General features: G+C 48.2%; 90 protein-coding genes and 1 pseudogene (2 of these 91 only partly in view). 44 read left to right on the forward strand and 47 right to left on the reverse strand.

The annotated features are described in order from the left end of the window. The 3 genes from H5715_RS11990 to H5715_RS12000 form a co-directional block, all read right to left on the reverse strand. On the reverse strand, positions 1 to 2984 hold the 5' portion of the coding sequence (locus tag H5715_RS11990; protein WP_075187769.1) for a translocation/assembly module TamB domain-containing protein. 469 nt of this gene lie to the left of the window's left edge; 2984 of the gene's 3453 nt are visible here — the first part of the coding sequence; its start codon is at positions 2982 to 2984; its stop codon lies beyond the left edge, outside the window. Further along, positions 2984 to 4750, reverse strand: a complete 1767-nt coding sequence (locus H5715_RS11995) for an autotransporter assembly complex protein TamA (protein WP_075187770.1) — start codon at positions 4748 to 4750, stop codon at positions 2984 to 2986. The genes H5715_RS11990 and H5715_RS11995 overlap by 1 nt, the downstream gene beginning before the upstream one ends. 274 nt (positions 4751 to 5024) lie before the next feature. Further along, entirely contained in the window at positions 5025 to 5354 is a 330-nt protein-coding gene (locus H5715_RS12000) for a J domain-containing protein (protein WP_075187771.1), read from the reverse strand. Between the two features lie 778 nt (positions 5355 to 6132). On the opposite strand from H5715_RS12000, the gene H5715_RS12005 reads away from it, so the two are divergent. Together H5715_RS12005 and H5715_RS12010 are read left to right on the forward strand one after the other, a co-directional pair. After that, positions 6133 to 6423, forward strand: coding sequence for a putative quinol monooxygenase (locus tag H5715_RS12005; RefSeq protein ID WP_075187772.1), 291 nt, complete (start codon positions 6133 to 6135; stop codon positions 6421 to 6423). An 84-nt stretch (positions 6424 to 6507) separates the two neighbouring features. Beyond that, positions 6508 to 7110, forward strand: coding sequence for a pentapeptide repeat-containing protein (locus H5715_RS12010; RefSeq protein ID WP_083608235.1), 603 nt, complete (start codon positions 6508 to 6510; stop codon positions 7108 to 7110). Positions 7111 to 7353: 243 nt separating this feature from the next. Here the strand turns inward: H5715_RS12010 and H5715_RS12015 are convergent, their stop codons facing one another. After that, positions 7354 to 8814, reverse strand: a complete 1461-nt coding sequence (locus H5715_RS12015; protein ID WP_075187774.1) for an RICIN domain-containing protein — start codon at positions 8812 to 8814, stop codon at positions 7354 to 7356. A 600-nt stretch (positions 8815 to 9414) separates the two neighbouring features. Here H5715_RS12015 and H5715_RS12020 point away from each other — a divergent pair. From H5715_RS12020 to H5715_RS12040, 5 genes and pseudogenes are all read left to right on the forward strand, one after another. After that, entirely contained in the window at positions 9415 to 9921 is a 507-nt protein-coding gene (locus tag H5715_RS12020) for a DUF6942 family protein (RefSeq protein WP_075187775.1), read from the forward strand. Positions 9922 to 10028: 107 nt separating this feature from the next. Beyond that, positions 10029 to 10886 carry an SPFH domain-containing protein gene (locus H5715_RS12025; protein WP_075187776.1) on the forward strand — a complete coding sequence of 286 codons (858 nt, stop codon included), beginning with the start codon at positions 10029 to 10031 and terminating at the stop codon, positions 10884 to 10886. A gap of 20 nt (positions 10887 to 10906) precedes the next feature. Further along, positions 10907 to 11110, forward strand: coding sequence for a type II toxin-antitoxin system antitoxin (locus H5715_RS12030; RefSeq protein WP_075187777.1), 204 nt, complete (start codon positions 10907 to 10909; stop codon positions 11108 to 11110). Positions 11111 to 11628: 518 nt separating this feature from the next. After that, positions 11629 to 11814 (forward strand): annotated as a pseudogene (locus H5715_RS20590) (hypothetical protein); the annotation flags it as partial. Positions 11815 to 12017: 203 nt separating this feature from the next. After that, a complete protein-coding gene (locus tag H5715_RS12040) occupies positions 12018 to 13877 on the forward strand; it encodes a right-handed parallel beta-helix repeat-containing protein (RefSeq protein WP_075187778.1) in 1860 nt (619 codons plus the stop codon). A gap of 421 nt (positions 13878 to 14298) precedes the next feature. Here H5715_RS12040 and H5715_RS12045 read toward each other — a convergent pair whose 3' ends face one another. After that, the gene (locus tag H5715_RS12045) at positions 14299 to 14952 is read right to left on the reverse strand and encodes a hypothetical protein (protein WP_075187780.1); all 654 of its coding nucleotides are present in this window, start codon (positions 14950 to 14952) and stop codon (positions 14299 to 14301) included. Positions 14953 to 15628: 676 nt separating this feature from the next. Between H5715_RS12045 and H5715_RS12050 the strand changes: the two genes are divergently transcribed. Both H5715_RS12050 and H5715_RS12055 read left to right on the forward strand, forming a co-directional pair. Next, positions 15629 to 15985 carry a cellulase family glycosylhydrolase gene (locus H5715_RS12050; RefSeq protein WP_281388213.1) on the forward strand — a complete coding sequence of 119 codons (357 nt, stop codon included), beginning with the start codon at positions 15629 to 15631 and terminating at the stop codon, positions 15983 to 15985. 1222 nt (positions 15986 to 17207) lie between these two features. Further along, positions 17208 to 18524: a methyl-accepting chemotaxis protein gene (locus H5715_RS12055; RefSeq protein WP_075187782.1), complete on the forward strand. Its 1317-nt coding sequence runs from the start codon at positions 17208 to 17210 to the stop codon at positions 18522 to 18524. Positions 18525 to 18934: 410 nt separating this feature from the next. On the opposite strand, the gene H5715_RS12060 is transcribed toward H5715_RS12055, so the two are convergent. Both H5715_RS12060 and gltB read right to left on the reverse strand, forming a co-directional pair. After that, on the reverse strand, positions 18935 to 20422 hold the full coding sequence (locus H5715_RS12060) for a glutamate synthase subunit beta (protein ID WP_075187783.1): 1488 nt from the start codon (positions 20420 to 20422) through the stop codon (positions 18935 to 18937). A 14-nt stretch (positions 20423 to 20436) separates the two neighbouring features. Next, a complete protein-coding gene (gene gltB, locus H5715_RS12065; RefSeq protein ID WP_075187784.1) occupies positions 20437 to 25035 on the reverse strand; it encodes a glutamate synthase large subunit in 4599 nt (1532 codons plus the stop codon). Positions 25036 to 25485: 450 nt separating this feature from the next. On the opposite strand from gltB, the gene speD reads away from it, so the two are divergent. Next, entirely contained in the window at positions 25486 to 25935 is a 450-nt protein-coding gene (gene speD / locus H5715_RS12070) for an adenosylmethionine decarboxylase (RefSeq protein ID WP_139309924.1), read from the forward strand. Positions 25936 to 25977: 42 nt separating this feature from the next. On the opposite strand, the gene H5715_RS12075 is transcribed toward speD, so the two are convergent. The 7 genes from H5715_RS12075 to H5715_RS12105 all read right to left on the reverse strand — a co-directional run bounded on the left by H5715_RS12075 (position 25978) and on the right by H5715_RS12105 (position 33939). Continuing rightward, entirely contained in the window at positions 25978 to 27522 is a 1545-nt protein-coding gene (locus tag H5715_RS12075; RefSeq protein WP_075187785.1) for a polyamine aminopropyltransferase, read from the reverse strand. 98 nt (positions 27523 to 27620) lie between these two features. Next, on the reverse strand, positions 27621 to 28220 hold the full coding sequence (locus H5715_RS12080) for a hypothetical protein (protein ID WP_075187786.1): 600 nt from the start codon (positions 28218 to 28220) through the stop codon (positions 27621 to 27623). Positions 28221 to 28254: 34 nt separating this feature from the next. Continuing rightward, a complete protein-coding gene (locus H5715_RS12085) occupies positions 28255 to 29085 on the reverse strand; it encodes a GNAT family N-acetyltransferase (protein WP_075187787.1) in 831 nt (276 codons plus the stop codon). Then, positions 29079 to 29696 carry a rhomboid family intramembrane serine protease gene (locus H5715_RS12090; protein WP_075187788.1) on the reverse strand — a complete coding sequence of 206 codons (618 nt, stop codon included), beginning with the start codon at positions 29694 to 29696 and terminating at the stop codon, positions 29079 to 29081. Before H5715_RS12090 ends, H5715_RS12085 begins: the two co-directional genes overlap by 7 nt. Positions 29697 to 29711: 15 nt before the next feature. Beyond that, positions 29712 to 30479: a rhomboid family intramembrane serine protease gene (locus H5715_RS12095; protein WP_075187789.1), complete on the reverse strand. Its 768-nt coding sequence runs from the start codon at positions 30477 to 30479 to the stop codon at positions 29712 to 29714. An 89-nt stretch (positions 30480 to 30568) separates the two neighbouring features. Beyond that, entirely contained in the window at positions 30569 to 32722 is a 2154-nt protein-coding gene (gene pta, locus H5715_RS12100) for a phosphate acetyltransferase (protein ID WP_075187790.1), read from the reverse strand. Beyond that, complete coding sequence (locus H5715_RS12105) at positions 32722 to 33939, reverse strand: acetate/propionate family kinase (protein ID WP_075187791.1); 1218 nt, start codon at positions 33937 to 33939, stop codon at positions 32722 to 32724. Before H5715_RS12105 ends, pta begins: the two co-directional genes overlap by 1 nt. Positions 33940 to 34749: 810 nt before the next feature. Here H5715_RS12105 and H5715_RS12110 point away from each other — a divergent pair. From H5715_RS12110 to trpB, 6 genes are all read left to right on the forward strand, one after another. Further along, a complete protein-coding gene (locus tag H5715_RS12110) occupies positions 34750 to 35229 on the forward strand; it encodes a nuclear transport factor 2 family protein (RefSeq protein WP_075187792.1) in 480 nt (159 codons plus the stop codon). Positions 35230 to 35364: 135 nt separating this feature from the next. Then, entirely contained in the window at positions 35365 to 35649 is a 285-nt protein-coding gene (locus H5715_RS12115; protein ID WP_075187793.1) for a hypothetical protein, read from the forward strand. A gap of 287 nt (positions 35650 to 35936) precedes the next feature. Then, positions 35937 to 37574, forward strand: a complete 1638-nt coding sequence (locus tag H5715_RS12120) for a methyl-accepting chemotaxis protein (protein WP_075187794.1) — start codon at positions 35937 to 35939, stop codon at positions 37572 to 37574. 174 nt (positions 37575 to 37748) lie between these two features. Next, positions 37749 to 38531, forward strand: coding sequence for a putative signal transducing protein (locus H5715_RS12125; protein WP_075187795.1), 783 nt, complete (start codon positions 37749 to 37751; stop codon positions 38529 to 38531). A gap of 55 nt (positions 38532 to 38586) precedes the next feature. Beyond that, the gene (locus H5715_RS12130; RefSeq protein WP_075187796.1) at positions 38587 to 39060 is read left to right on the forward strand and encodes a LabA-like NYN domain-containing protein; all 474 of its coding nucleotides are present in this window, start codon (positions 38587 to 38589) and stop codon (positions 39058 to 39060) included. 141 nt (positions 39061 to 39201) lie between these two features. Continuing rightward, positions 39202 to 40401, forward strand: coding sequence for a tryptophan synthase subunit beta (trpB, locus tag H5715_RS12135; RefSeq protein WP_075187797.1), 1200 nt, complete (start codon positions 39202 to 39204; stop codon positions 40399 to 40401). A 193-nt stretch (positions 40402 to 40594) separates the two neighbouring features. Here trpB and H5715_RS12140 read toward each other — a convergent pair whose 3' ends face one another. Genes H5715_RS12140 through H5715_RS12150 form a run of 3 tightly spaced genes read right to left on the reverse strand, consistent with a single transcriptional unit; the run spans position 40595 to position 45771 of the window. After that, on the reverse strand, positions 40595 to 41611 hold the full coding sequence (locus H5715_RS12140) for a lipid A deacylase LpxR family protein (RefSeq protein ID WP_083608237.1): 1017 nt from the start codon (positions 41609 to 41611) through the stop codon (positions 40595 to 40597). Positions 41612 to 41614: 3 nt separating this feature from the next. Further along, positions 41615 to 44665 (reverse strand): efflux RND transporter permease subunit, encoded by a 3051-nt coding sequence (locus H5715_RS12145; RefSeq protein ID WP_075187798.1) that lies wholly within the window; start codon positions 44663 to 44665, stop codon positions 41615 to 41617. 20 nt (positions 44666 to 44685) lie between these two features. Further along, a complete protein-coding gene (locus tag H5715_RS12150) occupies positions 44686 to 45771 on the reverse strand; it encodes an efflux RND transporter periplasmic adaptor subunit (protein WP_075187799.1) in 1086 nt (361 codons plus the stop codon). A 128-nt stretch (positions 45772 to 45899) separates the two neighbouring features. Between H5715_RS12150 and H5715_RS12155 the strand changes: the two genes are divergently transcribed. After that, entirely contained in the window at positions 45900 to 46517 is a 618-nt protein-coding gene (locus H5715_RS12155; RefSeq protein ID WP_075187800.1) for a TetR/AcrR family transcriptional regulator, read from the forward strand. A 45-nt stretch (positions 46518 to 46562) separates the two neighbouring features. On the opposite strand, the gene H5715_RS12160 is transcribed toward H5715_RS12155, so the two are convergent. Next, on the reverse strand, positions 46563 to 48161 hold the full coding sequence (locus tag H5715_RS12160; RefSeq protein ID WP_075187801.1) for an isocitrate lyase: 1599 nt from the start codon (positions 48159 to 48161) through the stop codon (positions 46563 to 46565). Between the two features lie 107 nt (positions 48162 to 48268). Continuing rightward, positions 48269 to 50440 (reverse strand): malate synthase G, encoded by a 2172-nt coding sequence (locus tag H5715_RS12165; RefSeq protein WP_075187871.1) that lies wholly within the window; start codon positions 50438 to 50440, stop codon positions 48269 to 48271. A gap of 203 nt (positions 50441 to 50643) precedes the next feature. On the opposite strand from H5715_RS12165, the gene H5715_RS12170 reads away from it, so the two are divergent. Next, positions 50644 to 52179 carry a DUF3612 domain-containing protein gene (locus H5715_RS12170; protein WP_075187802.1) on the forward strand — a complete coding sequence of 512 codons (1536 nt, stop codon included), beginning with the start codon at positions 50644 to 50646 and terminating at the stop codon, positions 52177 to 52179. 352 nt (positions 52180 to 52531) lie between these two features. After that, positions 52532 to 52735 carry a hypothetical protein gene (locus H5715_RS12175; protein WP_075187803.1) on the forward strand — a complete coding sequence of 68 codons (204 nt, stop codon included), beginning with the start codon at positions 52532 to 52534 and terminating at the stop codon, positions 52733 to 52735. On the opposite strand, the gene H5715_RS12180 is transcribed toward H5715_RS12175, so the two are convergent. Next, a complete protein-coding gene (locus H5715_RS12180; RefSeq protein WP_175574336.1) occupies positions 52736 to 54130 on the reverse strand; it encodes a transglutaminase-like domain-containing protein in 1395 nt (464 codons plus the stop codon). A gap of 138 nt (positions 54131 to 54268) precedes the next feature. After that, complete coding sequence (locus H5715_RS12185; RefSeq protein ID WP_075187805.1) at positions 54269 to 54556, reverse strand: hypothetical protein; 288 nt, start codon at positions 54554 to 54556, stop codon at positions 54269 to 54271. Between the two features lie 726 nt (positions 54557 to 55282). On the opposite strand from H5715_RS12185, the gene fusA reads away from it, so the two are divergent. From fusA to H5715_RS12210, 5 genes are all read left to right on the forward strand, one after another. Next, the gene (gene fusA, locus H5715_RS12190) at positions 55283 to 57316 is read left to right on the forward strand and encodes an elongation factor G (protein WP_075187806.1); all 2034 of its coding nucleotides are present in this window, start codon (positions 55283 to 55285) and stop codon (positions 57314 to 57316) included. Positions 57317 to 57443: 127 nt separating this feature from the next. Beyond that, positions 57444 to 58430 carry a CsgG/HfaB family protein gene (locus H5715_RS12195; RefSeq protein WP_075187807.1) on the forward strand — a complete coding sequence of 329 codons (987 nt, stop codon included), beginning with the start codon at positions 57444 to 57446 and terminating at the stop codon, positions 58428 to 58430. Then, the gene (locus H5715_RS12200) at positions 58427 to 58753 is read left to right on the forward strand and encodes a hypothetical protein (protein ID WP_075187808.1); all 327 of its coding nucleotides are present in this window, start codon (positions 58427 to 58429) and stop codon (positions 58751 to 58753) included. The genes H5715_RS12195 and H5715_RS12200 overlap by 4 nt, the downstream gene beginning before the upstream one ends. Then, positions 58750 to 59094, forward strand: coding sequence for a DUF4810 domain-containing protein (locus H5715_RS12205; protein WP_075187809.1), 345 nt, complete (start codon positions 58750 to 58752; stop codon positions 59092 to 59094). The genes H5715_RS12200 and H5715_RS12205 overlap by 4 nt, the downstream gene beginning before the upstream one ends. Further along, complete coding sequence (locus H5715_RS12210; protein WP_075187810.1) at positions 59084 to 59788, forward strand: GNA1162 family protein; 705 nt, start codon at positions 59084 to 59086, stop codon at positions 59786 to 59788. Before H5715_RS12205 ends, H5715_RS12210 begins: the two co-directional genes overlap by 11 nt. Here H5715_RS12210 and H5715_RS12215 read toward each other — a convergent pair. Together H5715_RS12215 and H5715_RS12220 are read right to left on the reverse strand one after the other, a co-directional pair. After that, the gene (locus H5715_RS12215) at positions 59785 to 61194 is read right to left on the reverse strand and encodes a two-component system sensor histidine kinase NtrB (RefSeq protein WP_075187872.1); all 1410 of its coding nucleotides are present in this window, start codon (positions 61192 to 61194) and stop codon (positions 59785 to 59787) included. The genes H5715_RS12210 and H5715_RS12215 overlap by 4 nt on opposite strands. Before the next feature lie 106 nt (positions 61195 to 61300). Next, on the reverse strand, positions 61301 to 62359 hold the full coding sequence (locus tag H5715_RS12220) for a DUF4380 domain-containing protein (RefSeq protein ID WP_175574337.1): 1059 nt from the start codon (positions 62357 to 62359) through the stop codon (positions 61301 to 61303). Between the two features lie 356 nt (positions 62360 to 62715). On the opposite strand from H5715_RS12220, the gene H5715_RS12225 reads away from it, so the two are divergent. Next, positions 62716 to 66060 (forward strand): TonB-dependent receptor, encoded by a 3345-nt coding sequence (locus tag H5715_RS12225; RefSeq protein WP_075187811.1) that lies wholly within the window; start codon positions 62716 to 62718, stop codon positions 66058 to 66060. A 78-nt stretch (positions 66061 to 66138) separates the two neighbouring features. On the opposite strand, the gene H5715_RS12230 is transcribed toward H5715_RS12225, so the two are convergent. Beyond that, positions 66139 to 67101 carry a histone deacetylase family protein gene (locus tag H5715_RS12230; protein ID WP_075187812.1) on the reverse strand — a complete coding sequence of 321 codons (963 nt, stop codon included), beginning with the start codon at positions 67099 to 67101 and terminating at the stop codon, positions 66139 to 66141. 350 nt (positions 67102 to 67451) lie between these two features. Between H5715_RS12230 and H5715_RS12235 the strand changes: the two genes are divergently transcribed. Continuing rightward, positions 67452 to 69224 (forward strand): DUF885 domain-containing protein, encoded by a 1773-nt coding sequence (locus H5715_RS12235; protein WP_075187813.1) that lies wholly within the window; start codon positions 67452 to 67454, stop codon positions 69222 to 69224. A gap of 48 nt (positions 69225 to 69272) precedes the next feature. Here the strand turns inward: H5715_RS12235 and H5715_RS12240 are convergent, their stop codons facing one another. After that, positions 69273 to 70679 carry a cellulase family glycosylhydrolase gene (locus H5715_RS12240; protein WP_185906525.1) on the reverse strand — a complete coding sequence of 469 codons (1407 nt, stop codon included), beginning with the start codon at positions 70677 to 70679 and terminating at the stop codon, positions 69273 to 69275. A 930-nt stretch (positions 70680 to 71609) separates the two neighbouring features. Between H5715_RS12240 and H5715_RS12245 the strand changes: the two genes are divergently transcribed. Both H5715_RS12245 and arsB read left to right on the forward strand, forming a co-directional pair. Further along, the gene (locus tag H5715_RS12245; protein WP_075187815.1) at positions 71610 to 72083 is read left to right on the forward strand and encodes an arsenate reductase ArsC; all 474 of its coding nucleotides are present in this window, start codon (positions 71610 to 71612) and stop codon (positions 72081 to 72083) included. Continuing rightward, on the forward strand, positions 72083 to 73105 hold the full coding sequence (gene arsB, locus H5715_RS12250; RefSeq protein ID WP_075187816.1) for an ACR3 family arsenite efflux transporter: 1023 nt from the start codon (positions 72083 to 72085) through the stop codon (positions 73103 to 73105). The genes H5715_RS12245 and arsB overlap by 1 nt, the downstream gene beginning before the upstream one ends. A gap of 120 nt (positions 73106 to 73225) precedes the next feature. Here arsB and H5715_RS20265 read toward each other — a convergent pair whose 3' ends face one another. From H5715_RS20265 to H5715_RS12285, 7 genes are all read right to left on the reverse strand, one after another. Further along, complete coding sequence (locus H5715_RS20265; protein ID WP_075187817.1) at positions 73226 to 74026, reverse strand: PEP-CTERM sorting domain-containing protein; 801 nt, start codon at positions 74024 to 74026, stop codon at positions 73226 to 73228. Positions 74027 to 74538: 512 nt separating this feature from the next. Continuing rightward, a complete protein-coding gene (locus H5715_RS12260) occupies positions 74539 to 75267 on the reverse strand; it encodes a putative porin (RefSeq protein ID WP_139309925.1) in 729 nt (242 codons plus the stop codon). Between the two features lie 194 nt (positions 75268 to 75461). Further along, positions 75462 to 77504, reverse strand: coding sequence for a putative bifunctional diguanylate cyclase/phosphodiesterase (locus H5715_RS12265; RefSeq protein WP_075187820.1), 2043 nt, complete (start codon positions 77502 to 77504; stop codon positions 75462 to 75464). A 1-nt stretch (position 77505) separates the two neighbouring features. Then, positions 77506 to 78075: a YfiR family protein gene (locus H5715_RS12270; protein ID WP_075187821.1), complete on the reverse strand. Its 570-nt coding sequence runs from the start codon at positions 78073 to 78075 to the stop codon at positions 77506 to 77508. Beyond that, a complete protein-coding gene (locus H5715_RS12275) occupies positions 78075 to 80105 on the reverse strand; it encodes a TonB-dependent receptor plug domain-containing protein (RefSeq protein WP_075187822.1) in 2031 nt (676 codons plus the stop codon). Before H5715_RS12275 ends, H5715_RS12270 begins: the two co-directional genes overlap by 1 nt. Before the next feature lie 159 nt (positions 80106 to 80264). Then, positions 80265 to 80804, reverse strand: a complete 540-nt coding sequence (locus tag H5715_RS12280; protein ID WP_075187823.1) for a response regulator transcription factor — start codon at positions 80802 to 80804, stop codon at positions 80265 to 80267. Then, complete coding sequence (locus H5715_RS12285) at positions 80794 to 82056, reverse strand: ATP-binding protein (protein ID WP_075187824.1); 1263 nt, start codon at positions 82054 to 82056, stop codon at positions 80794 to 80796. Before H5715_RS12285 ends, H5715_RS12280 begins: the two co-directional genes overlap by 11 nt. Positions 82057 to 82290: 234 nt before the next feature. Here H5715_RS12285 and H5715_RS12290 point away from each other — a divergent pair, with 234 nt between their 5' ends. Further along, positions 82291 to 83703 carry a response regulator gene (locus tag H5715_RS12290; protein ID WP_075187825.1) on the forward strand — a complete coding sequence of 471 codons (1413 nt, stop codon included), beginning with the start codon at positions 82291 to 82293 and terminating at the stop codon, positions 83701 to 83703. Here the strand turns inward: H5715_RS12290 and ahpF are convergent. From ahpF to H5715_RS12305, 3 genes are all read right to left on the reverse strand, one after another. Then, entirely contained in the window at positions 83700 to 85289 is a 1590-nt protein-coding gene (gene ahpF / locus H5715_RS12295; RefSeq protein ID WP_075187826.1) for an alkyl hydroperoxide reductase subunit F, read from the reverse strand. The two genes, H5715_RS12290 and ahpF, sit on opposite strands and share 4 nt — an antisense overlap. A gap of 137 nt (positions 85290 to 85426) precedes the next feature. Continuing rightward, positions 85427 to 85996, reverse strand: coding sequence for an alkyl hydroperoxide reductase subunit C (gene ahpC, locus H5715_RS12300; RefSeq protein WP_075187827.1), 570 nt, complete (start codon positions 85994 to 85996; stop codon positions 85427 to 85429). Between the two features lie 154 nt (positions 85997 to 86150). After that, on the reverse strand, positions 86151 to 88619 hold the full coding sequence (locus tag H5715_RS12305; protein ID WP_075187828.1) for a glycoside hydrolase family 9 protein: 2469 nt from the start codon (positions 88617 to 88619) through the stop codon (positions 86151 to 86153). A 201-nt stretch (positions 88620 to 88820) separates the two neighbouring features. Between H5715_RS12305 and H5715_RS12310 the strand changes: the two genes are divergently transcribed. After that, positions 88821 to 89699, forward strand: coding sequence for a rhomboid family intramembrane serine protease (locus H5715_RS12310; protein WP_075187829.1), 879 nt, complete (start codon positions 88821 to 88823; stop codon positions 89697 to 89699). A gap of 49 nt (positions 89700 to 89748) precedes the next feature. Here the strand turns inward: H5715_RS12310 and H5715_RS12315 are convergent, their stop codons facing one another. Continuing rightward, positions 89749 to 90195: a hypothetical protein gene (locus H5715_RS12315; RefSeq protein ID WP_083608239.1), complete on the reverse strand. Its 447-nt coding sequence runs from the start codon at positions 90193 to 90195 to the stop codon at positions 89749 to 89751. 158 nt (positions 90196 to 90353) lie between these two features. Continuing rightward, positions 90354 to 90920 carry a tRNA-uridine aminocarboxypropyltransferase gene (locus H5715_RS12320; protein ID WP_075187875.1) on the reverse strand — a complete coding sequence of 189 codons (567 nt, stop codon included), beginning with the start codon at positions 90918 to 90920 and terminating at the stop codon, positions 90354 to 90356. Positions 90921 to 91010: 90 nt separating this feature from the next. Between H5715_RS12320 and H5715_RS12325 the strand changes: the two genes are divergently transcribed. From H5715_RS12325 to hrpB, 7 genes are all read left to right on the forward strand, one after another. Next, on the forward strand, positions 91011 to 91340 hold the full coding sequence (locus H5715_RS12325) for a hypothetical protein (protein ID WP_075187830.1): 330 nt from the start codon (positions 91011 to 91013) through the stop codon (positions 91338 to 91340). Between the two features lie 74 nt (positions 91341 to 91414). After that, positions 91415 to 91708 (forward strand): YebG family protein, encoded by a 294-nt coding sequence (locus H5715_RS12330; protein ID WP_075187831.1) that lies wholly within the window; start codon positions 91415 to 91417, stop codon positions 91706 to 91708. Positions 91709 to 91892: 184 nt separating this feature from the next. Further along, on the forward strand, positions 91893 to 93026 hold the full coding sequence (locus H5715_RS12335) for a mechanosensitive ion channel domain-containing protein (protein ID WP_246434782.1): 1134 nt from the start codon (positions 91893 to 91895) through the stop codon (positions 93024 to 93026). Then, positions 93019 to 93777, forward strand: a complete 759-nt coding sequence (gene modA, locus H5715_RS12340; RefSeq protein ID WP_075187833.1) for a molybdate ABC transporter substrate-binding protein — start codon at positions 93019 to 93021, stop codon at positions 93775 to 93777. The genes H5715_RS12335 and modA overlap by 8 nt, the downstream gene beginning before the upstream one ends. A 12-nt stretch (positions 93778 to 93789) precedes the next feature. Then, on the forward strand, positions 93790 to 94470 hold the full coding sequence (modB, locus tag H5715_RS12345) for a molybdate ABC transporter permease subunit (protein ID WP_075187834.1): 681 nt from the start codon (positions 93790 to 93792) through the stop codon (positions 94468 to 94470). Next, entirely contained in the window at positions 94467 to 95552 is a 1086-nt protein-coding gene (gene modC, locus H5715_RS12350; protein ID WP_075187835.1) for a molybdenum ABC transporter ATP-binding protein, read from the forward strand. The genes modB and modC overlap by 4 nt, the downstream gene beginning before the upstream one ends. Positions 95553 to 95559: 7 nt before the next feature. Then, on the forward strand, positions 95560 to 98088 hold the full coding sequence (hrpB, locus tag H5715_RS12355; RefSeq protein WP_075187836.1) for an ATP-dependent helicase HrpB: 2529 nt from the start codon (positions 95560 to 95562) through the stop codon (positions 98086 to 98088). On the opposite strand, the gene H5715_RS12360 is transcribed toward hrpB, so the two are convergent. Beyond that, positions 98085 to 98804 (reverse strand): tRNA-uridine aminocarboxypropyltransferase, encoded by a 720-nt coding sequence (locus H5715_RS12360; RefSeq protein ID WP_075187876.1) that lies wholly within the window; start codon positions 98802 to 98804, stop codon positions 98085 to 98087. The two genes, hrpB and H5715_RS12360, sit on opposite strands and share 4 nt — an antisense overlap. Positions 98805 to 98911: 107 nt before the next feature. On the opposite strand from H5715_RS12360, the gene H5715_RS12365 reads away from it, so the two are divergent. Both H5715_RS12365 and H5715_RS12370 read left to right on the forward strand, forming a co-directional pair. Then, positions 98912 to 100432, forward strand: coding sequence for a glycosyl hydrolase family 79 N-terminal domain-containing protein (locus tag H5715_RS12365; RefSeq protein ID WP_083608240.1), 1521 nt, complete (start codon positions 98912 to 98914; stop codon positions 100430 to 100432). Between the two features lie 86 nt (positions 100433 to 100518). Next, entirely contained in the window at positions 100519 to 101034 is a 516-nt protein-coding gene (locus H5715_RS12370; RefSeq protein WP_075187837.1) for an O-acetyl-ADP-ribose deacetylase, read from the forward strand. A gap of 22 nt (positions 101035 to 101056) precedes the next feature. Here the strand turns inward: H5715_RS12370 and H5715_RS12375 are convergent, their stop codons facing one another. The 3 genes from H5715_RS12375 to H5715_RS12385 all read right to left on the reverse strand — a co-directional run bounded on the left by H5715_RS12375 (position 101057) and on the right by H5715_RS12385 (position 105095). Next, complete coding sequence (locus H5715_RS12375) at positions 101057 to 101539, reverse strand: TlpA family protein disulfide reductase (RefSeq protein WP_075187838.1); 483 nt, start codon at positions 101537 to 101539, stop codon at positions 101057 to 101059. Beyond that, entirely contained in the window at positions 101529 to 103631 is a 2103-nt protein-coding gene (locus H5715_RS12380; protein ID WP_075187839.1) for a TonB-dependent receptor plug domain-containing protein, read from the reverse strand. Before H5715_RS12380 ends, H5715_RS12375 begins: the two co-directional genes overlap by 11 nt. A 297-nt stretch (positions 103632 to 103928) precedes the next feature. Continuing rightward, positions 103929 to 105095 (reverse strand): PepSY-associated TM helix domain-containing protein, encoded by a 1167-nt coding sequence (locus tag H5715_RS12385; protein ID WP_075187840.1) that lies wholly within the window; start codon positions 105093 to 105095, stop codon positions 103929 to 103931. 141 nt (positions 105096 to 105236) lie between these two features. Here H5715_RS12385 and H5715_RS12390 point away from each other — a divergent pair, with 141 nt between their 5' ends. Then, positions 105237 to 107327 carry a TonB-dependent siderophore receptor gene (locus H5715_RS12390; RefSeq protein WP_075187841.1) on the forward strand — a complete coding sequence of 697 codons (2091 nt, stop codon included), beginning with the start codon at positions 105237 to 105239 and terminating at the stop codon, positions 107325 to 107327. Between the two features lie 244 nt (positions 107328 to 107571). On the opposite strand, the gene H5715_RS12395 is transcribed toward H5715_RS12390, so the two are convergent. Next, entirely contained in the window at positions 107572 to 108465 is an 894-nt protein-coding gene (locus H5715_RS12395) for an AraC family transcriptional regulator (RefSeq protein ID WP_075187842.1), read from the reverse strand. Positions 108466 to 108619: 154 nt separating this feature from the next. Here H5715_RS12395 and H5715_RS12400 point away from each other — a divergent pair, with 154 nt between their 5' ends. After that, positions 108620 to 109462 (forward strand): SDR family NAD(P)-dependent oxidoreductase, encoded by an 843-nt coding sequence (locus tag H5715_RS12400; RefSeq protein WP_075187843.1) that lies wholly within the window; start codon positions 108620 to 108622, stop codon positions 109460 to 109462. A gap of 529 nt (positions 109463 to 109991) precedes the next feature. After that, positions 109992 to 110939, forward strand: a complete 948-nt coding sequence (locus tag H5715_RS12405; protein ID WP_075187331.1) for an IS30 family transposase — start codon at positions 109992 to 109994, stop codon at positions 110937 to 110939. A gap of 865 nt (positions 110940 to 111804) precedes the next feature. On the opposite strand, the gene H5715_RS12410 is transcribed toward H5715_RS12405, so the two are convergent. From H5715_RS12410 to H5715_RS12420, 3 genes are all read right to left on the reverse strand, one after another. Beyond that, a complete protein-coding gene (locus H5715_RS12410) occupies positions 111805 to 112197 on the reverse strand; it encodes a hypothetical protein (protein WP_139309906.1) in 393 nt (130 codons plus the stop codon). A gap of 197 nt (positions 112198 to 112394) precedes the next feature. Then, positions 112395 to 112682: a hypothetical protein gene (locus H5715_RS12415; RefSeq protein WP_075187536.1), complete on the reverse strand. Its 288-nt coding sequence runs from the start codon at positions 112680 to 112682 to the stop codon at positions 112395 to 112397. 77 nt (positions 112683 to 112759) lie between these two features. Beyond that, positions 112760 to 113176 carry a hypothetical protein gene (locus tag H5715_RS12420; protein WP_185906526.1) on the reverse strand — a complete coding sequence of 139 codons (417 nt, stop codon included), beginning with the start codon at positions 113174 to 113176 and terminating at the stop codon, positions 112760 to 112762. A 176-nt stretch (positions 113177 to 113352) separates the two neighbouring features. Between H5715_RS12420 and H5715_RS12425 the strand changes: the two genes are divergently transcribed. Both H5715_RS12425 and H5715_RS12430 read left to right on the forward strand, forming a co-directional pair. After that, the gene (locus H5715_RS12425; protein WP_075184717.1) at positions 113353 to 113583 is read left to right on the forward strand and encodes a type II toxin-antitoxin system Phd/YefM family antitoxin; all 231 of its coding nucleotides are present in this window, start codon (positions 113353 to 113355) and stop codon (positions 113581 to 113583) included. Continuing rightward, on the forward strand, positions 113580 to 113975 hold the full coding sequence (locus tag H5715_RS12430) for a type II toxin-antitoxin system VapC family toxin (RefSeq protein WP_185906527.1): 396 nt from the start codon (positions 113580 to 113582) through the stop codon (positions 113973 to 113975). Before H5715_RS12425 ends, H5715_RS12430 begins: the two co-directional genes overlap by 4 nt. A 187-nt stretch (positions 113976 to 114162) precedes the next feature. Here the strand turns inward: H5715_RS12430 and H5715_RS12435 are convergent, their stop codons facing one another. Then, positions 114163 to 114642 carry a hypothetical protein gene (locus H5715_RS12435; RefSeq protein ID WP_075188201.1) on the reverse strand — a complete coding sequence of 160 codons (480 nt, stop codon included), beginning with the start codon at positions 114640 to 114642 and terminating at the stop codon, positions 114163 to 114165. Between the two features lie 269 nt (positions 114643 to 114911). Then, on the reverse strand, positions 114912 to 115343 hold the 3' portion of the coding sequence (locus tag H5715_RS12440) for a hypothetical protein (RefSeq protein WP_075188202.1). It continues 90 nt past the right edge of the window; 432 of the gene's 522 nt are visible here — the last part of the coding sequence; its start codon lies beyond the right edge, outside the window; its stop codon occupies positions 114912 to 114914.

Consider the following 115343-nt stretch of genomic DNA (forward strand, 5'->3'; position numbering starts at 1 on the left):
CCTCGCTTCACATAAACACCTGTGATCGCAATGCCGATACTCTCGTTGGAAAAGTTAACCTGTCCCTGCTGAAGCTGGAATTTTTTGCCGAACACTTCGAAGGTGCCGCGCAGCGTTTGCAACTGCCCCGTATAGTGCAAACGCTCGAGTGCACCGAGCACACGAATATCCCCCTGAAGCTCCGCCTCCAACCCTCGTCCACGCAGAACGGCCTGCTGGTCTGCGCGTATGGTGAGATCGAGCGTAACAGCGGGCAAGTGCAACTTACTTTCGGAAGCTTCATCGCTCTGCCCGGCCTTTTCCCGCTCCACTTCGATAGTGGGTATGCCGGAAGACATATCGCTGTCGACACTGGCATTTAATGAGGAAACGGCAATGTCCCCGCGCGCGAGCAAGGCATTGAAATCGCCCTTCAACGACAGCGACCCACTCACAGCGCTCGCCAGTTCCGGTCGATTCACCAAACTGGCGTTTTCCAGCTCCAACTGTACATCGATATCACCGTTACCGTCCTGGAGCGGTAGCAGCATCCGCCCCGTCAGCTGGTATCGACCATCAAAACGATCAACCGCATTGCAGGCACCCAACTGCACCAAAGCCTGCTCGACCGTTAGCAGGCACTGAATATTCACCAGCCAAATACCCACCTCTACATTGTGATATTCAGCATTGCGCAAATGGATCTGCCCTTCGAGCAGCGGCTTCTCTGCCGTCCCTTTAATATGGGTATTTAACGTCACAGTTCCCGCGATCCTGTGCGACTCGGTATCCACCAACATCGCCAGATTTGAAGTGTCCACCTCGCCTTGCACCGCGATCTCAAGGGGAAGCGGCTCGAACACACCGCCTTGCAATCTCCGCTCTACATAAGCCACGTAAGGGCTTATAGGCAACTGCGCCTCTACGGCCACCGGAGAACCAACACCGCTGTCCACGGAAGACACCAGCTTTAAAGTGTCTTCCGTCGTTTCGATACGCAAATTCCAATTAATTTGGCGAGCCGGTACCTCTGCTCCCATGTCCATCAAATGTGCCAGGTGAAGGCTGCCGTTAAACTGTGGGGCGTATGGCGTACCGGTGAGCTGTAACTCGGCGGAAAAATCTCCATTCGGCGTACGCAGGCCAAACAGCTCAGCCAGACCCGTAGGAAAAGACTCCACCGACAAACGCAAATCGTTGCGCTGCTGACTAAGCTCCCCACTGACGTTCAAGACTCGATCCCCAAAGGCATCCAGCTCCAATTTATGTAAACTCAAACCGCCATTTCGAAACTCTCCGCGCAGTGAAATCTGCGACGGAATGGATTGGTACTCCCCAACAAGCTGTACATCGGCACTGACAACAGGCGCCTTCACATCGCCGCCCACGGTCAATTGTCCATTGGCGCTAGCCTCAAGATCATCCGGCAGGCTTACACCAAAAGCGCGCAGTGATTGCAGGGAAAGTTGGTTGAGCACAAGCGTAAGATCTCCGCTTCGATCGCGAAGGTTTACCCAGCCCTGAGCAGAGGCGGCGCCCTGATCCAGGTCTGCGTTCAAATGCTGCACCTTGATCACTTGCCCGCGCTTGCTCAATTGCAGGGACAACTTCAACGGCGCCTCGCCAAGCGGACCGCTGGCAAGCATGCTTAACTCGCCGTTCGGATCCCTAAAATTACCTGTAATGCGACCACGGCCAGACACCACCAGCGCCGAAACTACGGTGGGCACAACAATCCCCAGTGGCTGCAGCGAGTTTAGGTCCAGATGCGGTACCGATACCTCCAACTTGGTCGCGTTAGCAACCAGATCCAAAGCACCCCGGGCAGAGATTTCGGCGCTACCCCAGCGCAACGAAAAATGCTCGGCGGTAACGAGTTGCAAGTTGCTGGAGCCGTTAAACGACGTGTTCAGTGCCCTGCCCGCGTACTGTCCACGAACATCCAGCTGCCCCTCCCCCCAAAAGCCCTCGCTATCAATCCGCAAGGCTAATTCCGCGTCGGCCTCTCCCTGATTTAGAGGGCTCTGCCAAAGCGTTAAAATATCCAGAGGAAAAGCCTGTGCCGATACGGCTAAGCGCACTGTCCCCGGTTCCCATTGACCCGTCAGCTGGTGTTCTGACTCATCAATTGTCATCGTCAGCTCATCAATCTGGCCTTTACCAAAATCCAAAGCAAGGCTCAGCTGTCCACGCACACTCACCGCCCGGCTCGCTAGAGGAAAGCTGCTCTCGCGGATAAACAGTTGGTATTGCTCGGGCAAGCGTTTGGTTTCGACCAGCCAGCGGCTCTCAATTGCCTGCCCAGCCGGGAGCTTGAGCTTCGCTCCCAGATAACCGCCTGAGGCTTCGTCGATATGGCCGTTCAAGCTCAGGCTGCGCATTGGGTTACCGACAACCTCAAACCCGAAGCTAAACGGAATGTCCGCCAGGCTGCGCCCGCGTAACGCCGCTTTCAGAGACGAATCAGCCACCCGCCACTGTACACCTCCAGACAATGACGACGGCGGAAACGCGCTTTCAAAACCATTCGTAGCCCGCTGGTAATAACTGAAAGAGGACAGTTCAACCCCCTGCACCGACAGCAACTCCAGTGGTAGCTCCGTAGCTGTCGGCGCGGGCGCATCCGGCTTCTTGGCACTATCAACCGCATAAAGTTCGAGGCTATCCGCCTTTAGGCGAGTAATCACTAAGGAGCGATCAAGCAGGCGACGCGGCTTCCAGCCTAACGCTAAATGCCGCCCACGCAGCCATTTCTGGCCGTCCTTGTTGATAACAAGCTCCTCCACCGTCCAGCGTCCCAGCGCAGGACTGGCTATCCCCTCGACGGCGATCTGATAATTGCCCGAGTTGCTGGCCGCCTGTATCACCCACTGAGCCAACCAAACACGCCCCACCGGCGTGGCCAGCAGCGTCGAGAAGCTCGCCACACTCAGCACCACCACCAGAAATAAACCGATCGGCACCCAGCGCCACAGCCCTTGCAGAAACCTTCTTAAAAAATCCATTAAAACGCCTGTCCAATACTGATATAGAGCTGAAAGTCGTCATCCAGGCCTTCGCGCTTATCGAGCGGAAAACCAATATCGAAGCGGATAGGCGCAAAACTGGTGTAATAGCGCAAACCCAAGCCCGTTCCCCACCACAGTTTTTCATCCAACTGCGGTGTAACCTCTCGGTAGGAATAGCCTCCGTCTAGAAACACAACCGCTCCCCAGTGCTCGCCCCATCGCATTCTTGCTTCGAACGACAGCTCGGTAAACGAAAGGCCTCCGGCAGGCTTCCCGTCTTCATACGGCCCCAAGGATTGATAGGGATAACCGCGAACAGAGCCGCCACCACCAACATAAAAGCGTTCATTTGCCGGAACATGCTCGCGCTGCTCACCGGTAATATTCCCCATGCTGCCGCGCATACCCAACGTCGGCCGAAGGGCTATTTTTGAAAAGGTAGCGTAGCCACTAAAGGAAGCCGCAGACTTAATGAAATCTGTAACGGGATCATATAAATCCACGTAAGGACGCAAGCTGCCGACCGCTACCCAGCCACGCAGAGGGTCCAGCTTATTATCCCGCCAGTCATACTCCAGCATCAGCGGCACAGAAAAAAGCGCGTAGTCCTCGCTTTCGCCCGCCGCCTCGACGCCGGAAAAACCGATTTCCAACCCTGCACTCGCATTCAAGCGTCGGTTCAATCGGCGTGTAAGCTCAACACCAACGCCTACCTCGGTCGCTTTATAGGCATCGGTACTGGCACGTTCGGCATCGCTATAGAATGCCAATTTCTGGCGGCTATTGCGGAAGTAAGGCATGGTTAAATCCGTTGCCAGGCGCTGAATATTTTGCGCTAACAAAGCCTCCGTTTTCAGCCTTTGCGCCCGCCCGAATAAATTGCGATGCTCCCAGCCCAGAGAAATACCCAGCCCTTCCTCGGATTGGTACCCGGCACCGGCAGTAAAAGTACGGTGATGGCGCTCGGTGAGAAACAAATTAAGATCGACCCGACCGTCGACCGGCTCGCCCACTCGAACCCCCACACTCGCCAGCAGGTTGGTCTGCAGCAGCGTAATGCGCAGCTGATCCAGATCGCGCCGCTTAAAGCAGTCACCGGTATTGACCGACATTCTTTCGCGAATATAACTCGGCTGTACGCTACTCAAGCCAGAAATCACGATATCGCCAATCACCACTGAAGGGCTCTCCGCTACGGTATAAACAACCTCCGCACTGGGCTCAGCACTCGCCAGCACCACCCGATAGGTCACATCCACCTGCAGTAGACAGTAATGGTTGATAAGATAATGCGAGAGTGTTTTCTTGCCATTTAGCACATTTTCGGCACGCAGAACCGAACCCGGATTCAACGCCAGCACACTGTCAGGAACCGCAACGCTTTCCGGCGCTTGTACTCTCACAGATTTAATACGGTACAGCTGACGAGGATAAACCTCGTAAACCATTTTATCCTGGTGGTAAGCCACTTTTACTCGAGCATCGTAGTAGCCTTCGGATTCCAATTTTTTGGTCAGCAGTCGCGATTCCAAGCGAGACTTGGCCACCAGGTCGGTTTGCTGTTTGAGTTGCAGATTAGATTTTCTCTGGCGCGCTAACTCTTCAACCAGCAGCTTCTCCAAAGGCTTGTTGCTTTCCTGCATTTGCAGCTGCACAGAGTCTGTCGAAAAGAGATTTAGCCGAGGCAAATCCAGACTGAAAGCTTGAATAGGCAAAATCAGCCACAGTAGAAGTGAAAGCAGAAAATATCGACGAAAAATCATAACAACCTGGAGACTCGAGGGAGCAAAACAATCTGGGAAATTTTCGCCAGTATAAGATGGAAAGCACAAGCGGATTAAGAATTTACGTCCTATGCGCACATCAGCCAGGGTTTATTCTCTTCACACGTCCAAGATTGGTACCCAAGTATCAAATTCAATGGCAGGGGAGCAATTATTATTGGCGCAACCTTTCGCTTTGAAAGATTCAGAATAGTCGTTTAGAGAATGCGGGTCTAGGCTCTAATTTTCAGCTCTTAGGCACAGGACGTCGGGGTTACGCCTGACAGTTCACCTTGGTTCCAATGTACTGATAAGGCGCTTGCCAGTTATAACGGCGATCGGAAGGGCTTCCTCTGCGCTTGCGGCGGCACACCCGCTTACAACATTTAGTTGGAGCCCGAGCCTGCGGACCACCAGCGGCACCCTGCTCAGCCACAATTTGGCGATAAGCTAGGCAAACCAGCTTAAACGCTTCAGTCGCCGAGCTATCCCCAGGATTTCTGTCGGGATGATAGATCGCTACCAGCCTACGATACGCCAGCTTAACCTGTTCGGGTGAGGAATCCGTTTCAAGCCCTAATATTGTGTAACTTGCCTTAGACATAGTGAACAACGTCGGGAAAAATTGGCGCGCCCTTAGTGGAGCGACTCGTTATATAACAAAAGCCATGTAAGATGGCGTCTTATACTACCATTTAAAAACATCAAAAAAAATGATTTCGGCGCCACCGCAAGCTATGCGTCCCACCCTGCCGGCCACGCAATCCCCGTGTACAAAAAAAACCGATTGTTTAACGGAGCGTGGCTCTGCCGATTATTGACTCTTCGAGAATTGCTAACACAAAAAGGGTGAACGAAAGGAATCTTAATCTAAAGGAAACATCGATATGGGCACGCGTTTCTGCCTTGCTGTAGTAGCACACAGTGGTTTTCTACACGCTTTGCAAGCGGTTCAATACGGTGTTAACCCCGTTGTTAACAGCACTGAAAATTCCACAGCTTCCTATTACAGATATTTTATTGGCAACTCGCTGAACACATAAAAAAGGTGAACGGCCTTATCCTATGAATAAGCCCTACGATACAGAGCGGCCACTAAACAATCAGAATTTTTCAATAGATATTAATTCAAGCGAATCGAACAATTTTTCGTAAAAAAACAAACAACGATCGGTAATGCGCCCTTCCGGCACCCATTTAAAACGGCTACAGCCACACCAACAACGCATCGCGGGTTACAGTCGTATTGAATGTATAAACAAAAAATATTATTCCCTGACAGTATACTAATGGATACCGTAAACCATTAAATTTGGGACTTACGAAGTGGGTATATATGGCTTATGATTACGGCATCTCTGTCGTCAACAAGGTAAATTGAAATGAGCGAAAATTTGGTAATTGTAGCGAAAATTGAAGCAAACAGTGACAGCGTCGAGCTAGTCAAAGCCGAGCTATTGAAGCTGATAGAACCAACACGAAAGGAAACAGGCTGTATTCAATATGATCTACATCAGGACAATCATAATCCAGCTGAATTTATTTTCTATGAAATATGGGAGAATCGCGAGCTATGGCAAACCCACATGAACAATACTCACCTCGCGGAATATGTAAAAGCAACAGAAGGTGCGACCGCTTCATTCACATTAAATGAAATGACAATAGCCTAAAACACCCGTCAAGCCAAAGCGCTCGGACGCAGCAAAGCGGTTCCAGCGCTTCAAGTATTAACTGTACAAAAAATTGAGGTTTTAATGGAGAGCATTACTGTTGATAAAAAAGAATTTTACAACCAGAAATTTGTGGATATAGCATTAACGGGAGAAGAGCTAAAAGGAAAAGAGTTTGACGGCTGCTCCTTTAGCTCTTGTGATTTTAGTGAAGCCGTATTTAGAAATTGTCAGTTTTCCGATTGCAAATTTGTGAAGTGTAACCTCAGTCTCCTAAACATTACCAACAGCAAATTTTCAGACGTAGAATTTCAAGACTGCAAAATGCTGGGCATTGACTGGACAAAAGCCTATTGGCGTGGTCTGTCTTTAGGCTCTCCGCTAAAATTTAAAGACTGTCTAATCAGCTCATCTTCTTTTTACGCTCTTAACCAATCCAGAATAACAATCGAGAATTGCCGGGCACATGATGTTGACTTCCGAGAAGCCAATTTTAGCCGTGCCAACTTCTCCGAGACAGATCTAACCAACAGCCTATTTTCCAACACCAACCTTACAGAAGCCAACTTCAACCTGGCGACTAATTACGATATAAACATACATCAGAACACCGTTAAAAACGCAAAATTCTGCCGCTACGAAGCCGTTAGACTACTGGAACTGCTGGGCATAAAACTTATTGGTTGAAGACGCAGGAAAACAGCTTAAGAGGAAGCGTCTCGCTAATTTATGATCAGCTCGATAGTTGCATGAAAAATTAAACTCAAACCAAATAGTTACTCAGAATTATTAACAGGGTTTGTTGAGTAAAAAAAGGGAAAAGGGCGAGTAATAACCTCGCCCAACCACTCTTTTAAGCAGTGACCACATCACGTATAAACTACAATAGTCTGCTCAAATGCAGGGAACCACTTTTATGTGTATTTGGACTTACTGTGGAATCAACTGCCATTGTTGATTTGTGCCGTTATTGTCAGACCACTGAACAACATTAGCACCGTTTTCGACTAAACCACCGCTAACATCAAGAGCCTTTCCGCTTAAACGATTCACCAACTGATAATAAGATCCACCAACATCTATTAATTGCCAGTGCTGGTTTTCACTTCCATTATCCGGCCATTGGATTACGTTTGCACCGTCACTACTCGACCCACCATTTACATCGAGTAACTTACCGCTATTTCGGTTCTTAATCTTATTGTAATTCCCGCCAACGCTAATAATTTCCCACTGTTGGTTATTCCCACCATTCCATTCCCACTGCAGCACACTCGCACCGTCAGATGTTGAGCCTCCGTTTACATCAAGGTCCTTATTGCTGTTTCGGTTGACCAAACGATAGTAAGTGCCACTAGCGTTACCGCCGCCACATTCCATCTCACCCCAACCACATCTAATTTGCTCCAGGCCGGATTCGTTTGTAGTATTTAAGGTAATATTTGTTCCACTACCGCCACGCTCCTGAATACTGTAACTGTCCCCATCACGTAATCCAGGCCAGTATACGCTCGCTATATTATCGGCGCTAAACACACTGTTAGAAGCTCTAATATATGCAATGTAAGCCTGGTTCTCTGTAGATTCAGAAGAGCTAGCCGAATTTGCGTAATCGAGACCCGTCGTCATAGGCGCACCATACTCGGTCACAACGGTTCGACTTCCATACATACCAATACGACTGCGCCAGTCAGATTCCCACTCCGATTCGCTTGTGCGTGAATTGTTCCAAAACGCATAGTTATGCAGCGACAATAAACAACCATCAAACTGGCTGTCAGAACCGATTGAAATCACGTTTTCAGAATAACCCGTTCCACCTAGTAAAACACGACTGCGAGGTACACTTGAATAAGTGGACAGCCAGTCGGAATATAGCGCTGATAATTCAGAGGAAGAATAACCAAAAGGCTCATTCATAACCTCGAAATATACATTTGAGTTATTTTGGTAATCACTAACCACCTGCGTCCACATTTGCCAAAACTGTGCGGCGTTATCAATCCTTCCATCTTTGGTGGAACTTTTTTCCCAATACCCAAGAATGACTTTAACGTTATTGTCACTCGCGGTATCGATCGCAGCCTTATAAGAACCCCACCAACTCTCCAAAACACTCGGTTCATTAATAGGCAAGCGAACCGCATTTACACCCGGCATATTACGTTGAAACTCAGAAATAATAGAGTCTGCTTTAGCCGCAGTAGTCGCATAGCTGTCACTCGCGTCGAGGCCCGATGGAATAACCCATCCATCCACAAAATTATCGCGCCCGTCGGCCCAGTTTACGCCCGCGATGCCGTTACCTGCACCGACGCCCGCATACGAGCTTCCCAGAGTTAGGCACCCTAGAAACAGGGATAGAGCCATATAGACAGTTTTCAATTTCATTATTATTTTCCTTGCATTTAGATGTTAAAACAATTAACCCTACTCAGAAAATACAAATGCAAACACAGAAAATAAAAACTAATAGCTAAAGAGCGTTGCACTAATTTAAAATCTTCAAATGGCGCTCATAAATGTTTTTAATCGTTATATATTTTTTATGAGTAGAGGCTAAAATGTTGTATAGGTAGGAGGTCTCCTTTTTAACCAGATCGAAAAATCCAATAGCCTACCTTCGGTGTTAGACCAATTTCCTTTGCTTAACCCCTAATACTTATTTAAATGAAATTCTTTCTGGCGTAGAGAGTATTCGAGACAACCACCACAAACATGAATACAGATCCAAACAGGACGCGCGTTTAGACCGTATAGTTAAAGGGGAAATTGCAGACCCTATTCTCTTTTTAGCCGAAGCGTTTGCGATGAATGTCTGCGCTTATATGTACTGAGGAATGATCTCTACAAGCCACCTACACTAAAATAGCCGTCTCGTTAACCTTTTTCGGCCAACAGAAATCATAGACTTGCCCCTACATCTCGGTATTATTAAATAGTTAATCCCCACATCTAACTTTTCCAGATAAACCTTGGTTAGCCATAAAAATGAAACAGCCGCATGTTGGGTTTGGCCCAAAGAATTTTGACCTCGCGATTTATATCGCGAATCGACCGCCTATTGATCACTACCCACAGCTAGATCAATTGCAGGTACTTGCCCCGGGAGAGGTGGCGGCTATTACAGCTAGAACCAGCAATCACTGGCGTAAAGCTTTTAATGTTTGCGCAAAGTTTATCGTTGAATTGCGGGGCGAACAGTACTCGCAGCCGTCGTGGCAGGCCTTTAGAGACCGGCAATTATTTCAGGCAGATTGCCGCGAAGCGTTGCTGTTCTCGCCGCCAAACTTACAAAGCCCTGGCATCCATATTATTGCTGGCAAAACATACGCATCGGATTTGTCGCTGGATGTGCCTCTCACATGGCTGGATAATTATTTCGCTGTCAATCGCCAGTTTCGGCTGGTGGTATCCCCCTACTTAGACTACCGACAGCTTTCAAATGCCCGAATAATTCAGCTCGTTACCCTGGTGAAATCCCTTGCCAAGACATAAACACCCGAGTATCTTAAGTGATATCACAATGATGTCTAAATGACTCGCTCGCGGTAACGATCCGACGAGCAGAGCTCAACTCATAGATACAGCAAAGGGAAACAATCATGATTACAGAAATCCGTGCAAGGACATCTTCAGGTTACAGTGCTTTTATTGCCCTGCTATTGGCGCTATTGGCGCTGTTTAGTGCTTTGTTTATCGGGCCCGTGCCAATAAAAATCGTCGCCGGTCTTCTGCTGGTGCCGTTGCTTGTCTGTTGGGCCGGGTTTTATATGGTTGCGCCTAACGAAGGCCGGGTATTGCAGCTGTTTGGTAAATACGTGGGCACAGATAAAGTTAATGGATTGCGCTGGGCGAACCCGCTCTACAGCAAGAGCCGCGTATCATTGAGAGTACGCAATTTCGAAAGCGGTCAGATTAAAGTGAACGATTTAGGCGGCAACCCTATCGAAATAGCGTCCGTCGTGGTGTGGAAAGTTGTCGACGCGGCGGAAGCCGTATTTGAGGTGGATAATTACGAAGGCTATGTGGCTATTCAAACAGAAGCCGCCATTCGTAATATGGCCACCAGCTACCCCTATGATGACTACGAAGAGCATGAAATCTCCCTGCGTGGAAACAGCAATGAAATTGCCGTTATTTTAAAGCAGGAGGTTCAAGAGCGGCTGGGTAAAGCGGGGGTAGAAGTCCTGGAAGCGCGTATTAGCCACCTGGCATACGCACCGGAAATTGCCAGCGCAATGCTTCAGCGGCAACAAGCTTCGGCCATTGTTGCCGCGCGCCACAAAATCGTTGAAGGGGCTGTTGGGATGGTAGAAGCTGCGCTCGACAAACTGGCGGAAAAAGAAATTATTGAACTTGATGAAGAGCGCAAAGCAACCATGGTGAGCAATTTGCTCGTGGTACTTTGCGGCGACAAAGCAACGCAGCCGGTGATAAACACCGGGTCGTTGTACCGGTAATTCAAACGTAAAGGTTCTCTGTGTCTTCTAAAAAAGCCTTTCCCCTACGCATCAACCCAGCCGTGCTTGCCGCCATGCAGCGCTGGGCTGATGATGATATTCGCAGTGTTAACGCCCAAATAGAATTTGTTCTACGGGAAGCCCTAGTCAAAGCAGGTCGCGTTAAACTTACCCAAAAAGTAGTCACCGAAGTAGAGCCCACGGACGACCCTTCGCAAAGCTAAGGCCTGCGACTTACACGTTCCTACCCTCCGGCGCGGGAACGCCATTGAGGCGCGACAAAGTGATGGATAAACTCCCACGGAAAACCGTGGGACTAAGCAACAGCCTACAAACGAAGCCCGAGGATTTGTAACTGCGCAGCCTTGTTGTAGCGCCCACCTCTCAACTAACGCCCACTTAATGCCCTTCGTTCGCATCTAGCGCACGTTAAAAACACCTTCTTGTACTTACCGCTCCATCGACACGGCTCGCGGCGAAAATAAACACGCTCAGCATCCGCCAAGGATTGCTATTTTGCTTATAGTCTCTCGTTAACGTTGCGCTCCCCCTAGCTCCAGGAAGGGTCACCCGGCTCCAGGAAGGGTCACCCAGCTCCAGGAAAGGGTCACCCAGCTCCAGGAAGGGGTCACCCAGCTCCAGGAAGGGTCACCTAGCTCCAGGAAGGGTCACCCAGCTCCAGGAAGGGTCACCCAGCTCCAGGAAGGGTCACCCAGCTCCAGGAAGGGTCACCCGGCTCCAGGAAGGGGTCACCCGGCTCCAGGAAGGGGTCACCCAGCTCCAGGAAGGGGTCACCCAGCTCCAGGAAGGGTCCACCCAGCTCCAGGAAGGGTCCACCCAGCTCCAGGACGGGTCCACCCAGCTCCAGGACGGGGCAGGTTCGGTAGTCTGTTCGAAGCTTTTTGCGTCAACAGGCAATCGGGGCTGACGCTAACGGCATAAATCCTCAAGGACGACCGTGGAAACTAGCAGCATCTATCTCGAGCACAGAGCAAGATCTAGCCCCGCGCCCCTCGAAACATGGCCTTTCGTTTAAGCCCGGCGCTTTTTTAAGTTATCTTGCCCCAAAACATACTATTATAGTCATAATGACTGTTACCCCCAATAAACATTAAAAAACAGGAAATTGCCATGACTCTACTTCCTTCCTTCTCGGTACATAGGTACCTCATTGGCTTGCTATTGCTCCCGGCGGTACTCGCATTTACGGCACACGCACAACCTTCTGGCGGGCCTTATGGGCCAATTAATCAGAATTACGAAATCCCGAAGGCGAACAACATCTATTTTGTTGCACCTAATGGCAGCGCGAGTGCGGCGGGAACGGCTTTGAATGCCCCCACCACTCTTGAGTCGGCCATCGCGCGAGTTGTGTCGGGAGATGCAATTATCCTGCGCGGAGGGGTTTATCGCACCGGTAGCATGGTACTGAACCAGGGAATTGCCCTGCAGCCCTATGCTGATGAAAAGCCAATTCTAAAAGGCACGGAAATCGCTACCGACTGGGAAGCCGTGGGCGACAACGTATGGCGCACTTCCTGGGCCCAGCTGTTTCCATCAAAGCCCATGGCCTGGTGGCGACAAGCGCGCAACATAGATCGCACGCCACTGCACCGTTTCAACAATGATATGGTGTTTATCGACGGTAAATACCTGCAATCCGCAGGAAGCGTTGATGAGCTGAGCGCAAACACTTACTACATCAATTATCAGCAACAGGCCGTTTATATCGGTGCTGATCCCGCAGGCCACACGGTGGAAATCACCACCCACGACACCGCTCTGACGCGTACGACCTCCGAGATACACGGCAAAACCGCCGATAAAATAGGCCCCAAAATCCGCGGTATCATGTTCACCCAGTACGCCTGGACCGCGTTGGCTATAGAAGGCAAGCGGCATTTCACACACCTGGAAGAACCTGTTGATGAGCCCATTGGCATAGCGGACCCGTCTACCTATGGTAAAGAGGTGATCGGCACACTTCTCGACAATGTAACGATCTCTTTTGTTGGTCGTGTCGCCGGTTATTTCCGTGGCGATGGTCTGGTGATTCGCAATTCATTAATCAGCGATACCGGCACCGAGGGTATTTACGTTATCGGTTCTTCAGATGTGCTCTTGGAGCGCAACATTATTCGTCGGAACGATATTGAGAGAATTACCGGCTACTATGTTTCCGCCGTGAAAATTATCAACCAAACCCACAATGTGTTGATACGGGATAACCTGATATTGGATCACCCCTCGTCCAAAGGCGTGTGGTACGACGTGGGCAACCGCAATGGCGTGTTTATCAATAACTATGTTGAAGGCACAGACACCGGCTTCTTTTTTGAAATCTCGCGCGGAGTAACAGTGGCCGGTAACGTGTTCGTTAACAACCGGCAAGGCTCATGGATTTTAAACTCTGCCGATGCGCATATTTACAACAACACCTACGTGAATAGCATGGCAGATTTTAAACGCGATAAACGTAGCGCGCAGGGCGACCACTTCGACTGGCACCCGGCGACTGGCCCCGGCGTGGAAGAGCGCGAAGGACATATCTTTATGAACAACCTGCTGGTAGCGACAGATGCCGGTTTTGGGCCTTTACTGCGTGTAGAACAACCGCAGGATCTCTGCGAAAAGCTGAACAAGCCTGCGCTGAGCACGCTTAACGGCAATACCTATATACGCCCAAGCACCCCCTACAAGGCCGCTGAAAAACCACTACTAAGCTGGGCAGACCCCAACGCTGAAGGCTGCGTAACAAACGTTACATCGCTGACGGCATTCCAGGCGAAGGTCCCTGCGTTCGAACTACAGGGGCAACAACTGGACGGCGATACCCACAGCACCTTCGTCGCGCCGGATATTCGCCGCTTTAAACTGTTACAAAACATTCCGACATCCAAGCAGGTAAGTATGCCAGCGGAAGTACGCAAACACCTTGGCTGGAGCAAAAAAGAAGCGGCCACTACGGTAGGAGCGTATCCAGCCAAATAGCCGTATTAAGGAAGCACTCAGAAAGAAACAAGACGGTGCTGGGATGCGCCGCATTAACCCGGTAATCAATATTGCCGGGTTAATATTGCAACGCAATCGGTACCGATATCAGCCCCCCATCACCCCGTATTTATCGTTGACGTTAACACAGTGACCATCGTCAAGATTGCTGTCCAGCAAACTCTTGTTTTTTTTGCTGACGACATAGCACGCAAAACACACATCATTTAAGCCACAACCCGACACCTTCCAAGCGATATAAAGATCTGGCGCTTTAGGGCCAATTGTTTTGCGGAACGAAAGCACGAATAACAGCAAGCAAAAACAACTGCCGCTCGCCTCACGGTATAGAACGCGCGCCGAGGTGACCCTAAGCGCACGGTATAAGGCGGGTATTTTGTTGCGCCGAAAACCGTCGCTGTTATAACTCGGTGGTAGAAGATTTCGTCCAGTCTATATTGTTCCGAAAAGTTAAAAGTGCGTAACCTGTACCACGACCATTTCCTGTACCGGTTACACCATGCTTCCAGTAGCCGCCTAGCACACCCTTATCAATGTCTATCGATTCAACCCTAAAGCTAAAGGTCGCTTGCATCTGCCCAATCACCATCCAGCTACAATGATAGGCATCCAACTCTAAGGTAACTTCGTTAATAGAATTGACACTAAAACGGCTTACCGCGCTACCGCAACTTACCTTAGTGCCAATAAAGCTTAACGGCATGGTGGTTTCGAACTCGATGCTGGCCGATTCAGTAGCGGCCACATTTGAGAATGTTAGGCTTTTAGCACAACCACTTCCCGGAATAAGCCCACCCATTACAAGGTAACATACTTTCTCTTTGCTACAGATTTTGCTATCTGGGCTGGCAACACAAATGGGAGTGTCTAGGCCCTCGTTGGCCTTAATAAACGCCTCTAAATTCATAAACATTTGCTCTTGAGAATAGTCTCGCTGAGCAGGCACACACACCCCCTCTGAACAAATAGAAAGCACCTCTATAGATTGCTCCTTCCTGTTACCGGCACAGCCTACCAAAACCATTAAGCTTATTACCGCTAATATAAATTTCATTTTTGTCTTCTCCTAGAAAACCACTTAATTTTAAACCTGGCGAATACTAGCACGCTTTGAAGAGAAGCTTATGACAACAGGCCAACCCTATTGGCCTTAAATGACCGACACAATTTAATTGAGACTTTCGATAACTGCTAGCACTTTAGTTGCAGCCAAAGGACAACCAACAAACACGGTTAATATGTTAACCGTGATGCTTTAGACGACCTTAATCGATAACCACACAACCATCATTTTAATTGTTACACACTTAACAAATGCTTCTATTGAAAACAAAAAAATAACGGCTGACTCCAACCCTATTGTTGTACAGCACCAACAACCCAGGCAAGTTCTTTAACAGTCTGTTATTAGAGTGACATCAACCAACACGGAGACGTAAAGAAACTGGATTTCATTTTATGGATTATCGAAATAAAACTGCTTAGCCATTATTGCGTTGACTTTCGGATGAAAACTTGCAAATAAAAAACCCAAAAAAATATTTAAATACGCCAAAAAAGACCTGCCTTAGCTTATTTACAAGGAACACGTTTTTTTCGAGATCGACTTTGCCAACAGCAAAAAGAAGACCTTTTAATCGCCTCGACCAATGCTGTAGCTGGCATCCACTGAGGCACTTCAATCAGGGACGTTTACATTACCTGAGTACGGAAAAAGGAAAGACAGCAATATCAACGAACCTAACGAGGCCTCCTGGAGCGATAACGTTAAACGCTACGCTGAGCCCGTGATACCGGCTATTCGAAATATAGACCCCGACGGGCTGGTTATTGTCGGCACACCGACTTGGAGCCAGGATGTCGATACCGCAGCAGCAGATCCGCTGACCTACGCCATTCACTTCTACGTCTGCACCCACGGACAGTCTCTGCGCGACAAAGTGAGTGTCGCTTTATCTCAGGGCGCGGCGATATTCTCAACAGAGTTTGGTTTGTCATCGGGTGATGACGGCGCCTGCGAAGACGAAACCACAACCTGGCTAAACTTCTTTGACAATAACAATATCAGTTGGGCGAACAAGCGGTGAAGATCCAAGTGAAGGTGGCGTCGTTCGTACGGCTTGCCCTACCTGCACGACGCCGTCATCAAGCTCGTCTAGCAGCTCCAGCTCTTCTAGTAGCTCGGACCGCCAAGCCTGTACCAATATGTGTCATATGGTACCAAGAGTATGCTCGACCACTGTGTGAATTTACAAACACTGGATGGGGATGGGAAAACATCGAAACCTGTATTGGCATAACGGCCTGTGGAAGTCAGGATGGTGATGGTGGTGTTGTGAATGTATGCACCAGTAATACCTCAGACGAATGGTGCAACGGGTATGGCTGGCACGTCGCTATCTGCGAAAGTGTCAACGCTGACCGGGGCAACGAAAATGGACAAACCTGTATCTCGCGTTCAATATGTAGCGATGTTATCGTTAACTATACCAGGGTATTTATAATCTATTACTAACCCAGCCACCTGACGGGGTTGCTTTATATCTAGCACTGGCCCATAAACTCGACGAATAAAAAAGGCACATTAAACTAGCAGCAGCGATATCACCAACAATAAGGTCTCGCTTTTATCTTTGACGCTAACAAACTGAATTTAAGTTTGCTCTTGATATTTTTCCTAAAGACATCCAAAAACACACACCAATTAACTCACTGCCCGATACCTTCCGAGAAATTTAAAGACCTAGCGCTTTATTACCAAGGCTATTTCTCGTAATTTCGAAAATAGACGCCGGAAAGCGTGGAACGGTTGAGCGTAATGGGAGGTAAAATTTATGGTGCGATTAAATACGCGTAGTTGCGATAGGGTGTACTTGTGCAGGTAGATTGGTTAGTTGCTCTCTAACGACTTACCTTTAGCGAAGCACGGGAATATAAAAGGAGGATGCTAGTGTTTTGCAGCGAATAGCTGTTCTACGAATGTTAGCCGTCAACTACTGAAAATAATAATGTGCTTTAGGCATTCGCATGGGTTCATGCTTATTTGCTTTGGCTGTCTCAACCAAGCTGTCGATATTAGTGCTCGCTTTTGCACCCGCGTTACTCTTTGCCAACATCCAGCTTTTCGACCAGTGGTGAAGCCTACATCAGCCCAAGCCCTCGAACATTTGTGCCAATGCGCGCCACGCACAAGCAAACGACACGCAGGTTAAAGCTCCACTTATCAGGCCCTGTGCTAAGCTAAACAAGACTATTGTTTTAACACCCCACAAAACGTCGCAATTCGAATCTTAATCTAGGTAATCAACCATGTTCTTGAGGGAATCCAGCGTTACATATTGGCTAAAGCGTACACTGGAAGGCGATATCGAGCTAAACGAGGCTCCTCGATGGCTACAACCGTTTTTAATTGCACGGGATAGTGATCATTCGTTACTTAATATTCTGGAAAGCACCGTTTCTACCACTCGCACGATTTCCCGTTTCGGGCAAGACGGTCTCCAATTTAATAGAAAACTGGACAATATGGCTCGTGATTCCATGCAATTGGCCAGTGCCGTTGAAGAAATGTCGCTCACGGCCCAGCAGATCGAAACCTTAGGCCTCCAAGTATTGGAGCGAGCCCAGCATTCCCTAGAGGAAACCAGCCGCGGCCGTGATTCGCTAGCGGGACTATTAGGAAAAATAGATGCGATCGAAACATCGATAAAAAAAATGGGCGGTCACGCACAGGATTTCGTTGAAAAAACCAACGCCATTATCAAACTAACAAGCGCCGTTAACGAAATTGCCGACCAAACCAACTTACTTGCATTAAACGCCGCCATCGAAGCTGCCAGGGCAGGAGAACACGGACGCGGATTCTCGGTTGTGGCCGATGAGGTCCGGGGGCTTGCTCAACGCAGTGCCGAAGCTACCAAAGAAATAGAATCTATTGTTTCTGGCGTTATTAATGGCGCTCGAGATATCGATCAAATTATACATGTAACCATGGACGTACTTGAGGATTCGCACACAGAGCGACGCCAATTAATTAGCACCGTTTCGGATAGTGAAAAAGCCGCGACTGAAAACGTAGATGCTACCAACCAAATTTCATCGGCCGCCACAGAGCAATCTTCCGTCGCCCAGGAAATGGCCCGCGATGCCCAAAGAATTTCTGATAATATCGATAATTCTTCCCATATTTTCAAAGAGCTATTCAAAGGGGTTGAACAAGTTAGAAATTTTCAGCACGAAGCGCTGACATTTTTTCAGGCGAAAAAACTTGACGCCCTCCTCCGGTTATCAATGAGTGATCATATTGTATGGGTGGATAAAGTTATTCGTTTTGCTTTGTTTAAGCAAAACACACTGCATAAAAATGAGCTAAAAGATCACACACAATGTAGGCTGGGTATATTTCTGGCATCAGACCAAGGAAAGGATCTACGAAATCACCCTCGTTTTCTTGAATTAGTCAATGATATTCACCCCAAAGTACACAGCACAGGGATCAAACTATTTCACGGGGTGAATCACAATGAAACCCCTCAAAAAATACAACAACAGGTTGATCTCCTTATCGGCTATTCCGACAGTGTATTGGAGATACTACAGGAACTCGTTCCCACTAAGCTCCATTGAGTCCAACACTATATTGGTACAGCGCTTACAATCCAGATAGCGTCTTCAGCCGCCTGCTATTAACTTGAGAATAAATTAGATTCGCCATCCATTTTATTCTCCTCTATAGACATACTGTAGCCGCACGCCAACACCACCTAATATTCTTGTGCTATCCATAATGAGTAGGCGCCTTGTAACGTTATATTGACGAATACCGAGGCGTTTAAAAATGGAATATTATTCAAAGAATTTTTGTCGGGTATTTCGCAGCTTTAGGGTTAAGGTTTGTTCTAACAGAAAATAACTAAAGGCCTGGACTATCAAGTGATAGTGCAACAAAACTGATTTTCCCGCTCGATCTTCGCGCAAAAAAAATCCCCCGCAAGCGCGTACCTGCGGGAGATTGGTTTTACTATTTGCTGAGCTGGCTAGGGCAGGTAGCTTTCGCCCATTAAAAATTTGTCCACTTCTCTTGCCGCGCGACGGCCTTCGTCAATGGCCCAGACAATAAGGCTTTGCCCTCTGCGTGCGTCGCCACAGGCATATACGCCTTCAACACTGGTGGCGAATTTATCGTATTCGGCTTTGGCGTTGCTGCGCGGGTCCTGCTCTACATTCAGGTCTTGCAGAATTTTTTCTTCTGGCCCCAAGAAGCCCATGGCAAGAAATACCAGATCGGCTTCGTAAACTTTTTCGGTGCCGACCAGTTCGCTGGGAACCATTCGCCCTTCGTTATCCTGTACCCATTCGATCTGAACGGTGTGCACGGCTTTAACATTGCCTGCGCCATCGTCTTCGATTTTCTTGGTCATAACTTGATAGTGACGGGGGTCGTCGCCCTGTACGGCAATCGCTTCGGTTTGACCGTAGTCCACCAGCAGCGTTTTTGGCCATTCAGGCCAGGGGTTGTTCTCGGCGCGCTGCTCGAATGGGCGCGGCATAATTTCCAGCTGCGTCACGTGTTTGCAGCCGTGGCGCAAGGAGGTTGCGACACAGTCGGTACCGGTATCACCACCACCGATAATGACAACGCTTTTATCTTTGGCACTAATAAACTGACCATCTTCGAGATTGCTGTCCAGCAAGCTCTTAGTATTTTTGCTAAGGAAATCCATCGCAAAATGCACACCAGTTAATTCTCGGCCCGCTACCGGCAGATCGCGCGGCTTGGTCGCACCAGTCGCGAGAACAACAGCATCGAAATCGTTATGCAGATCCTTGGCTGAAATATCTTTGCCAATTTCGGTATCGGTGACAAAGGTAATGCCTTCTTCAGCCAATAGATTTACACGGCGCTCTACATACTGTTTTTCCAGTTTCATATTGGGGATGCCGTACATCAGCAAACCACCAATGCGATCGGCACGCTCGTATACGGTAACCAGATGGCCCGCGCGATTCAGTTGCGCGGCAGCGGCTAAGCCCGCAGGGCCAGAACCAACCACCGCGACGGTTTTACCGGTGCGGCTAGCGGGGGGCTCGGCGGTAACCCAGCCCTCTGCAAACGCGCGCTCGATAATGGCGTATTCGTGATGTTTGATGGTGACCGCCGGTGCGTTGATACCCAGCACACAAGAACCCTCACAAGGTGCCGGACACACGCGACCGGTAAACTCGGGAAAGTTGTTGGTTTTGTGCAAACGCTGCACGGCCTCTTTCCAGCGCCCCTGGTAGACAAGATCATTCCACTCGGGAATTAAGTTGTTGACGGGGCAGCCCGCAACGCGCGGTGCATAAAGACTGTTACCGCTCTGGCAAAACGGAACACCGCAGTCCATGCAGCGGGAAGCCTGCTGACGCAGTTCTTCTTCGGGCATGTGCTCGTGGACTTCCTGCCAATCAACCAGACGCTGTTTTGGATCTCTGTCTGCAGGTAGAGCGCGGCCTACTTTTAAAAAACCTGTTGGATTACCCATTATTTCGCTCCCCTTTACTTAGCCAAACTTGCCAGATGCATATCAAAGGCAGCTTCGGCAACTTTCTGTTCATTATCGTACTCACCACTTGAGCGAGCCTCTTTCATATAACTTTGCATGCGCTTGTAATCCACTGGCATTACTTTTACAAATTTCGCCAGGGAAGCATCCCAGTCTGCCAGCAGCTCTTCCGCTACATCGGACCCGGTTTTTTGCTGGTGTTCTGTAATTAAGGCTTTCAGCTGGGCAATGTCTTCAGCATCTTCTGCTTTTTCCAGCTGCACCATTTCCATGTTGCACTTGCCGGCAAAATCGCCGTCTACGTCTAACACCCAAGCCTCACCGCCACTCATACCCGCTGCGAAGTTGCGCCCGGTTGCACCGAGAATAATCGCCATACCGCCGGTCATATATTCACACGCGTGATCGCCCACACCCTCTACAACTGTGGTAACCCCGGAGTTACGCACACAGAATCGCTCGCCCGCTATACCGCGAACGAAAGCTTTACCACTGGTTGCGCCGAAGAAGGCGACGTTGCCGATCAGTATATTTTCACGTGGTTTGAAGGGTGAAACCTTCGGTGGGTAAACCACCAGCTCGGCGCCAGACAAGCCTTTACCGAAGTAGTCGTTGGCATCACCTTCCAGCTCAAAACGCAAACCTTTAGCCGAGAACGCACCAAAACTCTGGCCTGCAGAACCGTTGAATTTCACATCGATAGTGCCGTGGGGCAAACCTTCTGCCCCGTAGGCTTTACTGATTTCGTTGGAGATCATGGTGCCGACTGTACGGTCGGTATTGACGATATTCTTCTCCAGACGAATCCGCTCACCATTTTCCAGCGCCAGTTGAGCATCGCGAATTAAGGCTCGGTCAACAATATCGTTGATCAGGTGCTTCTGTTTCACGCTGCAGAAGAGGGTATCGCCTTCGTAGGCGTCTTGCTTCTGTAGAACTGGGCTCAAGTCCAGATGGTTTAGTTTCCAGTGCTCGAGATCATCTCTCATTTCCAGACACTGAGCTTGTCCCACCATTTCGTTGATGGTGCGGAAGCCCATCTCGGCCATGATTTCACGCAGACCTTCGGTCATCATGGTGAAGAAGTTCACAACGTTCTCAACTTTACCGTTGTAGCGCTTACGCAGCTCTTTGTTCTGCGTGGCGATCCCTACTGGGCAGGTATTCAGGTGACACTTGCGCATCATGGTACAGCCTTCAACCACCAGGGCGGCCGTGGCCACACCCCACTCTTCTGCACCCAACAAGGTGGCAACAGCGAGGTCGCGCGGTGTTTTCATCTGGCCATCGGCCTGCACGGTAATACGGCTGCGCAAACGGTTGGCAACCAGTGTCTGGTGCGTTTCGGCCAGCCCTAATTCCCAGGGCAGACCCGCATGCTTAATGGAGCTGAGTGGCGATGCACCGGTACCGCCGTCGAAGCCGGCGATTAGCACAACGTCGGCATAACCCTTACAGACACCGGCGGCAATGGTGCCAACGCCCGCTTCGGATACCAGCTTAACGTTAATACGCGCATCGCGGTTGGCGTTTTTCAGGTCGTAGATCAGCTGTGCGAGATCTTCGATAGAATAAATATCGTGGTGCGGCGGTGGCGAAATCAGTCCAACACCGGGAGTTGATCCACGGGTGCGACCAATCCAGGCATCAACCTTGTGGCCTGGCAGCTGACCGCCTTCACCGGGCTTGGCGCCCTGGGCCATTTTGATCTGAATTTCGTCACAGTTAGCCAGGTAGTGGCTGGTTACGCCAAAACGACCTGATGCCACCTGCTTAATGCGGCTGAGCATGGAATCGCCATTGTCATCGGGCTTAAAGCGAATGGGGTCTTCACCACCTTCACCGCTGTTACTCTTACCGCCGATGCGGTTCATGGCTTTCGCCAGTGTGGTGTGCGCCTCCCAGGAGATCGAGCCAAAGCTCATGGCTCCCGTTGCGAAACGTTTGAATATAGCCTCTGCCGGTTCAACTTCTTCCAACGGAATGGAGGAGCGATCAGATTTTATGTTCAGTAAGCCGCGCAGTGTGTAGGCCGCGCTGGACTGCTCGTCCACTTCCTGGGTGTATTCTTTAAACTGTGCGTAGTCGTTGTTGGCAGAAGCGTGTTGCAGCAGACGAATGGTTGTTGGGTTGAACAGGTGTCGCTCACCATCGTGACGCCAGGCGTAGTCGCCGCCACTGTTCAACAGATCGTCGACAAGTATGCGGTTTGCGGCGGGGAAGCCTTCGCGATGTTTGGCCAGTGTCTCTTTCGCTATTTCATCCAGGCCAATTCCCTGAATACGGCTGATGGTGGCCGTGAAGTATTTATCAACGACAGTGCTGTTAATTCCCAACGCTTCGAAAATCTGTGCGCCCTGGTAGCTCTGCAAGGTGGATATACCCATTTTCGAGAAGATCTTCAGCAGGCCACTGTTAACGGCTTTGGTGTAGCGCTTGAACACTTCTGCATCGCTCAACAGCTCGTCCAGAGAACCTTCGTTGCGCATCTCGTTCAGGGTTTCGATGGCGACATAGGGGTTAACCGCTGCGGCGCCGTAGCCAATTAGTGTGGCGAAGTGGTGGGTTTCACGCACATCGCCGGACTCCACGATAATCTCGGCTTTTGCCCGCAGACCTTCGCGAATTAGAGAGTGGTGTACCGCCGCCGTAGCCAGCAGCGAAGGAATGGCCGCGTGGTCGGTATCGACGTTGCGGTCACTCAGGATTAAGAGGGAGTAGCCATCATTTACCGCATCTTTCGCATAGCGGCACAGTTGATCCAGCGCTTTCTCCATTTCCCCTGCTGCGCCACTTGCGTGGAACAGGGTATCGAGGGTTTTGGCTTGCAAGTGTTCCTGATCGATATGCTTAAGCTTTAGCAGTTGATCGTTGCTGAGAACAGGCTGGTCAATTTCCACCTTGCGGCAGTGCTCGGGCGTTTCACTCAGCAGGTTGCGGGAAGCTCCCACATAGGTTCGCAGCGACATCACCATCTCTTCACGGATGGGGTCGATTGGTGGGTTGGTCACCTGGGCAAACAACTGCTTAAAGTAGTTGGATAAATGCTGAGGACGATCAGACATTACCGCCAAGGGGTTATCGGCACCCATGGCTCCCAGCGGCTCTTTGCCGGTTTCGACCATCTGCTTAAGAATCAGGTTCAGGTCTTCGTAGCTGTAGCCAAAGGCCTTCTGCTGCAGTCGCAGGTTAGCCAGGCTAGATTGCGCCAGCGCCTCCTCTGGTAGCGGTAACTTGTCCAGCTCCAGTTTGTTCTTGGCCAGCCACTCACCGTAGGGTTGACGTGCGCAGATATCAGCTTTCACTTCATCGTCGCTGATAATGCGGCCTTCGTTCAGATCGGCAATAAAAATTTTACCGGGCTGCAAGCGGCCTTTCTTCACGACAGTCTCGGGATCGATACACAGTGCGCCGGTTTCTGAGCCCATTACCACCATATCGTCGTTGGTAACCAGATAACGTGAGGGCCGCAGACCATTGCGGTCGAGCGTGGCGCCGATAACCTGGCCGTCGGTAAAGCTTACCGATGCAGGGCCATCCCAAGGCTCCATCACGTTGGCGTAGTATTCGTAGAACGCGCGCTTCACCGGGTCCATATTGTCCTGGGATTGCCAGGCTTCGGGGATCACCATCATCATGACTTGCGCCAGCGGGCGGCCGCTCAGCACTAACAGTTCAATGACCAAATCCAGGTTGGCGGAATCAGACGTTTCCCGGTTGCAGATGGGGTGTAACAACTCCAACTCTTCTTGGGAAAAAGCCACAGACTCAAACAGCGCCTGACGGGCAACCATCCAGTTCACATTGCCCTTAACGGTATTGATTTCACCGTTGTGAGACAGGAAACGGAACGGCTGGGCACGACGCCACGCCGGGAAGGTATTGGTAGAGAAGCGGCTGTGGAACATGGCAAGAGCCGACTGCAACTTGGGATTGCGCAAATCGTTGTAATACTTGCGCACCTGTTCCGTGGTGAACTGGCCCTTGTACACAATGGTACGGTTGGACAGGGACACCACATAAAATTCATCTTTTTCGCAGTCTACCTGCAGGTTTATCGTGTGACCGGTGGCCTTGCGCAGGACGTAGAGCTTGCGCTGAAACTCTTCCTGGCTCAAGCCTTCGGGTTTAGCAATAAATAACTGTTTTATGACGGGCTCGGTTTCGCGTGCGGCGTAACCCAGGCTAGAATTGTCGCCAGGTACATCGCGGTAACCCAATATTGTCAGGCCCAGTTTATGAATATTGGCCTCTAAAATATCGCGGCTCTGCTGAGCATGGGTTTCATTCGGCGGGAAAAACAGCATGCCGACACCGTAGTCGCCCACTGCAGGCAGCTCAAAACCCAGCTTGCTGGCTTCTTCTGCAAAGAAATCGTGAGGGATTTGAATCAGAATACCGGCACCATCACCACTATTTACATCGTATCCCGTACCACCACGGTGCTCCATGCACGTCAGCATCGTCAGCGCATTTGTCACAATCTCATGGGATTTACGCCCTTTGAGGTTTGCCACAAAGCCGATGCCACAGGCATCGTGTTCGAAGTCGGGGTGATAGAGCCCCTGTTGCAGGGAGTTGTGATGATTCATATTTAATCTCGTTGTGTTGCTATTTATCCTGGGGGCACGGACCTAAACCCGTCCCAACCACATGGCGGAAAATTGCCTCATTTTACGCACTTCTGTCGGCATTTTCAGGCCTTGTATTGACCCCAATTTCGTGGCAGGCACCGGCAAAAGCAGCCGGTTTAACTGCCAAACCCAGGGAAACTCTGGTCTGGAGTGTTTTCTTGGGCAGAAAAATCGTCGCAACTTATCATAAATAGCGCTATTAATGGGAATCAAAATGGTATCAGTGCCCCTTTCCAGGGCTCTCTTACCCACTTTTTTTGATAAAACGCAATTACTCGGCGCCGCTATAGATGCTTCTATACCCCTCTGCAGAGCCAAGCCAACAGCAACAAACCGTGCTTTCGGTGGTTATTGCCACCCCCGTTTGGTAAATTGTCGTCCGCCCCTACAAAGGAACTTCGCTTAAGCATGAGCGCCGATAAAAATAGTAACGAGCCCTTTAAAGCCTTACCCGTGATTGATATAACCACCAGCCAGAGCTTTACCATCGACACCACTAGCAACGAAGCCTCGACTTCGGATATTGCCGGCAGACACTATATTGTCGATTTCTGGGGCGCACAATTTTTGAATGACACCCACAAGCTGGAATTAGGGCTCACCCAGGCAGCCAAGGTTGCCGGAGCGGTGCTACTGCATATTCATCTCCATAAGTTCTCACAAGGCGGCGGTGTTACCGGTGTCGCTCTGTTAGCCGAATCGCATATTAGCGTTCACACTTGGCCCGAGCGCGACTATGCCGCTTTTGATATTTTTATGTGTGGCAATGCCCAGCCAGAAAAGGCCGTGGAGTATCTGAAGGAGGCTTTTATGCCAGAGAAGGCCGAAATAAAGGAGATTCTGCGGGGCAAAGAGTGAAAAGCCTCCCCGGAGACGGCTCTGCAGCCGAGTAAGGTGGTCTTACCGGCGTAAATCACTGATATAGAGCTGATATAACTTAGGCTCCATAATCGAGTTCACTGGCGTTGCGACTTTCGCCATATCCTTATCAAACTGTAATGCAGCCAGCATGGTCTCGGTGGTGATGGCCTTGGTTGGAATATCAAAGACAAATTCCCGCGGAATAGTCCCTCCCTTGCGCGCCATATTGTAACCCCAGATACCAAAAGAGGGTAAAGCCGTGTGGTAGCTGAGTGTATCGTTAAACACATTGGCCAGGGTTTCTTCAATGCACCAGAAGGTCTGCCGCGTATAAAACGGCGATGAGCTCTGTGTAACCAGCACCGCCCCCGGCGCCATGCGCCGCTCTATCATGGTATAAAATTCTCGAGAATAGAGCTTATTGATCGCTTCGTTGTGTGGATCGGGCATATCGATAATCACCCGATCGTAGGCAATACCCGGCTGATTAATAAAGCTGAAGGCATCCTCACTAAAAGCCGTTAAGCGATCTGCAGAAAGGCTTTTCTCGTTTAGCCTTTGCAACATAGGCAGCTCACGGGCTATACGCAGCATTTCCGGGTCGATATCCACTAGGTGCAGCCGCTCGACATCGGGATACTTTAAAGCCTCCCGCGCGGCCAAGCCATCTCCCCCCCCCAGAATAAGCACATTCTTACGCTCGCCGGGAAGCGATAAAACGGGATGGACAAGGTATTCGTGGTAGCGATATTCGTCGCGCGAGGAAAACTGGATATGCCCATCGATATATAACCGCTGCTCACGGGTATTGGTTGAGCGGGTAACCACGAGCTTTTGATAGGGCGTTTGCTTGGTATAAATTACCTGATCGAAATATAAATGCTTTTCTGCAAAGCGCGTAATGTAAGCACCGTACAAAATAAAACCGATCAACAGCGCCAGAATGAGCAAGCACAGTTCCAGCATGCGCTTAAAGTTTGGCAGGTGATGACGAAAGACCAGCACATTGGCGATGGCAACCAAAATATTAATTAAGCCAATAGCAAACGAGGACTGAATCAAGCCCAGCGACGGCAGCAGCAACAGTGGAAACGATACCGAGCCGATCAGCGCGCCGACATAGTCCAGCGACATAACATCGGCAATTGATTCTTTGAGTTGTCTATTGCGCGCTAACAGCGTGGTAAGAATTGGAATTTCCATACCGACAAGTGCGCCGATAATCAAAATGAGGCTGTACATCGTCAATTCATACAAAACTCGCGCATAGGGAAATGCCATAAACAGCAACACGCTGCTAATACCACCCACAAAGGCAATCACAATTTCCACTAAGATAAAATTGCGTACATACTGATCACTAAAATATTTGGATACGAGCGAGCCCAGCCCCATGGCAAACATAAAAAAGCCAATGGTGAGGGAAAACTGGTACACACTATTACCCAGTAAATAGCTGGAAATAGTTCCAATGATCAGCTCGTACACAATACCGCAGAGGGCAACAATCAGAATGGAAAAGAGCAAGACACCAGTCTGTTTTCCACTCAGGGATTCACTATCAATAACGGGTTTGGAGGACATAAATACAGGACTTTATAGGGCAGAAAAGGCAATCCAGCTTTTCGTAGGAAGACGAAAAGCTGGAAAAAAAAACAACGCTAAGACATAGCGCTAGCGAATTACTTGCCTTTGGAGTGGCTGCCGGAACCCGCTCTGGCTTTAGCGGCTGCCCGAGCAGTAACGGGCTGTTTTTTGGCCAGAGAATCAGACGAGACCCCTGCCATGCGCTGACGGCTGAGCATACTGCCAATCAGGTAGCCGGTAAGTAGCCCTGTGCCACTGAAGTGGTGATCGTTTACAGCACCGCTGCGGCTGGAGGCAATAATCCGTGAACGCTCTCCATCAATTTCAATTAAGAAAATACCAGCTTCACTTTCATCCATCATGCGATTGCCATTGGTATCTTCATAGGCCAATAGAGAAGCATCTGATCTTGGCTCAACGCCCAGGGCGGTTTTGAACAGTGCAGGCTCGGAGGTATTGTAGCTGTCAGCCAGAACTTCAGAAAAGCCCAGCATTGCCGCATCGGGATCATCGTTCTCCTGCCCTTCGATTGATTCCTGGTAGGAATACAACGTATCAATCGTAACATCGAGCACGGCGTTCAGATCAATCTCTTCATCGACGGAACTTAAACCATCGGAGTTGAAGCTGCTGTACAGGTAGAAGCCACCAAGAGCAACCGCAACAAGGCCATACTTTACTAAAAAACTCTTCATTATTGTTTCCTTATTGGTATTTGAGATCCCAGGATCAGATATTACTTAAATCATGTGAAAAATGCATTTCATCTACGCCCGGCTCGTAATAATTGCTCAGACTCCCTACATATTTGAATCCCGCCGCCTGCAGTGGCTGATGAATTAGTGGTAGGTTCGATGGAAAGGTTATAAAAACCTTTCGGCCCCCCTCACCTTTTACAGACCGTAAGCCGAGCAGCAGATCCTCTACGGAAAAACTGCGCTTGCCAAATAAGCCCTTTTTCTCCTTCACAAGCCAGGAAAAAGTGTAGGCACCTTCCGATTCGGCAATTTCGTACAGACCATTAAAACGGATAACCGCCTTTTCATCCTGCACGCCCTCCCCAGCCACTTCCCCGCTAAACTCAGCATCTATCGGCTCGATGGTTTTACCTAAAATCAGTTGGTCTTCACCCTTATCATAAAAATCTATGTTGGTGACTTCCAACTCAAACCCCAGAGACTGGTACAATTTTAGCGCGCGTTCGTATATTTTACCGTCTTCAGGATCTTCATAGTTTGAGACTTTCACAAATACTTTGCGCGTATTTTCTGAACGCAGTTTATCCAGAAGATCGGTCATTATAGCCTTGCCATAGCCTTTGCCACACTGTTCAGCATTAACGTAGGTCCAGGATAACCATGCGGTATTTTCCGTTGCAGGTACTCGCCTGAAGCCGGTAACACCGACGACTTTCTCGTCCACCTCTAAAACAAACTGGTCGTCAAATCCGGAATCTTCATAATCGGCTTCTGCCGCTTCTGCATCATCTTCATCATGGGAATCGATCATTCGAATAACCGCGTGAAGATCGTTCCGATACAAGGGGCGCAGTTTTAACATATACGGTTCTCTTTATTCAGTTTTTTGTATTTTCTAAACAGCAAAACAAACCCAGCCAACACTGCACCCGAAAACAAGCCGCTTATGTGAGCCGCATCGGAAAATTTTCCGAACATGCCGGTTGCCGCGAGCGGAATAAGCGCGAGCAATACCAACGTAAAGGTTCCATCAATACGGTAGGCCGCCCGACGTCCCAACGCTGCCTGCAACCAGCAATAGCTTAACAGGCCATAGACCACACCAGAAAGCCCTCCAAATTGCGGGCCATAAAACCACCATTGGCAGGCATTGGAGGATGCGGCAATCAGTAAAAAGACTAGCGCCAACTCGATACGCGATTCGGCTTCAATTCTGCTGGCAAACAACCACCACAAATAGACATTGGTTAATAAGTGAACCAGCGTGTAGTGCACAAATGTGGGTGTCCACAACTGCCAGAACGCGACATTATTCAACAGTTCCCGGCCAGTCAGCGGCAAAAACCAACTCGAGATAGCCGCAAGGTTTTGGGCGGTAAGCAACAGATAGGGTACGCAGGAAACAATAATCACCAACCAAACAAGAGGATGCCGTCGCAAGGAATCCGGCTGGGGTACGGGGAGCGTTTGCATAAATAGTCAGCCAACTTACTGTCGGTTAGATGGATCGTTCCAGATATCGGCCGCACTTCGGGTTTCCTTCCAGCCGTGGAAAGGATGGTTCAATAACAACTCATCGTCTTTAAACACCCATACCAGCGCCGCGCCACCGAGGAATCCGCCAACATGCGCCCAGAAAGCAACGCCACCACCGGTTGCCCCCATTGACGAGAACGCGCCCAGTAACTGCACCACAATCCAGTAGCCAAGCATGGCCACAGCCGGTACACGGAAAGTGGTAAAAATAATGATCAAGACCACCGCCATATGAACTTTTACGCGAGGGAACAGCATAATGTAAGCCCCCATTACCCCGCCAATAGCACCAGAGGCACCCACCATCGGAATAGCGGAACCGGGGTCGGCGATAACCTGCGCCGCCGCTGCACACACCCCGCAAAGCACGTAAAAAATAACAAAACGTACCGAACCCATGGAATCCTCTACGTTATCGCCAAACACCCAAAGGAACCACATATTACCGAGGATATGCATCCAGCTCCCGTGCATAAACATAGAGCTGAATACGCCCGACCAGCCAGCACCACTGCCAGGACAGGCCTTTTCGGTGCTGTTCAAGAGACCATCGGAAAATAGATCGGCGGGAATCAAGCCGTACTGGCAAACAGAGGCATGCAGTTGATCACCGAAGCCAAACCCCTGCAATAAAAACCAGGCCAGCGCATTGGCCACAATGAGACCGTAGATTGCTATGGGTTTATTTACCTGGGGGTTGTCATCGCGAATCGGAAACATCAATGCCGCCCTCTAGCCAAAGGTTTTTATTATTATGACAGAGCCAGCATCATGCCAGCTCTGTTTGATCATTTGCAGTGGCTAAGGCGTTAAGTAACGGGAGATTTGTCGTTATTACCCGCCTGAATCGCCGTAAGCGCAATAGTGTAAACAATATCATCCACTAATGCTCCGCGGCTCAAATCATTCACGGGTTTTTTCAAGCCCTGCAACACTGGGCCAACACTCAAAACATTAGCGCTGCGCTGTACCGCCTTGTAGGTGGTATTGCCGGTATTGAGATCGGGGAATATAAAGACTGTCGCCCTTCCTGCCACAGGGCTGTTCGGCGCCTTCGACGCCGCCACACTGGCGATCGCCGCCGCATCATATTGGAGAGGGCCATCAATAATCAGGTCTGGGCGCAATTTGCGGGCAATTTCCGTTGCTTCGCGCACTTTATCCACATCACTGCCCGTGCCGGAAACTCCAGTTGAATAGCTGATCATGGCAACGCGTGGTTCGATGCCAAAGGCCACCGCCGATTCAGCTGACTGGATGGCGATATCAGCCAAGTCTTCTGCATTGGGATTAGGGTTTACCGCACAATCACCGTATACCAGGACTTGATCGGGCATTAGCATAAAAAAGATAGACGACACCATGCGACTGTCGGTCTTAGCTTTTATCAGCTGCAATGCAGGACGAATAGTATTGGCAGTGGTGTGGATAGCACCACTGACCAGACCATCTACCTCGTCCTGGGCCAGCATCATAGTGCCCAGTAAAACCTTATCTTCAAGCAGGGCTTCTGCCTGGGGAGGACTAACACCCTTGTGCTTGCGCAACTCCACCATGGGTGCAATATAACGAGGGCGAATTTCATCTGGGTCCAGCACCTCGACGTCATCGGGGAGCTCGAGGCCGTGGGCTTCGGCTACTTGTACAATCTGCTCACGTTTGCCCAACAGCACACAGCGGGCAATTTTCCGCTCGGTACAGATAATCGCAGCCTGAATCGTGCGCGGCTCGGCGCCTTCGGGCAGAACAATTTTTTTGTCTGCCATCTGTGCTTGGCGCACCAAGTGATGGCGAAATGCCGGTGGCGACATGCGCACATCCTGAGGTAATGCCGCGCGAGTTGCCAGCCACTCAGTATTAATGGAGCTGGCTACTTCGTCCATAACTTCCAACATACGAGGTACATCGTTAGCGGGAACTTCGTTGCTCATGCTATCGAGCTGTTGTACCGTCGCCAGAGAATCGTACTCGGTAACCAGTATGGGTAAACCGGTATTAATGGCTCCCATGCAGAGGGCCATCACCCGCTCGTCGGGAATCATATCACCGGTAAACAGAATACCGGCCAACGGCACACCATTCAGAACCGTCTGGGCGGCAGCCAATAAAATATCGGTGCGGTCGCCCGGCGTAACCACCAAGGTGCCAGCCTTAAGAGCATAAAGCATATTCGGTACGGTGCGGGCGCACAGTACAACAGAGTGCACGCGCCGCTGATCGATATGACCGCTGTGGATAACTTTCGCATTCAAATGATTGGCGATATCCAAAGTGCGCGGCGAGACGAAGTTGGGGTTCCAGTGAATAATCCCCAAACAGCGAAAATCTGGATTGCTGAAGATCGGCAGCTTGCGCTTAACCTCATCAAAGGTGCGCTCACGCACCTCCCAGCTATCCAAGCGGTCATCTGTTTGCACGCGCTGGCTCTCTGATGGCGGCGCCCCCACCTTGTTGAGAATACAGCCCAACAAACGGGGGTTTTCAAAACCACCAAACTTGCTGGCAGTGATATTGATGCGCTCATTCAGCTGTGCCGATGAATAATGTTTTTTTGCTGCAACCACAATAATATCGCTGCCGAGCGTGCGAGCAACACGTTGATTCAGCCGTGCGATATAGTCTTCATTTGGCCGGGGAACCAGTCCTTCCACCACCACTACATCCGAATCCAGGGTCGAAGCCTGATAGTTAGTAATCACTTCTTCCATCAGCTGATCGAACTGCCCCTTAGACACTTTGTGCTGAGCATAGGAAAGGCTGATAGATTTACCGGACTGCAATCCCACCGTTTCGCGAATAAGCTGATTGGAGCGCCCCGGCCCACTGTCGGAACCATAAATTTGGGCGATAGGCTTAAAAAAGCTGACGCGTACACCCAGCTGATCCAAGGCCCGAACCAGGCCCAAGCAGACAGAAGTAAGCCCTGTACCCGAAGTTGTGGGCGCCAAATAAAAGCTGTGCATTATTGACCGCCCCCAGTTCCTACTAATAGCAACGCATCGCGGGCGATCATTGCCTCCTCATTGGTTTTCACCACCATGGCTACCGTACTGCCCTCACAGGAAATCACACCACCAAATGTCTCGCCGTTAACCTCATTGCGATCCAAATCGACATTAAACCCAAAAATAGCTAATTGCTCCAACACGCGAGTACGAGTACTGGCATTGTGCTCACCGATTCCGCCAGTAAACACCAAAGCATCGATGCGGGTAAGAGACGTCGCCAGCGCTGCCAACTGCCTTGCAAGACGGAAACAAAAAACCTCAATCGCTAATGCAGCGCCTTCATGATCCTCATCTTCCGCCGCCGTATAAAGCGTACGCATATCATTGCTCAGCTCGGAAAGCCCTAACAGCCCGGATTCGCGATTGAGCATATCGGTAATTTTACTCAGCGACCAACCGAGAGTTTCCTGTAAATACTGATGAAGACTGGGGTCTACATCGCCGGAGCGAGTCCCCATAACCAAGCCTTCCAGCGGTGTTAAGCCCATAGTCGTATCGACACTCTTACCATTCACCACAGCAGTTGCACTACAACCGTTGCCCAGGTGCGCGACCAATAACTGGTTATCATCTTCCGACAATTCCAGCTGTTTAATAGCTGTTTCCGACACATAGCGGTGGCTGGTCCCGTGAAAACCATAACGGCGAATACCATGATCGCGGTATAGGCTATAGGGAATGGGATACAAAAACGCCTTACGCGGCAAGGTCTGATGGAAAGCCGTATCGAACACCGCCACCTGAGGCAGTTCGGGGTAGAGCTCCCGGATCAACTCAATACCCAGAATGTTGGCAGGGTTATGTAGCGGAGCCAGCTCGGAACAAGCGCGCATATCCTCCATGGCCTTATCGCAGATTAGTACAGATTCAGAAAAACGCTCACCGCCGTGAACGACCCGATGACCGACGACGGCAACATCCGCGAAGTTCAAGCCAAACTCCGGCATTTTTTCAACCAGAGTCTCAATGGCCTTCTGGTGATCGGCAGGAAAGTTAAGATCCTGACGGGAGCCATCTGCCGCTACCAGCCGCATTGCCGCTTCTGGCGTATTCAGCCGCTCAGCCAAACCATTAAGCAACGGCGTTTGTTCTAAGGCCGCTGTGGAATCTGTTGAGAAAAGGGAAAATTTAAAGGAGGAACTACCACTGTTAAATACTAATACATACTGCATAAAAGACTTCACTTACGCCGGAAAAAAGTTGCCTGGAGGATAACAGATAAATAATAGCGAATTTGCGCTGCTCAGTTCTTGATCTGCCTTCGGGAATGGGGATTAGAAGGGTAAACCTGCATCACACAACCACCCCCTGGAAACGCCATTCAGCGACGTGCCCACAGGCCGTTTGACAGAGAAAACCTTCATCGTCAGCGTAGAACGAAGAAGTGATACCTCTTCACTAGCGCGTAACGGTGGGCCGCTCAGGAGCTGGCAAAACCGAAGGACAAGATACCACTCCTTTATCGAACTAACGAGAGCAAAAACACACGCCACCTCTACAGAGCAAGCCACGACGGCCAAACCCTACTAACATAGCAGCCCCCGCCAAGTAAAATACAACACCACTGTAATGGTGGTTGCACTTAAAAAGGACACACCTTCTTTTAGGTGCATTCAAACGCACCATACTGGATACGACATGGAAGCCAGCGCGACATACCTTAGCTAAACAACTATCCAAAAAATATAGGCGATAACGCCCCTATAGCAACTCCCAGCAGGTAGAAAAATGAGAATATCGCAATTTTGGCGGATTTTTTTAAGGCTGGTATTTGTGTATATTTTTGATGCAATCTAAGACATGACTGTGCCGGACTCGGGGACAATTTTAGCCACGTATTTTATTCGTTAACCTATTTTGCTTAAAGATTGTGTTTTCTTTTTCTTGGGTATTTTGAAGGCGTTCAAACGGTGTAGTATAGACAAACCGGCCAAGGGAATATTAGGTCTCGCTAAAGCCATTTCTATATTAGGGTGACACCTGTGAGCGCAACTGAAAATTCAAGACCACCTTTACCACCTTTTAACTTCAACACTGCAACGCAAAAAGTCCGCATGGCAGAAGATGCGTGGAACTCTCGTGATCCTGAACGCGTATCCCTTGCATACACACCCGGTTGCGCTTGGCGAAACCGATCTGTATTTCTTTCAGGTCGAGAGGCTATTGTTGAGTTTCTCACCCAAAAATGGCGCAATGAAATAGATTACCGCCTTGTTAAGGAGCTTTGGGCGTTTCATCACAATCGTATAGCGGTGCGCTTTGCTTACGAGTGGCGTGACGACTCGGGCAAGTGGTATCGTTCTTACGGCAACGAAAACTGGGAATTTAACGAGAGCGGGCTAATGCAGAAACGAATTGCCAGCATCAATGATTTACCTATTTCAGAGGCGGAAAGAAAATACCTCTGGCCCTTAGGCCGTCGCCCCGATGAACATCTAGGCCTTACCGATCTGGGCCTGTAACGATTTACCCTGCAGAGCGAGGAAGCACCTCAAAATACCTAGCATTATCTCACCGCGGCCCCCCGCGGCATTTAACCTGTAGCTCAATCAAACCGCCCCGCTGCCGAGGCATCAGATCTTTTCCGAGAAATGAACATGAATGTAGATAAGTCCAAAAAAAGAATCGCCAAAAAAGTAAAAATGGGATCCCAGGGATACCCGGAGATGTCCATAGCTTATTTTGGCCATAGCGAAGATCTCGCCAATGAAGTCGTCGTTACATTTGTAGCTGAAGAAGGTGCAGAATCACTAGAGGAGAAATTTGAAAGTAAATCTGATGCAAGGCACGATGAAGTTATTCAATCGGCCATCGTCAAAATGATCGAGAGATCGGGCGCTAAAACAGTTTACCAGCAAGACGGCGTAAAGCTAAAAATATAGCAATGCCATACTTTGGAAAACCTGCAAACAACGCGACTAAATTGTAGCCGCCAAAAAGGCGCGCCATCCAACACGATATTTTCGGCGACACCCTGACGACCCTTGAGCCCCAGAAAACCATAATAAATAAAGGGTAAATATTCCCCGCGGCCACTCTTCTATTTACGTAAACACTCCCGATTTTCACTCTGCACGAAATGACCTTGAAGCGCCTGCAACCAATTACCCGCAAACATTTTGAGCTGAGCTATATTTAGAGAGTACGCCATTCCTAACAGGCCCTTTATATGAACAACTGGTTTAACAATATTGGCTTTTCTTGGAAGCTGCGCATTCCTTTGGCTCTTATCGCGGCTCTAATGCTAGTTATCGTCGCAATCTCTTACATCAACGTTAATCGCATGACCAAAGAGGCGGAGGCGGTGATGGACGGCTATCTACCTGCAACCGAATTTTTACTGGAAGCCGACCGGGATCTTTACCAAGCGCTGTTGGCTGAACGAATGCTGGTGCTAGCGCCCCCGGGCAGTGTTAATCAAGAGCAACTCATTCAGACTATTGAAGAAAACCTAGGGCAGGCGGAAACAAGAGTTGGTAAATATGCTGACATTATGGCCGAACGGGAAATAACCCAGAAAACAGAACAGTTTTTAGAATATTTTCGTGCGCGCCAGTCTACCGTGCGCAACATAATCTCACTAATGGAATCAGACCAGCCGCAAGCGGCTGATCTCAGTATAAATAAAGCGAGCGAAGAATTTGATGCCATGCGCGGTGTTATTGATGAACTCACGGAAGTGACGCATCAATACTCCTCACTTAAGCGCGAACACGCCGAAACTCAAAAAAACGCCGCCGTCTTTCAGCTCTCAGCCCTGTTGATTTTTGGCATTCTTTCCGTTGCTTTTCTGTGGTTTGTACTGCCCCGGTTCGCGCTCATTCGCTTGAATCAGCTTCTCGAGCGAATCACAGATATGGCCGAGGGCGAGGGCGACCTTACCCAGAGACTGCAGGCAAGTAGTAAAGATGAATTTGGCCAAATATCAACAGAATTCAATAAGTTTATAGGTAAATTGCAGGAAAGCATTAAAGGGATTTTAAATACTTCCGGGGAGCTCTCTGAAAGCACTAACATTATCAAGGATGCGAGTGCCCGTACCAGCGATACCCTCGACAATCAGCGCCAGGAAATTAGCATGGCTGCGGCAGCGATAAATGAAATGGGTGCGACGATCGCAGAAGTTGCGCGCAATACGACGGGAGCGGCAGAAAAAGCCAAGCAGGCAGAATCCTGTGCGGGGGAAGGTCAGAGCATAGTCCAGGCCATGGTCTCGGGCATTGAAGGGCTAGCCAACGATATCCAATCTTCGGCGAACGCCATTCAAAACCTGAAAGAAAATACGGTTAATGTTGGAGCCGTACTGGATGTTATTCGCGGCATAGCAGAACAGACCAACCTGCTCGCTCTGAACGCAGCGATTGAGGCAGCTCGTGCCGGCGAGCAAGGGAGAGGGTTTGCGGTGGTTGCCGACGAGGTACGCACCCTAGCGCAGCGTACTCAGGAGTCGACGCAGGAGATTCGAGATGTTATAGAACAACTACAAGTAGGCGCCGACCAGGCAGTCGATCAAATGGGCTCGAGCCAAGAAAAAGTATCTGCCAGCGTCACAACCGCTCTTAAAGCCGGAGCGTCCCTGAACAGCATCACCGAAGCAGTAAAACAAATTGTTGATTTAAATGTGCAGATAGCCGCAGCAGCTGAAGAGCAATCGACAGCAACCGAGGAAATTAACCGTAATATGAATAATATTACCTACCAAACCGACGAGACTGCAGAGAGCGCCAAAACTTCAGCAAGTACAGCAGAGATTATATTCCAGCACACCAACACCCTCAATAGCACGCTTAATCGGTTCAAGGTCTAGCGGTTCACCAGCGCTTTAGCAACGTCACGCCCAAACAGCGACAAAGATTCCCCGTAGTCATCTTACGGGGAATCTCAACCAACCACTGAATATCAAAACAAGACAACCCCCCTATATCCGTATACGCTTTGGCTTTCCTCCCCAATCCCACTGTTGAATAGGGCCATAGTTAAAATGAAGCTAGTATACGAAGCATCAAATTCAATAGAAGCCCATATGATATTAAACTTACTCGAGCAAGCGGGCCTATCGGGCCGCATAGATGGAGAGTTATTGCAGGGGGGCGTGGGTGAGCTGCAAGCCATAGGCTTGGTACGCGTTATGATCGTGGACGAAGACTATACTGCTGCCTGTACTATTATAGAGAATTGGGACAATACCCAAGTTATGGGTGACGAGGAGTCCCCCCCCACGAAAAAATCTTACTCATTTTTTACCTGGCTTATCGGGTTTATCTTAGGGCTAGCCACTTTTTCCATCTATAACAATTCCTCTGTCAGAACAAACGGAATTGACTACGACGGCGATGGATCCATTGATGAAAAATGGACCTATGTTAATGACGTTATTTCCAAGGTTGAACTCGATAGAAATTTAGACGGAAAAGTAGACGGTATAGTCAAATACAATAAAGCGGGAATAATTGATCGCTCCATATTTGACCATAATTTTGACGGCTATTTTGAATCCGAAGAGAGGTTTAAATATGGAAATGTTTCTCAAGCCAACGCTGATTCTACAGGAGATGGATTTAAGGACCATCAAATGAAATTCAAGAGCGGCGTCCTCACAAAAATAGAATTTTTATCCCCAGTAACAAAAAGAGTCGTCAAAGCCCAACATTTCGATCATATTAAAATGACAAGATCTGAAATTGACAATAATGGCGACGGTGTTTTAGAGACTATCCACCTATACGATGAGCGAGAAGAAATAAAAGAAACATTAACCCGGTAACACTGCGATTTAAAATTAAACCTATGTTTAAATCTAACCAAAAAAGTACATTAATATGAAAAACATTAGTCTTTTTGTAGACGTCCAAAACATTTACTACACCACAAAAAGCACCTACAACAGGAACTTTGACTACAACAAGTTTTGGTCACAGGCCACAGCAGACCGGCAAGTTATCAAGGCCTTTGCTTACGCCATTGATCGCGGAGATGAGAAACAGAGGCAATTTCAGAACATATTAAAAGCTATTGGCTTTGAGCTTAGGTTAAAGCCCTATATTCAGCGTTCGGATGGATCTTCAAAAGGGGATTGGGATGTGGGAATTGCCATTGACGTAATGGATTATGCCGCGGATTCCGATCTGATTGTGCTTGTCTCTGGTGACGGCGACTTTGAAATTTTAGTTAAAAAAATACGTTCCAAATACAATATTCCCGTTGAAGTCTACGGCGTTAGGGAACTCACTGCTTCGAGTTTAATCAACGCCGCGTCTAGCTATTATCCCATAGAACAATCCTTACTTTTGTAGTCTTCACATCCCCTCAGCACTTACCGTTTTCAGTGCCGACACCTACCTTGGCGACATGCCCTTTGATGTCGCTCAACACCCTATTTTTCAGTCTTGCTAGTCTGGCTTCCTATATGAAAAACAGCAGAAGAAGGTGCAGTGATGACAAAGTTAAATGCAGATATGCCAGATTCAAAAGGGTACTTCGGAGAATACGGCGGCCAGATAATCCCCCCCGAACTCGTCAAGGTAATGAATGACATTGATGAAGCTTACGAGAAAGTTACCAAAACTGCGGAATTTCAACGCGAACTGCACCAACTTTATACCGACTACGTCGGCCGTCCAAGCCCCATTTATTACGCTAAACGCCTTTCGGAAAAGCTGGGTGGAGCCCGAATTTTTCTGAAACGCGAGGACCTAAACCACACCGGCGCACATAAAATTAATCACTGCATAGGCGAAGCCCTGTTAGCCAAGTTTATGGGTAAAAAGAAAGTCTTGGCAGAAACGGGAGCAGGTCAGCACGGCGTAGCCCTTGCCACAGCTTGTGCCTTAGTCGGAATCGAATGTGAAATCCATATGGGTGAAATCGATATCCAAAAAGAGCATCCCAATGTCGTTAAAATGAAAATTTTGGGCTGTAAGCTCGTTTCAGTAACGCGCGGAACACAGACTCTCAAAGATGCCGTGGATAGCGCCTTTGAAGAGTATTTAAAGGACCCTGTCAATTATTTTTATGCTATTGGTTCAGTGGTTGGCCCCCACCCCTTCCCCAAAATAGTTCGCGATTTTCAAAGTATTGTCGGCAAGGAGGCACGAGAACAGTTTCTGGTAAAAGAAAATAAGCTACCGGATGTGCTTGTTGCCTGCGTAGGTGGAGGCTCAAATGCGATAGGCTTATTTACGGCTTTCCTGGACGACAGCTCGGTGAGAATGATAGGCGTTGAGCCCGGAGGTAAAGGCTTGGATACCGATCAACACGCCGCGACCTTAACACTCGGAAGCAAGGGAGCTCTACACGGCTTTGAGTGTTACAACCTACAGGATAGCGATGGAAATCCCCTGCCGGTGTACTCTATTGCCTCAGGGCTCGACTACCCGGGCGTAGGACCACAACATTGCCACTTAAAAGATATTAAGCGCGTGGAATATACAAGCATCGATGATAGTGAATGCATGGATGCCTTTATGCAGCTATCTCGTCTGGAGGGGCTGATCCCTGCGTTGGAAAGCGCTCATGCCGTCGCCCACGCCATGAAAATAGCCAAAACAATGTCTCCCGAAGAAACGATATTAATTAACCTTTCCGGACGCGGCGATAAAGATGCCGATTTTGTTGCGAACTATTTATCGCTATAGTGCGTGACTAAATCACCGCAAGCCTACTGCACTGCACCTTATGCATTACACAGTGCACACTAAACGCTGAAGGAGCCTACTTGGCTCGTTCAGCGTTGGCTAAGAAAAAAGTTCGGCACCATCGCGACTCAATTTTAGCGATACAGTAGCAGATATAAAGTACCTGCCAATGCCGATACAAACAATAGGCGCACTAATCAATTCGATAGGTAATACTTATCGCACCAAATTTACCGATTCCGGGTTGTGCACGGTACGCTCGAGAACTAAAAGCACCCGTGTAGCTAACCGCCCAACGCCCCAGATTAGTTGACGCACCGAAGGAAATTTGCGCCTGCTCGTGCCGCAGTGCAACACCGTGACTCTGCTGGTATGTATTCCCTTCAATAAGCAGGTTATTAAATTCGTAGCGAACATCCATATTCACGAACAGGTGCCAATGTTTTCCAGCCATACCGGCCGTAGGATTCACTTCGCGACCAGGGAGGTTCATGGCTGGCGGAAATGACCCGTTAAGCTCCCTGCCAAATCGCCAGGAAATAGTATAGCCCAGATCACTGTGTAAATTCCCGATACCGCCATGCGCGATACCCGACACATCCATACCCAAACCATCGCCAAAACTGTCTTCCCAAAATCGTTTTGAGCGAGAGGCTTCCACGCGAAGAACTGGTTCATCTTTTAATTGATGGCGCCAACCCATGGGCTCATCGTTACCAATTAGCCTATGCACGATTTTTTGAGTTTGCTCGGTTCCCGTTGCCGGGCCAACCATACCGACGATGATACCCAGGCGATCACTTAACCTTTTATCCAGCGCATAAACATTAATCCGACCCAGAATCAGGCCCGCATAAGGCTGTTGATCTTTTAATAGCGCTTCTGTTTTTATATCTTCTGGCGTACTCATAACCTGCGCAAACTGGTAGCTAATACCGCGGGATTTAACGCTGCTCCGATTTAGGTAACTATCACCGATAAGACTGTATAGAAGGCCCGGAATATTGCTTTCGCTAAACGGGCCATTTATTCCTTTACCGAAGGAAAAGGCAAAACCGTTGGTGTATCCACCGTCTTCCTGAAAAAACACATCGTTTTCCACGAGGAAACTAACAAAACGTATATTGTCGTCGGCACTAAATGTTTTTGGGGAGAGAAGGAAAACAAAAAAGGCGCTGTAGAAACACAGCGCCCGTATTAAAGGAATCATCACTTATTCTTTTACACCGTACAAAAGTGCAAACAATACCGGAACACCAATAAGTGTAAGAATAGTCGCAAAACCCAGGCCCGCCATAATAGTTACCGCCATCGGCTGGAAGAACACATCGGTTAGCAGCGGGATCATGCCTAGAATGGTGGTGACGGCCGCCATGGTCACAGGGCGCAAACGACTTACCGCAGCGTGGCTAATAGCATCGTGCCAGTTTTCACCCTCCTCTTCGTTTTGCCTTTTTATTTCTTCCACCAGCACAATACCATTTTTAATTTGCATACCAATTAAGCTCAACACGGCAAGCAGGGCGGTAAAACTGAAGGGCGAATCTGTTACAAGCAACCCAAAAGATACTCCAACGATTACCAACGGCACCGTTAACCAGATCACCAGGGTTTGTTTCACTGAGTTAAACATAAGCACGTTAATAATAATCATGACCAGCACACCCAGGGGCAGGAAGGCAAATACCGCTTTGTTCGCCATCTGCTGCGCTTCGTATTCACCACCCCATTCAAGCTCGTAACCTTCCGGTAACTCCAACGCTTCGATTGGCCCACGGATAGCCGCGTGCAAATCTGCGGCGCTGGTCATTGCATCCGGGTCAGCCAAAACCGCCAGCGTTCGCTTGCGATCTCGCCGCTTGATAATTGGATCGTCCCAGATAACCTCGACCGACTGCACAAACTGGCCAATATTCACATAGCTGTTGCTCAGGGGACTGTGTATCTGAATTTGCTCCAGCTGGGCGATGCCCTCCCGCTCGTGTATGGGAGGCCGCACAAGCACGGGTAAAATATCGGAGCCATTTCGGATCACGCCAATAGGCTGCCCGTTGACACTGTATTTAATCGCATTATTTAAATCGGCCTGACCAATCCCCAAACGGCGAGCAGCGGCGGAATCAAACACCGGCTGCAGAACTTTCGCGCGTTCGCGCCAATCCTGCCGAACATTGATGGTGTTCGGATTTTCCTTTAGCAGAGCAATAACCTGCTGCCCAAGTGCTCGCAGCTCCTGTGGATCTGGCCCTATCAGCCGCGCTTCAATTTTGGCCGCTGTTGCGGGGCCAACACTGGGGCGGGTGTAGCGCACAAACGCCTGGGGGTTATTCTGCCGAATATACTCCTCGATTTTTTCCCGCAAGGCAGGGACCAATTCAAACGACTTGGCCTCCACCAATAACTGTCCAAAACTGGGATAGGCCTTTTCCGGTGCATAGGTGAGCATAAATCGCTCTGCCCCCCTACCAATGCTTGCGGTGACCTGCTTGACCTCCTCCTGCTGCAGAATGTATTGATCCAACTGTTCCAGTTCGGCTTCGGTTTGATGGATGCTCGTGCCCTCTGGCAACCAGTAATCCACCTGCAGCAAGGGCAGTGAGCTGTCGGGGAAAAACGCCTGCCGCACATTGCCGAAAGCCAGTACCGCCAATACTAATAGAGCGACCAACCCCAGCCCCGCCAAACCGCGATAATGCAAACAAAAATGTAATACAGCACGATACGTTCCGTAAAAAACACCCCGATAGGGATCGCGTATTTCCTCTCCCTTAGCAGCTGTGTCATTGTCGCTAAACAGCAAATAGCAGAAGAAAGGGGTAAGAGTTACGGCCAGTACCCAACTGATCATCAACGAAATACACAATACCCAGAAAAGGCTTCCCGTAAACTCACCGGAGGCATCTGGAGATAGACCAATAGGCGCAAAGGCCGTAACAGCAATAACCGTGGCCCCCAATAAGGGTAACTGATTGTGGGAGACAATTTTAATGGCCGCCGTCATACGCGATGCACCACGCTGAATGCTGATCATGATGCCTTCCACCACCACAATGGCATTGTCCACCAACATACCCAAAGCAATAATCAACGCTCCGAGGGATATGCGGTGCAAATCGATATCGAACATTCGCATAACGATAAATGTGCCGGAAATGGACAGCAGTAGAATCGCGCTCATAATCACGCCTGGTCGCCACCCCATGGTAAACATTAACACCACAATCACGATCACAACCGCCTGCACCAAACCTTCTACAAACGAGGAAACCGAGGTCTCAACCTGCGCGGGCTGGTTGTAGATTGCCGTAACATCCATACCCAGCGGCCGACGGGACTCTAGCTGGAGCAAACGCTCGTCCAAGAGCTTACCCACCTCCACCACATTCACCCCTGAGGCAAAAGAAACGCCCAGCGCCAAAGCTTGATGTCCGTTAAAACGATAGATATGAGAAGCCGGATCCTGATAGCCCTTGGATATATTGGCGACATCTCCCAGGTAAACCAGCTTTCCTTCGGCACTGCCCAGCAACAAACCGGCTAGGCTACTCTCAACCCCATTGCCCAGTGCTTTGGGTTCGATACGCAGGTATTCCGACCCAATTTGAAGGTGTCCCGCATCGGCGACAATACTGCGGCTCTGTAATAGCTGTTGAATGGTCGATAAAGAAAAACCAGACGCCGACAACTTGGCTTTGTCGACCTCAATAAAGACCTGCTCATTGAGGCGACCGCTGACAATCACCTTGCCAACACCTTCCACCAGGACCAATTCGCGGCGCAGGTAATCCGTATAGTCGGCAATTTCTTCGTAGCTGAAGCCCTCACCGGTCACGGCGTAAAAGCTACCATAAACATCGGAAAAATCGTCATTGATTATGGGCGCGCTCACGCCAGGCGGCAGCTGTGCCTCCATATCGCGGATCTTGCGTCGCATTTCATCCCAAATCTGTGCAAGATCATCTTTGCGATAGTAACTTTTCATTTCCACTTCCACCTGCGAAAGACCCGCAGTGGATACAGAAACGATATCGTCCACATAGGGCAATTGCTGGATGGCATTTTCGATCGGCAAGGTAACCTCTTCTTCCACCTCCAGCGCAGACGCTCCAGGGTAGCGGGTTACAATCACGGCCTGCTTAATGGTGAAGGCCGGATCTTCCAAACGACCCAAGTCCAAAAAAGACAAGATACCGCCGCCAATCAGTAAAACCACAACCATCCAAGAAATGGTTGGCCGGGTAATAGTATATTCAGTTAGTTTCATGTTTATTCCCCGAGCTTGATTTACAGACCGCGTTCTTTAATGATGGGCTTTACCTGCAAGCCTTCGCTCAAGTAGCTAACACCCGCGGCAACAACGGTATCACCAGCAACCAAGCCCTCCTCAATTATGAGATAGCCCTGCTCTACGCCAGCGACAGCTACTAGGGCTTGATGTACACGCATATCCTCATCCAGCTTCCATACCATGGATTGATCGGTGCGCTGAAAAACCGCTTCCACCGGCACCAACACAGCCTCAGAAGGACCGCTGCTAAGATAGGGGCCAAGATCCAGCTCCACCGATACCGCCATCCCTGGCAGCACAGGAAATTCGGCAATCGACGGCAACTGATAAACAATGCTGTAGGAGCGGGTAAGGCGATCAGGATTGGAATCATATTCCTTAAAACAGGCGGTATAGGCTTTTATAGGGTAGGCGACAAAGCGCACGCTGGAGCAGATTTGTGTGGGATCTACCGACTTATCGAGCTGCCCCAAAAGGCTTTCGGGAATGCTAAAGCGAACATCCATCGTTCCCTCACTACGAAACTGCATAACCACTATATTCGCGCCTATCGTTTGATAATTCTCGACCTGTAAATGGGCAACCACACCATCAAAAGGAGCCTTTAGCTGCGTGTGTTGAAGATTGTCTTTGGCTATTGCCAACGCAGCCTCTGCAGCCTTTAATTGGGCTTCTGCGGCATCAAACTCCGAAGGGCTGATAAACTGCTTTGACAAAAGCTTTTCCATTTTTTTGAACTGCGACTGAGCCAGCTGAAAATGCGCCTGCCTATCGGCCAATTGATTGCGGTACTCCGCTTCATCCAACGCAGCCAGTAGCGCACCTTTTTTGTAAGCTTTCCCCGGAACCGCCAGCAACTCATTCAACTGCCCGCCCACCCGAAACGCCAGATCCGACTTGCTCGACGCTTCCGTAGTACCAGGAAACTGACGCAATACATCAGCACTAAAGGGTAGCGCCGCCACCAATTTTGCCGGGCGCACGAGCTCAACCGCAGTAGCCTTAGAGCCCATATCTTCCCCGCAAGCGGAGAGAAACACTATCGACATCAATATAAGGGGTACAAACAGACGAGCTTTCATATAAAACCTTTTATTACAGGATTGGATTGCTTGGAGAGAAATTTGACACAAACATTTACATACATTCACGAATGTACGTATACTATAGTCAGTAGGTTACGAACGCAAGCAACAGGTCTTATAAAACCATGCGAAAAACGAAAGAAGAAGCCGAGAAAACATACAATGCACTGCTGGACTCCGCCGCCGCACTGTTCATATTGAAAGGCGTGACAAATACAACCCTTAACGATATAGCGAAGAATGCGGGGTTGACGCGCGGCGCGGTTTACTGGCATTTCCCCAATAAAGATTGGGTTGTTATGGCGCTATGGGATAGGGGGGCGCTACACGTACACCAAGACATGGTAACCAAGCTGAAAGAGCTGCAAAGGGAACCAAAACTGGAAAAGTTTGTAAAGCAAATGCACAACATGTTTGGGCTCGTTAACGAGGATCCCAGTTTCACGCAGGCAATTAAAATCACGATGAATTGTGTTGAAATCACGGAGGAGTCATCGGAGCTGCAGGATTACCTTAATCAGAACAAAAACAACCTTTACGGCGCAATCAAAACAGCGATAACGAGCTTACATGCCGCTGGAGAACTTACGCAGTCCTACACTGCCGATCTAATCACCAATAGTTTGTGGGTCTTACTGATTGGACTGGTTAACATTGAGCTGGACATTCATCGCCCGAATGAATTCACAGCAACACGGGATACGGAATTGTTTGATTTGTGGTTGAAGGGTTTTATTGCGTAAAAAGAACGCGCAGCAAAAGCTGCGCGCTTACATCTCCGAGGGCTTTTACGAAAATTGATTCATAGTATTCAGCTCACCCGAGGCCTTTAACGCCTGAGAACCTGAAAAATATTCCTTATGATCGTCGCCAATATTTGAGCCAGACATGTCCTGATGCTTTACACAGGCCAGACTTTCGCGAATTTCCTTGCGCTGAACATTTTTCACATAGGCCAGCATGCCTTGCTCACCAAAGTATTCCCGCGCCAAACTGTCGGTTGAAACCGCAGCCGTGTGGTACGTTGGCAGCGTAATCAAGTGATGGAAAATTCCCGCCTGAGTGGCAGCATCCTTTTGGAATGCGCGAATTCGCTCATCCGCCGCTTGCGCCAATTCAGAGCTGTCGTATTGGGCGCTCATTAAATTGTCACGCTGATACTCCGATACATCCCGCCCTTCCTCCTGCCAGTTATCAAAAACCTGCTGGCGGAAGCTCAAGGTCCAATTAAAGGACGGGCTATTGTTATACACCAACTTGGCGTTGGGAATAACTTTGCGAATACGTTTGACCATTCCGGAAATCTGGCCAACGTGCGGTTTTTCAGTTTCTATCCACAAAAGATCTGCGCCGTGCTGAAGCGATGTAATACAATCCAGTACGACACGATCTTCTCCGGTATTTGGTTTAAAGCGAACCAATCCATTGGCCATACGCTTAACTTTAATATGCCTTTCACGCTGAGAAATAACCAGATCACCGGTCTTTAAACTGTCTAGAGAAGTAATTTCATCGCCGTCAATAAACTCATTGTACTGCTGTGCAAGGTCACCATCATTTTGGCAGACTGGAATTTTCTGCGTTAAGCCAGCACCCAAAGAATCCGTGCGCGCAACAATAACACCGTCATCTACGCCCAACTCTAGAAATGCGTAACGCACTGCATTAATTTTGGCCAAGAAATCCTCATGGGGAACCGTTACCTTGCCATCTTGATGACCACACTGTTTTGCATCGGACACTTGGTTTTCAATTTGAATACAACAGGCCCCTGCTTCAATCATTTTTTTCGCCAGCAGGTACGTCGCTTCTTCATTGCCAAAGCCCGCATCAATATCGGCAATAATGGGTACGACATGCGTTTCAAAATTGTCGATACACTTCTGAAGGTATTTTGATTTAACTGTATCACCCGATTTTTTTGCGTCGTCCATATCTTTAAACAAATGGCGAAGCTCTCGTGAATCGGCCTGCTTCAAGAATGTATACAATTCCTCGATCAGCTCGGGAACAGTCGTTTTCTCATGCATGGACTGATCGGGTAGAGGGCCGAACTCTGAGCGCATAGCTGCGACCATCCAACCCGACAAATATAGATAACGGCCTTTGGTCGTGCCAAAATGCTTTTTAATGGAGATCATTTTTTGCTGGCCGATAAAGCCATGCCAGCAGCCCAACGATTGTGTGTACTGCTCCGGGTTTTTGTCGTAGGCCGCCATATCTTCACGCATAATAGTGGCGGTATAACGGGCGATATCCAATCCGGTTTCAAAGCGATTTTGCAAGCGCATTCGGGCTACATATTCCGGGTTAATGGTCTCCCAGGAACGCCCGTGTGAAGAGATGGTCTTGGAAGCATGTTTTGATTCTACCGTGTATTTATTCATATAAACCTCAGACTTTTCTGAAAAATTTGCGCAGAGAGCCCTAAACCATTCCCGCGTTAGCGAGAATGGTCTATTGAACCCTGGTGCGGGGTTAATAGGTGAGCGGGCTACCGTCTTTTAGCTTGCAATCGATATTCGTGCAGCAAAGGTTCGGTATAACCATTTGGCTGATCGATGCCGAGAAAAATTAGATCCCGAGCCGCCTGAAATGCGAGACTATGCCCTGTATCGGGTGTCATATTTCGATACCCTGAAATACCCTCGTTTTGTTTATCCACTACAGCCGCCATACGAACCATAACGTTCTCCACCTGTACTTGCGTGCAGATGCCGTGGCATAGCCAGTTAGCGATATGCTGGCTGGAAATACGTAGCGTTGCCCGGTCTTCCATTAAGCCGATATTATTAATATCCGGCACTTTAGAACAACCAACACCCATCTCGACCCAGCGAACGACGTAACCAAGAATTCCCTGAATATTGTTTTCCAGCTCCTGCTCAATATCCTGCGTATTTAGTTCGTAGGCTTTCGGCATTAATGGAATACTTAGGATATCGTCCAAACTTGCCCTCGGCCGATCACGCAACTCCCCCTGAACATCGCGTACATTAATTTTGTGGTAGTGCATCGCATGCAATACCGCCGCTGTTGGAGAAGGAACCCATGCAGTATTGGCTCCAGCCTGCGGATGATCGATTTTTGACATCATCATTTGATTCATTTCATCGGGCATGGGCCACATACCCTTGCCGATTTGCGCGTGCCCCGGCAACCCGCACTCCAAACCAATATCCACATTCCAGTTTTCGTAGGCCTTAATCCAGGGCTGATCTTTTATTTGGGCTTTAGGAAAGAAGGCGCCGGCCTGCATGCTGGTATGAATTTCATCACCGGTGCGATCAAGAAACCCGGTATTGATGAACACTACCCGCTCTTTGGCAATGCGGAGGCACTCTTTTAGATTCACCGTTGTGCGGCGCTCTTCATCCATAATGCCGAGCTTAATAGTATTTTCCTCTAGGCCAAGCATGGTTTCCGTGCACGCGAATAAACGGCAGGTAAACGCAACCTCTTCCGGCCCGTGCATTTTGGGCTTAACAATATAGATACTGCCACTTCGACTGTTACGTATGGATGCGTTTTCGCGTTGTAAATCCAAAGAACTGATCAACGAAGTAATTACCGTATCGAGTATGCCTTCCGGCACAAAATTGCCCTGTTTATCCCGCATCAAATCGCTTTCCATTAGATGGCCCACATTGCGATTTAATAACAACGAGCGACCGTGCAGGCGATACTCATCACCATCGGCACAGGTGTAAAATCTGTCGCGATTCATTCGACGGGTATAGGTCACACCGCCTTTATCGAAGGTGGATTTTAGATCGCCCCGAATTAAACCCAGCCAGTTTCGATAAACCTCTACCTTATCTTCGGCGTCGACAGCAGTAACGGAATCTTCACAATCCATAATCGTGGTAACCGCCGCTTCAATCAAAACGTCCTGTATATTCGCAAGGTCGTGCGAACCGTTGCTACCGTTTCGGTCGAATTGAATTTCAACGTGCATACCGTTGTTTTTCAGCAGAATCGATTCTGGATCATCTTTATGCCCGCAGAGCGCAACAAACTGACCCGGGCGTTTTAGACCACTCTCCGTACCGTCGGGGAAAAATGCCAACAGGTGATGGTAATAAACCACGTAGCTGGTGACATCCTGATGCGAGCCACGAGCCAACGGAAAGGCTTCGTCTAGGAACTCCCTGGCATACTGGATAACATGATTACCACGCGCAGGATTGTAGCGTTTACATGGCTTTAAACCCTCGGTTTGGGGAATGACATCGCTACCGTAGAGCGCATCGTACAAACTTCCCCAGCGCGCGTTCGCCGCATTAAGGGCAAAGCGAGCATTCTTTAACGGCACAACCAATTGCGGCCCGGCAATGGTGGTTATCTCGCTATCGACATGCTCAGTACCTACTTGGAAGCTATCGCCTTCGGGCAATAGATAGCCGATCTCCTGCAGAAAGCTTTTGTAAGCATCCGCATTAAAGGCCTGATTACGATGAGCTTTGTGCCAATCGTCTATTCTTTTCTGTAAATGATCTCGCTTCGTGAGCAGTTCGCGATTAACTGGCATAAACTCATCGATAAGGCGGTATAAATCATTCCAGAATTTTGCCTGTGGTAAGCCCGTTAAAGGCAATACCTCATCATTGATAAATTGAAAAAATTCATCGTTGATAAGACAGCTGTTTTCGAGTGGAATATTCATGACGGGTACCCGTTTCACTTCAATTTTTTGACTGTAATTGGCGCTTAAAAAATGATGCACCTCTTTTAGTAGGAGTACACTTGCCAACGAACTCGTCGCAAAGTGCAAAAGGATGTTCACTGTTCGCGCTTGCTTGCAACACAGTGTAGGTGAGTGGGTGCTAGAATTTCACAATAGAAATTTCACACTGTGAATTTTACAAAATGAAGGACAACAAAAGCCTGCTGCGGAAGGCCCACTTCCTCGGCACAAAAATACGTAATTTGCGTAAGCGCAATCATCTAACCATGGAAGACCTCTCGGCGCGCTGTGTAAAAGTAGATGCCGAATCCGCGCCCTCAGTATCCTACTTGTCGATGATCGAGCGCGGTAAACGTGTGCCCAGCGGAGGTATGCTGGAAGTGATTGCCGCTGTTTTTCAAAAAAAAACCGAATGGTTTCTCGATGATGTGCCAGACGAACAGGATCTCACCCCGGTAAAGGGCAGCCGCGGCGGTGTGGACGGTATGGCTCTGGAACCAAACTTTCTGTTTTCCAATGAAATTCTGCAAATTGCCATTCCTGAACTACTCTCTCAAACCGGCACGACGGGCCGCCAGTTTGCACACTTGCTAATTCGTGCCCATCAGGAGCACCATCAAAACCATTTCCCCGATCTGGAGCGCGCAGCAGAGGATGTGGGCCACAAGCGCCTGCCTTTAAATAATGACGATATTATGGATATCGTTAAGTCAATGGGCCTGGAGATTCAGCTGTTTGATACGCCCCCCAACATAGCGAAAGATGATCTTTGTGAGGGCGAAAATTGTGTGGTGACCTCCTGCTACGAGCCGCCGGGAACCATACATGTCAACCGCGCCCTACTCTCCCGCCCAAGACGCTTTAAATATGATCTCGCCGTCCATATTGGTCACTGTGTACTGCACGATAAACACGCCGTAAAAAATGTGTTGATTGCCGGTCACGGTCAAAGTAGCACTCTGCTGGAAGAAGACATCTCCAGTAATCAAACCTCCATTGTCGACCCTCAGGATATTCTTCACGCATGGCGCGACTTCGAGTGCAGCTTTTTTGCCGGCGCCCTGCTCTGCCCAAAAGTCCCCTTCCGGCAGATGCTTGATCGCCAAAGCTACGAAATAAATGTTGGCGCGATGGTGGACGTCTCTGAATCGGTGGCCATGCGCCGTATGACCGCCGTCTCTCCCTACCCCCACTGGCACTACTTCGATGCCTACGCCCCCGGCAAGCTGAAAGCAGTGTATCGCGGCAACGGTATTCCGCTACCTTGGGGAAATATGCGCGCGGTTAACGACCCCTGCCATCACTGGTCAGTTTTTAGAATGCTCGATCACCCGGTAAATGGCACAGCCTCGCAAATTTCAATTATGAACGTTAACGACGAGCCACGTATCTACTGCTGTGAATCTATTTATGTCGAGGATCTCGCCGGTCACGCCCATGTCCTCTGCGCCGGAATTGAACTAAACCCCGCCATTCAGGCCCAGGGGCAAAATGCTCTGGATATGGCCTCGGCCCTGAAACAGCACTGCATTAGCCACGGAGGATCCGCCCTAATCCCCAATGCGATAAAAAATGACTTAAGCAGCGTTGCACGTATTCTCAACATTGCATGGGTGGCCAGAGGAATTGAGGGCGAAGCCCGACTTATTTGCCCCAGAGGTGCTGTTTGCCCGCGCAAACCCAGCTGCTACCAGTGCAGCTCTTCCCCCCAAATATGACAGAAACATTTCTAGTGTCGATTTCCGCATAGCAGTAATTATTTGACCCTGCGCCGCTTGCGGCAAGCCCTGCTGCGGCACTTTTTTCTCCCTAAGCCCTTATTTTAAATAGCGTTTGTTAAGTCGTGCACACACACTATTCTCCACCATCCCCGGTATTCGCCAGGTAAAAAAATCGCAACGTGAAATATAACTGTCATTCAGGCGTCATATTTCTGCTTGATAATTACCCAAAAGGTGGGCTAACCCAAAACGGAAAGCAAAACCTTTACCAGACAAACACGAACAAGCCATGAGCCCCAAGGGGCTCATTATGCAAAAGCCTTAAGTTAGGCCAGGAGATAACACCATTATGTTAAAGAAATTATTTTCCCTTGTAGCCGTAACCCTTTCTTTTTCCTTGAGTTCATTGGTTGTAACAGCTGATGAAGCCGCTCAGCAAATGGAAGAAATGACCGTAATGGGTGCCGTTAAGAGCCAGGACGCTATCAGCTTCCCAGCGAGTGAAGACGCCAGCGAAGAAGCTTTGAAAGACATTCCGGTTATTGAAGAGTAATCACTGACGCAATTTCAGCTGCGCGGCGGAGACAATCTTCAGCCCGTGCAGCTGCTGCGTAATCTTTAGAAATTCTGCCTGCTCGCCGCTGCTCAAGCCCAGCACAAGATGACCGGAAGTGAACCCTTCCATACCACTATCAAAACTCATCCATCGATCTCCTACCCAGGCTTGAACCCATGCGTGAGGTACAAACACATACGACTTACCATAAAAGCGTTCATTGCTATAGGTAAGGCCAACTGCAACGCGAGTAGGCACACCCGCCGCCCGCCCCAGGGCCGCCAGCAGCAGAGCTTGCTCAGTACAGTCGCCACTTTTTGTCGCCAATGCCTGCAATGCCGTAGCATAACCGGAATAGATAATTTCGCCGCCCTTCATATGCTGAGTGACGAAACGGGTGAGACGTTTCATTTTTTTTTCAGCACTTAACTCCTTGCCAGAAAGCAGCGAAGCGGCCTTTCTTTCAATTGCCGTATCGTGAAAGTCCAGCCAATAACTACTGCCAAGCGCACTCTCTAAAACTTTTTTTGATGGCAACCCCTCGGTGCCGCAACGGGAGCAAACCTCTATCCGCACCCCCTTTTCTGTTGGCACGACGGCTTGTTCAAACGTTGCCGGGATTTGTAGCGTGACGTTGCCTTCCAACTCATAGCGAATCTTTCCGCGCAAGGCGGTATCTGTAATACGATAAGGTGATTTAATCAGTTGACGATAAACATTTTGTAAGGGTGTTACATCAGCTTTTGCACATTGCTGGTCGCAGGTCTCAATAACAAAAGCCTCACCGGAGGTCTGCGAAGACTCCCTTAAAATACGATAATCTCCATCGGTATAAAGAACTGCTTTTCCGCTATTTTTTTGTTCCGGCTTCGTGCGAACCATTTTCCATTGAAAGCCCGACCCCGCTTCCGCCGCCAGTATCTCTAGGCGAACTTTCTCGAAGGCTAATCTGGAAAAACTCCAAAAACTGTATTCGATAACCGATTGATTAGCCCGCGCCAGTAACTTTTTCCGAACCCCTTCTCGCAAGGAAAAATCTTTTGGCAATCTGTAAGCCTGTTTTGTCCTTCGTGTATTTTCTTCGCTCACAACGAGCAGATCCCCTTTAACCAAGGCCCGCATGCTGTGTGATGCATGCTCAGAGATAACGGTTTTTCGGATTTCCAACGGCTTACCACTATCGGTTTCCACGTAGCTTAAAGTGGTCGCAGATTTTTTTACCGCTTGCCCCGGAACCCGCGTATGTAAGACCAGCGTTTCGGTCGTAATCAGCTTACCCCCTTCCGCTTTGCTAACGACAGAGCGATAGCCAATTTTTTCGTCCCCCAGGATTACCGATTGCCACGCCTCATCGACTCCCGATAAAACAGGGTTCGAAAGCAAAAAAAACATACTAAAAACACAATAAAAATGGCGGGAATTTAAAAGATCGGATCTCATAAGAAAAGCATATACCCCGGTAATCGTGCTGTAGTAAAAGTAATCGAGTTTACCACGACTCCGGGGTTTAACTAAGTTGAATGTATCCTCTTAATTGATCACCAGACTGTCGACATAATCACTAGGCAACGGAGTATTGACGAGCTCTTCGTTCTCTCTATCCTCTTCAAGCTGCACATCCCGCACGCCCACACTATCTAACGTCGCGTTCAATTCTTCCAGCTTCACCTGCACCAGGGGCAGCAATGAATCATGTCCGGATACGGAAGGCACCACAGAGGGAACAACATTATTAAACGGTTGTGCACTAGCGGTACCACAACAAAACATAAACGCGAAAACCGATGCCACAACAATTTTTGAAAAATACGTACTCATTATCAATCTCCTGATAAACATTTCCTGAATAAGTGGATCGCGGACGTATCTTAAAGTTGAAAGATCCGCGATATTAAAAACGATGTCAACCACACACCCAGTTGTTATCAGAAACTGTGCCAACTTCAGCCCAACAATTAACACACTGATTTAATTAAAGTTTTTTATTTTTCGAAATTTCTTACGCCACAATTGATAAATTTGGCCAGGAAAAAGGTGGTGAGAAAAGCTAATGAATATGAGTTTTCACCACCTCGGCCCAAAAATCACCATCACCCTGTAAATTGGAAAAACGGGGGGGTGGCAGGCAACGCCCCACGCCAGCACGCAGACTTAGTGGGAACATATTAACGCTCCGTCGCCTTGTTAAATTAAACACTTCCCTCACATTCGGTACGGACATTTAAAAGCCCCAGAAAGTGCGAAGAGCAGCCACAGATTAGAGGGATTTGTGGCACAACAATCTCAGCCGCTATACTTCAAGGTGGTAGCACAGTATTGAAGATTGACATCTATCAACGTATACCAATAGGAATCGTTCAGACTGGTGTTCTGTGCATTCTCTCGGGAGACTACTATGACCGGGACTCGTTTGTATCTGCCCCTCTATCTACGCGCTGCGCAACGCATGAAGCGTCTGCCTAGCTCAGCCCTCTAATTTAATTACCCCATTTATCCTTTCTCCACTTTTCACCCAAGTACCACCTTTCAAAGCAGGGATTTGATATGACAATCACCAATAACATTCGTAACATCGCCTTTACCGGTCATGCAGGTGCCGGGAAAACATCTTTAATCGAGCGCCTGTTATTTGAAGCAGGCGCGACTACAGCGCTTGGCGAAATCACCAGGGGCACAACCGTAACCGATAGCGATCCCCAATCAAAACAGCTACAGCACTCGGTAGAAACGGCGGTATGTAGTTTTGAATCGAATAAAATTCACGTTAACATGCTGGACACACCGGGATACCCGGATTTTGTTGGCCGCAGTATCAGTGTTTTACCCGCAGTGGAAAGCGTTGCCGTTGTAATAGATGCCACCGCTGGAATAGAAATGGTGACAGAGCGAATGATGAGTATCGCAAAGAGTCGCGAGAAATGTCGTCTGATTATCATTAACAAAATTGATTCCGCCGAATACGATCTATCCGAATTACTTACCGATATTCAACAGCGTTTTGGCAGCGAATGCCTGCCTCTTAATTTGCCAGTTCCCGGCCATGAATCCATCGTCGATTGCTATTTCGAGCCCCAAAAAACCAACACGGAATTTTGTACCGTCAGCCAGGCCCACGACACTCTGGTTGATCAGGTCGTAGAGGTTGACGAGGATTTAATGGCCCTGTATCTCGAACAGGGAGAGGAACTTCAACCCGAGCAGCTACACGATCCATTCGATCAAGCATTGCGCAGCCAGCATTTAATCCCCGTTTGCTTCACCTCTGCCCGTACAGGAACCGGCATTGCCGAGCTGCTTCGCATTATCACGCAATTAATGCCCAGCCCAAAAGAAGGTAATACACCACTCTTTTTAAAGGACAACGAAGCCATTGAGCTTTCAGAAAAAGCGGACGACCATATTCTTGCGCATGTATTTAAAATTTCCATCGATCCCTTTATGGGCAAGCTCGCCGCACTACGTGTTCATCAAGGCACCATTACGCCCGAAAGCCTGCTTTTTATTGGCGATGGACGCAAAAGCTTTAAAGTCGGTCACTTATACAAACTGCAAGGCGGTAAACGGGAGGAAATTAACACGGCAACGCCTGGCGATATATGCGCCATAGCCAAGGTGGACGACATTGAATTCGACTCAGTTCTTCACGATTCACACGAAGATGATCACATCCACCTAAAATCCCTGCACTTCCCCTCCCCCATGTACGGCCTCGCCGTGCACCCCACCCGCCGAGGCGACGAGCAAAAGCTGTCCGAAACCCTCAAGAAATTGGGCGCAGAGGATCCCAGCCTGCGCATTGAACATCGCATAAATTTGAATGAAACGGTGATTCACGGTGTGGGCGAGTTTCATTTGCGTATCGCTCTCGAGAAAATGGAATCAGTTTTTAATCTTACTGTCGACACTCAACCGCCAACAATCGATTACCGCGAAACTATTGCACGACCTGCAGATGGCCACCACCGCCACAAAAAGCAGACCGGCGGTGCAGGACAGTTTGGTGAAGTGTATTTAAAAATCGAACCTATCGATCGCGGCCAGGGTTTTGAATTTGTGAATAAGATTGTGGGAGGCGTTATACCAGGCAGCTTTATTCCCGCCGTAGAAAAAGGTATTCGGCAAATGCTGGAGGAAGGCGCCGTGGCAGGTTATCCCATGCAAGATTTACGGGTTATTTTATATGATGGCAAGTTCCATGCTGTAGACTCCAAAGAAATAGCATTTGTCGCTGCAGGCCGAAAAGCCTTCCTTGATGCCGTAGCCAAGGCTGCGCCCATGGTCTTGGAGCCCATCGTCAACGTTGTGGTTATCGCGCCGTCAAATTGTATGGGCGACATAACTGGCGATATATCCTCCCATAGAGGTATGGTTACCGATGCCACCCCCACGCAAAAACAAAAGGCTCAGATCAGCGCAAAAATGCCGCTGGCCGAACTGTTCGATTACCAATCGCGCATTAAATCCATGACCGGTGGAGAAGGCTCGTTTACCATTGAATTCAGCCATTACGACGCGGTGCCCGCAACCACGCAACAGTCGCTGACGAAAAATTACAAAGTTGCGGAATTTGCCACCTAATATCTATCACGATAAACGTTATAATGCCCCAACAATTTTGCTGGGGCATCGCTGCCATTCAGGTTTGGTTCAGCTTAGTTTCAGGAGAATAACTCCTTTAGATTAGCTGCATACAAAGGACAAAACTATGCAAACAATCATTCAAGCTCGATTTTTCCTACCACTTTTACTACTCCCCTTTTTCTTTTCAGGCTGCGCCAGCCAGGCTCCACAGGTGAAAGAAAAAGAAAGCGGGTACTCCCTCGACCAACAGAGACAGGCGCAGGCCTCTATAAAGGCACAAACACCGAAAAAACTCGCATTAAAGCGAAAAATTGCTCTGGGACGCGTGTCCAATGAGACTCTCCACGGCAAGAGCCTGCTGCGTGATAGCCACGACGATACCTTAGGCAAGCAAGTTACAGATATGCTCTCGAAAGCGTTAACGGAATCCGGTAATTTTCTGGTCTTTGAACGACCGGATATCGGCCGTATTCAGGACGAGGCGGCCCTTACTGGTCGCGAGCTGAATCTGGTAGGGTCCGATGCTCTGGTTATTGGCTCCCTGACGGAGTTTGGCCGACGCACCACAGGTGAATCAGGGTTCTTTTCTTCCAGTAAAAAGCAAACCGCTTACGCGAAAGTGGATATGCGCCTTGTCGACACAACAACAGGCCAGATTACCGAAGCGTTTAGTGGAGCCGGTGAAGCTTCTATCGAAAATGTTAACGTAGCCGGCTTCGGATCCAAAGCCGCTTATGATGCAGCCATTAATGACCGCGCCATTTCTATTGCCATTGCCGATGCTGTGAACACGTTAACACAGTTGCTCACTAAGCAGCCTTGGCAGTCGAGCATACTCTCCATTGACAACGAGGGTGTTTATATGAGTGGTGGCGCAAGCCAAGGCGTGGCCACAGGCATGGAGTTCGACGTATTAGTTAAAGGTAAAAGAGTAAAATCTGGCCAATCGGGCTTTCTTATTCAATTGCCCGGCAAAAAAATTGCGCGGGTGAAAGTTACCTCGCTATTTGGTAAAAGCGATACGGATGAAGGCGCCGTTGTTACACTCGTTAATGGCAGTTTAGGTAATTACCAGCCCGATCAATTGCTTGTACAGGAGGTCACCCCATGAAACTGATTATTATTAGCTTTTGCTTAACGGCACTACTACTAACCGGTTGCGTAAAGCAGCCCACAACCAGCGAAATCACTGTCGATCAACGTCCAGCCATTTCCTTTATTCCTGCGTCAAAAGGACAAAAAACCGCTGAGTTTGAAGTGGTCGTCGATAGCTTGGTAATGGGTAGAGCCAATGAGTTTATAAACGGTGAAGCTGCGCTTAAACTGCTATCCGGCACTCACCTTATACAACTGATCCGCAATAACGAAGTAGTTTTCAGCTCAACTATTTATCTCGGCGATGGTGCTATCAAAAGCCTGCCCCTGCCAAAATGAAAATACTCTTAATCGCCTGCATACTGCTACTCGGTGCCTGCTCCAGCCAGAATCACTACAATTGGGGCGGGTATTCCGATGGACTTTACGAGTATTATCATCGCCCTAGTGAACACGCTAAAGTTCGTCAACAGTTAGTGGCACACATCGCCAATCTGGAAAAGTCAGCAAAGCTTATCCCCCCAGGCCTTTACGCCGAAGCGGGTACCTTTTTTCTTGAAACAGGAGACAGTGCTACGGCAATTGAGTACTACAAAAAAGAATACGAAACCTGGCCGGAAAGCCAAACATTAATGATGGCCATGATTCAAAACTTGGAGAAACGATACAGTGCCGACTAACAGGCTAGTTCATCTAACGCTGTTATGCGTTGTATTTTTATTGTCTGGCTGCGAAACCACGTCATCCACCCATGTAAACCGCTATCAACAAGCATTTGACAATGCCAGCGTTCGCTCCATTCTTGTCCTACCCGTCACAAACCGCAGCATCAACATTAGCGCTCCGAGCACAATGTTAAGCGTACTACCAACAATTTTGGCGGACAGGGGGTACTACGTGTTTCCTGTTAATACCGTAAAAGTCGTGTTGGAAAATGAGGGTTTGTACGAAGCCGACGAGATCCACAAGCTCGCACCTACCGAGATCGCCAACCTTTTTGGTGCAGATGCGGTGCTCTATGTAAGCGTTGAGCGCTGGGATACTCGCTACGTTATTCTGTCATCAACAACAGAGGTTACCCTAGAATTCCTTTTAGTTAGCCATAACGGTGACGAACTCTGGCGAGCGAAAAAAACCATTGAGAAGTCATCAAAAGACAATAGCAGTAATAGTAACAATATACTGGCAGAACTGATTGGCGATGCGATTTCAGCAGCCTGGGAGCGTGCGTTTCCAGACTACCGCCCCCTAGCAATGGAGGCTAGCAAAGCGGTGTTCCTTTATGATGGAACGCGAATACCTACCGGTCCATACCACCCAAGCAATAAACACATAACAGAGCAGCAGGCCGAGGGTGAACGATCTTCAAATTAGCGCACCTGCATTTGCACATGGAAGGTGGTGCCAACATCTAAATCGGAGGTGACCGCCATATGACCATGATGATGCTCGGTAACAACGAAATGTGAAAAGGATAAACGCTGTAATCCAGAACCCTGCGATTGCTGATTTTCGCTATTCAAAAAGAAAGGCTCAAAAATGTTCTGCTGCTCTTCCGCGGTAAGCCCCTTACCGTTGTGAATCATCTTAATCCAGATGGCATCGTAAAACTCATTAATCTCGATAGTGATCAGCGGCGAAAAATCGTCCCGATCACATTCACCTAGTGCGTGACAGGCGTGGCGAAAAACACCCAGAAAAACCTGTTGTAATTCTGCTGTTTGGCAGGGCACGCGACTGATCCCTTCCTGGTAGTCTTTTTTCAATTTAACATCGCGAAACTTCAAGCCGGATGGGTTGGACAATACCTGGCTGGCAAGCTCAATCGTGTGATCCATAATTTCAGGGATTGAGGCCAGTTGTAATTTTCCCCCCTGATTCAGGGAGAAATCCACTAGGTTTTTCACAATGGCATTGGCCTGCCGCCCATCTTCTATGGCCGCGGCCAAACAGGTATTCATCTCCTCTTTGTCCAAACTGTTGCAGGCAGAGGCTTTCATGCACTGTAAATTATCCATAATAGTTTTCAGTGGCGTCCCTACATCAATAGCCATAGTCGCAGCCAACTCCCCCATAGACGCCATTTTATCCAGCTCGATCAAACGGTTCTCGGCTTTTACCCGCTTGGTCACGTCTTCCAGCATAATCACAATACCCACATCGCTATTACTTTGCAGCGTATAAAGGGTTAAATCAAAATAGTACTGCCCGCGTTGGCTGTGTTTGATGGTGGTAGTTTTTTTCGTTTCGAGCACTTCTTGTACCTGCTCCGACGACAGCGTAATAGTGGGGTAGGCCTCCCACAGGTTTTTACCCAACACCTGCTCGCGCTTAGCACCAGTGACCTTTTCCGAAGACGTGTTCCACTGGGTAATCTGCATTTTTTCGTTCAGGCCAATAAGCATCAGCGGCATCGAATCGACAATACTTTTAATATAACCTTGGGAATCCTGCAGTCTTGCCATGGTTTCCCTGTGCTCACCAATTTCCCCCTCCAACGCTTCGTTCGCCTGCGCCAGCGTTGCGGTTCGTTCACGCACGCGATCTTCCAGATCTTTGCGGATCTCGTTTAGTTCGCGGTTAGCTTTGCGGCTGTTTCTATAGCTGAAGAATAACGTAACCAACGTGATGGTTAGAAGTGTTATCAGCACTGCACCTGAAAAATTGGCGACATGCTGCCATTTGGTACGACCCAATTCGTCTTTAAAATAATCGGCTATGGAGGCGTAAGCGCTGCTGGTTAAAAGGTAGAGTGAAAGTACTAAAAGAACTCTTGTCATATCGGCGGGATCTTCTGCTACGAGCTGTGGTTTTTCGGAGGGTATTGTAGCGGAAAAAAACACGCGCTGCCGGAGCAAAGTTGCCAGCAGCGACAATTTGCTAGAGCTAACGCAGTATGGCGCGCAACGCCTTTCTATGCTGTTCTGGGTCATCAGCTCCATTATAGGGGTACAGACTCCAACGCTGTGTCGCTTCCATAGCCTCACCCGGCTGCAATTTCCGGTAAGGGGCATGCAACTCCATCTCAATAACCCCTTGCTCACGCCCCTCCCGTTTATCCACATAAAGCTCCACCTGCCCCTGCTCCGGATGAATACTCGCAAGTGGCTGATGATCAAACTCAATAATAAACAACTGTCCTTCGGTAAAGGCCGCCATCCAGCCCGCAGAGGGCTGCATAAATAACTTGCCACGAATGCGATTAGCCTCGCCCTCGCCGTTCCAGTTCAATGCCATAATGCCATCATCGATGGGCAAATCGAAAGAACTGTCCTGCGAGCTAAAAACGGCTGCGCGTACATCCTTAACCTTTTCCACCGGCACATAAACCTTGCTAGTGACATTTACTCGCGAGTTAAACCAAAGATCCCAACTTAACGCTTCATCTTTTCGAATATTCTCTGCCCTGGCACCCAGCAATACGCGAGCTGTGGTGCCTTCCAGTAATTCGAAGTGCTTATCTATCCTCATACCGGATACGCTGCTTTTCACTCCCTCAAGCTGCAGCTCGTGTTTACTGCGCTTCTGGATGCGATTATCTGCCATAGTAATAAAAGGATCTTGAGGCCAGACGGCTTTGCTGGAAAACCGTTCAGAATTGGCTTTTTGGTGCAGCCACCACTCACTCTGCGGCCCCAGCCAGACAATATGTCCACGGTAGTCCGGACAGGTTGATAACGCCGATATAGCTTTCTCTTTAACTGCACTTACCCCCTCACCCAACATCAGCACATTGTCACGTCCCTTTAGCGCAAAACCAAGAACCCGCCCGCCAAATTGGGGGGTAACCGTAAAGCTAAGCTTGCCGCTCTCCAGCACAGCTGTTTCAATTGAGCCATTCTCTGCATTTGTACCTTTACACGAACAACTCAGCAGTAAACACAGCGCTACACACCTAATTCTCTCGCGCCTTAAAACCATCAAATTCAACAACCTCTTGCTCATAGTTTGCCCCATTGGCATAGTTTCGTTTTATTCTGGCAAAGTTATACCGTGTCTTCGCCGCGCACACCAACTATGCTGTCATTTAGGCTAGTAGATGCACATCAAAAAAATATATAGTCCGTTTGACTATTACAGGGCCTTATTGCAGAATGGCTGACGTGAATACAATTTGTATAGATATTCCTTCGCCGGTGTAGCTACCAAAGAAAGCTATACGGCTTGGTTTACGTTCAAACCTATGGAAAGTTGGAGCTATAGCATTGATATCGGCCCTCAGGGAACGAGGTATTTCATACCAATAATTAAAAATGCTTCAACCCAAAAACGTTATTAATAACATATAAGAGAGTTTTTCCATGAACCAAAAATTGCGCAATTTACGTAATAAAGCAGGCTTCGGCTTGGCTTCTTCTTTGGTTGTGTTAGCGGGAGCCCTGGCCTCTCACGCTGCCACGGCGCAGGACGACGAAGGAGCTATGGTTGAAGAGGTTATCGTTAGCGGTACCAGAGTCAACCTGCAGAATGCTCAAGACATTAAACGCGAAGCAGATACTTTTGTAGATGCCATTTCAGCAGAAGATATCGGCACACTGCCAGACCGTAGCGTACTGGAAGCCATTCAGCGTTTACCGGGTGTATCCGTGGAACGCTTTGCTGGCCCTGATGATCCCGATCACTTCAGTGTGGAAGGCTCTGGCGCCATTATTCGTGGTATGACCCAGACGCGTTCCGAATTCAATGGGCGCGATTCCTTCACTGCAAACTCCGGTCGTGGCCTTTCCTTCCAGGACGTATCACCAGAATTAATGGGTGGTGTCGACGTATTTAAAAACCAGACTGCCGATATGATCGAAGGTGGTATTGGTGGCACGATTAGCCTGAAAACCCGTAAGCCATTTGACACCGATGGTCGTCAACTGGGCTTTAACATGGACTACTCCTATGGCGATATTGCCGAAGAGTGGAGCCCAACCTTTTCCGGCCTGTATAGCGACCGTTGGGATACAGATTTAGGTGAATTCGGATTCCTGATAAGTATTGCCGACTCTCAACTTTTCGGTGAGTCTCATGGCCTTCAGAGTGATGCTTACTCCATGTACAACGCCGGCAACATACCGGGAGCGGAGCGCTTCGTTGATGCAGCCCAAGCTGATGATAACCCTGTTGTGTGGATGCCGAATTCCGCCAACGCTCTAATAAAGTTCGATGACCGTAAGCGCCAGGGCCTCGCGACATCCGCCCAATGGAAAAACCCTGAAGATACCGTTCAAGTCACCGCAGAATACATCCGCTCTGACTCCAAGTTAGTCTGGTATGAAAAGGCGATTAAGTACCAGGGTAGCTACCCAACAGATGCCGATGATGTTCGCTCTACCGCGCTTGATCACACCACTATCAATTTTAATGACGATGGTCTATTCCAGTCAGGCACACTTAAATTCGTGAATTGGATTGGGTCTACCGACGCAGAAAACGCCAAGCACTTCCCCTCTGACGGCAGAAACGGCCAGCAGTTTGGACAAAAAATGCAGTTCGACAGCCGTATTAATGACACCAAGTCACTCGTTGAGGACATGAACCTTAACGTTGAATGGCAAGCGGCAGATAACCTGGAGCTCAGTGGTGACTTCCAGTACATCAAAGCCGACACCAAACAAGATGACTTGGCAATCCACACCGCATCTTTCGCCGGTCAGCAATACGACATCTCAGGCGATACCCCATCACTCACTCTTATTGAGCCCTGGTTTGGCTACAGAGATGCTAACCGAGAGGAATTCCTGAGAGATAACCCAGGATTCAGTGAAGACCCAGAAGGTGATGCCAACTATTTCCAGGATCCAAACAACTATTACTGGCGTTCAGGCATGGAGCACTACGAGCGCTCCGAAGGCGAATTAACTGCCCTACGCCTAGATGGTACCTATTATTTTGAAGACGTCGGTATTCTCAAGTCCGTCAAAGCAGGTGTACGCTACTCCGATCGCGAGCAAATTGTTCGTCGTTCCGGCTACAACTGGAAATCCGTCGGTCCAGAATGGGCAAGTTCAACCCCCGCAGGCTGGTTACTGGACGAGGAAGGACGGTATGCCGATCAGTATCAATACGCCGAATATGTTGACTGGTCAGACTTCCACGGAGGCGACGCACTCAACATTCCGGGTAACAAAACTATTCACGCATCAGAAGAGTTCGTTCGCATGGTAATGGGTGCAAGCCCAGCGCGAGAAATCATCGATGCCGAAGGCGGTGAATGGGCAGATAACAGACTTTCCTCACGAGACGGTGTTGATGCTGAATATGGCACATTCACAGCTGGAGAGATCAGCTATACCCGCGAAGAAAACGAAGCGTTATATGTTCGGATAGACTTTGGCAACGACGCGGAATTACGCTACAGCGGTAATATTGGCATGCGTTACGCGAAACTGACACGTAGAGCCGATGGCGCAATTATCTACCCTGATCTCAATATCGACTTAGCGAGAGATATAGCTCCTGCAGGTTTGGCACTACCTTTAACGGGTGAAGCCGTTATGGCTTATGTCAATCAACAAGTAACCGAAGGTGAATACGCGACTGTTGAGGATGCTCTCGAAGCCGACGCGAACGCCTGGATCGATGAGCCCATCAACTACCTTACTGCAGATGAACGCAACTTCGGTAACGACGCGGAACTGCCAACCACAACAGAAGCTGATTTCAATATGTTTTTACCCAGCTTCAACCTGAAAGTGGAAATGACCGATGACCTTATCGCTCGCTTTGCCGTTGCCAAGGCCGTCGCTCTGCCCGATATCAGTGATGTAAGAAACCGCGTTGACGTTGGTGTTCTCAACTACAACCCGACTTCGATCCGCATGAATGACCTCCCCGAAATCGTAGAAGGTGAAACAAACCCCTACGAGGGAATGATTGACAACGCCTACATCAAGGGCTGGACTGGTAGTGGCGGTAACCCTCACCTGAGACCCATGCAGTCTGTTCAGTACGATGTGGCACTGGAATGGTACTTCTCGGATGTCGGCCAGTTAAGCGGAACGATCTTCCACAAAAACCTGAGCGACTACTTTATTAAGGGCTCCAACTATCAGCTAATCACCAATCCCGACACGGGCGTAACACAATTGGTGGATGTTGACAGTACCATCAATGGCGGCAGCGCTAAAATGGACGGTTTAGAGCTGTCTTACCAACAGTTCTTTGACGGAATGTTCGAAGGCTTCGGTATTCAGGCAACATATACATATATTGATGCCAGCGGTGTACCGAATAATCAGGTTGATTTCCAATCTGTTGTAGATAGCGAAGGGCTTGATAACAGCCAAGATACCGGACTGCGCGTAAACCTCGATAACATTCCACTGCAGGGTCAGTCTGAACACACTGCCAACGTCGTCGGCATGTTTGAAAACGACGCTTGGAATGCCCGTTTAGCATACAACTGGCGCTCTAAGTACCTGCTAACAACACGAGATGTTATTAGTAAGGTGCCTCTGTATTATGACGATCACGGTCAGCTGGATGGATCGCTCTTCTACGATGTGAACGACTACATCACCGTAGGTCTTCAGCTTACCAATATCACCAATTCACAATCTAAAACACTTATGGTTCTGAATGACGAGATGTTGGAAGCTGGTCGCTCCTGGTTCGTTTCTGACCGCAGAGCTTCTTTTGTTGTTAAAGGATCTTTCTAAGACTTAAACGCAAAAAGTAGAACCCAAAGCGCTTCGTGAAAACGAAGCGCTTTTTTTATGCCCCAAAGAAAAGTACCGCTAGTCTGAGGCAATCTTTTGAGCCGACGCAGGCAAGTGCAGTCCGGCCAGCACCCCCACATGCGCGGCCACCGAAGCACCCAGAGCACTTAAATGGTAGCCCCCCTCCAACGATGAAATGATACGGTTGGCACAACAGCGCGCAGCTACGGACTTAATCTGTTCGGTGACCCAGGCATAATCGTCTTCCACTAGATTGAACCCCGCCAAAGGGTCATCTTTGTGGGCATCAAAACCTGCGGAGATAAAAATCATCTCGGGATCGAACTGATTCAATGCGGGTAGCCATTGCTGCTCCACGGCTTCGCGAAACACCTGACTTGTCGTTCCTGCGGGCAACGGAACGTTAACAAGATGCCCCGCCATACTGTCACCGTAACGGTAGGGATAAAACGGAGATTGGAAAGTTGAACACAGTATCACTCTAGAATCATCCTGAAAGATATCCTCCGTGCCATTACCATGGTGCACATCGAAATCGACAATCGCGACGCGCTTTAATCCATATTGTTGCAGTGCATGCGCCACACCCACCGCAATATTGTTAAAGATACAAAAGCCCATCGCCCTATCGTGCTCTGCATGGTGCCCAGGTGGACGCACGGCACAGAATGCGTTATCGGCTTTATCCTGCATAAGTAAATCAACCGCTTGAACCACAGCACCCGCTGCAAGCTGAGCGGCCTCAAGAGAGAAAGCGTTCATACTGGTGTCCGCGTCTAGCGGTACCAACCCCTCCAAAGGGGCGCTGTCTTGCACGAGCTGAACATATTGATGGGTGTGCACACGCTTCAGCTGTTCAGACGAAACAGGCTCAGCTTCGTATACCCGGAGCAGATCCATTATACGTTTATGTATCAAGGTGTCGTTAATAGCGGCCAAGCGCTGAGGGGATTCAGGGTGATCAAGCCCCATGTCGTGTTTGGCGCAGGTGGAGTGAGTGATATAAGCAGTAACAGGCATAATGCAATCTCCGGTAGACAGTGGTCCAGCAACAACTACGTAGACTATTCACATTACGCAATACTGTTTTAAACCTCAGGGAGCCCCGAATACGTTCAAATAGAGCCTGCACTCTAGGGCCGCGCCACTCAAAGCATGATTCCGGCTGGCCATGCCGTAGCCCTTCAGCAGGCAACAGAAACTCCGGCAAAGTATAAGCTGCTTGGACTTGCTCAGAGGTTCACTTATTCTACCAACAAAAAATACCAGAACAAAAACTATTACGGCTCCAGGGTGTATGCTTTACCGGGACATTACCGGAGCAGATTCACACCCTAGCCCACTATCAACAAGTAAGGAAACCTAAAACCATGCACCTCTTTCGCCAGCCCCTGCTTTTCCTGTTATTTTGCATAGCCTTTTCGCCTATGGCCATCGCGAGCAACAACAAGCTCGATGAAAAAGCCAACCAACTGTTCGACACCGTTTTCGACGAGTGGCTGGCACGAAGCCCCCTATGGCAAACCGATCTCGGAATCAAAACCGATTACGACAAGTGGGATGATTTATCCGAGACGTTTCAACAACAAACGCACGAGCTTCATCAACAGCAACTAAAGCGTTTACACGCTATTGATCGAAAGCAGCTCTCATCTGAGCTGGCATTAAGTTATCGCCTACTGGAGCTACAGCTCACGAACGATATTGAACACTTCCAGTGGCGCTATCACGGCTATCCGATAAACCAGATGTTTGGCTGGCACACAACCGTGCCTTCGGTCTTAATCAACCAACATACAATCACCAGCCTTAATGATGCCAAAGCATATATCTCCCGCCTAAAGGCCGTACCCCGCTTGATGGACCAAGTGATAGACGGCTTGGACAGCCGAGCCAAAAAAGGCATTATCGCCCCCAAGTTCGTCTTCCCTATGGTAATAGAAGACAGCCTAAACCTACTTAAAGGCGCACCCTTTGATAAGGGAGAAAACTCTGCCCTGCTCAACGATTTCACCGTAAAAGTGAACAACCTGGATTTAAAACAAAAGCAAAAGCAGCTATTGATTGCCGATGCCGAACAAGCCTTATCCAGACAGCTAAAGCCCGCTTACCTAAAACTCATTGATACACTAAAATCCCTGGAAAAACAGGCCGATGATCGCGCCGGCGCCTGGAAATTTCCCAAAGGAGAAGACTTTTATAACGCTGCTCTCAAGCGCACGACCACAACAAATCTGACCGCAAACAACATTCATCAGCTGGGCTTAAATGAAGTTTCACGTATTCACCGGGACATGCAAACCATTCTGCAGCAGGTAAAATTCGACGGCAGCCTGCAAGAATTTTTCACTTTCATGAAAGAAGATAAGCAGTTCTATCACCCCAACGACCAAGAGGGTAAAGCGGCTTATCTGGCAAGAACACAAGCCGTAATCGCAGAGATTAAAAGCAAGCTGGGCGAATTATTTATTACCCAACCCAAAGCCGATCTTATTGTCAAAGCGGTTGAAGCCTTCAGGGAGAAATCTGCGGGGAAAGCCTTCTATCAATCCCCCCCACCCGACGGTTCCCGTCCTGGAATTTACTACGTAAACCTCTACGATATGCGCAATATGCCAACCTACCAATTGCAGGCGCTAGCCTATCACGAGGCGTTACCAGGCCATCATATGCAACTCAGTATTGCCACCGAGTTGGGTGATATTCCCCGCTTCCGCAAGTATTCGCACTTCACGGCCTATATAGAAGGATGGGGCCTTTACTCTGAGCTTCTACCGAAAGAAATGGGTCTATACAAAGACCCCTACTCCGATTTTGGTCGTCTTGCGATGGAGTTGTGGCGAGCCTGCCGTCTAGTGGTGGACACTGGCCTTCACGCCAAGAAATGGACTCGCGAACAAGCAATCGATTATTTGGTTGAGAACACGCCTAACCCCAGAGAAGACGCCCGCCGCGCAATTGAGCGCTATATTGTTATGCCCTCGCAGGCCACCGCTTACAAAATCGGCATGCTAAAAATTTTGGAATTGCGAGAAACGTCGAAAAAAGAGCTTGGGGGAGATTTTGATATTCGTGCCTTCCACGACAGGCTGCTAAGACTTGGTGCCGTACCGCTAAACGTACTGGAAGAGGAGCTGCTTTAGCCATAAGTGCGGCGGGTACACCCGCCGCACTTATGTAGACCTTACAGTCTACTGGGACGAGCAGGTGCTTGGAGAAATACAGCTCTGCTGATTTTCCCAGCCCCAGCCACTTTCTGTGTTACTACACATTGGATAGTTTGTACCATACCAATTACAAACAGCGGAAGACGCAGTGGAACTAGACGAGCTACTACTAGATGAACTACTGCTGACAGAAGAGGAGCTGCTAGACGAAACCACACTGGAGGAACTACTGGAAGATGAAACAGCACTACCAACAAAATCAATACACGTTTCAGCGCCAAGACAGCTTTGACCGTTTTCCCATCCCCAACCCGAAGACTGATCGACACAAACGGGGTGAATAGATCCATACCAATCACACTGCTGAATCGCCGCAGTAGAAGACGAGCTACTGGAGCTGGAGGCGACACTGCTACTGACACTTGCAGAACTGGAGCTACCACTGGAGCCACCAAAGGTACTCGCACGGATAGAAGTAGAGGCAATACCATTCGCGCCGTTAATAAGGCGATCCCCCCAAACGGTAACGCTACCGCTATTAAAATCATTCACTACATCCAGGGTGCCACAACAATCACCATTGCCCGACCAAGACCAGCCCAGATAACCAATACCATACTGCGCCGCAACGGCCATAATAGACTCTTCATCCACCTCAGAACCCTGGTGATCGGCCCCAAATTCACCCACAATCAAGGGCAGTCCATTATTGTTCAGGAAGTCGGACACATACGATTCGATAGTGCTTCGGTCTTGATAAACTTCATACATATGTACACTGAACATGGTATTGCTAAGGTTATCAGCCGATGCTACCTGGGCAGCATTATTCTTCATGGTACCGGCCCAATCTTGCCCCCAATTGGGCGCATCCACGATCAGTGTATGGCTCAAACCGGCGTTACGCAAAGCCTGAATTGCACTGCGGTGCTGATCAATCCAGTCGCTCTCGGGCTGGTCATTGCCGAATGGCTCATTGGCAATGTTAATGATGACGTAATCTTCATGGCCCTTCAGAGTACTGGCAATATCCACCCAGTACTGAGCAACCTGCGTTAGCGTACCAGCAGCGCTTTCCTCACCAGAACCCGTAGCATCATGCACTTCCAACAGGCATACGATCTGATTTTGCTGACACAACGAAATCAAGCTGGAGACTTCGGAAGCCGGTGTGCGCGACCATTGCTGCCCATCGCTCAAAACCACACGTACCACGTTGGCACCAGTAGCAGCGATTTCAGCAATTGCCTGGGTATTACCGGTAAACCAAGCATGCGGATGGTTAATGCCACGCATTTTGAATTCCTGGCCATTTCCATCCAAAAGTTTAGTGCCCGATACCGAAAAACCGGCCCAGCTGCTGGCTGCCAAAGCAATGATTGCACCTGCGGCAATTAATTTCGAGGTAAAACCAACTATTATTTTATTCATATTTTACAAGTTCCTGTTTCTTTTGACGGTAACAATCTCTATCGCACAGAAAGGGCAACCAAACGGCAACATCAGAATGTAAAGGGCTGCGAAAAATCGGTACAACGAAATTGAAACTACTTATTTTTATTTTTTGATCGCAATTCGACCTACAGCGCACCCAAAAAGTAATCGATTACATATTATCTATCTTTATTTATGATATGAATCAACTACTTGGAAGCATGATCGAAATTATATTGTAACCGGTTTCATTTCAATACGAATAAAGTATGGAATTATACTGGACCCTTTTGTCGGCCCCTCCTCTACTGAATTAACGCGGCCTAACTCTCGCAGCACTGCCTAAACTAAAATACCACTGCAACACCCAAGGCTGGCATCAAGAGGGAACACTATCAATATTCCCTACGCGACAATGTTTTAGTTAAATCACGCAGGCTTTCTTGATGGTAACGGCTCAACAAGTTACTGGAGGCTTTGCGAACGTTTAGTACACGGGTATGCTGCAACCGAAAAATTTGTATTCACGACATGATCTTTAGCCTGCGCAGTACTATCACGACCATGGAACGGTGCGCATTTCAGGATCTAGGGCCCGATATACCAAACTAAAATCGACAAAAAAATTGCCGATTCCGGCGTGCAGAGCGGGCGGAACCTGTTTGTAAACTTACAAGTAAAAGTTTCTCTCCCTCTACGCCTGTAGAGATACAATCATCATAAAGCTCTACTTAAAGAGCGACCGAGACGATGTCGCAATTTCACTAATTACAGTATTTTGCCACCTCACGTACACGAAACTTAATTACACCGGCTTAAGTCAGTAATACAGCCAGCTGGCAACTTTGCCCGCATAGCAGGATCAGCCGCTAAAACTTAAAGCAATAAATTCTCAACCGCAAAGTTAAGAACTCGAAAGGGAGACCTATGAAAGCATTATTTATTTGCACCCACAATCGCTGCCGAAGCATCCTCGGCGAAGCCATAACTAATCATATTGGCAAGGGAATACTAGAAGCCCGCAGTGCAGGAAGCTCCCCTGTGGGTGAAGTGCACCCACTGTCACTGAAATACTTGCAAGAAAAAGGTGTTAGCACCGAGGGCTTGCAAAGCCAATCCTGGGACGAGCATGAAAGCTTTGCGCCCGATATTGTATTTACCGTGTGCGACAGCGCGGCAAACGAAGCCTGTCCAACGTGGTTTGGCAATAGCATCGTGGTGCACTGGGGGCTGCCAGACCCATCCAAACTGGAGGGCAGCGAAACGGACATACGCAACGCATTTTATGCAGTAATGGCAACGATCGAAAACCGAATAGCAAAAGTTGTACAGCTGGATCTAACCCGATTACAGTCAACCGAACTGAGAGCAGCCTTGAGGGCAATTGGAGATAGTGATTAATGGGCCTTTTCGAGCGTTACCTCAGTATATGGGTTGGCCTATGTATTCTGGTGGGTGTTCTGCTCGGCAATTTTATGCCGGGGCTTTTTGAGTTTTTTGCGCAGCTCGAAATCGCCCATGTGAACCTACCGGTTGCCATTTTCATCTGGGTAATGATTTACCCGATGATGGTTCAGGTCGATTTTTCTTCCATTAAAGATATAGGAAAAAAACCTAAGGGCCTGCTTTTAACCCTCGTTATAAACTGGCTGATCAAACCCTTTACCATGGCAGCGCTGGGCTGGCTATTTTTCAAGGTGTTTTTCGTCTCTATGGTCGATCCGACAACGGCATCGGAATACATCGCAGGAATGATATTACTGGGTGTAGCACCCTGCACAGCAATGGTGTTCGTATGGAGCCAACTGACTAAAGGCGATGCCAACTATACCCTGGTGCAAGTATCGGTGAACGACGTCATTATGATTTTTGCTTTCGCACCTATCGCGGCGTTTTTACTGGGCATTTCCGATATTCAGGTACCGTGGCAGACGCTGCTATTAAGCGTAGTACTGTATGTTCTATTCCCACTACTGGCGGGCTTCTTTACCCGCAAAGTCCTGGACAAATCTACAGACCACCACGAAGTGAACACCTTCGTGAATACGTTGAAGCCCTGGTCCATTGTTGGCTTATTAGCAACGGTTGTTTTACTGTTTGGCTTCCAGGCGGAAGTTATTCTGCAAAAACCGCTAGCCATTGTATTGATAGCCATTCCACTGCTATTACAAACATACGGTATTTTTACCCTTGCCTATGTTGCAGCCAAGGTATTAAAGCTTCCGCATAATATCGCAGCACCGGCATGCATGATTGGTACTTCAAACTTTTTTGAGCTAGCTGTCGCCGTCGCAATATCCCTGTTTGGCTTACAATCTGGCGCGGCGCTGGCCACGGTGGTCGGTGTATTGGTGGAAGTGCCGGTTATGCTCTCTCTGGTAGCCTTTGTAAATCGCACCCGACACTGGTTTGACGTCAGCTAGCCACCATCACCAAACTCATAAAAAGCGACTTAGCGCAGACAAAAAAAGCCCGCCAGACAACGCCCGGCGGGCTTTTTTTTATTAACAGAGAAATATTTTCCCTTGTTAATGTTCCGCTACTTAAGCAGCACGCTTTCGTCTGGAAGCCGCCAAGCCCAGTAGGCCGAAACCAAGAAGCATAACAGAAGCAGGCTCAGGAACCGCCACACCGGAAACAGATCCTGTGTTCAACCAATTTAGCTCGTTTAAAGTAAGAGCATAGTGATCCGCTTCCTCGGCACTGCTAAAGTTCGGGTGATAAAGGTTATCGCTCACACCCAGCACCATACGGCCACCGTTATCGAACTCGCGATAAACACCGTGAATGCCACCGTTAGTATCGGTACTGAATACACTCCAGTCACTGGAAGCACCCAGAATACTGTAGTGAATATGGTAGTAACCGCTAGCGCTGTCGTCACCAAAAGGCGCTACGAGGGAAATACTGCCTTCGCCAATACCGGAACCGTATGAGTTTCCACTAGACAGGGAAAGGCCACTACTCGCACCTGAAATTTCCGCAATATTTTTGGGGTCTTCCCACAAAATCTTACCGCCGCCATTCAGGTAAGGTAAAATAACGGTATCCCAATCGGCATTCAAAGAGGTATCCACGAACCATGGCAACACAATAGTGTCGTACGCTGCCAGAAGATCAGCAGTAGACATACTGTTTACTGTCGAAGATGACAAGGCAACCCAGGAGTCTGCGCCATCACCGGGCGTTAACCCACCACCACTAACAACCGTATCCATATTATTGGCCGCATTACCAATACTTCCATCGGTAAACATACCGATAACGGTTGCAGATGCGGAAGAGGCCAATAAGCTCAAGCTTAAAATCGCCCCTCCAATCAATTTATTTTTATTACTTAACATACAAACTATCCCTTCCTGTTAACCTTTTGCAAACGAGCAGAATACCTGCCCGAGAACTCTATACCTTAGCGTTTTATACCCCGCCTATTGACGACCCAAAAAACGCTATCAAGATAACAGTCAAAAACCGGGCCACATCTCTATCATACTGATATCAAAGCACTTTTCTTAACATTCAAGAGTAAAACCAATACCCGCTGTAAAAATTACTGACAACATCAACCGTTTGACTCAGGCGGGGTATATCCGGTACAACCACTAAACTGGAGACTACTTTTGCAGCCCTATAATTATCAATCGCCGGACACCAGTATCCTTCGGTTTTATCTGGGCCAGTATAAAATGCAGGCATGCTTTCGACGCTCACCGCGGTTACACAGGTAAACACCCAGCTTCTATGTCTTCAATGATTTTGGAGTGGTAGTGATACCCAGTAACAGGCCTGCACTGGGTATCCATAAAGAGTGATCCAACGTACCTATGGATTTAGAGGAAGGAAAACGGAACCACGACTAAAAGCGCATCCCCCCTTCCACACCCAGAGTATCCGCTACTTCCTGATTGATGTAATAAGCGCCGACAAAGGTCACTTCACTTAGGAAATGGTTAGCGCTAAAGGTATAGGCTTTATCGCTTCCTGTGTCGGTAACCTCCAAGCCGACACTGGTCGCACGATTTAGGTAAAAGTCGCAGCCAACCGAAAAAATATTACTATCATTGTCTTCAAAGCTACCGAAAACACTTACCGCTTGTCCGCCGGACAACTGCGTTACATACTTTGCCTGCAGGTTAAGGTCGTAGCCACTATCTTCGACATAAGTTGTTGTCAGTAACAGCCCATCGATAGGAGTAACACCACCAGTTACGGAGAAATAGCTATCATCCCAATCGTCGGTGTCCATACGGGTATAATCAACACCAATAAAAACCATAGTATTAGGTAAGTAGACATCTGCACCGAGATAGGTCGTTGTAACGTCATAATCATCACTATTCGCAAAAGCTAGCCCGGCATTAACATTCGAAGATTTGTTTAAAAATGCGGCTTCTGCCAAAGGCTTGCCCGAAGTGTCTACAGGGGCAAAATGGAATTCACCACCAACACCAAATAGTAACGCGTTATCTGCTCCATCTACTTCCATCCGCCCCAACGTACCAGTAAGCTCTGCTTGATAAGAGCCCGCCAGGGAAGCTGAAGAAATTGTCATCGCTAATAGTGACAAGCACAGTCGTTTTTTCACTTTCTCACTCCAATTTTTACCTTTTTTATACAACACGGGTTAACAGATATAACTGCACACCCCCAAACGCGTCAGTGTATAGGAATTATAAAAAAGATACTGCAGACTGCGTTACAAAAACTCAGGGAGAAATTGAGTGGGAATTCTATTAGCGGGCTCGTGACAATTTCAATATTTGTATTTTACATAAAAATTTATTCTCCTTGAGTTCCATCAAGGGAATAGTTTTTTATGTACCACTGCAGAAAATCTCGGTTGGATGCAGGAGGAAGAAAATGGTAACCCTGCATGGTCACGCAGCCCAACTCCAGTAATGCACGCACTTGCATTTCATTTTCAACGCCTTCCGCGACCAACTTCAAATTCAACCCCTGGGCAAGAGAAACAATACCTCTAGTAAGCCTCCGATCCTGGGGGTTACTGTCAATATTGGCCACAAAAGAACGATCGAGTTTTACCGTGTCAATAGGCAATGTTCTCAAGTAATTCAGCGAAGAGTAACCTGTACCAAAATCATCCAGACTAATACCCAAACCTAACGACTTAATGGCATGCACAATCTTTTGTGCTTTATCGGGATCTTGAATCAATACTGCTTCTGTAATTTCCGCCTCTAGCATAGAAGGATCAAGGTGGTACTGGTTTATTGCATCTTCCAGAACTTCAACAATTTTGTAATTGTGAAAGTGTCGACCCGAAAGATTGAATGCGATAGGAATTGGTTGAGTGATTATTTTCGACCATTTTACAATCAACTCGCAGCATTCACGTATAACAAAATAATCAATTTCTGCAATCATCCCGACATCTTCCGCGTAGGGAACAAATTTATCTGGGGTTAAAAATCCTTCTTCCGGATGATTCCAACGAACCAGCGCCTCGCAACCACTAACCCGCCCAGCGACCGGGTCTATCTTGGGCTGCAGGTAGATTTCCAATTGTTTTTCTTCGATTGCCGGGCGCAGATCGTTAAGTATCATAAGACGATACTTAACGTCCTCCTCCATGCCTTCAGAAAAGAGACAGAAGCGATTCTTACCTTCATCCTTCGCCCGGTACATGGCTACGTCCGCATGGCGTTTTATAGTGCTTAAATTTTCACCATGATCCGGAAAAACGGCTCCGCCCATACTCGCAGCAGTCGTCACACGTTCCGTTTTTACTTTGAACTCGCGGTTAATTTGCGCAAGAATTTTTCTCGCAATAATTTCAACCTCCTGTACATCCTGAAGATCGTTCAACACTAATACGAATTCATCTCCGCCTAGGCGACACACCAAATCTTCTGACCGAATGACCGCTTTCAGGCGATTTGCCACCTCGATCAACAGCTCATCGCCAAACTCATGGCCTTTGGTATCGTTGATGGCTTTAAAATCATCCAGATCCAATAGCAAGCAGGCAAAGCGCGTATTGGTTCGGCTAGCATGCTCAATACTGTGAGCAAAACGTTCATTTAACAACGCCCGGTTAGGCAACCCCGTTAGGCTATCGTGAAAAGCCCTAAAGCGAAATTCTTCAGCCAATTTTTCCAACTCATTTGTTCGGTGGCCAACCTGTTTTTCCAGCATGGAATCGCGGTGCTCTATTTGCTCTACCATCTGGTTAAACATTTTACTCAATCGGCCAACTTCATCTTCCGATTGAATTTCAACCCGCAGGGAGTAGTCTCGAGTCTTCGCAATTTTTTCAGACAACTGATGTAGATTAAGGAGTGGGACTAAAATCGAACGAATAAGCGGCACCGTAATGCCGTAAGCAACAATAAAAACCACTCCTAACAAAAGCAAGACAAAAATACCGTTATCGACATTATGTTCATAGACTTCATCTTTGGATATGACGAGTCCAAGCTGCCCAATAATCTCACCCTCAAAAACAACATTTTTACGAATATGGTAAGCGTTTTGTTTTTCTTCGTTATAGATTTTACTAGTGTACCGTGCAAGCTCATCGCCTTTATTTGTCACCAACACGGCCAGTAAGAGAGAACGATCTGCACTGTAGGTCGCCAAAATTTCATTTGCCGTCACCCGGTCATCGAATAGTACGGAAGCGGCGACATTCTGACTAATAATATCAGAGGCCATGGTTACTCTTGACAGCAATACTTCACGGCCTACACGATCATAATTCCACAGCACTGCGGCGGCGCTGACAATACCGGAAGCCAACACTACAGTTAATACCAACCATAAAATCCGTGATCTAAAATCGCCTGGAGACCGTTTAAGCATATCAGGCCCCTTCTCTTCGAGACAAGCGAAGCAATTTGGAGCTTACCTTAAACTGACGCGACATTAACTCTTCGTGATTAATTTCAAACTTCAATTTCTTTTTCAGTTTAAACAGATGAATATCGCCCTTGGCTTGAAGCCCCCCCTCTGTCACCAGCAGCGTTTTATCATCAATACGATCGGTGTTATTTTCTAACCATCTATCATAACGTTCTGCCACATACATCATATGACATTGACTTAAATCGTCTGCCGCAGCGTTACCTACAGCCTCGAAAAATTGAATGTGTAGTGTGTTTACCCCAAGATTCTTATTCTCTATCGTCGACAGCTGGTACCGGTCTTTCTCGTCATCAGTCAACACACAGAGCTTCAGTTCGTTGTTGGTAAACTCCGTTTTTTCCGGCCAGCTAATAAAATGTGAAAAATAGTAAAGATACGCACTTCGTAACGCATGAATGCTCTGCTCCTGCGCTTGTACTTTCGGAACGGAGGCCAAAAGCAGCAACGTCACCAATACCAAGCGGAATTTCAGCACGACAAAGCTGTCAAATATCGCCCGGCAGATCATTAAAAATTAAGTCCCATCTTCATCATCACATAGGGTTCCACTAAAAATGGTGTATCGCCAAACTCTTCCCTCTCTGCCTCTACGTGTTCATCACCAAGCGCGTTGGCAATAACGCTCAGCGTCCAACGTGATGAGATATCCCAATGAATATTGGTATCAATTAAAACGTAATTTTCCGAGGCGTCATTCCTCGATACAGAATCTGCAAATTGTGCTCCAACGCTGTCGTTACCATGGGTGTATCTCAACCAAATATTCCAGTGGATTGTTTCCGAGAGCTGGATATTATTCATAAATGAAAAATTGGAACTCCAGCCCGACGCCACATCCGACCGGCCAACGCGAGAATAGGAAACTTGAAAAGTCCACCATTCAGACCACATTCCCCTCATGCTAATCTCACCACCACGGCTTCCATATTCACGAACATTGTCGAATACCGCCTGCTGCACAAAATGTGTCGGCTGGTGATTGCGATCGAGTATTAAAACAGGCTCCCCCAATGGGGTAAGGCTTACGTCATTCGCATAGTCAAAATCAAATACTGCAATATCAAAATTATAATCATCGAAGGTACGGCGATAACCAAGCTCTAAAGCCTTTAAACGCGAGTCATCCTCCTCTTCCTGGTATCCGTTAACGTTTATACCAATAGGGTATGGCGATCCGGCGCTTTCAGCGGGAACCACCGCATAAGTCACATCGGCAATATCTACCAATGCCCTTGCCGGTGTTGTTCTCGCCTCGGAAGCTGCAATCCATAAACGATCGTCATCGGTTGGGCTCCACAGCATTCGAATCGAAGGCTGCAGACTGGTTGCACTCAGCTCATTCTTGTCCAACCTTGCTGAAAGCGTCAGTTGCACACTTTCGCTTAAATTGATGGCGTCGCTCAAAAAGACACCGCTGTTTCGTATTGTTCTTGCGCGCGGTAGAAAACGCAGACCAAAATCCTCACGCGTTTTAATATAGGAGTCGTTAAGCCGCCCGTTCACCCCCACGGATAGATTGTGTTGCTTCCAGCGAGCAGTCACCTCCATATCCAGCTGATAGTTGGTCGCATCCCACTGGTAGAGCGTGGCATCGCGTTTAGTGCGCTCGTAGGAGCCCCGCACCGTCCAAAAGCCAAAATCACTAATGGCTGCCTGATGGCTGCCCAACAGCGTCCAGCCATGCTTATCCTCTCGGTTAGCCGCTTCCACCATCGACAGATCTTCGCTCTCGTACCAGTTCCAGACGGGTGTCTGGCGCATACCAAAGACGTCCGCTGAAAACTGGGTCGTCTCTCGTTCGGCCTCGCGGTTTAGTGTGGTCGATAGGCGCCAGTCCTCGTGCCCGTCCTCTCGTACATTATCCGAAAACGTCTTTAAACCTCGCCACCTTTGCGCCTGACCAGCAATCCCCATAAACCATTGCCCTTTTAGCGCCTGGGAATAGTTCAGCGAAGCACCGGTTCGATCATCCGTTCCCCCCCAGGCTGCGAGCTTATTGGTTTTTTTAGCACTGGGCTTTTCGGTAACGATATTGATAATACCGTTGACTGCGTTCGCACCCCAGGCAACGGCATTAGGCCCTCGTATGATTTCAATGCGTTCAATCTGTGACAGGGAAAGGTTTAACTCATCCCAATTCACTCCGCTAAATACCGCGTTATAGGCAATACGGCCATCCACAATAATCAATACATAGCGCGAGAATCGGCCGCCGCCGCCACGAATCCCGACAGCCCACTCACCGGCAGAAATCTGATTTACCGATACTCCAGGTGCCAGGCGCAGGGCATCGGGAATCGTTTGCGCTCCACTTTGGCGAATATCACTATTACTGATCACAAACGCGGCGTAGGGCAAATCCATCGCCCGAGTTCGGTTTTTACCCGCACTCTCAACTTCAACATCCATATTGACAAGCTCTTCAAAGTCCATTTCAATCAGATCGGCAGCCGTTACCAACCCGTCTTCAGCAAGCGCCGTTCCGGAAATTATCAAAACAGCGGTCAAAACGAGAGTCTCGCTCCAAGGGGCTTTCATGGATTTTTTCCGCTCACTAGGTTAGCTCCAAACAGACGGGGTTGATGGCCTACTCCATCAAGTCTAGCAGTAAAATCAGGCGTTCTATGGCGAGTTTGAGTGGTGAGCCTAGAGGGGATGATAGGCCCCTTTTGGCCAGCGGCGGGGCGGATTTACAAGCTATTCACTAACGGGCTTTTTCTGCAGTTTTCGCTGTAGCGTACGACGATGCATTTTCAAGTGCCTAGCAGTGGCTGAAATATTGCCGTTGTTGGCCGCCAGTGCCGTTTGAATAGTTTCCCACTCCCGACGGCGCAACGACATCTCATCCACCGTTTCCAGCGACAATTCGCGGCTATCGCCGGCACCTTTCTCAAACGCACGCAAAATGTCGTCCACCGTCGCGGGCTTGGCCAGATAGTTGGTCGCGCCCATTTTGACTGCCTGCACGGCACTGGCAATACTGGCATAGCCGGTCAGCACCAGTATTTTCATCCTGGGGTTTGCATTAATCAGAGCATCGATTAACGCTAAGGAATTGCCATCCTCGAGCTTTAAATCCAACAGCCCGTATGCAAAATCACTTAGATGGTCGCAAGCAGATGCTTCGGCAACAGAGCTAAAGTGCTCCACCTCGTAGCTGCGTTTGATAAGCGCTTTAACGGTAACGCTCGCAAGAATGTCATCATCTTCAATATAAAAAAACTTGTTATTTGTCATCTTCATTTGCCAGTGGCAGCTCCACTAAGACGGTGGTTTTACCATCGCGACTTTCGCTGGGATTAAACAGTACAATTTTACCGTTAAGCTTCTCAATTGTGGTATTAGACAAAAAGATACCGATGCCAAGCCCGCCCTCCTGCCGAGAAAAATTCGGTTTGCCGAAATTCTCAACCATATCTGCAGGCATGCCGTGGCCGTCATCTTTGATTTTGATTTGCAACTTGTGGCCGGCAACTTTTGCCGAGACCTCCACCCTCGATTGAGCCGCACGAACAGCATTGTCCACTAAATTAATCAAAGCATAGAGCAGTAATAAGCTGTGATGAATTTGTGCCTGCTCTACGGAGCTATCCATCGAGAAATTGGGAACCCGCACCGGACTCAACAGATGGTAATGCTCTTCCAGATCGTCAAACAATTCCGCTACCGGTGAAACACGGTACTCCGACTCCTGGTTCGAAGCGATCGTCGACAACTTGCTCATGGTTTGCTTACAGCGCTCCACCTGCCCCAACAGCAGGCCAATATCTTCAAGATCAACTTCGGTGTCCTGCTTCATTTCTCCCAACATTACCGCCATGGTAGACAAAGGTGTACCCAGAGCGTGTACCGTGGATGCCGCCAGGGTGCCAATAGCCACAAGCTGCTCATTTTTTAAGGTTTCTTCCCGCGAGCGCGCCAGTAAAACTTCCCGATCTCGAAGCGCCGTCGCCAGCAGCGATACAAAAAAATGCATCAGCAACGTACTGCCTACAAAATTCACCCACATACCGATTAAGTGCAGCTGAAAATCGCTAAACAAGTGGTGAATATGCTCTTCCAAATCCAGATAAAGTAGCGCGGTATACGCTATAACAGCCAAACCAGCGAACACCCAGCTTACCGCTCGCGTAAAAATTGTGGCGCTTATCGCCACCAACACCAGCAAATAATAAATAAACGGATTGGTTGCCCGCCCGGAAAACGCTACAAGCACTAATAGGATAAGCGCATCCATCAGCAGATGGAAAAACAGCTCAACATCTGTAACCGGTGTCAGACTTTGCAGACGCAGCAGGGTTACTGCCGAATATAGAGCCGCCGCGAACGTTATACCGTACAGCAGGGGATAATCCAGCGGCCGCTCCAACATAAACTGGAAAACGGCTAACACGCTAAAGGCGATAGCCAAGGCTATCGCTCGCAGCACCAAAATACGATAGAGGATTTTTTTGCGGCTACCCGTTTGATTTTGAGCAAGCTGTAACATCAATCATCAACCTTATACAAACCTGCCGAAGAGACAGCTTTAGAATACCTATGAACAATAACGTTAGTATTCAATCGACGGCCTAGGCATTTAGCACTAATTATTAATCAAGCACCCGCTAGAAAGTGCTATTTGGCACAGAGTATCTCACATTCTGAACCTTTGGCTCTGGCATAGTGCGGACAACATAGATTAAATTGCACGCAAATAAAAAATTATTTTGAGGGAGACAGAATGCAGCGTGTGCTTATTGTGGACGATTCCAAAACAGCTCAACTTCGGCTGAAGAAAATGCTTTCTCGTTACGAGCTGGCAGTGGACGTTAGTTTCAGTGCCGAAGAAGCCTTGGGATATCTCAGCTACCGCAGCCCTGCAGTTATCTTTATGGACCACCATATGGAAGGTATGGATGGTTTCGAAGCACTCAAAATTATTAAAGCCAATCCTAACACCGCCATGATACCGGTGATAATGTACACCGCCCAGAAGGGTGACGTTTATGTAGGCCAAGCCCGCGCCCTGGGAGCCCTCGATATTCTGTCCAAAGAAGTGATCAAACCGGCCAGCCTGGAGCGAGTTCTGTCCGGGTTGAAAATTGTGCCCAAGGAAAAACAGGACACACCAACAAATCCTCCCGCACAACCCAATCCGGTTGTTGCTACCGCATCTTCCAGCGCGAGCTCCGGCTCCAGTGCCAAGTACGATGCAGCCCCCAGAGCGACCGCTTCCAGCTCCACCAACCAGGAAACAGAATCGCTGGAAAAAATACGCTTGCAAGTTGCTCGCCTGTTTGAAATGCATATTGCCGATGTTCGCCAACAAATGGCGGATAACGCGCGTTTTATCGTGCGCCGCTTAAGCGGTGAAATAGAAAAGAACGGCGGCAAAGAACCGGTGGTAGGCGATGTTCCCCTGTCTGTTCTTAACGCAGAGATCGACGCAGACCAGCGCAAGACATCCGTTATTTCCAGCTCCCTATTACTGCTTATTTTGTTGGGACTGAGCCTGATCGCCTACGAGCTTTTCGGTACGCGCCAGGAACTGCTGCAAATGGAGAATCATTACCAGGATTTAATTAGCGCAAACCGACAACAGCAACAACTGATCAAAACCCTGGCAACCAGCCTGGGGCCTCAACAATCGGTGACAGAAGCAGAGCCCTACAACCCCGGCATTATGGAAGCGCTGAGCTGGGCACTGGATATCGACCTCCAATTTGACTACGCCAGCACTCCGCTAAATGAACAGCAAATACTGAAGGTTAGCAACCTAGTTTACCGTCTTGCCAGTACAGGATTCAGCGGTAATATCGATCTGATGGTTCATTTAGGCAATTTTTGCCTGCAACCCAGTGAGGCTGGTGAGTGGCAGCTGGCCGAAAGTACCATGCCTGTGCAGGAGTGCGTCTTTACATCGGATATTGCACAAGAATATTCCGCAAGCGATTTTCTCAGTCTGCCCTATTTAAACTTTGAACAAAACGCCATGCCCATTCGCGACGGCGTAGTGGAACTAAATGTTTCAAGCCAGGGTTACAGCAAACCCCGCCACGAATACCCAGAGCAAGCTCCGGGTACCCTTGCGGGCGCATGGAATCTAGCGGCAGCGGAAAACAATCGTGTATCGATTAACTTTAACGCGTTTTAAGCTACATTCTTTTGCTCGGAGAGAGGTGCTGGCGTTCGAATTAAATAATCGAAAGCCCCAAGTGAAGCGGTAGCACCGTTGCCCATGGCAATAATAATTTGCTTAAACGGCACATCCGTCACATCTCCCGCCGCAAACACCCCCGCCATGGAGGTTGCTCCACGTTCGGAGCTTATTACTTCGCCGCGATTACTTAATGCCAGGGTCCCCTTCAGAAACTCTGAATTGGGCACCAAGCCGATCTGCACAAAAATACCCGCCAACTCAATCGTTTTGGTTTCACCTGTGGCGCGGTCAAGATATTTCAAGCCCTGTACACGATCACCATCCCCCAAGACCTCGGTAGTTTGTGCCTCCATAATAATATCGATATTGCCCATACTTCTGGCTTTGCGCTGTAACACTTCATCGGCACGAAGCTTATTGTCGAACTCCAGCACCGTAACACGCTCGACGATACCGGCAAGATCGATGGCAGCCTCAATACCGGAGTTCCCTCCACCAACCACCGCTACTGATTTACCTTTAAACAGAGGACCATCACAGTGAGGGCAGTAAGCTACGCCCTTGCCTCGGTATTCTTTTTCACCTCGCACGTTCATTTCACGCCAGCGCGCACCGGTAGCCACAATAACTGAGCGACTAACCAAGGTTGCACCGCTCTCCAGTTCAACTGTAACGTAGCCACCTTCCTGCTCGGCTTCGACGAGTCGGCTTACCCGTTGGTCAGCCATAATATCCACATCGTATTCACGTACATGCTCTTCCAGGCTGGCCACTAATCGCGGACCTTCCGTGGCCTTCACCGAAATAAAGTTTTCGATAGCAACGGTATCCAGCATCTGCCCACCAAAACGGTCTGCAACAATGCCAGTACGAATACCTTTACGAGCGGCGTATATTGCTGCCGAAGCGCCAGCTGGGCCACCACCAATGACCAAGACATCGAATGGTTCTTTGCGATTGATTTTTTCAGCGTCTTTCTCCGCGGCTCCAGTATCAACCTTCTGCAAAATTTCTTTCAGACTGACACGCCCCTGGGCAAAGCTTTCGCCGTTTAGATAGACAGCGGGAACAGCCATAATATTTTTCGCCTCAACTTCCTGTTGAAACACAGAACCATCGATCATCACATTAGTGACCTGTGGATTAATCGCCGCCATAATATTCAATGCCTGAACCACATCTGGGCAGTTCTGGCAGGAGAGTGATACATAGGTTTCAAACTGAAATTCACCTTCCAGCCCTCGTACCTGCTCTATCACCTCTTTGTCCAATTTCATCGGGTGACCGCCACTGTGCAGCAAAGCCAATACCAATGAAGTAAATTCGTGGCCCATAGGCACGCCGGCAAAACGTATTTCACTACCAGTCGTTGCTGAGCGTACCATCATGGACGGTACACGCTCTCCGGCACTGTCCTTTTCAATAATACCTACGTTGTCAGACAACTCTGCAATCTGGTTGACCAACTCGTTTAACTCTTTGCCCTTAGCGCTGTCGTCTACAAACTTCACCAACTCCACCGGTGCTTTTAAGTTGGCAAGATAGCTTGTTAATTGGGTTTTCAGTTGGGTGTCTAACACGGTTCTCTCCTAACAGCTTTTGATCCTCTCCTGTACGAGAATGATCGAGAAAATAACATGGTGGTTACTTGTCACCGGAGGAGGGGGGACGCCCCACTCCGGTGACGAGCGAACTACAAGGTATGAATTGCCGGCTTTTAGATCTTGCCAACCAGATCTAGCGATGGCGCTAACGTTTCTTCACCTGGCTGCCACGCGGCGGGGCACACTTCACCGTCGTGCTCGGCAACATACTGTGCAGCTTGAATTTTACGAACCAGCTCTTTTGCAGAACGGCCAATACCCAGGTCATGGATTTCAGCAACTTTGATTTCACCTTCTGGGTTGATAACAAAGGTTCCGCGCAGCGCAAGGCCGTCTTCTTCAATCATCACACCGAAATTGCGGGTGATATTACCTGTTGGGTCGCCGATCATTGGAAAGTCAATCTTGCTAATGGTATCGGAACTGTCATGCCAAGCTTTGTGAGTAAAGTGGGTATCGGTCGATACCGAGTAAACTTCTACGCCCATCTCCTGCAACTGTGCGTAATAATCGGCCATATCGCCCAACTCAGTGGGACAAACAAAAGTGAAGTCCGCTGGGTAGAACATCACTACCGCCCACTTACCGGCCAAGTCATCACTACTGACGGGTACAAAGTCACCTTTGTGGTAAGCGGTTGCATTGAAAGGAAGGATTTTGGTGTTGATTAAGGACTGTGACATATCAAGACTCCTGATTGATTTAGTTAATTAATGTCGATGAAGCAATAGTACGCGCCAACATCAACCGCCTCAAATCAATGAGATTGATACTCCTGATATATTTTAGCTATTATAAGTCCCAAAAAAAGGGCCGAAGCCCTTTTTACTTTTATCATTACTCGCCGTTAAGTAGATCCTCTACCGCGTGCACCAGAAAAATATAGCTCGAACTCATAGTAATCACGTACTCGTTCTGCCCCCACATAAAAGGCCAATCTTCGCGGTTTTCCGGAAAATCGGGTTTTAAAATAAGCACTCCGGGCACGATGCCACCGGCAATAAAGGAGAAATTTGCCCGGTTCATACCATATGCAACTTGCTTCGACTGAGTTCCGACACTGGAAACAAAAGAAAGATCGGAATCAGGGTGGGTACCGTAAAGATAATTCAAGCCGCTATAGACAGATTCTGCACTAACAAGATCGGGAAAAGCCTTGTGTAAATAGTAATTGTTAACCGCACCCATCATCACAAAACCATTTCCGGCCCAGCCACCTTCGGTAATTTTTACACCGTAGGGGTTCTCTTGCTCGGTCTTCGCCAGAGTTTGCGTATAGCCCTCTGCCAAGCTGCGCACCTTCTGTTTGAAGCGGTCACTCATAAAGGGCAACACTTTCACAGCATTGGCCGCCTGGAATACAAACCCCTTCTCTAGCTCATCCTGCATCTGCTCCAAAGCCGCTGCGTAGGCTTTGCTCTTGGTGGTAAGTAAAAGCTGAACTGCGGCATTAAGCTTTTCCGACTCCAACGAACCACCGGTAGTATTACCGTAAGCAAATATAACCGGCTCCTGGTTTTGCTCTTTCTCCCAGGCCGCTGTAGCCGTATCCAGGCATTCCTTCGCCAGCTCATCGTTGTAGCCTTGCAGTGCGCGGCTGGCGGCGGCCAAACCGGCAATAGAACCGTAATTCAAGGCTGACGAGTAGGAGGTAAAGGCCCAGCGATCATCAAACTTACCGCTATTAATGCCGTTGCTCTCCAGCTCACCCATGCCGGGGCTGTAGATCATATTGTCGGTCATGGTCATACCGTCACCCAGATGAGTGTACTCAGTAATTTTGGGCACAATAATACCGGGAATTGCATGACCAACGGCACGGTGCTGGGCAATCAGCGCCAGGGCACCGTGTTCGATTTGCTGAAGAATATCGGCCTTGCCATCAGGAACATGCAGATCAACATACTTGCGCGCATAATCCACCCGGGTGGTATCACGCGTAGGCTTGAAGTGATCCCATACATCTACCAGCCCCATCACCGTACGGTATTGGCTCTGGGTGCGGATATCGAAATCACCGGCATCATACCAACCGCCAATATTCAGGCCAGGAATATGCTCGCCCGGCTTATATGGGGTATCCGTTGTTGGCCCCTGAGCGTATAAATCAAAATGCTCAAGATCGACAGGCGCTTGTACCGCATCGTCCAAATGCGAAGCACCATGCCATACACGATAGGCTTCATTCACCAGCATATGATCCATCTGCACGGGCATGTACATATCCAGTGTAGGGGTCCAGGCATTTGTATAGATATTCTCTCCAATCAAAAAGGGAGCAGTGGTTACATCTGCATACTGCAGCCTATAAACACCCGGTTCAGTAATGCTAGAGAAATCAAATTTACGATAGTTGTAACGCTTGTACTTACCCCAGTCTTCGGGCTTGGCTTTAAACACGGTTGACTGGTGGCCATCTGCACTCACCTTGAGCAGCCTGGCGGGATGTTTTTTGGTGTCCCTTGCATCCAGCTCAATCACCGCCACTTTGCTTTGCTTGGGGTGGTACCCCACCTGCGAATGCCCAATAACCGGCTTACGCAGCCAGTTTTTTTCAACACTGGCCGAAAGCGTCCACTGCAACACATCACCTTTTTCTTTTGCGGGAATCAGGCTGCGAACCACAAACCAACCGTTCTGGGCCTTATTGCGCCCGTCAAATAATTGCAGCGCTGCGCTTGAAGACTCGATCGAGACTCTGCTCTTTTGATCGCTTGGCGCCAGCACCAACTTCTGTCCCACAGCCAGGGGCGTGGGTAGCAGGGTTCCGTTTTGCTCTTTCGCTCCGGTCGGATAGAGCGGGAAGGTACCCGCTTGGTTATCCATTAGAAAGGCCTTTTCAAAGTAGGCCGATGGCACAAATTCCATATTGAAGCCGGCATGTCCTTCTAACGCTTCTGGCAGAACCTCCGGTAAATTTACGGTTATTTGCACTCCATCATCAACAGCCGTAGTTCTAATGGAGTATTTAAAATTGTAATCAGGATAATGCAGAAAGGCCTCTATCGTTTGGGCTTCCACATTCACTTTGCGATCGATAAACGCCGGAATTTTATCCCACTGCTCGGGCGTTGCATTTAAACGCACATCGCCATTGGTTGCTGTTCGCTCACCGTGATGAATCAGTTCGACGCCACTAATTTTTGCATCACTAAACAATCCGTTATACCAGTTGCTAAATACCAGTACATTCAGCCCCTGAGCCTCGAAGTAATCGTTTTCATCCAAACTCACTTGCACAGCATAAACGTGATGCACAAATGCGCTAACCACCAGTAAAACTAAAACCTTGTAGAGTTTTTTCATTACGACTCTCGCTTATTATTTTCTATGGAAATATTACCTCTATTGAGTCTAGCAAATACGGGGGGGAAATGTCGTCATAGTCGTTTTAAAAATTCTAACGTCTATACTTACTGACATGGAGCCCACTTATAGCGCTGACGCCAATAGACGTCCATTTTTATGGGTTATATGGCGCACAAGGAAGCCTATTAGGCACTAAACATGATCATTTTCCCGTACAAAGTCGACTCTGAACTTTCCGTAGTTCCCATAGTGACAACTCTGGTAACCTTAATATGCCTAATCACTTTTTTTGTGCAGGAGTATTCATGGTATATATATAAAAATGATATCCATAATTTCTGTCAACATGAAATAAGTGACGAACTGGATAAGATGCTTTCACAGGAGGAGTGTATTGAACTATTTGTACAGTTGGATTTAACCGCAGATCCTCAGCCCATTTTTAAACAATTTATTCACGAAAAACATAAAACGCATCTCAACTCGAAAGAAATCCTGCATCAACTGGAGCGAATGCATAAAATAGTGCCCAACTCGGCCACTGTAGACTGGTGGTACGAACCCGGCAGCTACGATATACGCTCCATGCTCACATCTAAAGTAATTCATCTTAACTGGATGCACCTACTGTTCAATCTGATATTCTTTCTTGCTTTCGCAGTAGGAGCCGAGCAACTGTTGGGGCACCTAACCTTTGCCGTATTTCTCCTGGCCAGCGCCATTGCCACCGACATGGTCTACTGTTTTGGCGCGCTCAACATGAGCAGCACCTCACCCTCACTGGGGCTTTCCGGCGTTGTAACCAGCACCATGATTTTTGTTACCCTGCTCTATCCGCACAAATTCTTACACATATTCTTCTGGGTACTCTTTTTTTCGGGGACATTTCGCCTACCACTGTTACTGGTATCTATCAGCTATATCGGTTCCGATATGCTTTCCATCACCATTAGTAAGAGCGGTAGCAATATCAACTATTTGTCCCATATAGCCGGGGCTTTAACAGGAATTCTGGCAGCATTTACATTCCTTATTGTCCACTCTGCGCTAAAACAAACAGCTAAAAAAAAGCCGTAAGAGTAATTTCTTACGGCTTGTGAAACGGTCCATCAAAAAAATATGCCTATTATTCCCGCGTAGCCTGTTTAGCGGCTTGCAATAATTCCTCTCGTTTTTTAACCGCCTTATCTAATGCGGAAAACGCCTCTTTCCTAGAAGGAAACTCATAGACCTTTGAAATCGTACAGTCAGTTCCGCTGCCATAGACTTTACTTGCACCGCCACCACAGACTTCATTTCCCGGGCCTTGGAAAACGACACCAACCGTGGCAGCCATCGAGTGACAACGCGTGACGGTTGTCGCCAGATAGTAGTCGCCGCGACCATCAATGGTGAAGACATTATGCTGATAGCCATAGCCTTTAATATCCGAAATACGAACACAATCGCGCCCCTTTCCGCCGAGCTGCTCGACGAGAAGTTCGGAAACTTTAGGCACCGCTTGTTGACCTGTCGTGCTACAAGCGGCAATAAAAAGAAAGAAAGTACTGAGTAGAAATTGTTTCATAATCATAGTTTAAACCCTCTCGTCGATCCTGCATTCTGGGCTCCTTATACACACAGCAGCGCGCCTTCTCTAACCGATATATTCGAAAAAAACCTGCCCATCTCACCACGCTTTTCCTCCTCATATTCTACCAGCAGATTCGCTCCTTTTATATGAAGGGTGATTTAACACTTGTTAGCGTTGATAAACCGCTCGTAACGGTCCACAAAAGTAGTAAACACGTCGCCTAAAGATGTAAATTTATCTGGGCCTTCCAATTGACTTAAACCAGACAGCGTCGCCTCGAACGTCGACAACTGATGCCCGAATTCAGGTTTTCGAATTCGATAACGGCTTTGGCCCGAATCTAAAGCCAGCCGCGGCAGATCTTGCAGCCAGGGATTCAGGTACAGCAGCTTTCGACTTTTTCGCCAGGTCCCATCCAGTACCAGCAATTGACTAACAACTTCGCAGCGATCTGCCCCCCTACTGTTATCCGCCCCCGGGTATAACAGTACACTCCCAGAGGCTTGAAGCTGGAGTTCATCCGGTTGAAAAACCTCCCCCACATACAGTCGGCTATTGGGTAAGCACAAATGAAGTAATCGCGCACTTCCCTTCGCATGCCCAGCTTCACTGGGATGCTGCAAAATAACAACTTCCGTTTCAGTAGGCACAAGTTTAACCAAATCACAGAGACAGGTTCTCAGCGGACGCTGGCATTGCTGGCAGTAAGGACGTTTATTTTGCATTTCGCTTGAACTTGAACACTGAAAATAACCATCATACCGATTACCATTGCCACCCCGCCATAATCTGTAGAACAGGAAGTAGCTAACGCAATGAAAACCCATGAACTCCTCAATACCCCGGAAGCCGGTTTAGTAACTCAGCTAAAAACCATGAAGCTGAAAGAGCTTGAGCGACATGCACAAAAATTAATCAGCAACCAGGGCGGCGACTTTAACGAGGTTATGCGCAATGTTATCAAAGCCATTCCGGCGCTCGATCCTACAGACAATGACCGGTACCAGGCCATTCAGCAGCGAATTCAGTCCCATATTTCACCCGGCACAGCACCCGACCTAATCCAGCGTATAACGGTTCTCGTCACGGTTATCATTACCCGTAAATTTCAGAAAATTCATAATACTGACCGACAACTTCACTAATCTACTTGCACCCACCCACAATTACTGTACTCTTGTACAGTATTGTTTGATTCACCTTGAGCGAGGATTCAGTTATGGCAGTCATTGCAGTTTGGAAATGTGACCGGGACGGCAGTATGTTTGATGATAAAAAAGCAGCAGATGCACACGATAAAATGTTAGAGCTGGCAGCCAGTATCACCAGCCTTATAGAGGCCGAAGTACCCGGCGTAAGCGAACAGGATGTAGAGGCCATTGGCCTGTTACTGGCAAAACGCAGCGATGATCTGGTAAAAGCCTGTAAAGGCAAGCCGTCCGTCTTGCTCACAACCAAAGAAGCGGAGCCCTCTTCACAAGAAGAGAACAAAATAACCGCAATTACCGGCTAAAGCACCGCAAAACAGAAACCTTACACACCGTTTGCTTCGCTCAACGACGTAAACGGCGTGTAAAGCCCCATTAGACCAAACTGCACAGGCTGGACACTACAAGACATAACAGCGTTTATGTTTTATCCAGTAAGAGCTATCATCTCGCTTTGCACATAACAAAGGGAGTGTTGTTTTGGATATTGTGGCCTGGCTTATTCCGGAACTCAACCGCACAGAGCTGATCGCCCATGGGCTGATTTTTTTCATCAACATCAGTTTGCTGCTACTTGCCCGCCCCCTGCTGGGCATACTGGAGTCGGGAGAGCAAAACAAGACCACGCTACGTATCTTCCGCTCGGTCAACGTCATCATCCTTGTATTGCACTTGCTGGACTTTAGCGTACTGCGCTTTAGCGACCACTATGAACACGCTTTTATTAAGCTAGGGCTTAGCCTCGCCGCCATTTACACCTCGCTCTACCTATACAAACTATGTGAATTTTTCTCCCGTAAGCGATTTGGTAACGAAAGAAATATTGATGAGAAAAAGATATTTCTGGATACCTACAGCTCCAGGCTGGTTGACCTCCTCTGTTTGATTTTCATTATTATTCTATTGCTCTACACCCTAATCAAAATATGGGGTGCAGACAGCATGCTGGAAACGACCGGCATATTCGGTATCGTCGCCGCCTTTCTGGCCTTTACCAGTAGCACTTGGGCACCCGACATTATCAGCGGCTTGATTATTTTAAATTCCCGTATGCTTGAAGACGGTGATGTTGTAGTTGTAGATGGCTATCCAGACGAATATGTTATTAATAAAGTATCGCTGATTTATATTGTGCTTTACGATATACGCAATAATCACCGCACACTCATTCGCAACAGCCAGTTTATTAAATCGAAAATAGACAACTTAAGTAAAGTCGCATCAACCGATGGCTTACGTAAATCGCTGGTATATAAAATAGCCTATCCCGGACTCAAAGGCAGTACGCCGGAAGAACGCAGTGAACAAATTGGGCATTTTAAATCCCGTATTGACCGGATATTTAAAAAATCCTTCGAACTTTGTGTAAATAACAAGCCCCTCAAAATCAATCGAGATCGTGAATTCGAGTGGGCGTTAACCAATACAGGCGACTACGCCTTGCATTACACGCTATGGCTTTATTTAGAGCGTATTCCCGACACAAAGGTGACGTCAACGCTTCGTAAACATTTAGTAAGAACACTATATGAAGTAAACGATGCCGTTTTTACATCCGCAGAAATCGAGGGCGTTAGCTTGTCTACACCAGCCCTAAACGAAGTAACGATTCGCAATGCGTAATATTTGTTCGCTATTAATCATTACATATACTCTTTTTATCTCAGCAGGAGCCTATGCGGAAACTGCCCGTATCGCTGTGGCTGCAAATTTTTACAGCACATTAAAATCTCTTGTCGAAAATTTTGAACAACAGCATCCCCACAAGCTGGTAATTGTCAGTGGGTCTACCGGTAAGCTTTTTGCGCAAATACAAAACGGTGCTCCGTTCCATGCCTTTTTATCGGCCGACAGCCTGCGCCCAGAGAAGTTACTCATCAGTGGTCACGCGGTACCGAATAGCGATTTTTCATATGCGCGCGGCCGACTGGTGTACTGGGAGCCTAAAAAAGCGGCCAACTCAACCCCTCCAAAGTTCCAGGCAAAACAGAAAATTGCTTTGGCAAACCCCAAAATTGCCCCCTACGGTAAAGCTGCAACCTTTGCGTTGAAAAAACTCAATACCCAGAAAACAAAATACACCACTGTTTACGGTAATAGCGTTACCCAAACCATGCAGTTTATTGCCAGTGGTAGCGTTAGCAGCGGTTTTATCGCGATGTCACAAATATTACAAGTGCCTGAAAATAAGCGTGGTTATTGGTGGCAGGTGCCGGAGGATCTATATCCTCCCCTCCACCAGAAAGCGGTATTACTGAAAAAAGGAGAGGACAACAAAGCCGCAATTGCACTGCTCCATTATTTGCAGAGCCGCGAGGCAACTGCACTTATCAGTCAAATGGGTTATGCTACGGACACCCCTCAAAACGACTGAATAAACCCTTAGATGCTTGAACCGCTGGACACCACTCCCATCTGGCTGACCCTTAAACTCGCTGTAGTCACAACTTGGCTGCTGATTTTAATTGCCCTCCCTCTAAGTTGGTGGCTGGCACGCACACGCAACATTTTTAAACCCGTTATATCAACACTTGTCGCCATGCCTCTGGTACTGCCGCCAACAGTGCTGGGGTTTTATTTATTGTTGCTACTGGGGCCTCAGGGTTTTGTCGGGCAGTTTACACAAACAATCGGCCTCGGCACCCTTCCCTTTACCTTTGCGGGTTTGGTCGTGGCCTCGGTTATCTACTCGCTACCCTTCGCCGTTCAGCCATTGGAAAATGCGTTTAAGATCATGGGCAACCAACCCTGGGAGGCCGCAGCCACCCTGCGGGCCTCTCCGCTTGATCGTTTTTTTACCATTGCGCTCCCCTTGGCTCGCCCCGGTTTACTAACGGCTATCATTTTGAGCTTCGCCCACACCATGGGCGAGTTCGGTGTTGTACTTATGATTGGCGGCAACATTCCCGGTGAAACCAAAGTCCTCTCCATGGCGATATACGATCATGTGGAATCCCAGGAATATGCACAGGCCCACTGGCTCGCTGGTGGTATGCTGGCATTTGCCTTTGCCGTGCTGTTAAGCCTGCAATTTCTCGACAGGCACCAGCGAGGTCAGCACAAATGAACGACCTTCGTCTGCAATACGATTTCCATAAAGATGATTTTCATACAAGCGTTGATCTAACCCTCCCTGCGCAGGGTATTACCGCCATTTTTGGTGCGTCCGGATCAGGAAAAACAACGTTGCTACGTACTCTGGCTGGTCTGGAAAAAATTCAAAACGGGCACATACGATTTAAAAGTTGGGTATTCCAAAACGATAAACAATCACTTCCCGTACATAAACGCCCCATCGGCTATGTTTTTCAGCAGTCCAGTTTATTTCCCCATCTGAACGTGCGCAAAAACCTGCAGTACGGCTACAAACGTATTCCTGTCGACGAACATAAAATCCGTTTTGACGACGCGGTACAGCTGCTCGGTGTTGCCTCTCTATTGGAACGCTACCCCCATCAACTCTCCGGTGGCCAGCAACAGCGTGTCGGTATCGCACGAGCATTATTAACCAGCCCGCAACTGCTATTAATGGATGAGCCACTTGCTAGTCTAGACGCAAAGAGCAAAGCTGAAATTCTTCCCTATCTGGAAACCTTGCATCAGCAATTGGATATCCCCATTCTCTACGTCAGCCATTCTGTCGAAGAGGTAGTGCGTATTGCCGATCGCATGGTATTAATGGACCACGGGAAAATACTGGCCACAGGTCCGCTAAACGAACTGCTAACCGACCCCGCTCTGCCGCTTTCTCACCTGGAGGAGGCCTGTATTGTGACCGATGGAATTGTGACTCGACATCAGCCCGGCTTTCACTTAACCGAATTAAGCACCGATTTCGGCAGCCTTGTCATTTCACATCGCAATTTAGCGATAAACCAACCTGTTCGCGTAAAGATAATGGCTCGCGATGTGAGTATTGCCTTAGATTTTGCCGAGCGCACCAGCATCAGCAATATCTTACCGGTAACGGTGGAGGACTTTATCGACGGCCCCAACCCAAGCCAAATATTGGTAAAACTCCGAGCAAAAGGGTCTACCATGCTTTCGCGTATTACCCGCCGCTCTTTAAACAATTTAAAACTGCAAAAAAATCAAATCGTTTACGCGCAAATCAAAGCCGTATCGCTTATGCGCGATCAAGTTCAATAGCGCCACTATGCTCTCACCCGACAAGCATTTGCCCATTGCTGAAATAATGGCAGACATTATTAACTCTTTGCAGAAAAGCAACGAGCTGGTATTGGAAGCGCCGCCCGGAGCGGGTAAAACGACGACCGTTCCCCTTGCGCTAATGGACGCCCCTTGGCGCAAGGGAAACAAGATTTTAGTGCTAGAACCCCGTCGTGTTGCCGCCCGTGCAGCGGCCGAGCGCATGGCACAGCTATTGGGCGAAAAAGTGGGCGAAACCGTTGGCTACACTATTCGCCTCGAACGAAAGGTCAGTAAAAAAACCGTTATCGAAGTCATCACCGAAGGTGTTCTAACTCGCAGACTGCAATACGATCCCGAGCTAAGCGACACGGCACTCGTTATTTTTGATGAATTCCACGAGAGAAACATTCACTCCGATCTTGGCCTGGCGCTTTGCCTGCAAGGGAGAGATGTCTTTCGAGAGCCGGAAAACCCGCTAAAGCTTCTGGTCATGTCAGCCACCCTCAACGGCGAAGCCGTCTCCTCCTTGATCAATAACGCCCCACTTATCCGCAGTGAGGGGCGGAGCTATCCGGTAGATATTTTTTTTGGAAAAAACCAACCCCTGGGCGCTCCCGTTACCGACAATATCGTTAAAACCATTGAGCAGGCACTGCGGGCACAGGCTGGGAATATACTGGTATTCCTACCGGGCCAAAAAGAAATAAACGACTGCGCTAAGCAACTTTCGAGCATCGTTGAAAGTTCAGTAGCAGTACTCACCCTCCACGGCAGTATTCCACTGATAGAGCAACAAAAAGCGATTGCGCCGCTGGCTAAAACATCGCCCTACACACGTAAAATTGTGTTGGCCACAGACATTGCAGAAACCAGTTTAACCATTGAGGGCGTGAATATCGTTGTCGATTCAGGCCTGGCGAGAAAGCCACAGTTCGACCCGCGCACGGGTATGACCCGCCTTTCAACCGTGCGAATCTCTCGCGCCTCAAGCATCCAGCGCGCCGGGCGCGCCGGGCGACTGGCCCCCGGCGTTTGCTACCGGCTATGGAGCGCCGAACAGCAGTCACAACTACTTGCCCATACACCAGCAGAAATTCTGGAAGCAGACCTAACACCCCTCGTCATGCAGCTGCTGCAATGGGGTGTAACCGAGCCAAGCGAACTACAGTGGTTGGATAGCCCTCCTGCAGCGGCCTTTCAGCAAGCCCTGACATTGTTACAACAGCTAGGCGCAGTCGATCACAACACCCAGGCGCTAACACCGCACGGCGAAGCAATGGCAGCACTGCCGATGGAGCCAAGATTGGCGCACATGCTGGTCGCAGGCGCGCAGCATGGGCTAAAAGGCAAAGCCAGCAACATCGCGGCGCTACTGGGTGACAGAAACCCACTTCCGGGTACCGATATTGAAACGGCACTAAGTATTTTGGCCGGAGATATTATCTGCAACCAGCAGCATCAGGGTTGGCTGAAACGGACACGGCAACAGGCCAAGCAGTACCGTCAGCTTGTCCAGCAAAACGTACAAGCGCCAACAATTGAACAAAACGCACAAACTGGTTTTTTACTGGCCTGTGCCTTCCCCGATAGAATCGCCAAGAAGCGTGACAATAGCCGACACCAGTATTTACTCAGTAATGGCCGCTCCGCACGGCTTGGCGAACACGACCCGCTCGCTGGCAGTGAATGGCTGGCGATAGCCGAACTTGGCGGCCACAGCGGCCAAAGGGAAGACCGAATTTTTTCCGCTACCCGCTTGTCTCCCGTGCTGTTTAGTCGAGAGCTCCGGGAGCAAAAAAGTCAAAGGGAGATTATTGAGTGGCAGGACGAAAAATTAATTGCTGAAAAACAAAGCTGTATTGGTAAAATAATATTAAAGCGCAGCCCCTTAAAGGCTATTTCAGAGCAACAACGACAAGACGCCATTATTACTCTGGTCCAAAGCCTCGGCATCCAGACCCTACCTTGGGACAAAGACTTACGCCAATGGCAGGCGCGCATTATATTACTGCACAACGCCTTCCCGGATGCTCAACCCGGCTGGCCGGATATGCGTGATAAAACACTCACCGAGAGCGCGCACCAATGGCTATCGCCCTTCGTCAATAACATTAGCAAGCGCGCCGACCTAAAACGCCTAGATTTAAAATCAATATTGGAGTCACTTCTGCCCTGGCCACTACCAAAGCAGCTAAACGAATTGGCTCCCGAGCGCATTCAAGTTCCGTCCGGTTCGCATCTAAGCATCGACTACAGTCAGTCGCCCCCCGTACTAGAAGTAAAATTACAGGAAATGTTTGGTTGTAAAACCACCCCCACTATCGCCAACGGAAAAATTAAACTGCTGGTTCATTTACTCTCACCAGCAAGGCGACCACTGCAAATTACGCAAGATCTGGAGGGCTTCTGGAATACCAGTTACCAGGACGTAAAAAAAGAAATGAAAGGCCGCTACCCCAAACACCCTTGGCCAGACAACCCCTGGGATGCAGAGGCCACAAAATTTACTAAACGCAAAAAGCCGCCCGGTTAAATGTTATTTTTTAAGCGCCGGTGCAACTCAGTTTCTTTCGGCTGATAACTCCCTCGAGTCGCCAGGTAGTGCTGATTAAATAGTGCAAAATAATCCAGTAGTATGTCTGCCACAAACGGCTCCCCCGCCAACTGTAAACACAAGGCTCCAGCTTCTGCTGTGGATAGCTGATGTAAATGCTTGGATTTTCGTACCGCATAGCCACGCAGTAAAGACTCGGGAAAGCCCAGTAAAGGCAAGCCATCTAACCAGCGGCTCAGCGTCAACATTCGCCTGCTTTGTTTCCAGGTGCCATCCAGCAATATAAACGTATTGATCCTGTCATCTTGCGGCGGCGCCTGTGTACTCTGGTGGTTTTCAACCTCTTCGGGAAAGACAATAAAACATCGCCGGCTTGGATCTGCCAGCAGTTTCAGCAGCGTCTCTTCTGGCTCAGTTCGGCTCCAGCAGGCTACGTGAGTTTGCGCTGGCAAAACATCTGCAATTAGGCGTCCAGTATTAGTGGGCTTAAAGACCTCATTGCGATGGAACAGCAACAAAAATTCGCATTTGCTTTTTCGCTGGGGGCGGTAATCGCAAATACAGGCATAATCGGCCAACTGACAAATCTCACAGCGAACAACCGATTTACCTCTGGCGCGAAATACCCGCGAAGCCTCCGCAAGGCGCCTCGCTCTTAATTCAGAAAACGTATTTTGAAGACGAACACCCGCCACGACCACAACTCTCCCGCCTTATCGAAGGACAACACCAACAACAGTGGCTATTGTAACGCTTTTGCAACGAATCCCCTCTAGAGTTCAGACGTTTACTAAAAGGCCTTATGACCACCTTGTTACAGCAACTGAAAAAGCTAAACCCCTTTCGAGCAAGCAGAGCGAATACCTTAGCGCTGCTGGAAGAACAGCCCAAACCGGCGCTCATTGCGCTTGTCGAACCGGAGCCTGTCGAAACGGTGGACGCCCGATATCTGTCATTCTCGATCGATATTTCTGTACTCGCAGGTGGGTTCTGGTGGGAAGGCAGCAACGGTGTTAGACGTGGCCTGGGAACCCTAAGAGTGCCACCACTGGACTTAAACAGTAAAAAGCTGGATCGCCTGGTGCGAGCCCTCGGCCCCTCCTACCTGCGAGTCGGTGGCTCTGAAGCCGACAAAATACACTATTTTGAGAGTGATGAACGCGGGCTGGAGGTATTGGTTCTTTCGAAAAAAATGTGGGATTCGCTGCATCAGTTTATACAACGCAACAACCTTAAATTTACCTTTACCTTTAAGTACGGACTGTTCAAACGCAAACAGCAGGGTGAATGGACCGGTACTGAAATCCAGAAATTACTGCAATATTCCAAGGAACAAAATTACACCATCGACGTGTGCGAGCTGGGAAACGAGTTAAACGCCTATTGGGCCTTTCACGGCTTGCGCTCCCAACCCGGCGCCAAGGACCTTGCCCACGATTACGCGACCTTCACCCAGCTGGTGCGCCGCTACTACCCCAATATCCGCATTTGCGGCCCCGGTAGTGCCTTCTGGCCGATACTGGGTGAAACCATCAAACCTTTTTCCAATATCACCAAAAAATTTCTTGAAAGCCTGCGCACAGAGCTGGATATTGTCGATTGGCACTATTATCCCTTTCAGAGTGAACGCTCACCCGTGCGAACCCGCACCGCAACCATAAACCGTGCTCTCTCCAGCAAATCGTTTGAAACCTTCGGGCACTACAGTAAACAACTACGCCATATGCGCGATATTCATCAGCCAGAAGCCGAATTGTGGACGGGTGAAACAGGCTCTGCTCAGTGCGGTGGCCAACCCAAAATATCCGACCGCTACACCTCCTGCTTTTGGTGGGCAGACCAGCTGGGCCAGGGCGCCCGGCTCGGGCAGAAGGTGATGATTCGCCAAAGCCTTATCGGTGGCGACTACGGTATGATCGACCGCCTAACCCTGAAACCACGCCCCGACTACTGGGTAAGCTGGCTGTGGGGGCAACTGATGGGGGAAGACGTTTACGAGGTAGCAAGCCAAACGCCAGACCTACGGACGTACTGCCATAAGCATAAAACCAGTGAAGATCTCTGCCTGCTCGCTATCAATATTTCAGAACAGAACATCACACTTAACGCTCACGGCTTTGGCCCCGTTGTCGCCACCTATGCCCTAACCGCTAAAAAGTTAACGGCCAAAAAACTCTTTATTAACGGAATGCGCCCCGAATTCAAAAAAGGTGAAGTTTCCCTGGATGACTTTCCACAAGCGGAGTTCAGCAACGTGCTTCAACCCTGCTCTATCAACTTCTGGCGCATAAACAAACCAAAAAAGCGAAACGAGGGTATCTAGGCTACAATAACCTCCCTCAAATCAGGGGCTCTGAATAAAAAGTATTTAAAACACTCTCATTTCACTCGGAAAGAAGGGGTACAGGCATGACAGAAATACTTGTACAGCAAACGGATATCACAACTCTTAACGTCGATGTGATTGTTAATGCGGCCAATAACAGTTTGCTTGGCGGCGGCGGTGTGGATGGTGCCATCCATCGGGCGGCAGGACCTGAACTTACCGAATACTGCCGAGATATCGGCGGTTGCGAAACCGGCGAGGCGCGCATAACACCCGGCTTTAATTTAAAAGCCGCCCATATTATTCACACCGTAGGGCCGGTGTGGCATGGCGGGCACCAGGGGGAACCTTCACAGCTCAAAGAATGCTACCAAAGCTGTATGCACCAAGCGGAAAAGCATCAACTCAAATCAATCGCCTTCCCCTCCATTAGCTGCGGCGTTTACGGCTATCCACACGACCAAGCCTGTAAAATCGCAGTCGAAACCGTGTGTAAATTTTTAACTCATACGGACGCGATTGAGAGCGTAATTTTTGCTTGTTTTAGCGACGAAATGGTCGACCAGTATCAGCAGGCACTAGCTGTCAGAAGATTATAGAAAAGACCGCTCAAGTTATTACCTACGCACACAAAGAAGGAAAAAGTTTCTGCAGCTCTTCGTAGGGCTTATAGCCACGAAGCGTTGTAACTATCTGACCTTCGGTATCCACGACCAACGTCCAAGGCGTTGCGGCAACGCCATCCAGTTTTGCCAGCCACTTCTGCGAGGCCGCCAACGCGGGGTAGCTGACTTTGGCTTTTCGTAGCTCCCGCCGCAAACGTTGCGCACTGCCATTAATGCCAATGGATATAGGCTGTAAATGGCTGTGACACTCGCGGCTAATGCGGTTAAGCGTTTTCATTTGTCGATAGCACCAGCCACAATCCGGCTCGAACAAACTCAGTAACAGGGTTTTTCCGCGGTACTGCTCCAGGCTAGCGGACTGATTGTTTTTCAAATCCATGAAAGGGTCGTTATAGGCAGAGGCCCATACCTCGGCATGTAAACCGCAGCCAAGCAAGGCGATAAACGCGCACACGCGCAATTTACCCCTAGAAAACATACTTCACACCCGCGTATGCTTCACGCCCACGCAACGGCCCGTAAATATGAGCCACATCGTAACTGCCCGCATCGTAGAACAGCGGTGTTTCCATATCTTCCACCTGGGTATAGTCGAACAAATTGGTTGCGCCGATGGCAAACTGCCAGTGATCACCAAGCTCTTTCGATACACGAATATCTACCGTCCAATACGCATCGGCAACTTGTTGCTTAATATCGTTTCCAGCAAGGTCAAAGGTGGGGTGCTCGGGCGTTCCATATTGCGAAAGGTTACGACTGCCCACCCAACTGGACGATGCAAAAATATCCCAGCCATTTATATCCCAATCCAAGCTCAACACTAATCGCTTCTCCACAGGCACGACACCATAGGCATTTTTAAAGTGATGGTTGTAGAGAATATTTTCCGCCGTGGCCGCGATATTTATCTGTTCACTAACGGCATAGTTTAGAGCAACGTCTGCAACCCACGCCTTTGCCGTCTCCTGCATTTGGCTCAGTACCGGAACACCCATCGCATTCGTCCCAAGCGAAGCCAAATTATCTAACTCTGTTTGAGCTAAAGAACTGGTTGCACTGAATTTATTACCTTCAAAGCTAAGCGCATAGCTAAATGTTTCCGAACGTTCCAACTGACTAATTTGAATATCGAAACCCAGCTCTCCATCGAGAATACCGTGGTCGCTCTCAAAGAATGATAGAGGCGCACGATAGCCACGACCGGCTGAAAAACGCGAGGTCCACTGGTCATTATGTGTAAAACGCATATCCATTCTGGGGGATAACAGAGACTCATCAATTTCCTTGCCCGGCTTTTGTGGATCAACAAAATCGGCCACAACATTATCGAAACGCAAGGCAGAGGAAATCTCAAAGTTTTCCGTTACTGTCCAAGTGTCTTGAAGATAGAAACCGCGGGTGTCGTAATCGAAACTGTCGGAAATATAATCCGGGCTGTCGCTGTTACTTTCAGATTTCAACTCTTCTACTCGGGTATCAACACCAAAGGTAAGCAGATGCTCGTCATTTAACGCCAAGTTTGCACGAACATCACCATAGGTCATGCCGTTGTCAGCACTGTAAAAAAAGCCTTCGTAAAAAGAATCCTGCGTATGCTGATTCCGGGAAGCGCTGAGCGTAATATTTAAATCGGCATTAAATTCGTGCACCCAGCTTAAGTACAACTCATTGCGTTCCGATTCAATCCACTCAGCAGTCTCCCAACTGCGGCCAATATAACGATTGCGGACATCGTCCGATAAAAATAGGCTGGACGATTGCCAATCGGGGTCAGAAAAATAGTCAGCTTTAACGTCGTCAATATTTTTCCCGGCCGGACCACCAAAAATTTCAGATTGGGTGTTATTAACACGCAACTGAATATTATTGCTATACCCAAAATCCTGTGAGACAAATAGCGTTAGCGAGCGATTTTCTAAATCTGGGCTTTCACCTACACCATTATCATCACCATCGTACAAATCGCGATTATCGTATTGACCAAGCGCAGTAATGCGAGTTGACTCATCGTTAGCCACCAGCGTAGCAACACCCGATACTTGTCGATAACCATTGTTGCCGCCGACAAGATTCAGTTCGGCACCATTATCCTGTGCCACCTTCGTAACGAGATTAATCGTGCCGCCAATGGCCTCTGGTGCAATTAGTGAAGCTCCCGCCCCGCGAGCGACTTCAATACGTTGCAATCCCACGGTGGCTGCGGCATCCAAACCATAAAAACCCGACATCATGGTGTAAGTGGGAATACCGTCCACCAAAATCGTCGTGTGCTCACCGCGCAGGCCATTCAACATCACCCGCTTTACACCGCACATAGAGCACTCGTTGTTCACCCGTACGCCCGGGGCCTCACCAATGGCTTCAGTCAAATTCGTGGCGTTTGCTTTCTCGATAGAAACACTGGAAATGACTTCGGTTTTTTGAATAACGTCTTTTAACATGCCCTTTTGATAAAGCCGCTCACGAACACCGGTTACGGTCATTTCCTCAACAAGGGCGTCGTCTTTTGAATCGGCAAAAAGAGGCTGACTGCAGCTGGCTAAGGCCGCAACAAAGAGAAGTTTACGCACAAGCTACCTCGGCAAAGAAAATGCCGGGAGAAACTCCCGGCCAAAAAGGACTGTTCATGAAGGGCGATTGCATGAGTATTGATGCGAGCCGTTCGACCTTATTAGACAGGAATCACGAACACACAATCATGATCTAAATCATAATTGTTATCATTTCACTGAAGAGCAAGAAAGGAACGGGCAGCTTAATATTTTTATGTGCTCAACGCGTATTTAATCGAACGCGCCCTTTAAACAAGCCCCCAAACATACTGAGCTGGAATAGCCAATGGCTTAACAACCATCCGCTGAAAACCTCTACCTCGCGTAAACAGCGCGACCTCTTCTCGCCGTTCGTTTACGAATCCAGATAACAACTCCGGTTACGGACAGGCCGGCGACAGCAAGCCCCAAGAGAGAGACGATGACCCTCCCGGTAACCCCCAAAATACGGCCACTGTGAAGCGGAAACTGCGCCTGCATAAATATATCGCCAGCACTGCCCTGGCCGGGAATAGTCGCCCCTAAATATCGACCGTCTTCAGCACTGAAATATAACCAGGGATTACCCAAGCCTCCGTCCCCGTGACCATTACCCGGCTGAAAAAAACCAACGCCGTATAAATTGAAATCGCGGGAGTAAAATAGGCCGCCCAGGGGCGCTTTTAAATCGAGTTTTTCCGATTCACTCATGGCCAAGTTAACCGCCTCTTCGCGAGTAATCGTCCTCGATGACTTTTCTTTAGGCACAGCACTTTCAAACGGACTCGGCGTCAGAGGGGAAATCGCATTAACAGCGGGCCTGACTACCTGAAACCCCAAGTTCATTGATACCGAAGTAACGGCGAGTATTAACATAAACATCCATAGCCACACGCCACCCGAACGGTGTAAATCAAAGTTGAGCTTGTAGCCCCCGGATTTAACCCGAAAGGCAAACGACTTACGCCAGCTGCGTCTGGCGGGGAACGAAATCCACAGCACCACAAAGCAATCGATCACCCAAACGATACCGACAATACCCATAAATAACACACCGGCTTCCACTCCGCCCATATCGGGAATATGCATCGAGTAGTGCAGCTTATACAAAAACGGCAGCAAGTTTTCCCGAGAAAGAGACGCCTCGCCCCACATGCGTTTCGCTTGAATCACCCCACTACCAGGGTTAATTGCTAGCTGGTTGTAATCGAGATCCTCTTCCGCCGAGCGCCCCTGTACAAAAACATTCAAGGCGTGATCTTGCTCAACCGTGAGCGGCAAGAAAGTCACGACCAATTCCGGAGAGTCCTCCTCCAGCTGGTCTGCCAACGTCAGCGCGGAAGCGCTATCCCCCGACCAGGACGAGCGGTACATCTCTGGATTAAGTGCAGCGTCAAGCTCGTGATCCCACGAAATAAACGCGCCGGTTAAGCCGGAAACAAAGAGAAAAACAGCCATAAACAGGCCAGACCAGCGGTGTAATACAACTAAAAACGAGCGCATATCGATCTCAAAAAAAGACATAAATAAAAAAGAGAGGGAACTTGATACAAGTCAAATGATAATGCTTATCATTGACATCGGGGTTTTCGGTGCTATATTGGCGCTGTTTTCTTTTCACGTCAACTCTATCTGGATGCACCTATGGACACATTTCAACTGCCTTATAAGAGGGCGGCTTTAGCCTGCGCGATCACTTTATGCTTCAACCAACAGGCGACTGCGCAGCAGGAAGAATCTGCCAATTTCGATATTGAAGAAATGCATATTATCGGTCTCCGTGAAGAGCGCATCAGCAAAGGCGCGATCGGCCTAAACCTTTCTCTCTTCGACACACCGCAATCTGTCAGCGTTCTCGATAGCGCCTTTATTGATGGTTTCGCACTCAACGATGTAAACGAGCTGCTTAAACTCGCCGCAGGTGTGAATGTTGACGAAGTGGAAACCGACCGAACCTATTACAACTCACGCGGTTTCGATATTAAGAGCATGCAAGTAGATGGCCGCGGACTGCCATTTAACTGGAATGTCGTAGGGGATCTGGATACCTCAATTTATGACAAGGTAGAAGTGGTTCGAGGAGCAAATGGCCTGCTCACCGGAACCGGAAATCCGTCGGGTACAATCAATTATGTGCGCAAACGCCCCACAAATAATTTTCAGGCCGAAGCCAATGTTAGCGTCGGCTCATGGAGCCAACGTCGCGTGGAAGCCGATATATCTACACCGTTTACAACGTCCGGATCCTGGGCAGGCCGGGTAGTAATAGCAGATCTATCCACCGACACACATCTGGATAACAACAGCAAACAGCGCCGTGTGTTTTACGGTATTGTCGATGGTCAAATAGCCAATAATGCCACTCTTAGCGCCGGCATCAGCAAACAAAAAGCACGATCTGAAGGTGTACTATGGGGCGCCCTTCCGCTGCAATACACCAATGGTGAGCAAGCAGAATATGGCGTTTCTGAATCGACCACAATGAACTGGACCTATTGGGAAACCGATAACACCAACCTGTTTGTAGAACTCCAGCTAGAGCTGAGTGACTGGCAATGGACAACCACTATTACCCACAACGAATACGAAGAACCCTCTGAACTCTTTTACGTTAACGCTTCGCCCGGCTTGGACGCAGAGACAGGAACAGGGCTTTACGGATGGCCGGGGAAATACCTCAGCACCGTCGACCAAGATATGGTCGATTCAACATTATCAGGGAGCTTTGGCTTGGGCGGCCGCAATCATGAACTGGTGCTAGGCATTAACCTAAGTAAAGCCAGTAATGGCTACCTGGACTATATTGCGCCAGCCGAGCACCCGGCATGGGGCGCACTGCCCGCATTTCCCGGCTGGAATGGGGATGAAATATCTCGCCCGGAATTTGGCGCATCAACAATGGCCTCAGACTTTGACATCGACACCCAGCGTTTGTATGCGGCATCCCACTGGAACCTGAGCGACAGCATAAAACTGATTGCAGGAGCCAATTTTATTGACGCCACCTCCGAAGGCTACAGCTTTGAAGAAAGAATGGACTGGAATGCATCGGAAACCAGCCCCTACCTAGGCTTAACCTATCAAGTAACGGAAGGTGTAAACCTTTACGCAAGTTACAGCGATATCTACGAACCCCAGGCTGAACTAAACGAACAGCTGCGCAATATTGGCCCAGCGGTCGGCACCAGTAGCGAAGCCGGATTAAAGGCAGAATTATTCGAGCGACAATTACTCACCAGCATTTCCATCTTCCGAGCGGAGCAGGAAAACTACGCAGAATCCGCTGGTTTTGATACCGACTCAGGGCTCTCTTATTCCCGAGGCGTAGAAGTCAATTCTCAAGGTTTTGAACTGGAAGCCAGCGGGCAGGTTAATCAAGCATTGCAAATCACTGCCAGCTATACCCAATTAGAGCTTGAAACACCCGAGGGAGAAGAGGTTCGCACCTACGTACCGCGTAAAACAATAAAGCTATCCGCACGCTATAGCCCCATAGAAAAGCTGACGCTCGGCACCCACATGCGCTGGCAGAACGAAATTTACACTGGCGACATTACACAAAGTAGCTATGCCCTATTTTCGGCCTACGCAAGCTACGACCTGTCGGAACAGGTTAATATTTCGCTTCACGCGAACAATATAACCGACAAAAAATATCTAACCAGTCTGTACTGGGAACAAAGCTACTACGGTGCCCCACGAAATATTCAACTGCGTGCAGCTTACCAATTTTAAAAAGCTGTAAGCACCGCAAGAGCAGGTAAATCACAATGGTCGAACGGTATTGTAATCCAACGCCGTTCGACTAATTAGCACCACTAACAAAACGCAATAGCCTTATTTTCGCGCCGAAACCGATGCAACCCCGAACCTGTACCGCTTTAACAGATAGTAAATTACGAATCCGCTATAGGGGTGCAGGTCCACATAGCAGAAAAACAGTCCGGCAAGATGCGCTTGTTAAGTTTTCTGGCATAACCTACCAGAAGCGAGCGCCGCTTTTGAGACGCGCAGAATCATGCTTAGGCGGCAAACCAAACTGTTTTGAATACTCGCGACTAAATTGTGAGGGCTCTTTATAACCCACTTCGAATCCGGCCTCTGCGGCTTCAAATCCATCCACCACCATAAGACGCCTTGCAGCCATCAACCGTAAATGACTTCTGAAACGAATAGGGCTTGTTCCAGTGACAATTTTAAAATGCTTATGAAAAGTTGACTGCCCCATATTCGCAATCTCGGCCAGCTCATTGGTAGATATTGATTCTGTAAAATGGTCTTCCAACCATATCATCGCTTTTCTGATCCGACGCAATCGGCTGCCTGCCGTCACCATCTGAGTAAGAACAGAATGAGATTGCGGACTTTGCAGTAAGCGCCAAATCAGCTCTTTTTCGACTAATGTAGACAAAACAGGAATATTTTGTGGAGATTGGAGTGTTTCTGCCAGACGTACCACAGTATCCACTAATTGATCGTCCATCGCGCCCAGTTTTAAACCGGAGGAGCTGCCTTCACTGTCCCTCATTTCTGCACATAGCGCGATTAATTCCGAAACTAACGCAGAATCCAGATCCAGCCGAAGGCAAAGATACGGACTATTTTTTGTTGCTTTTGTGACAGCGCCAAAAACCGGCAGCCGCATCGAGCCTAATAGGTAATGCGAAGAATCGTAATGATAGGTCTTGTCGCCAATTCTAGCTTCTTTCACACCCTGTGCAACCACACATATCGCAGGCTCGTAAAGTACCAGTTCAGATACGGTAGGTATAGAGGATCTTATAATGTAGACCCGCGGAATTAGTGTTTGAAAAACACCGTCATCACTCGAAAAGTCAAGTAATAGCTTAGTTAAGTCACATATTTTGCGCATATATAAGCATTCCCGCCCAGCATTGTTAGATTTTGAAGTATGAATAAAATATAGAGGATCATATAAGAATCAAAGGAAAGAATCATACTGGCTACTTTCTCCTTGAACCTACAATAACTACCTCTACACACAAATGAATACAGAGGTTCAATGTATGAAAAAAACATGGTTCATCACAGGTACATCTCGTGGTATCGGGCTCGAAATTACCCAAGCGGCTCTCGCATCTGGTGACAATGTCGTGGCCACCGCACGAAACGCAACAAGGCTTCGGGAGAAATTCAGTGTAGACAAAGAGACGCAGCTCGAATGTATTGAGCTGAACGTAAACAACCAAGCTCAAGCGAAAGAAGCGGTCACTCGATCAATAGAACGGTTTGGTGGTATTGATATCTTGGTTAATAATGCTGGTTTCGGTCAGCTGGGTCACTTTGAAACAGTTGACCAGTCGGCAATTGAAAAACAATTTTGTACTAATGTTTTTGGTCTAATGCACGTGACCCGCGCTGTATTGCCAGTTATGCGCAGGCAGCAATGTGGGCACATTCTAAATTTATCATCGATTGGTGGAGCACTTGGCTTTGATGGAGCTTCTATCTATTGCGCAGCAAAATTTTCTGTCGAAGGATTCTCAGAAAGCCTAGCGCTGGAAGTGGCTCGCTTTGGTATCAATGTCACTATTGTTGAGCCCGGTTTTTTTCGAACAGACTTTTTAGATGAATCTTCTGTAAGTTACGGACAAATCGAGTTACAAGACTATGTGAACGTCGCTAATGCTCAAAAATCACAATACGATCAATATAGTCATACACAACCAGGAGATCCGAAAAGGCTGGCCCAACTCATTGTAGATACTGCAGGAACAGGTTCAGTGCCACTCCGTCTTGTCGTAGGTACCGATGCACTAGCGATGACTCGAGATACCCTAAATAATCGTATGAAAGAATTAGAGCTATGGGCTGAGGCCTCAGTAATAACAGACCATCAAGAAGCATAGATCGCACCTCTTTATTTACTGGAGCCTAAAACTTAACGCCACTACAAGGTTCCACCGAAGTGGCGTGGATTTTTGTGTAAAAATTTTCGAAACAAATACACAAAAAAGCGCGTAGCTTCGGTGGTGCGTCGACTTGATAGCCTTGTATAGATAATTTCCCATACTAACCGACTCTAATTAAATTGGGAGTAAAGTAAAAATCTAGCGGTAACAATTAGTAACCCACCCATTAACTGATTGAATAACTTCAACTTGAACTCACTATTAAGAAGCATCGTTACTTTATCACCCGATACAGACCAAAAAAAAAGTGAAAAATAACATACTAGAAAATATACCAATGAAAACGTTAGAAATACCTGATTATTACTCGGGTCTGAAAACAAGGAAACTCCTGCCACACATGCAACCCATGCCTTAGGATTTAACGCCGAATTCGCAAAGTAAGTGCAACACGCCAGCTTCTTCCTTTATATAGGGTGAACTGGGATACTCATGGTTTTTCTCGACCAGCAAGAAGAGGAATATCATGACATACCACCAGCTCACCACCGATGAAAGATATACTATAGCTGCCTATCTAAAGCAACGAAAATCACAAGCATTCATTGCTCGCGCCCTAAATAGAAGCCCTTCAAGCATTTCCCGTGAGTTAAAAAGAAATCGTCGGCCAGATGGAAAGTATTGTGCCGCCCGTGCTGTAAAGCGTACTTCTCGCATCCGGCGAGAGTCCCGTCGAAAATGGTACTTCACCGATATCGAGCTTCAAATGGTTATTGCGCTAATACGTCTAGACTGGAGCCCGGAACAAGCATCTCTATGGCTCAAGAAATGCAATATTCGATCCATTAGCCACTCAACTATCTATCGCTATATTTGGTACGATATTTTTTACCTGGGCGATCTCCATAAACACTTGCGTCAGTCTCAAAAACAACGTCGTAAAAAGTATAGAAGCCCTGATTCTAGAGGCGTTTTGGCTAATAAGGCCCATATTTCTGAGCGACCAATAGGTGCAGAAAACAAGTCTCGTATAGGCCACTTTGAGATCGACACTGTTCATGGATCTAGGGACCAGCACTCAATCGTCACGCTGGTCGATCGAAAGAGTAAATACACCATTATTGGTAAAATCAAAAACCGCACTACGGATGAATTAAACCGCAAGGTAATTCAATTGATTGCAAAAGAGGTTAAACAGGTAAGGTCGATCACCTCCGACAACGGAACTGAATTCCATCAATACAAAAAGATAGAAGAAGCGACTAACGCAACATTCTATTTTGCCAACCCATATCACTCATGGGAGAGAGGTTTAAACGAAAACACAAATGGACTTATACGACAATATTTACCTAAAGGTGAATCAATGAAAAATATCACTCAAAAAGATTGTGACAAAATTGCAATGAAACTTAACCGGCGAACAAGAAAGTGTTTAAATATGGAAACACCGGAGGCAGTCTATGTACGTTAGTCAATTTCGTTGCACTTCATTTGATAACTCAGGGAGTCAAACAGCCAACAACAAACTGATTTACTAAGCCAAACTATATTGTTGTTCTTTAACGATTTAGTTTGGCTGGTATAACTCGCACCGAGAACGAACACTCTTAACCTCAAATTATGGCGGCCGACAGGCGGCATTTTAGCCTAAAAGTGACTCCACAAAACTCACAGAAAACTCAGTGCTCAATTGAAACACGTAAAAACCTTACGACTAACTACGAGCGCTTATAACGTTGCCAGAATATGCAATTGTGGAAACACGAAGCGTTGGAGCAATTGTCATATTGCTGGCCTTGTTAAGTGGCGGAATACTCTGACGCCAATAGTTACTAACAATATGTACGTAGCTACAGAAACAATATAGTACGAAAAATGAGCCACATCCTCATGACCAGCCAGCCCCACTATTGTATACCCAATAACAACACCACCTATTATTTCTAAATAATTGAGCTTTAGCTTATTAAATTTATTCTCTATTAGAACTACAAAAAATGAAAAACACCAAAAATCACGATGTTTAGTGGCAATTCCATAAACCAAAGTAATAGGCGCGCTAAGGGCCTACAAGTATCAACGTCAAAATGCGTTCGACATGGGCCAATAACTGGCTCCAGACTTACATTTATAAAAAGATACTCGAATAATACTGGGAAGAAGACTGCATACCACAGCAAGCTCAATGCGCCCAAAATAACATTCATAAGAGACACTTAACGCCAAGCTCACCTGAAAATATTGCGGAGAGCGTTTTTGTGTAAAATGGAGCTACGCGACATACACAAAAACAAGCGTAGCAATATTTGTCAGGTGGAGCTTTTTGTTATGTGCTTTTAGCATTTTGTTAGCCTTATAATTGCTACAACAGCACCCACGAATGACAGCAATACCGGCAGTAGATATTTCCAATTTAAAAGCAAAAACGATTTCAATGGTGTTTTTCTATATCGTGCCTCTTTCAGGCCAAAGGGACTGATCGCATAATATTCATTTGAAATATTTTCCACCAACCCTCTAACTTCAGCTTCACGAAACCATTCATAAATATGCTTTTTTACGATTCCGTTATCGCACTTTTTTAGCGAAGGAAAATATTCTAACAAGCCAACATAAATTGAACTAAATCTATGCTCAAAAATAAATATTTCTTCTTGGCCATACTCAGCCGTCAGACATTCTAGCAGCCCAAGTAGAAACTCTTTCTCTCTTAAAACTACTATACTCATTTGCATATTCTCGCAGGCACATAACGCCAGTGTAAACGGCAAAAGGTGCGAAGCAGCTTTTGTCCGGTGGAGGCACGTAGTGCCGGAACGAATTTGACACTTTTGTTAGTAGTCTTCATCAGAACTCCACCTTTCTTCTTAGAAGTCTTCAATTAATCCTGCTTTTTGCATGGACATAACAAAGGGTAAGCCATCTCCTACAAGATGACTTCCATCATCTCTTTTTGCCCATCATTTGGCGTGGCAATAATAGGTAAATCAAAACACTCTTTATGAAACTTGATACTTTCCTTGCCAATTCCTCGATGTTTTATATTTTCAAAGGATAGATCAGTCAGATGAAAATAGTCACTCTCACTATCAAAATTTAATGTAATAGTTCCTTTCTTCCCATCATCAGTCACAGCAAGGATTTCTTCACCCTCATCATTGATGCTAATAACAACTTTGGAGCTGTCTATGAGCTGGACTGTTTTGTTGAACACGGAACTCTCCTTGACTACTAACGCCAACAGCAAGCGCGCCGCTTTTTGGCGTCGCCTTGCCTGTTTTTGTTAGAGCTTTATTGTTGCGCAACATAAGCAACCTTCAATATCCATATTCCAAGTAAAACCCCAACACCCATTGCCACCGGGGAGAGAAGTACTGGGGTCAACCCTCCCGAACGAAAGTACGCAGCTATCAAACCACAAATGCCACTCACCACCAAAACTACCGCCGCAAACTGAAAGAAGTGCTCTGGGTGTGAGAAGTCCAGCGGGTTTGATTCCCAGCTTGAAAGCTGGATTTCCAACTTCTTCCTAAGGATAACTTTTAATATAAGCAATCCAGCAACAACTATGCATGGGAAAAACAACAGCCCGACAATGACCGGGTCCCACCCAATCTCATCCCCAACCTCGGAGTACGATGTATCAAACATCGCTCCAACCGAGGCGACGATAATCAAGATGATTTTAATAGCTGGCCAAATTTTCATGTGTAGCTCTAACGTTGCTATAACCTGCCGCCAATGTGGAACTGGTTTTTGGGCAAAAATGGCCTTAGGCCATGCCCAAATACCAGCGTAGCATTGGGCGTCAGGGTTTATGGCTTTGTTATGCATTTTACGCTATATTGTACAGCTTAATTGTACAACTAACGAGCGGTACGGCTATGCAAACTGTAAATATTAGCGATTTTAGAGCTAACCTATTGAAATACTTAGAGAAGGCCAACGGCGGCGAGCAAATAAGCGTTACCACCAACGGTAAGCTAATTGCCACCATAGCGCCCCCTATAAACCAAAAGCAACTGGCCCAACAGCAATTAGAGCTACTGGCTAAAAGCGCCAAGATTACTGACGTTGTTGCACCAATAGACTCAGAGTGGGACGCGAATATATGATTCTTCTCGATACCTGCGCTGTTATATGGGATGCCCTTGACCGCCAACAACTTACAGATAGAGCTTTAAGTGCCATAAACAAAGCGGACGAGTTTAATGCGCTTATTATTTCCGACATTACTATCTGGGAAATAGCAATGCTCGTACACAAAGAGCGGATTAAAATAGACACTACCGCCTCCAACTTTGTAAATTTGTACCTGCAAACGAGAAATATTTCAGTCATTCAAATTTCTCCGGAAATTGCAGAACTGTCTGTAAGTCTCGGACCAGAAATAAACAAGGACCCCGCCGATAGAATTATTTCCGCCACATCAATAATTCAAAACGCTCAGCTCATAACCGCAGATCAAAACCTTATCTCAAGTGAGATAATTGATACGCTCTGGTGATGCATAACGCTTTTGTCAGTTGCGTTTTGGTTGTAGTGGAGTTTTGGGGTAAAGTGGCGTCGCCACCCCTAAACGGAGCGTAGACCAAAACGTCAACTGGACAAACTTGTTATGCGAGCCGAATTCATATTTTCAGAAACGTACACAGCAATACATTTTTTGACCTGTACGATATTATCATTCTCCCCTAAATATTATCTCTTAACGGTTGGTTGTATCGGCTATTTTGGAGTCTTTCTTTGGGAGTGCTTTTTTCCTCGAATTTTCCAAATTGCATGTTATATGTTATGTAATTACCTGAATCGACAGAGTAAAACTGTACTATATAAATGCCGCCTGATTTGACATCACCACTTATTTTGTATTCACTCTTAGCATTAATATAGTCCTCCAGGCAGCCATTTAATATTCCTCCCAGGTTAAATATATACTCACCAGGCTTAGCTGTTATCGAGGTATAGCCACCAAAACGCAGACTCGCAACCTTTTCTGAATTAGCGCAAAATAATCTAGGCGGATAGGCTAAACCATCAAAGCTGAAGTTTAAAAAATAAATCGTAGCATATCCCTCTGGGGCAGCAGGAGCTGGTTTAAATTTTGGTCCAGTAGCACACCCAAGGAGTGCCAACGCAAATATTATTAGCGTAGTTTTTAAAATTCTTACCACTTCAAAACCTCTCTTAGTACTTTTTCTATATACTCTTTGTCAAATATTGTTTTTACTATTGCGCATATATGTACACCGCCCATCTAAAAAGGCTACATATAAGTTTACTCTAGTCTATTGTTGTGCTTTTATTTATTGAGCCTCAACTAGAAGCATAACGCCTTACTCAGCTGCGTTTTGGTTGCAGTGGAGCTTTGTGCAAAAATGAGCGTAGCGAATGCACTAAGCGGAGCGTAGACCAAAACGTCAGCTGGAGTAACTTGTTAAATTTATGCACGAAATGAACGCACTCTATAAATGAGCTTACCAAGCCCCTCACCCCAGAAACACAAATATACCCCAATCGCGATTTCCACTAACGTTACATATAAACTCACATAAGTATCTTTAATGCTTTGGGCTAGAAACTCAGTATCGCTATTGAAAAGTATGTAAATTACATTATCGAAAACGTCCGGTATTGCCCAGCTCAAAATGTAAATACCCAGTAAGCATGTAAATATATCGATTAAGGACTTTGCATTACCAGAGAATTCAATCACGCTTTCGACGCCACGCGGGCTAATCAGTTTTGCTATAGATAGCGGAAATTTAATAAAAAGCACCGAGAACACCAGAATAAACATGACTTCGATTGTAGCGAAAGTAACGTACGACTGCAGATCAGGATAACCATTACTTGCATAAACATAGCCCATTTG

The sequence above is a fragment of the Teredinibacter haidensis genome (assembly GCF_014211975.1).
GTDB lineage: Bacteria > Pseudomonadota > Gammaproteobacteria > Pseudomonadales > Cellvibrionaceae > Teredinibacter > Teredinibacter haidensis.

Coding starts and splice junctions, on each gene's coding strand:
- H5715_RS11995 (WP_075187770.1), bottom strand. CDS start 4,750: ATGATTTTTCGTCGATATTTTCTGCTTTCACTTCTACTGTGGCTGATT.
- H5715_RS12000 (WP_075187771.1), bottom strand. CDS start 5,354: ATGTCTAAGGCAAGTTACACAATATTAGGGCTTGAAACGGATTCCTCA.
- H5715_RS12005 (WP_075187772.1), top strand. CDS start 6,133: ATGAGCGAAAATTTGGTAATTGTAGCGAAAATTGAAGCAAACAGTGAC.
- H5715_RS12010 (WP_083608235.1), top strand. CDS start 6,508: ATGGAGAGCATTACTGTTGATAAAAAAGAATTTTACAACCAGAAATTT.
- H5715_RS12015 (WP_075187774.1), bottom strand. CDS start 8,814: ATGAAATTGAAAACTGTCTATATGGCTCTATCCCTGTTTCTAGGGTGC.
- H5715_RS12020 (WP_075187775.1), top strand. CDS start 9,415: ATGAAACAGCCGCATGTTGGGTTTGGCCCAAAGAATTTTGACCTCGCG.
- H5715_RS12025 (WP_075187776.1), top strand. CDS start 10,029: ATGATTACAGAAATCCGTGCAAGGACATCTTCAGGTTACAGTGCTTTT.
- H5715_RS12040 (WP_075187778.1), top strand. CDS start 12,018: ATGACTCTACTTCCTTCCTTCTCGGTACATAGGTACCTCATTGGCTTG.
- H5715_RS12045 (WP_075187780.1), bottom strand. CDS start 14,952: ATGAAATTTATATTAGCGGTAATAAGCTTAATGGTTTTGGTAGGCTGT.
- H5715_RS12055 (WP_075187782.1), top strand. CDS start 17,208: ATGTTCTTGAGGGAATCCAGCGTTACATATTGGCTAAAGCGTACACTG.
- H5715_RS12060 (WP_075187783.1), bottom strand. CDS start 20,422: ATGGGTAATCCAACAGGTTTTTTAAAAGTAGGCCGCGCTCTACCTGCA.
- gltB (WP_075187784.1), bottom strand. CDS start 25,035: ATGAATCATCACAACTCCCTGCAACAGGGGCTCTATCACCCCGACTTC.
- speD (WP_139309924.1), top strand. CDS start 25,486: ATGAGCGCCGATAAAAATAGTAACGAGCCCTTTAAAGCCTTACCCGTG.
- H5715_RS12075 (WP_075187785.1), bottom strand. CDS start 27,522: ATGTCCTCCAAACCCGTTATTGATAGTGAATCCCTGAGTGGAAAACAG.
- H5715_RS12080 (WP_075187786.1), bottom strand. CDS start 28,220: ATGAAGAGTTTTTTAGTAAAGTATGGCCTTGTTGCGGTTGCTCTTGGT.
- H5715_RS12085 (WP_075187787.1), bottom strand. CDS start 29,085: ATGTTAAAACTGCGCCCCTTGTATCGGAACGATCTTCACGCGGTTATT.
- H5715_RS12090 (WP_075187788.1), bottom strand. CDS start 29,696: ATGCAAACGCTCCCCGTACCCCAGCCGGATTCCTTGCGACGGCATCCT.
- H5715_RS12095 (WP_075187789.1), bottom strand. CDS start 30,479: ATGTTTCCGATTCGCGATGACAACCCCCAGGTAAATAAACCCATAGCA.
- pta (WP_075187790.1), bottom strand. CDS start 32,722: ATGCACAGCTTTTATTTGGCGCCCACAACTTCGGGTACAGGGCTTACT.
- H5715_RS12105 (WP_075187791.1), bottom strand. CDS start 33,939: ATGCAGTATGTATTAGTATTTAACAGTGGTAGTTCCTCCTTTAAATTT.
- H5715_RS12115 (WP_075187793.1), top strand. CDS start 35,365: ATGAATGTAGATAAGTCCAAAAAAAGAATCGCCAAAAAAGTAAAAATG.
- H5715_RS12120 (WP_075187794.1), top strand. CDS start 35,937: ATGAACAACTGGTTTAACAATATTGGCTTTTCTTGGAAGCTGCGCATT.
- H5715_RS12125 (WP_075187795.1), top strand. CDS start 37,749: ATGAAGCTAGTATACGAAGCATCAAATTCAATAGAAGCCCATATGATA.
- H5715_RS12130 (WP_075187796.1), top strand. CDS start 38,587: ATGAAAAACATTAGTCTTTTTGTAGACGTCCAAAACATTTACTACACC.
- trpB (WP_075187797.1), top strand. CDS start 39,202: ATGACAAAGTTAAATGCAGATATGCCAGATTCAAAAGGGTACTTCGGA.
- H5715_RS12140 (WP_083608237.1), bottom strand. CDS start 41,611: ATGATTCCTTTAATACGGGCGCTGTGTTTCTACAGCGCCTTTTTTGTT.
- H5715_RS12145 (WP_075187798.1), bottom strand. CDS start 44,665: ATGAAACTAACTGAATATACTATTACCCGGCCAACCATTTCTTGGATG.
- H5715_RS12150 (WP_075187799.1), bottom strand. CDS start 45,771: ATGAAAGCTCGTCTGTTTGTACCCCTTATATTGATGTCGATAGTGTTT.
- H5715_RS12155 (WP_075187800.1), top strand. CDS start 45,900: ATGCGAAAAACGAAAGAAGAAGCCGAGAAAACATACAATGCACTGCTG.
- H5715_RS12160 (WP_075187801.1), bottom strand. CDS start 48,161: ATGAATAAATACACGGTAGAATCAAAACATGCTTCCAAGACCATCTCT.
- H5715_RS12165 (WP_075187871.1), bottom strand. CDS start 50,440: ATGAATATTCCACTCGAAAACAGCTGTCTTATCAACGATGAATTTTTT.
- H5715_RS12170 (WP_075187802.1), top strand. CDS start 50,644: ATGAAGGACAACAAAAGCCTGCTGCGGAAGGCCCACTTCCTCGGCACA.
- H5715_RS12175 (WP_075187803.1), top strand. CDS start 52,532: ATGTTAAAGAAATTATTTTCCCTTGTAGCCGTAACCCTTTCTTTTTCC.
- H5715_RS12180 (WP_175574336.1), bottom strand. CDS start 54,130: ATGTTTTTTTTGCTTTCGAACCCTGTTTTATCGGGAGTCGATGAGGCG.
- H5715_RS12185 (WP_075187805.1), bottom strand. CDS start 54,556: ATGAGTACGTATTTTTCAAAAATTGTTGTGGCATCGGTTTTCGCGTTT.
- fusA (WP_075187806.1), top strand. CDS start 55,283: ATGACAATCACCAATAACATTCGTAACATCGCCTTTACCGGTCATGCA.
- H5715_RS12195 (WP_075187807.1), top strand. CDS start 57,444: ATGCAAACAATCATTCAAGCTCGATTTTTCCTACCACTTTTACTACTC.
- H5715_RS12200 (WP_075187808.1), top strand. CDS start 58,427: ATGAAACTGATTATTATTAGCTTTTGCTTAACGGCACTACTACTAACC.
- H5715_RS12205 (WP_075187809.1), top strand. CDS start 58,750: ATGAAAATACTCTTAATCGCCTGCATACTGCTACTCGGTGCCTGCTCC.
- H5715_RS12215 (WP_075187872.1), bottom strand. CDS start 61,194: ATGACAAGAGTTCTTTTAGTACTTTCACTCTACCTTTTAACCAGCAGC.
- H5715_RS12220 (WP_175574337.1), bottom strand. CDS start 62,359: ATGAGCAAGAGGTTGTTGAATTTGATGGTTTTAAGGCGCGAGAGAATT.
- H5715_RS12225 (WP_075187811.1), top strand. CDS start 62,716: ATGAACCAAAAATTGCGCAATTTACGTAATAAAGCAGGCTTCGGCTTG.
- H5715_RS12230 (WP_075187812.1), bottom strand. CDS start 67,101: ATGCCTGTTACTGCTTATATCACTCACTCCACCTGCGCCAAACACGAC.
- H5715_RS12235 (WP_075187813.1), top strand. CDS start 67,452: ATGCACCTCTTTCGCCAGCCCCTGCTTTTCCTGTTATTTTGCATAGCC.
- H5715_RS12240 (WP_185906525.1), bottom strand. CDS start 70,679: ATGAATAAAATAATAGTTGGTTTTACCTCGAAATTAATTGCCGCAGGT.
- H5715_RS12245 (WP_075187815.1), top strand. CDS start 71,610: ATGAAAGCATTATTTATTTGCACCCACAATCGCTGCCGAAGCATCCTC.
- arsB (WP_075187816.1), top strand. CDS start 72,083: ATGGGCCTTTTCGAGCGTTACCTCAGTATATGGGTTGGCCTATGTATT.
- H5715_RS20265 (WP_075187817.1), bottom strand. CDS start 74,026: ATGTTAAGTAATAAAAATAAATTGATTGGAGGGGCGATTTTAAGCTTG.
- H5715_RS12265 (WP_075187820.1), bottom strand. CDS start 77,504: ATGCTTAAACGGTCTCCAGGCGATTTTAGATCACGGATTTTATGGTTG.
- H5715_RS12270 (WP_075187821.1), bottom strand. CDS start 78,075: ATGATCTGCCGGGCGATATTTGACAGCTTTGTCGTGCTGAAATTCCGC.
- H5715_RS12275 (WP_075187822.1), bottom strand. CDS start 80,105: ATGAAAGCCCCTTGGAGCGAGACTCTCGTTTTGACCGCTGTTTTGATA.
- H5715_RS12280 (WP_075187823.1), bottom strand. CDS start 80,804: ATGACAAATAACAAGTTTTTTTATATTGAAGATGATGACATTCTTGCG.
- H5715_RS12285 (WP_075187824.1), bottom strand. CDS start 82,056: ATGTTACAGCTTGCTCAAAATCAAACGGGTAGCCGCAAAAAAATCCTC.
- H5715_RS12290 (WP_075187825.1), top strand. CDS start 82,291: ATGCAGCGTGTGCTTATTGTGGACGATTCCAAAACAGCTCAACTTCGG.
- ahpC (WP_075187827.1), bottom strand. CDS start 85,996: ATGTCACAGTCCTTAATCAACACCAAAATCCTTCCTTTCAATGCAACC.
- H5715_RS12305 (WP_075187828.1), bottom strand. CDS start 88,619: ATGAAAAAACTCTACAAGGTTTTAGTTTTACTGGTGGTTAGCGCATTT.
- H5715_RS12310 (WP_075187829.1), top strand. CDS start 88,821: ATGATCATTTTCCCGTACAAAGTCGACTCTGAACTTTCCGTAGTTCCC.
- H5715_RS12315 (WP_083608239.1), bottom strand. CDS start 90,195: ATGATTATGAAACAATTTCTACTCAGTACTTTCTTTCTTTTTATTGCC.
- H5715_RS12320 (WP_075187875.1), bottom strand. CDS start 90,920: ATGCAAAATAAACGTCCTTACTGCCAGCAATGCCAGCGTCCGCTGAGA.
- H5715_RS12325 (WP_075187830.1), top strand. CDS start 91,011: ATGAAAACCCATGAACTCCTCAATACCCCGGAAGCCGGTTTAGTAACT.
- H5715_RS12330 (WP_075187831.1), top strand. CDS start 91,415: ATGGCAGTCATTGCAGTTTGGAAATGTGACCGGGACGGCAGTATGTTT.
- modA (WP_075187833.1), top strand. CDS start 93,019: ATGCGTAATATTTGTTCGCTATTAATCATTACATATACTCTTTTTATC.
- modB (WP_075187834.1), top strand. CDS start 93,790: ATGCTTGAACCGCTGGACACCACTCCCATCTGGCTGACCCTTAAACTC.
- modC (WP_075187835.1), top strand. CDS start 94,467: ATGAACGACCTTCGTCTGCAATACGATTTCCATAAAGATGATTTTCAT.
- hrpB (WP_075187836.1), top strand. CDS start 95,560: ATGCTCTCACCCGACAAGCATTTGCCCATTGCTGAAATAATGGCAGAC.
- H5715_RS12365 (WP_083608240.1), top strand. CDS start 98,912: ATGACCACCTTGTTACAGCAACTGAAAAAGCTAAACCCCTTTCGAGCA.
- H5715_RS12370 (WP_075187837.1), top strand. CDS start 100,519: ATGACAGAAATACTTGTACAGCAAACGGATATCACAACTCTTAACGTC.
- H5715_RS12375 (WP_075187838.1), bottom strand. CDS start 101,539: ATGTTTTCTAGGGGTAAATTGCGCGTGTGCGCGTTTATCGCCTTGCTT.
- H5715_RS12385 (WP_075187840.1), bottom strand. CDS start 105,095: ATGCGCTCGTTTTTAGTTGTATTACACCGCTGGTCTGGCCTGTTTATG.
- H5715_RS12390 (WP_075187841.1), top strand. CDS start 105,237: ATGGACACATTTCAACTGCCTTATAAGAGGGCGGCTTTAGCCTGCGCG.
- H5715_RS12395 (WP_075187842.1), bottom strand. CDS start 108,465: ATGCGCAAAATATGTGACTTAACTAAGCTATTACTTGACTTTTCGAGT.
- H5715_RS12400 (WP_075187843.1), top strand. CDS start 108,620: ATGAAAAAAACATGGTTCATCACAGGTACATCTCGTGGTATCGGGCTC.
- H5715_RS12405 (WP_075187331.1), top strand. CDS start 109,992: ATGACATACCACCAGCTCACCACCGATGAAAGATATACTATAGCTGCC.
- H5715_RS12410 (WP_139309906.1), bottom strand. CDS start 112,197: ATGAGTATAGTAGTTTTAAGAGAGAAAGAGTTTCTACTTGGGCTGCTA.
- H5715_RS12420 (WP_185906526.1), bottom strand. CDS start 113,176: ATGAAAATTTGGCCAGCTATTAAAATCATCTTGATTATCGTCGCCTCG.
- H5715_RS12425 (WP_075184717.1), top strand. CDS start 113,353: ATGCAAACTGTAAATATTAGCGATTTTAGAGCTAACCTATTGAAATAC.
- H5715_RS12430 (WP_185906527.1), top strand. CDS start 113,580: ATGATTCTTCTCGATACCTGCGCTGTTATATGGGATGCCCTTGACCGC.